The sequence below is a fragment of the Pseudomonas frederiksbergensis genome (assembly GCF_003732275.1).
GTDB classification, from domain to species: Bacteria; Pseudomonadota; Gammaproteobacteria; order Pseudomonadales; family Pseudomonadaceae; genus Aquipseudomonas; species Aquipseudomonas frederiksbergensis_H.
On the sequence record NZ_MOBM01000004.1, the window covers coordinates 1 to 111,110 of the forward strand.

106 protein-coding genes, 10 tRNA genes and 11 pseudogenes (1 of these 127 running past the window's edge) are annotated in these 111,110 nt (G+C 58.0%); 91 read left to right on the top strand and 36 right to left on the bottom strand.

Going from position 1 to position 111,110, the window contains the following annotated elements:
* The 5 genes from BK662_RS01885 to BK662_RS01910 all read right to left on the bottom strand — a co-directional run.
* A partial coding sequence (locus BK662_RS01885) for a TOTE conflict system archaeo-eukaryotic primase domain-containing protein (protein WP_375538980.1) occupies window positions 1–1,337 on the bottom strand: 1,337 nt, incomplete at its 3' end.
* A 196-nt stretch (window positions 1,338–1,533) separates the two neighbouring features.
* Window positions 1,534–1,809 (bottom strand): hypothetical protein, encoded by a 276-nt coding sequence (locus tag BK662_RS01890; protein ID WP_123356267.1) that lies wholly within the window; start codon window positions 1,807–1,809, stop codon window positions 1,534–1,536.
* Window positions 1,806–2,783: an integrase domain-containing protein gene (locus tag BK662_RS01895; protein WP_095965277.1), complete on the bottom strand. Its 978-nt coding sequence runs from the start codon at window positions 2,781–2,783 to the stop codon at window positions 1,806–1,808. The genes BK662_RS01890 and BK662_RS01895 overlap by 4 nt, the downstream gene beginning before the upstream one ends.
* A 910-nt stretch (window positions 2,784–3,693) precedes the next feature.
* Window positions 3,694–5,016, bottom strand: a complete 1,323-nt coding sequence (locus BK662_RS01905) for a tyrosine-type recombinase/integrase (RefSeq protein WP_123356269.1) — start codon at window positions 5,014–5,016, stop codon at window positions 3,694–3,696.
* A 162-nt stretch (window positions 5,017–5,178) separates the two neighbouring features.
* Window positions 5,179–5,254, bottom strand: a tRNA-Asn gene (locus BK662_RS01910).
* Between the two features lie 225 nt (window positions 5,255–5,479).
* Between BK662_RS01910 and BK662_RS01915 the strand changes: the two genes are divergently transcribed.
* Entirely contained in the window at window positions 5,480–5,710 is a 231-nt protein-coding gene (locus BK662_RS01915; protein ID WP_123356271.1) for a hypothetical protein, read from the top strand.
* Here BK662_RS01915 and BK662_RS01920 read toward each other — a convergent pair.
* Together BK662_RS01920 and BK662_RS01925 are read right to left on the bottom strand one after the other, a co-directional pair.
* Complete coding sequence (locus BK662_RS01920) at window positions 5,707–5,907, bottom strand: hypothetical protein (RefSeq protein WP_007905992.1); 201 nt, start codon at window positions 5,905–5,907, stop codon at window positions 5,707–5,709. The two genes, BK662_RS01915 and BK662_RS01920, sit on opposite strands and share 4 nt — an antisense overlap.
* A 231-nt stretch (window positions 5,908–6,138) precedes the next feature.
* On the bottom strand, window positions 6,139–7,335 hold the full coding sequence (locus BK662_RS01925; protein ID WP_123356273.1) for an amino acid aminotransferase: 1,197 nt from the start codon (window positions 7,333–7,335) through the stop codon (window positions 6,139–6,141).
* 352 nt (window positions 7,336–7,687) lie between these two features.
* Between BK662_RS01925 and uvrB the strand changes: the two genes are divergently transcribed.
* From uvrB to BK662_RS01980, 11 genes are all read left to right on the top strand, one after another.
* Window positions 7,688–9,703, top strand: coding sequence for an excinuclease ABC subunit UvrB (gene uvrB / locus BK662_RS01930; RefSeq protein ID WP_123356275.1), 2,016 nt, complete (start codon window positions 7,688–7,690; stop codon window positions 9,701–9,703).
* Between the two features lie 279 nt (window positions 9,704–9,982).
* Window positions 9,983–11,464 carry a glutamate--tRNA ligase gene (gene gltX, locus BK662_RS01935; RefSeq protein ID WP_123356277.1) on the top strand — a complete coding sequence of 494 codons (1,482 nt, stop codon included), beginning with the start codon at window positions 9,983–9,985 and terminating at the stop codon, window positions 11,462–11,464.
* A 190-nt stretch (window positions 11,465–11,654) separates the two neighbouring features.
* A tRNA-Ala gene (locus BK662_RS01940) sits at window positions 11,655–11,730 on the top strand.
* A gap of 79 nt (window positions 11,731–11,809) precedes the next feature.
* Window positions 11,810–11,885, top strand: a tRNA-Glu gene (locus tag BK662_RS01945).
* Between the two features lie 53 nt (window positions 11,886–11,938).
* Window positions 11,939–12,014 (top strand) — tRNA-Ala (locus BK662_RS01950).
* A gap of 80 nt (window positions 12,015–12,094) precedes the next feature.
* A tRNA-Glu gene (locus tag BK662_RS01955) sits at window positions 12,095–12,170 on the top strand.
* Window positions 12,171–12,352: 182 nt separating this feature from the next.
* Window positions 12,353–12,892 carry a TetR/AcrR family transcriptional regulator gene (locus BK662_RS01960; protein ID WP_123356279.1) on the top strand — a complete coding sequence of 180 codons (540 nt, stop codon included), beginning with the start codon at window positions 12,353–12,355 and terminating at the stop codon, window positions 12,890–12,892.
* Window positions 12,893–12,922: 30 nt separating this feature from the next.
* Window positions 12,923–13,756 (top strand): alpha/beta fold hydrolase, encoded by an 834-nt coding sequence (locus BK662_RS01965; protein WP_123356281.1) that lies wholly within the window; start codon window positions 12,923–12,925, stop codon window positions 13,754–13,756.
* Window positions 13,757–13,804: 48 nt separating this feature from the next.
* Window positions 13,805–14,254: an acyl-CoA thioesterase gene (locus BK662_RS01970; RefSeq protein ID WP_123356283.1), complete on the top strand. Its 450-nt coding sequence runs from the start codon at window positions 13,805–13,807 to the stop codon at window positions 14,252–14,254.
* Window positions 14,255–14,429: 175 nt separating this feature from the next.
* On the top strand, window positions 14,430–15,389 hold the full coding sequence (locus tag BK662_RS01975; RefSeq protein ID WP_123356285.1) for a tRNA dihydrouridine synthase: 960 nt from the start codon (window positions 14,430–14,432) through the stop codon (window positions 15,387–15,389).
* Between the two features lie 129 nt (window positions 15,390–15,518).
* Window positions 15,519–15,965, top strand: coding sequence for an Hsp20 family protein (locus BK662_RS01980; protein ID WP_008075938.1), 447 nt, complete (start codon window positions 15,519–15,521; stop codon window positions 15,963–15,965).
* A 57-nt stretch (window positions 15,966–16,022) separates the two neighbouring features.
* On the opposite strand, the gene BK662_RS01985 is transcribed toward BK662_RS01980, so the two are convergent.
* Both BK662_RS01985 and BK662_RS01990 read right to left on the bottom strand, forming a co-directional pair.
* Entirely contained in the window at window positions 16,023–19,301 is a 3,279-nt protein-coding gene (locus tag BK662_RS01985) for a sensor domain-containing protein (RefSeq protein ID WP_123356287.1), read from the bottom strand.
* Window positions 19,302–19,385: 84 nt separating this feature from the next.
* Window positions 19,386–20,276: a LysR family transcriptional regulator gene (locus BK662_RS01990; protein ID WP_123356289.1), complete on the bottom strand. Its 891-nt coding sequence runs from the start codon at window positions 20,274–20,276 to the stop codon at window positions 19,386–19,388.
* Between the two features lie 321 nt (window positions 20,277–20,597).
* Between BK662_RS01990 and leuC the strand changes: the two genes are divergently transcribed.
* The 22 genes from leuC (at window position 20,598) to BK662_RS02105 (ending at window position 44,181) form a co-directional block, all read left to right on the top strand.
* Window positions 20,598–22,016, top strand: a complete 1,419-nt coding sequence (leuC, locus tag BK662_RS01995; protein WP_123356291.1) for a 3-isopropylmalate dehydratase large subunit — start codon at window positions 20,598–20,600, stop codon at window positions 22,014–22,016.
* 11 nt (window positions 22,017–22,027) lie between these two features.
* A complete protein-coding gene (gene leuD, locus BK662_RS02000; RefSeq protein WP_123356294.1) occupies window positions 22,028–22,672 on the top strand; it encodes a 3-isopropylmalate dehydratase small subunit in 645 nt (214 codons plus the stop codon).
* A 134-nt stretch (window positions 22,673–22,806) separates the two neighbouring features.
* Window positions 22,807–23,574 (top strand): class I SAM-dependent methyltransferase, encoded by a 768-nt coding sequence (locus tag BK662_RS02005; RefSeq protein WP_038980074.1) that lies wholly within the window; start codon window positions 22,807–22,809, stop codon window positions 23,572–23,574.
* 59 nt (window positions 23,575–23,633) lie between these two features.
* Complete coding sequence (gene leuB / locus BK662_RS02010) at window positions 23,634–24,716, top strand: 3-isopropylmalate dehydrogenase (RefSeq protein ID WP_007935187.1); 1,083 nt, start codon at window positions 23,634–23,636, stop codon at window positions 24,714–24,716.
* Between the two features lie 68 nt (window positions 24,717–24,784).
* Window positions 24,785–25,897, top strand: a complete 1,113-nt coding sequence (gene asd, locus BK662_RS02015) for an aspartate-semialdehyde dehydrogenase (protein ID WP_047531244.1) — start codon at window positions 24,785–24,787, stop codon at window positions 25,895–25,897.
* Between the two features lie 268 nt (window positions 25,898–26,165).
* Window positions 26,166–27,176, top strand: coding sequence for an aspartate-semialdehyde dehydrogenase (locus BK662_RS02025; RefSeq protein ID WP_123356298.1), 1,011 nt, complete (start codon window positions 26,166–26,168; stop codon window positions 27,174–27,176).
* Window positions 27,177–27,384: 208 nt separating this feature from the next.
* Complete coding sequence (locus tag BK662_RS02030) at window positions 27,385–30,021, top strand: FimV/HubP family polar landmark protein (RefSeq protein WP_123356300.1); 2,637 nt, start codon at window positions 27,385–27,387, stop codon at window positions 30,019–30,021.
* A gap of 454 nt (window positions 30,022–30,475) precedes the next feature.
* Entirely contained in the window at window positions 30,476–31,300 is an 825-nt protein-coding gene (gene truA, locus BK662_RS02035; protein WP_123356302.1) for a tRNA pseudouridine(38-40) synthase TruA, read from the top strand.
* Between the two features lie 63 nt (window positions 31,301–31,363).
* Window positions 31,364–31,984 carry a phosphoribosylanthranilate isomerase gene (locus tag BK662_RS02040; RefSeq protein WP_123356304.1) on the top strand — a complete coding sequence of 207 codons (621 nt, stop codon included), beginning with the start codon at window positions 31,364–31,366 and terminating at the stop codon, window positions 31,982–31,984.
* A gap of 205 nt (window positions 31,985–32,189) precedes the next feature.
* Window positions 32,190–33,110 (top strand): acetyl-CoA carboxylase, carboxyltransferase subunit beta, encoded by a 921-nt coding sequence (accD, locus tag BK662_RS02045; RefSeq protein WP_007905946.1) that lies wholly within the window; start codon window positions 32,190–32,192, stop codon window positions 33,108–33,110.
* Window positions 33,107–34,414, top strand: a complete 1,308-nt coding sequence (folC, locus tag BK662_RS02050; RefSeq protein ID WP_123356306.1) for a bifunctional tetrahydrofolate synthase/dihydrofolate synthase — start codon at window positions 33,107–33,109, stop codon at window positions 34,412–34,414. The genes accD and folC overlap by 4 nt, the downstream gene beginning before the upstream one ends.
* Window positions 34,398–35,072, top strand: a complete 675-nt coding sequence (locus BK662_RS02055; RefSeq protein WP_123356308.1) for an SPOR domain-containing protein — start codon at window positions 34,398–34,400, stop codon at window positions 35,070–35,072. The genes folC and BK662_RS02055 overlap by 17 nt, the downstream gene beginning before the upstream one ends.
* 98 nt (window positions 35,073–35,170) lie before the next feature.
* Window positions 35,171–35,731 carry a CvpA family protein gene (locus BK662_RS02060; RefSeq protein WP_038980084.1) on the top strand — a complete coding sequence of 187 codons (561 nt, stop codon included), beginning with the start codon at window positions 35,171–35,173 and terminating at the stop codon, window positions 35,729–35,731.
* Window positions 35,732–35,772: 41 nt separating this feature from the next.
* Window positions 35,773–37,278, top strand: coding sequence for an amidophosphoribosyltransferase (gene purF / locus BK662_RS02065; protein ID WP_007905939.1), 1,506 nt, complete (start codon window positions 35,773–35,775; stop codon window positions 37,276–37,278).
* A gap of 81 nt (window positions 37,279–37,359) precedes the next feature.
* Window positions 37,360–38,571: an O-succinylhomoserine sulfhydrylase gene (locus tag BK662_RS02070; protein ID WP_048395135.1), complete on the top strand. Its 1,212-nt coding sequence runs from the start codon at window positions 37,360–37,362 to the stop codon at window positions 38,569–38,571.
* A complete protein-coding gene (locus BK662_RS02075; RefSeq protein WP_008007225.1) occupies window positions 38,568–39,344 on the top strand; it encodes an SDR family oxidoreductase in 777 nt (258 codons plus the stop codon). Before BK662_RS02070 ends, BK662_RS02075 begins: the two co-directional genes overlap by 4 nt.
* A 258-nt stretch (window positions 39,345–39,602) precedes the next feature.
* A tRNA-Val gene (locus BK662_RS02080) sits at window positions 39,603–39,678 on the top strand.
* Window positions 39,679–39,733: 55 nt separating this feature from the next.
* Window positions 39,734–39,810 (top strand) — tRNA-Asp (locus BK662_RS02085).
* A gap of 93 nt (window positions 39,811–39,903) precedes the next feature.
* Window positions 39,904–39,980 (top strand) — tRNA-Asp (locus BK662_RS02090).
* A 259-nt stretch (window positions 39,981–40,239) separates the two neighbouring features.
* Entirely contained in the window at window positions 40,240–40,749 is a 510-nt protein-coding gene (locus tag BK662_RS02095; RefSeq protein WP_123356311.1) for a sigma-70 family RNA polymerase sigma factor, read from the top strand.
* Window positions 40,746–41,690, top strand: coding sequence for a FecR domain-containing protein (locus BK662_RS02100; RefSeq protein WP_123356312.1), 945 nt, complete (start codon window positions 40,746–40,748; stop codon window positions 41,688–41,690). The genes BK662_RS02095 and BK662_RS02100 overlap by 4 nt, the downstream gene beginning before the upstream one ends.
* 67 nt (window positions 41,691–41,757) lie before the next feature.
* Window positions 41,758–44,181, top strand: coding sequence for a TonB-dependent receptor (locus tag BK662_RS02105; RefSeq protein ID WP_123356314.1), 2,424 nt, complete (start codon window positions 41,758–41,760; stop codon window positions 44,179–44,181).
* Window positions 44,182–44,278: 97 nt separating this feature from the next.
* On the opposite strand, the gene BK662_RS02110 is transcribed toward BK662_RS02105, so the two are convergent.
* Window positions 44,279–45,562, bottom strand: coding sequence for an NAD(P)/FAD-dependent oxidoreductase (locus BK662_RS02110; protein ID WP_123356316.1), 1,284 nt, complete (start codon window positions 45,560–45,562; stop codon window positions 44,279–44,281).
* A 183-nt stretch (window positions 45,563–45,745) separates the two neighbouring features.
* Here BK662_RS02110 and BK662_RS02115 point away from each other — a divergent pair.
* The 5 genes from BK662_RS02115 (at window position 45,746) to BK662_RS02140 (ending at window position 48,570) form a co-directional block, all read left to right on the top strand.
* A tRNA-Val gene (locus BK662_RS02115) sits at window positions 45,746–45,822 on the top strand.
* Window positions 45,823–46,308: 486 nt separating this feature from the next.
* Complete coding sequence (locus BK662_RS02125) at window positions 46,309–46,665, top strand: hypothetical protein (protein WP_123356318.1); 357 nt, start codon at window positions 46,309–46,311, stop codon at window positions 46,663–46,665.
* A gap of 165 nt (window positions 46,666–46,830) precedes the next feature.
* Window positions 46,831–47,298: an anti-virulence regulator CigR family protein gene (locus tag BK662_RS02130; RefSeq protein ID WP_123356320.1), complete on the top strand. Its 468-nt coding sequence runs from the start codon at window positions 46,831–46,833 to the stop codon at window positions 47,296–47,298.
* 174 nt (window positions 47,299–47,472) lie between these two features.
* Complete coding sequence (locus BK662_RS35090; RefSeq protein WP_259695864.1) at window positions 47,473–47,964, top strand: hypothetical protein; 492 nt, start codon at window positions 47,473–47,475, stop codon at window positions 47,962–47,964.
* Between the two features lie 150 nt (window positions 47,965–48,114).
* Entirely contained in the window at window positions 48,115–48,570 is a 456-nt protein-coding gene (locus tag BK662_RS02140) for a DUF2214 family protein (protein ID WP_123356322.1), read from the top strand.
* A 191-nt stretch (window positions 48,571–48,761) separates the two neighbouring features.
* Here BK662_RS02140 and csrA read toward each other — a convergent pair whose 3' ends face one another.
* On the bottom strand, window positions 48,762–48,956 hold the full coding sequence (gene csrA, locus BK662_RS02145; protein ID WP_007905913.1) for a carbon storage regulator CsrA: 195 nt from the start codon (window positions 48,954–48,956) through the stop codon (window positions 48,762–48,764).
* 249 nt (window positions 48,957–49,205) lie between these two features.
* Here csrA and BK662_RS02150 point away from each other — a divergent pair, with 249 nt between their 5' ends.
* On the top strand, window positions 49,206–49,571 hold the full coding sequence (locus BK662_RS02150) for an SPOR domain-containing protein (RefSeq protein WP_123356324.1): 366 nt from the start codon (window positions 49,206–49,208) through the stop codon (window positions 49,569–49,571).
* A gap of 73 nt (window positions 49,572–49,644) precedes the next feature.
* Here the strand turns inward: BK662_RS02150 and BK662_RS02155 are convergent, their stop codons facing one another.
* From BK662_RS02155 to BK662_RS02165, 3 genes are all read right to left on the bottom strand, one after another.
* Window positions 49,645–50,334: an endonuclease gene (locus BK662_RS02155; RefSeq protein WP_123356326.1), complete on the bottom strand. Its 690-nt coding sequence runs from the start codon at window positions 50,332–50,334 to the stop codon at window positions 49,645–49,647.
* A 4-nt stretch (window positions 50,335–50,338) separates the two neighbouring features.
* Window positions 50,339–50,629: a DUF1654 domain-containing protein gene (locus BK662_RS02160; RefSeq protein WP_375538981.1), complete on the bottom strand. Its 291-nt coding sequence runs from the start codon at window positions 50,627–50,629 to the stop codon at window positions 50,339–50,341.
* A 165-nt stretch (window positions 50,630–50,794) separates the two neighbouring features.
* The gene (locus tag BK662_RS02165) at window positions 50,795–51,883 is read right to left on the bottom strand and encodes an asparaginase (protein WP_123356330.1); all 1,089 of its coding nucleotides are present in this window, start codon (window positions 51,881–51,883) and stop codon (window positions 50,795–50,797) included.
* A 335-nt stretch (window positions 51,884–52,218) separates the two neighbouring features.
* Here BK662_RS02165 and BK662_RS02170 point away from each other — a divergent pair, with 335 nt between their 5' ends.
* The 8 genes from BK662_RS02170 (at window position 52,219) to BK662_RS02205 (ending at window position 59,834) form a co-directional block, all read left to right on the top strand.
* Window positions 52,219–52,668, top strand: a complete 450-nt coding sequence (locus tag BK662_RS02170) for a hypothetical protein (protein ID WP_123356332.1) — start codon at window positions 52,219–52,221, stop codon at window positions 52,666–52,668.
* Window positions 52,669–52,848: 180 nt separating this feature from the next.
* The gene (locus tag BK662_RS02175; RefSeq protein ID WP_123356334.1) at window positions 52,849–53,805 is read left to right on the top strand and encodes a sugar ABC transporter substrate-binding protein; all 957 of its coding nucleotides are present in this window, start codon (window positions 52,849–52,851) and stop codon (window positions 53,803–53,805) included.
* Between the two features lie 56 nt (window positions 53,806–53,861).
* Window positions 53,862–55,415, top strand: coding sequence for a sugar ABC transporter ATP-binding protein (locus BK662_RS02180; RefSeq protein WP_123356336.1), 1,554 nt, complete (start codon window positions 53,862–53,864; stop codon window positions 55,413–55,415).
* Window positions 55,412–56,389, top strand: a complete 978-nt coding sequence (locus BK662_RS02185; protein WP_095052164.1) for an ABC transporter permease — start codon at window positions 55,412–55,414, stop codon at window positions 56,387–56,389. The genes BK662_RS02180 and BK662_RS02185 overlap by 4 nt, the downstream gene beginning before the upstream one ends.
* A gap of 3 nt (window positions 56,390–56,392) precedes the next feature.
* Window positions 56,393–57,412, top strand: a complete 1,020-nt coding sequence (locus BK662_RS02190; RefSeq protein ID WP_123356338.1) for a LacI family DNA-binding transcriptional regulator — start codon at window positions 56,393–56,395, stop codon at window positions 57,410–57,412.
* A 41-nt stretch (window positions 57,413–57,453) separates the two neighbouring features.
* On the top strand, window positions 57,454–58,371 hold the full coding sequence (gene rbsK, locus BK662_RS02195; protein WP_123356340.1) for a ribokinase: 918 nt from the start codon (window positions 57,454–57,456) through the stop codon (window positions 58,369–58,371).
* Window positions 58,368–58,772, top strand: a complete 405-nt coding sequence (gene rbsD / locus BK662_RS02200) for a D-ribose pyranase (RefSeq protein WP_030132353.1) — start codon at window positions 58,368–58,370, stop codon at window positions 58,770–58,772. Before rbsK ends, rbsD begins: the two co-directional genes overlap by 4 nt.
* 33 nt (window positions 58,773–58,805) lie before the next feature.
* Window positions 58,806–59,834, top strand: coding sequence for a nucleoside hydrolase (locus BK662_RS02205; protein ID WP_123356341.1), 1,029 nt, complete (start codon window positions 58,806–58,808; stop codon window positions 59,832–59,834).
* A gap of 38 nt (window positions 59,835–59,872) precedes the next feature.
* On the opposite strand, the gene BK662_RS02210 is transcribed toward BK662_RS02205, so the two are convergent.
* Complete coding sequence (locus BK662_RS02210) at window positions 59,873–60,079, bottom strand: hypothetical protein (protein WP_123356343.1); 207 nt, start codon at window positions 60,077–60,079, stop codon at window positions 59,873–59,875.
* 132 nt (window positions 60,080–60,211) lie between these two features.
* On the opposite strand from BK662_RS02210, the gene BK662_RS02215 reads away from it, so the two are divergent.
* Together BK662_RS02215 and BK662_RS02220 are read left to right on the top strand one after the other, a co-directional pair.
* Window positions 60,212–60,517 carry a hypothetical protein gene (locus BK662_RS02215; RefSeq protein ID WP_123356346.1) on the top strand — a complete coding sequence of 102 codons (306 nt, stop codon included), beginning with the start codon at window positions 60,212–60,214 and terminating at the stop codon, window positions 60,515–60,517.
* 164 nt (window positions 60,518–60,681) lie between these two features.
* Window positions 60,682–60,999, top strand: a complete 318-nt coding sequence (locus BK662_RS02220; RefSeq protein ID WP_123356348.1) for an I78 family peptidase inhibitor — start codon at window positions 60,682–60,684, stop codon at window positions 60,997–60,999.
* Between the two features lie 72 nt (window positions 61,000–61,071).
* Here BK662_RS02220 and BK662_RS02225 read toward each other — a convergent pair whose 3' ends face one another.
* On the bottom strand, window positions 61,072–61,284 hold the full coding sequence (locus tag BK662_RS02225) for a cold-shock protein (protein WP_007905882.1): 213 nt from the start codon (window positions 61,282–61,284) through the stop codon (window positions 61,072–61,074).
* A gap of 290 nt (window positions 61,285–61,574) precedes the next feature.
* A complete protein-coding gene (locus tag BK662_RS02230) occupies window positions 61,575–61,877 on the bottom strand; it encodes a hypothetical protein (protein WP_123356350.1) in 303 nt (100 codons plus the stop codon).
* A gap of 374 nt (window positions 61,878–62,251) precedes the next feature.
* On the opposite strand from BK662_RS02230, the gene thrS reads away from it, so the two are divergent.
* The 9 genes from thrS (at window position 62,252) to BK662_RS02275 (ending at window position 69,708) form a co-directional block, all read left to right on the top strand.
* A complete protein-coding gene (gene thrS / locus BK662_RS02235) occupies window positions 62,252–64,174 on the top strand; it encodes a threonine--tRNA ligase (RefSeq protein ID WP_123356352.1) in 1,923 nt (640 codons plus the stop codon).
* A complete protein-coding gene (infC, locus tag BK662_RS02240; protein ID WP_172435341.1) occupies window positions 64,174–64,725 on the top strand; it encodes a translation initiation factor IF-3 in 552 nt (183 codons plus the stop codon). The genes thrS and infC overlap by 1 nt, the downstream gene beginning before the upstream one ends.
* Before the next feature lie 60 nt (window positions 64,726–64,785).
* Window positions 64,786–64,980, top strand: coding sequence for a 50S ribosomal protein L35 (rpmI, locus tag BK662_RS02245; RefSeq protein WP_002553160.1), 195 nt, complete (start codon window positions 64,786–64,788; stop codon window positions 64,978–64,980).
* Between the two features lie 28 nt (window positions 64,981–65,008).
* Window positions 65,009–65,365 (top strand): 50S ribosomal protein L20, encoded by a 357-nt coding sequence (rplT, locus tag BK662_RS02250; protein WP_007905879.1) that lies wholly within the window; start codon window positions 65,009–65,011, stop codon window positions 65,363–65,365.
* 109 nt (window positions 65,366–65,474) lie between these two features.
* Window positions 65,475–66,491: a phenylalanine--tRNA ligase subunit alpha gene (gene pheS / locus BK662_RS02255; RefSeq protein WP_007905876.1), complete on the top strand. Its 1,017-nt coding sequence runs from the start codon at window positions 65,475–65,477 to the stop codon at window positions 66,489–66,491.
* Window positions 66,492–66,517: 26 nt separating this feature from the next.
* Entirely contained in the window at window positions 66,518–68,899 is a 2,382-nt protein-coding gene (gene pheT / locus BK662_RS02260; protein ID WP_123356354.1) for a phenylalanine--tRNA ligase subunit beta, read from the top strand.
* A gap of 3 nt (window positions 68,900–68,902) precedes the next feature.
* The gene (gene ihfA, locus BK662_RS02265; protein ID WP_002553164.1) at window positions 68,903–69,205 is read left to right on the top strand and encodes an integration host factor subunit alpha; all 303 of its coding nucleotides are present in this window, start codon (window positions 68,903–68,905) and stop codon (window positions 69,203–69,205) included.
* A complete protein-coding gene (locus tag BK662_RS02270) occupies window positions 69,186–69,542 on the top strand; it encodes a MerR family transcriptional regulator (RefSeq protein WP_003179985.1) in 357 nt (118 codons plus the stop codon). Before ihfA ends, BK662_RS02270 begins: the two co-directional genes overlap by 20 nt.
* 89 nt (window positions 69,543–69,631) lie before the next feature.
* A tRNA-Pro gene (locus BK662_RS02275) sits at window positions 69,632–69,708 on the top strand.
* Between the two features lie 6 nt (window positions 69,709–69,714).
* Here BK662_RS02275 and BK662_RS35095 read toward each other — a convergent pair.
* Window positions 69,715–70,073: pseudogene (locus tag BK662_RS35095) on the bottom strand (hypothetical protein); the annotation flags it as partial.
* A 442-nt stretch (window positions 70,074–70,515) separates the two neighbouring features.
* Here BK662_RS35095 and BK662_RS34715 point away from each other — a divergent pair.
* On the top strand, window positions 70,516–70,659 hold the full coding sequence (locus BK662_RS34715) for a hypothetical protein (protein WP_185047063.1): 144 nt from the start codon (window positions 70,516–70,518) through the stop codon (window positions 70,657–70,659).
* A 122-nt stretch (window positions 70,660–70,781) separates the two neighbouring features.
* Here BK662_RS34715 and BK662_RS02285 read toward each other — a convergent pair.
* From BK662_RS02285 to BK662_RS02290, 3 genes and pseudogenes are all read right to left on the bottom strand, one after another.
* Window positions 70,782–71,300: pseudogene (locus tag BK662_RS02285) on the bottom strand (LysR substrate-binding domain-containing protein); the annotation flags it as partial.
* Between the two features lie 171 nt (window positions 71,301–71,471).
* A complete protein-coding gene (locus tag BK662_RS34720; protein ID WP_185047064.1) occupies window positions 71,472–71,636 on the bottom strand; it encodes a hypothetical protein in 165 nt (54 codons plus the stop codon).
* A gap of 198 nt (window positions 71,637–71,834) precedes the next feature.
* Window positions 71,835–72,293, bottom strand: coding sequence for a hypothetical protein (locus tag BK662_RS02290; RefSeq protein ID WP_123356355.1), 459 nt, complete (start codon window positions 72,291–72,293; stop codon window positions 71,835–71,837).
* 115 nt (window positions 72,294–72,408) lie between these two features.
* Between BK662_RS02290 and BK662_RS02295 the strand changes: the two genes are divergently transcribed.
* Window positions 72,409–72,612, top strand: coding sequence for a hypothetical protein (locus BK662_RS02295; protein ID WP_123356357.1), 204 nt, complete (start codon window positions 72,409–72,411; stop codon window positions 72,610–72,612).
* Window positions 72,613–73,047, top strand: a pseudogene (locus tag BK662_RS02300) (lysis system i-spanin subunit Rz); the annotation flags it as partial.
* Window positions 73,048–73,353: 306 nt separating this feature from the next.
* On the opposite strand, the gene BK662_RS02310 reads toward BK662_RS02300, so the two are convergent.
* Entirely contained in the window at window positions 73,354–74,031 is a 678-nt protein-coding gene (locus BK662_RS02310) for an SOS response-associated peptidase family protein (RefSeq protein ID WP_123356363.1), read from the bottom strand.
* Between the two features lie 60 nt (window positions 74,032–74,091).
* On the opposite strand from BK662_RS02310, the pseudogene BK662_RS02315 reads away from it, so the two are divergent.
* A pseudogene (locus tag BK662_RS02315) lies at window positions 74,092–74,295 on the top strand (tyrosine-type recombinase/integrase); the annotation flags it as partial.
* Window positions 74,296–74,418: 123 nt separating this feature from the next.
* Complete coding sequence (locus tag BK662_RS02320) at window positions 74,419–74,904, top strand: P-loop nucleotide/nucleoside kinase family protein (RefSeq protein WP_123356365.1); 486 nt, start codon at window positions 74,419–74,421, stop codon at window positions 74,902–74,904.
* A gap of 278 nt (window positions 74,905–75,182) precedes the next feature.
* Here the strand turns inward: BK662_RS02320 and BK662_RS02325 are convergent, their stop codons facing one another.
* On the bottom strand, window positions 75,183–75,419 hold the full coding sequence (locus tag BK662_RS02325) for a hypothetical protein (RefSeq protein ID WP_123356565.1): 237 nt from the start codon (window positions 75,417–75,419) through the stop codon (window positions 75,183–75,185).
* A gap of 293 nt (window positions 75,420–75,712) precedes the next feature.
* Window positions 75,713–76,615, bottom strand: a complete 903-nt coding sequence (locus BK662_RS02330) for an AraC family transcriptional regulator (protein ID WP_123356367.1) — start codon at window positions 76,613–76,615, stop codon at window positions 75,713–75,715.
* 124 nt (window positions 76,616–76,739) lie between these two features.
* Between BK662_RS02330 and BK662_RS02335 the strand changes: the two genes are divergently transcribed.
* Window positions 76,740–77,261, top strand: a complete 522-nt coding sequence (locus BK662_RS02335) for a hypothetical protein (RefSeq protein ID WP_123356369.1) — start codon at window positions 76,740–76,742, stop codon at window positions 77,259–77,261.
* Window positions 77,262–77,953: 692 nt separating this feature from the next.
* On the opposite strand, the gene BK662_RS02345 is transcribed toward BK662_RS02335, so the two are convergent.
* Together BK662_RS02345 and BK662_RS02350 are read right to left on the bottom strand one after the other, a co-directional pair.
* A complete protein-coding gene (locus tag BK662_RS02345; protein WP_123356371.1) occupies window positions 77,954–79,144 on the bottom strand; it encodes an MFS transporter in 1,191 nt (396 codons plus the stop codon).
* A complete protein-coding gene (locus tag BK662_RS02350) occupies window positions 79,141–80,334 on the bottom strand; it encodes a serine hydrolase domain-containing protein (RefSeq protein WP_123356373.1) in 1,194 nt (397 codons plus the stop codon). Before BK662_RS02350 ends, BK662_RS02345 begins: the two co-directional genes overlap by 4 nt.
* Before the next feature lie 115 nt (window positions 80,335–80,449).
* On the opposite strand from BK662_RS02350, the gene BK662_RS02355 reads away from it, so the two are divergent.
* A complete protein-coding gene (locus BK662_RS02355) occupies window positions 80,450–81,367 on the top strand; it encodes a LysR family transcriptional regulator (protein ID WP_123356375.1) in 918 nt (305 codons plus the stop codon).
* A 209-nt stretch (window positions 81,368–81,576) separates the two neighbouring features.
* Here BK662_RS02355 and BK662_RS02360 read toward each other — a convergent pair.
* Window positions 81,577–82,113: pseudogene (locus tag BK662_RS02360) on the bottom strand (transposase); the annotation flags it as partial.
* A gap of 414 nt (window positions 82,114–82,527) precedes the next feature.
* Between BK662_RS02360 and BK662_RS35100 the strand changes: the two are divergent.
* From BK662_RS35100 to BK662_RS02395, 8 genes are read left to right on the top strand one after another with little or no spacing between them, the layout of a single operon-like run.
* Entirely contained in the window at window positions 82,528–82,650 is a 123-nt protein-coding gene (locus BK662_RS35100) for a hypothetical protein (protein WP_259695866.1), read from the top strand.
* Window positions 82,647–83,588 carry an LLM class flavin-dependent oxidoreductase gene (locus BK662_RS02365; RefSeq protein ID WP_123356377.1) on the top strand — a complete coding sequence of 314 codons (942 nt, stop codon included), beginning with the start codon at window positions 82,647–82,649 and terminating at the stop codon, window positions 83,586–83,588. Before BK662_RS35100 ends, BK662_RS02365 begins: the two co-directional genes overlap by 4 nt.
* Before the next feature lie 27 nt (window positions 83,589–83,615).
* Window positions 83,616–84,227: a cysteine hydrolase family protein gene (locus BK662_RS02370; RefSeq protein WP_123356379.1), complete on the top strand. Its 612-nt coding sequence runs from the start codon at window positions 83,616–83,618 to the stop codon at window positions 84,225–84,227.
* Window positions 84,224–85,279 (top strand): anthranilate phosphoribosyltransferase, encoded by a 1,056-nt coding sequence (trpD, locus tag BK662_RS02375; protein WP_123356381.1) that lies wholly within the window; start codon window positions 84,224–84,226, stop codon window positions 85,277–85,279. The genes BK662_RS02370 and trpD overlap by 4 nt, the downstream gene beginning before the upstream one ends.
* Window positions 85,276–86,496, top strand: coding sequence for a phosphoribosylanthranilate isomerase (locus BK662_RS35015; protein ID WP_221179088.1), 1,221 nt, complete (start codon window positions 85,276–85,278; stop codon window positions 86,494–86,496). Before trpD ends, BK662_RS35015 begins: the two co-directional genes overlap by 4 nt.
* A gap of 25 nt (window positions 86,497–86,521) precedes the next feature.
* Window positions 86,522–87,772 (top strand): MFS transporter, encoded by a 1,251-nt coding sequence (locus BK662_RS02385; protein ID WP_259695867.1) that lies wholly within the window; start codon window positions 86,522–86,524, stop codon window positions 87,770–87,772.
* A gap of 14 nt (window positions 87,773–87,786) precedes the next feature.
* The gene (locus tag BK662_RS02390; RefSeq protein WP_123356386.1) at window positions 87,787–89,205 is read left to right on the top strand and encodes a UbiD family decarboxylase; all 1,419 of its coding nucleotides are present in this window, start codon (window positions 87,787–87,789) and stop codon (window positions 89,203–89,205) included.
* 33 nt (window positions 89,206–89,238) lie between these two features.
* A complete protein-coding gene (locus BK662_RS02395; protein ID WP_123356387.1) occupies window positions 89,239–89,937 on the top strand; it encodes an HAD family hydrolase in 699 nt (232 codons plus the stop codon).
* 163 nt (window positions 89,938–90,100) lie between these two features.
* Here BK662_RS02395 and BK662_RS02400 read toward each other — a convergent pair whose 3' ends face one another.
* Both BK662_RS02400 and BK662_RS02405 read right to left on the bottom strand, forming a co-directional pair.
* Window positions 90,101–90,364, bottom strand: a complete 264-nt coding sequence (locus tag BK662_RS02400) for a hypothetical protein (RefSeq protein WP_311196275.1) — start codon at window positions 90,362–90,364, stop codon at window positions 90,101–90,103.
* Window positions 90,361–90,834 carry a site-specific integrase gene (locus tag BK662_RS02405; RefSeq protein ID WP_185047065.1) on the bottom strand — a complete coding sequence of 158 codons (474 nt, stop codon included), beginning with the start codon at window positions 90,832–90,834 and terminating at the stop codon, window positions 90,361–90,363. The genes BK662_RS02400 and BK662_RS02405 overlap by 4 nt, the downstream gene beginning before the upstream one ends.
* A 242-nt stretch (window positions 90,835–91,076) precedes the next feature.
* On the opposite strand from BK662_RS02405, the gene BK662_RS02410 reads away from it, so the two are divergent.
* Entirely contained in the window at window positions 91,077–91,940 is an 864-nt protein-coding gene (locus BK662_RS02410; protein WP_185047066.1) for a LysR family transcriptional regulator, read from the top strand.
* Window positions 91,941–92,046: 106 nt separating this feature from the next.
* Window positions 92,047–93,255 (top strand): MFS transporter, encoded by a 1,209-nt coding sequence (locus BK662_RS02415; protein WP_123356393.1) that lies wholly within the window; start codon window positions 92,047–92,049, stop codon window positions 93,253–93,255.
* Here BK662_RS02415 and BK662_RS02420 read toward each other — a convergent pair.
* The 3 genes and pseudogenes from BK662_RS02420 to BK662_RS35105 form a co-directional block, all read right to left on the bottom strand.
* Window positions 93,252–93,460 (bottom strand): annotated as a pseudogene (locus tag BK662_RS02420) (transposase domain-containing protein); the annotation flags it as partial. The gene BK662_RS02415 and the pseudogene BK662_RS02420 sit on opposite strands and share 4 nt — an antisense overlap.
* The gene (gene murI / locus BK662_RS02425; RefSeq protein WP_123356395.1) at window positions 93,461–94,303 is read right to left on the bottom strand and encodes a glutamate racemase; all 843 of its coding nucleotides are present in this window, start codon (window positions 94,301–94,303) and stop codon (window positions 93,461–93,463) included.
* A 740-nt stretch (window positions 94,304–95,043) separates the two neighbouring features.
* Window positions 95,044–95,350 (bottom strand): annotated as a pseudogene (locus tag BK662_RS35105) (DUF7693 family protein).
* Window positions 95,351–95,823: 473 nt separating this feature from the next.
* Here BK662_RS35105 and BK662_RS02440 point away from each other — a divergent pair.
* Window positions 95,824–96,207 carry a hypothetical protein gene (locus BK662_RS02440; protein ID WP_123356399.1) on the top strand — a complete coding sequence of 128 codons (384 nt, stop codon included), beginning with the start codon at window positions 95,824–95,826 and terminating at the stop codon, window positions 96,205–96,207.
* A gap of 126 nt (window positions 96,208–96,333) precedes the next feature.
* On the opposite strand, the gene BK662_RS02450 is transcribed toward BK662_RS02440, so the two are convergent.
* On the bottom strand, window positions 96,334–96,879 hold the full coding sequence (locus BK662_RS02450) for an NADPH-dependent FMN reductase (RefSeq protein WP_123356401.1): 546 nt from the start codon (window positions 96,877–96,879) through the stop codon (window positions 96,334–96,336).
* A gap of 294 nt (window positions 96,880–97,173) precedes the next feature.
* On the opposite strand from BK662_RS02450, the gene tnpA (BK662_RS02460) reads away from it, so the two are divergent.
* The 7 genes and pseudogenes from tnpA (BK662_RS02460) to BK662_RS35670 form a co-directional block, all read left to right on the top strand.
* Window positions 97,174–97,506, top strand: a complete 333-nt coding sequence (gene tnpA, locus BK662_RS02460) for an IS66-like element accessory protein TnpA (RefSeq protein ID WP_123356403.1) — start codon at window positions 97,174–97,176, stop codon at window positions 97,504–97,506.
* On the top strand, window positions 97,503–97,838 hold the full coding sequence (gene tnpB, locus BK662_RS35110; protein WP_123356405.1) for an IS66 family insertion sequence element accessory protein TnpB: 336 nt from the start codon (window positions 97,503–97,505) through the stop codon (window positions 97,836–97,838). Before tnpA (BK662_RS02460) ends, tnpB (BK662_RS35110) begins: the two co-directional genes overlap by 4 nt.
* Window positions 97,839–97,942: 104 nt before the next feature.
* Window positions 97,943–99,229 (top strand): annotated as a pseudogene (gene tnpC, locus BK662_RS02470) (IS66 family transposase); the annotation flags it as partial.
* Window positions 99,230–99,806: 577 nt separating this feature from the next.
* A complete protein-coding gene (gene ltrA, locus BK662_RS02475; protein WP_123356407.1) occupies window positions 99,807–101,468 on the top strand; it encodes a group II intron reverse transcriptase/maturase in 1,662 nt (553 codons plus the stop codon).
* 104 nt (window positions 101,469–101,572) lie between these two features.
* Window positions 101,573–101,803 (top strand): annotated as a pseudogene (locus tag BK662_RS02480) (transposase domain-containing protein); the annotation flags it as partial.
* Between the two features lie 22 nt (window positions 101,804–101,825).
* The gene (locus BK662_RS02485) at window positions 101,826–102,332 is read left to right on the top strand and encodes a P-loop nucleotide/nucleoside kinase family protein (protein ID WP_123356409.1); all 507 of its coding nucleotides are present in this window, start codon (window positions 101,826–101,828) and stop codon (window positions 102,330–102,332) included.
* 366 nt (window positions 102,333–102,698) lie between these two features.
* Window positions 102,699–103,056: pseudogene (locus tag BK662_RS35670) on the top strand (site-specific integrase); the annotation flags it as partial.
* A 13-nt stretch (window positions 103,057–103,069) separates the two neighbouring features.
* Here the strand turns inward: BK662_RS35670 and BK662_RS02495 are convergent.
* Complete coding sequence (locus tag BK662_RS02495) at window positions 103,070–104,347, bottom strand: sugar MFS transporter (protein ID WP_123356411.1); 1,278 nt, start codon at window positions 104,345–104,347, stop codon at window positions 103,070–103,072.
* Window positions 104,348–104,634: 287 nt separating this feature from the next.
* Here BK662_RS02495 and BK662_RS02500 point away from each other — a divergent pair.
* From BK662_RS02500 to tnpB (BK662_RS34545), 6 genes and pseudogenes are all read left to right on the top strand, one after another.
* Window positions 104,635–104,841: pseudogene (locus tag BK662_RS02500) on the top strand (transposase domain-containing protein); the annotation flags it as partial.
* Between the two features lie 69 nt (window positions 104,842–104,910).
* Window positions 104,911–105,318 (top strand): DUF3224 domain-containing protein, encoded by a 408-nt coding sequence (locus BK662_RS02505; RefSeq protein WP_123356413.1) that lies wholly within the window; start codon window positions 104,911–104,913, stop codon window positions 105,316–105,318.
* 419 nt (window positions 105,319–105,737) lie between these two features.
* On the top strand, window positions 105,738–106,082 hold the full coding sequence (locus tag BK662_RS02510) for a hypothetical protein (RefSeq protein WP_259695868.1): 345 nt from the start codon (window positions 105,738–105,740) through the stop codon (window positions 106,080–106,082).
* A 253-nt stretch (window positions 106,083–106,335) separates the two neighbouring features.
* Complete coding sequence (locus BK662_RS02515) at window positions 106,336–106,701, top strand: NIPSNAP family protein (protein WP_123356415.1); 366 nt, start codon at window positions 106,336–106,338, stop codon at window positions 106,699–106,701.
* Window positions 106,702–106,859: 158 nt separating this feature from the next.
* Complete coding sequence (gene tnpA, locus BK662_RS02525; RefSeq protein ID WP_259695869.1) at window positions 106,860–107,192, top strand: IS66-like element accessory protein TnpA; 333 nt, start codon at window positions 106,860–106,862, stop codon at window positions 107,190–107,192.
* Window positions 107,189–107,434 carry an IS66 family insertion sequence element accessory protein TnpB gene (tnpB, locus tag BK662_RS34545; protein WP_148057905.1) on the top strand — a complete coding sequence of 82 codons (246 nt, stop codon included), beginning with the start codon at window positions 107,189–107,191 and terminating at the stop codon, window positions 107,432–107,434. The genes tnpA (BK662_RS02525) and tnpB (BK662_RS34545) overlap by 4 nt, the downstream gene beginning before the upstream one ends.
* 391 nt (window positions 107,435–107,825) lie before the next feature.
* Here tnpB (BK662_RS34545) and BK662_RS02535 read toward each other — a convergent pair whose 3' ends face one another.
* Window positions 107,826–108,719 carry a LysR substrate-binding domain-containing protein gene (locus tag BK662_RS02535; RefSeq protein WP_123356419.1) on the bottom strand — a complete coding sequence of 298 codons (894 nt, stop codon included), beginning with the start codon at window positions 108,717–108,719 and terminating at the stop codon, window positions 107,826–107,828.
* A 94-nt stretch (window positions 108,720–108,813) separates the two neighbouring features.
* Here BK662_RS02535 and BK662_RS02540 point away from each other — a divergent pair, with 94 nt between their 5' ends.
* Window positions 108,814–109,986: an MFS transporter gene (locus tag BK662_RS02540; RefSeq protein WP_123356421.1), complete on the top strand. Its 1,173-nt coding sequence runs from the start codon at window positions 108,814–108,816 to the stop codon at window positions 109,984–109,986.
* Between the two features lie 324 nt (window positions 109,987–110,310).
* Here the strand turns inward: BK662_RS02540 and BK662_RS02545 are convergent, their stop codons facing one another.
* Window positions 110,311–111,110 carry the 3' portion of a 2-hydroxyacid dehydrogenase gene (locus tag BK662_RS02545; RefSeq protein WP_123356423.1) on the bottom strand. 178 nt of this gene lie beyond the right edge of the window, so 800 of the gene's 978 nt are visible here — the last part of the coding sequence; the start codon falls outside the window, past its right edge; its stop codon occupies window positions 110,311–110,313.

The following is a 111,110-nucleotide window of genomic DNA, read 5'->3' on the forward strand; positions in this document are numbered from 1 at the left end:
AGTGGGTCAGTTTTCAACCGGTAGGGTGGGTCAGTTTTGCATCGGTACTGACAAGAACGCAGGGTCCCGAGAAAACTCACGTCGATGGGGTCGCCCGCGAAGCGTTCGTCTTTAAGAATAGCTGTAACCCCGTTTTCCCCTAAAAGCTCCAGCGCAGCATCCAAACAGCCACGTGGTAACGCAACATGTTTGGGGAAGTTCTGGGCACAGCCGATAATCCTTGGCTTGTTCCACACTGACATGCGCATGGCCTGAGCTTTGTAGAACTCAGGATTTTGAAAGGCAGCGAGCCGGACAAGCTGGTTTGCCAATGGCTGTGGCAATTCCGACTTTTCAAAGTAAATTAAGTTAGCCAGCGTGATGTTGACAGCAGCAGGCAACGGGCATGTCAATTTACGTGATCTCGATTCACGATCTTTCCAAGGTTCTGCATCACCTTCGTCATCGACATAGGCGACCCCTAGAGGGTCCCGATTACCCATCGCCTGGATAATAACGGGCTGGATATCTTCTGGACTCATGCGCTGAATCGATGCCAGGAAGGCCCATTGATCAGGATGAGGCTCAAGCGAGTCGTCTACAAAAACGCTATTGTTTTGGGCCCTGGCCCGCTTTTGCAAAGGGAGCGCGATGAGATTTCCAAAGCCGCCTTTGGGCATATAGTCCTGGTTTGGAAACAGTCGATCATAGGAGCTGAGCGCCAACTGGCGGGTGCGCTCACAGGCATGACTGATGATTGCGGCACCGAGGCGGCGCGCATCGCAGGCAGGAACATTACGCTCAAAGAAAATCCAGCCATGAGCCCCTTGGCCTGAGCGCGATATTTCCAGCGCCACCGGGACGTTCAGCTCATGGCATGACTGCACAAAAGCTTTGGAATCATCACGCCATTCGGCCTCATCGAAGTCGACCGCCAAAAAATAACAAGTGTCATCAGAGAGTAGGGGGTAGATACCAACGACCACTTCGCCCGCCAGATGGCGATAGACCACCTCATCGGTCAGCGGAAGCAGCTGGCGGTTACCGCAGTCGCCACATTTAATTCGGGGCTTCTCACAAACGCCAGGCCTCCATTCGTTTGCGCAAGCGGGTGCGTATCCTGATTTGCCTGCCTTGCTTTCCCAGCGGATGGGATAAACGTCCGTCCTACCACGAAACAAGCTTCGGAATAGGGCAAGCTTTCCATCAGTATCGAGTTGCTGTGATTGTTCTGCTTGGACAATCGCTATCTTGACTGGCTCAGCAGGCGGGCGCCATTCGATGCCATGAGCATCCAGCAAGGCAACCAATCTTGCATTCTCAGCCCTTAGCTTCGCCACCAGACTACTGTTTATCACCGCCTTCAGCCTCTACGTCTCAGGTGAAGCCTGTAGCCTCGAGCTACAACCCTCAGTCCATCAGTAATACATAGAGGTTATCAAACAACAGAGGTTAGGTTCAGGGGCTCAAGAGGTCCGCCCTAATCCCCGTCAAGTCGTTGGCTGGCTCAATCTGCCGGTGAGGGATACAGAGCGCGCAGTTGCTGGCATTCGGCTAACGTGGAAAATTCCAGGATTTTCCTAGGCGCAGAGTGATCAGGCTTGTGATCAGCAGGTAGTAGTAGCGCGTCGATTTCGAGTTTGAGCTCATGTGATGGTTCAAAAACCAAACGAGATGCTTTCTTTGCCATGTCCATGGATTATCTCGGCTCCAGCGTTCAGAAATGGCTGCTTGAATAGTCTTGGCCTGGCGGATGTGACGTTCGCGTGTGGCATGTGCGCCAGTCAGTGCCCCAGCCAAGAAGATCTCCATATCGAATGGTTTATTCATACCCGACCACCGATGTACGCCGATACCACGTCGATTCGACCGTGTCCCAGCTCATAGCTGATTTGTAAGCGGGCCTCTCGATCAAGGCGTGGATCGAGGCGCCTGCACCTGCCACCGTTGATGGGCGCTAGGTGATGGGTGATCTGCTCATAGCGTTCGCACGCATAAGCCGCGCGCAGTTCGTGGAAGCCTTTGAGGTTGTGCGTATGGAGGATATCTCGGGCGGGGCGGACGATTTCCCGTTGGAAATCAAGGTAGCTCTCGTTCGGTGCCAGGAGGTTGCGGCTACCGTCGGGAGAGACCTGTTCGGCGTACCTGAGCGCTTCGCGAATATGGTCATCCACCGTGATCCAACGAGGCGCGGTTGCGCCGCCGCGGCCACCTTTGGTGCCGTCCTGGATGTTGATCTTGTCGTAGTGTTCGGCTTCACGCTTGAGTCGCGGTAGGTCGGCCAGAATCGCTTCTCGCAGACGCATGCCAGTGGCACGTGCCAATTGAGCGATGGCGGCGGCACGCGGATGCTGTTCGCGGAGCGCTTCGACGATGCGCATCACGTGTTCGTGATCTTGGCCTTGAGGATTTGTCGTGCGCACGGTGATGCGCTGTGTTCCCAAAGCCTTGCTCGGACTTGGCACTTTCACATATTGATCACCGCGAAGCGCAGCCATGGTCCGATTCACGCTGGACAGCCGATTTTGTGCGGTAGCGATGGCGAGATCGCTGCGCTCAACCAGGTGACGCAGATGCGCCGCGTAATCCAGCAAGGTCTGCCGATCAATCTGCCGAGCATCGTTAAACCCCGGGCCATCCTCCGACCGACACCAGCGCACAAACGCCTGCCAGCGATCACCGTGCGCCTTCACCGTGCCGTAATGCCCGCCGCCAAACAGATCTTTTAGCGCTTGCGGCCCGGCATAGCTCAGCTGCCGACCATAGCCAAAATTGCGCCCATCCCGTCTACCGACCAACGCCATGATCACATTCCTCTCGAAGCCAAACTCTTAAAACCTTCCCCCACGTCATCCCGCCAAGAATGTTGAGTGTTATCAGGGATCAAGGCCCCTGCGACCTGTGAGGGTTGTCCACTAACGCGGGACTGGCGGCTCCTTACGACCGGGAGCTTGGGCATCTCATGATCTGGCCTCCTGAACACTTCCGAGGAAGTGGGCGGGTGGAGGCTGCATTGGCTGACGAGACCAGCGCCGCGAGATCCTGAGTCAGGTGAAGGCAGTGAAGCGACGACCGGGGCATACCTGACTGTCAGTCAGGTGCAGTCCATTCCGTGGGCTGCGGCACCATCATCGGCATCGCTGTTGCTGGTGACATCGGTGTTTGTCGCGCCGATTGTCACGAGGGGGAATGCCGCAAAGCCTGGTACGAGGTGGGCTGCAGCAGTGGTAGGTGCGCCCGTCTCTTTCCGGAAGAAAGAGACGGGCGCAGGTTGGCGCAATGAAATGGCCACGCGGATAGGTTGCTGCAGGGCAGCTAAAAAGGGGTATGAGTTGCCGCAGTGGCACTCTGGTAGAAGTAGGCATCCATCACATCGCTGTGACCGTGCGAGCCGCCGGACGCTAATCGCACTTTGGGAGAACCACCACGGTGTGGCGTAGCCTTAAAGGTTCTGGCTACCTGGGTTGCTGTCAACGACAGCGCTTTGCCCGATCTTTTCTACGCCTGTGGATAATTCGGGTCAAGTCTCGAATTTTCGGGAGTTCTGCGGCTGTGGATGAAATTATCCACCGGTGGAAATCAGTGGTTTTCCACAGACAGTTGCGTGGGCTTTAGATTTTTTAAGTGAGGTCCATCCAAGCAGGGCGGCTTTGCAGCCCTGTTTGGATGGACCCGCGTGGACAAGCGGATCGCTGAGATATGAAGGCCGAGCGCTTACTCAGTTGCGCCACGTTTTGCTTTTAAGCGAGTGACGTTTGGGCCGGTCTGATTGGCGAATTCGCGTGGGCTGACATGCTTCTGCTGATTAGCCTCAAGGTAGCGACTCCACCAGTTCATGATCAGCCTGCGCTCCTCGATGAACTCGGCCTTGTGGATGTAGGCGGCGCGGACGTTGTTGCGTTCCTTGTGGCTCATCTGCCGCTCGATGGCTGTGTCCGTCCACAAACTTGACTCGATCAGTGCGCTGCAGGCCATCGAACGAAACCCATGCCCACAGATCTCGGATTTGGTGTCGTACCCCATCTTCCTAAGCGCGCTGTTCACCGTGTTTTCGGACATTGGTTTCCAAGACTTGGTATCGCCTGCGAACACCAAGTCAAATTTGCCTGTGATTGCGTGGATCTGCTCGAGCAGGGCGATCGCTTGCGGCGATAAGGGTACAAGATGGATATCGCCTGCCATCTTCGTACCCCTTGTGGAAAAGGGTACGCCTTCCAACGCTGGTCGCGTGTCGGGTATTTCCCAGACACCACGTTTGAGGTCGAACTCGCTCCAGCGGGCGAAGCGCAGCTCGCTGGAGCGTACAAACACGTGCAGCGACAGCAAGACCGTCAGCCGGGTAAGTGCGCGGCCTTTATAGGTGTCGATCCGTTCCTGCAATTCAGGCAAGCGCGATAAGGATAAGGCGGGGCGGTGGACGACCCGCGAGGCTTTGATCGAGCCTACGAGGTCGTAAGCAGGGTTTACGGTGATAAGCCGGAGGCGCTTTGCCTCGCGCATGATGCTCTGCAGGTAGTTTTGTACCCTTAAAGCAATGTCTATCGTTCCGCGCTTCTTAATCGCGTCCAGGGGCCGCATAAGGTCGTGGGTATCAAGGTCGACAATGGCGCGGGCGCCGATCAGCGGGAAGAGGTGAGTTTTGAGGCGACTCATCACTGTCTTGGAATAGTCCGGTGCCCACTTGGCTGACATTTCCGTGTGCCAGCCGAGGGCAACGCTTTCAAAGGTGCGGCCTTTGATCAGAGCGTCCGTCTTGGCTTGGTTCTTGGCTCCTATAGGGTCAATGCCATCCGCCAGCATTCGCTTGACCTCCAAGCGCTTGCGGCGCGCATCCGCGAGGCCAACGATGGGGTAGTTGCCGAATGAGGTCAATCCTTCCCGGCCATCAGGTTTGACGTATCTGAGACGCCAGCCTTTGCGGCCATTGGGTTGGACTAGAAGGTAAAGGCCGTCGCCGTCGAAAAGCTTGTAGGCGCGGTCTGTGGGCTTGGCCGAACGGCAAGCGGCGTCGGAGAGTGGAGCAGTAGTGCGCGACATAAGGGTACTCCCTTTTATCGAACTGACCTTTATCCCAAACTCTACCCTTAAAATGGCTGGTATCCACCGGAATCCGACAGAACGCCAAAACGAAAAAACCCGCCAGAAGGCGGGTTTTTCGGGGGTTTCAGAGATTTTGAAAGCCTTCTCTGGAACCTTGTCTGGCTCCACGACCTGGACTCGAACCAGGGACCCAGTGATTAACAGTCACTTGCTCTACCAACTGAGCTATCGCGGAATGGCGTCTATGTTACTGATTCAAAAAGAGAAGTCAAGCCTCTGTTGGCAGTTTGATGTTTTCATCGGATCAGAGGGGGTTATCGGCCATTGGCGGTTACCAGAATCGCGGTAGAGGTCTACCATGGTCGCCCGGAAGTGGTGACACGCGCTGCCGGCCCTCAGCCGAAAAGGTATGCGCCATGAATCACCCAAGCCTCGCACCTCAAAACAGTGGGGTGTTCGCATGAGCATCGCTCAGATCAGCCTGCCCAAAGGCGTTGGCCCGCACGCCGAGAAACTGTTCGACGCCATCACTCAGGCCGGCACCGCTGACGAATTGAACCGCGCGGGCGGCAAGGCCGAAGGATTTGTTTTGGGCCTGGAAAGCACCAAGGCAATCAAAAGCCAGGTGGCCGAGTCGCTCTATGTGGCCTATGACGACGCAGCCAGCCAGCGTGCAACCGAACTGGCTTAACCGCCGAAGGTAATGGTGCCGAGCATCAGCTTGGCGTACAGCATCGTGGCGGTCAGTTGCACCAGCCACAACGCCAGGCCGCCAAGGAACACGCCTGCAGCCACTTGCAGCACCAGGTTATTACCGCGTTTGGCCGAGGAGCGGGGCACGAAGTGGTCCAGCTCGTCGCGGTCGGCGCGTAGGTCATCGTTTTTCATGTGGGTTCTCAAGAGTTCTCGGGTGTACTCATAACCTGTGGGAGCCGGGCTTGCCCGCGAAGGTGGCGGCACATCCAGCATGTGACAGATAGACCGCTTTCGCGAGCAAGCCCGCTCCCACATTTTTGATCTGCGTGCAGTCTAGAGCGACCGGTCGCTGAACTGGGAATTATCAAAGACAAATAAAAAACGGGAAGCCATATGACTTCCCGTTTTCAATCACGCGACGACTCAGATCACCTGAACGATGGCCTTGGTCACGGCGTCGATGTTGCTCTGGTTCAGCGCGGCAACGCAGATGCGGCCGGTGTCCAGGGCGTAGATGCCGAACTCGTTGCGCAGACGGGTCACTTGCTCAACCGTCAGGCCGGAGTAGGAGAACATGCCGCGCTGGCGACCGACGAAGCTGAAATCGCGCTGTGGAGCGTTTTTCGCCAGCAGGTCAACCATCTGGATGCGCATGCCGCGAATCCGCAGGCGCATTTCTGCCAGTTCCTCTTCCCACTGGGCGCGCAGGACCGGGCTGTTCAGCACGGCGGCGACGATGCTTGCACCGTGGGTCGGCGGGTTGGAGTAGTTGGTGCGGATCACGCGTTTGACTTGCGACAGCACGCGCGCGCTTTCTTCTTTCGATTCGCTGACGATCGACAGGGCGCCAACGCGCTCGCCGTACAGCGAGAAGGATTTGGAGAACGAGCTGGAAACGAAGAAGGTCAGGTCCGATTCGGCGAACAGGCGCACGGCAGCGGCGTCTTCATCGATGCCGTCGCCAAAGCCCTGGTAGGCCATGTCGAGGAATGGCACGTGACCTTTGGCCTTGACCACTTCCAGCACGTTTTTCCAGTCCGCCGGGCTCAGGTCCACGCCGGTCGGGTTGTGGCAGCAAGCGTGCAGCACAACGATGGAGCCGGACGGCAGGGCGTTCAGGTCTTCCAGCAGGCCGGCGCGGTTAACGTCGTGAGTCGCAGCGTCATAGTAGCGATAGTTCTGCACCGGGAAACCAGCGGTTTCGAACAGCGCGCGGTGGTTTTCCCAGCTCGGGTCGCTGATTGCCACGACGGCGTTCGGCAGCAGTTGCTTGAGGAAGTCGGCACCGATTTTCAGTGCGCCGGTACCGCCGACGGCCTGGGTGGTGATGACCCGGCCAGCGGCGATCAGCGGCGAATCATTGCCGAACAGCAGTTTCTGCACAGCCTGGTCGTAGGCGGCGATGCCGTCGATCGGCAGGTAGCCACGGGAAACGTGTTGAGCGGCGCGAATCGTCTCGGCTTCGACAACGGCGCGCAGGAGTGGGATTCGCCCCTCCTCGTCGCAGTAAACACCAACCCCCAGGTTGACCTTGTTGGTACGGGTATCGGCATTGAATGCTTCGTTGAGGCCCAGGATTGGATCGCGTGGTGCCATTTCGACAGCGGAGAACAGGCTCATTATTGCGGCGGCTCTGAATGGAGTGTGGAGGGACGTGTCGCGCTCCAGCCGAATGCACTAGAGCGGTGCACAAACGGGGAGCTAGTATAGAGGCCATCACCGATTGATGGCGACAGTCGATTCGGCTTTTACGGTAAGTTTTTCGAATTATTTTTCGATCGTTGGTCGAGTGATGTCGTCAAAGGTTTTACCCGATGTAGGACGTTTGCCTTGAAAGCGATGGCAATCGGCTCCACATTGAGCACAATCCAGTTTTTTCCTCGGGCGACATCGGTCGTTTGCGGTCTTTTTCGTTGCTGTCCGGTTTGACCGGACAGGCGCGAATCCCCGCACCGAGAACCGAGAGGTATTTATGTCTGAATTCCAGCTAGTCACCCGCTTCGAGCCCGCCGGCGATCAGCCGGAAGCCATCCGCCTGATGGTCGAGGGTATTGAAGCCGGGCTGGCGCACCAGACGTTGCTCGGTGTGACCGGCTCGGGCAAGACCTTCAGCATCGCCAACGTGATCGCCCAGATACAGCGCCCGACGCTGGTGCTGGCGCCCAACAAGACGCTGGCCGCGCAGTTGTATGGCGAATTCAAGGCGTTCTTCCCGAACAATGCCGTTGAATACTTCGTGTCCTATTACGACTACTACCAGCCCGAAGCCTACGTGCCGTCATCCGACACCTTCATCGAGAAGGATGCCTCGATCAACGACCACATCGAGCAGATGCGTCTGTCCGCCACCAAAGCGCTGCTGGAGCGCAAGGATGCAATCATTGTCACCACGGTGTCGTGCATCTACGGTCTGGGCAGTCCGGAAACCTATTTGAAGATGGTGTTGCACGTGGATCGCGGCGACAAGCTCGACCAGCGTGCGCTGCTGCGTCGCCTGGCCGACCTGCAATACACCCGCAACGACATGGATTTCGCCCGGGCGACCTTCCGGGTGCGCGGCGATGTGATTGATATCCACCCGGCGGAATCCGATTTCGAAGCGATCCGCATTGAGCTGTTCGATGACGAAGTGGAGAGCCTGTCCGCCTTCGACCCGCTGACCGGTGAGGTCATCCGCAAACTGCCGCGTTTCACCTTTTATCCGAAGAGCCACTACGTGACGCCGCGCGAAACCCTGCTCGAAGCTACCGAAGGGATCAAGGTCGAATTGCAGGAGCGCCTGGAATACCTGCGCGCCAATAACAAACTGGTGGAAGCTCAGCGACTGGAGCAGCGCACCCGTTTCGACCTGGAGATGATCCTCGAACTGGGCTACTGCAACGGCATCGAAAACTACTCGCGCTACCTCTCGGGCCGTGAGTCCGGCCAGGCGCCCCCAACTTTGTTCGACTACCTGCCGGCGGACGCCTTGCTGGTGATCGACGAATCTCACGTCAGCGTGCCGCAAGTCGGCGCCATGTATAAAGGTGACCGTTCCCGTAAAGAGACGTTGGTGGAGTACGGTTTCCGCTTGCCCTCGGCCCTGGACAACCGGCCGATGCGTTTCGACGAGTTCGAAAGCATCAGCCCCCAAACGATTTTTGTCTCGGCCACGCCGGGCAATTACGAGGCGGAGCACGCCGGCCGAGTGGTCGAGCAATTGGTGCGACCGACTGGCCTGGTGGACCCGCAAATCGAAATCCGTCCGGCATTGACTCAGGTCGACGACTTGCTCTCGGAAATCACCAAGCGCGTGGCCCTGGAAGAGCGGGTGCTGGTGACCACGCTGACCAAGCGCATGTCCGAAGACTTGACCGATTACCTGGCCGACCACGGCGTGCGCGTGCGTTATCTGCACTCGGACATCGACACCGTGGAGCGGGTCGAAATTATCCGTGACTTGCGTCTTGGCGTCTTCGATGTGCTGGTGGGGATCAACCTGCTGCGTGAAGGCCTGGACATGCCGGAAGTCTCGCTGGTGGCGATTCTCGACGCGGACAAGGAAGGTTTCCTGCGTTCCGAGCGCTCGCTGATCCAGACCATCGGCCGGGCGGCGCGCAACCTCAATGGTCGGGCGATTCTGTATGCGGATCGCATCACCGGTTCCATGGAGCGGGCGATTGGCGAAACCGAACGTCGTCGCGACAAGCAGATCGCCTTCAACCTGGCCAACGACATCACGCCGAAGGGGGTGTTCAAGGACGTCGCCGACATCATGGAAGGCGCGGTCGTGCCGGGTTCGCGCAGCAAGAAGCGCAAAGGCATGGCCAAGGCCGCCGAGGAAAGTGCCAAGTACGAGGCGGAACTGCGCTCGCCGAGCGAGATCAGCAAACGCATTCGTCAGCTGGAAGAAAAGATGTACCAGCTCGCCCGCGACCTGGAATTCGAAGCCGCCGCGCAGTTGCGCGACGAAATCGGCAAGTTGCGGGAGCGGTTGATCGCGGTTTGATTTGTGGTGTCTGACAGGGCCTCTTCGCGAGCAAGCCCGCTCCCACAGTTGACCGAGTTGTCCAGGCGGACGCGGTCTACTGTGGGAGCGGGCTTGCTCGCGAAGGCGTACGACTGAACGCCATATTCGTCAGCTAAAGCGCTTCCCCCCAGCCCTCAACCCACCTCGGCCTACGAGTGATGTGGAGGTAAATACCCCACTCACTGGAGCCGGGCGGCTATCGCCTGTTACCATTCGCCTCTTGTTTGATCTTCGCTTTTATTCTTTTCGAGACATGCCATGACCACCGTCCGCACTCGCATCGCGCCATCACCTACCGGGGACCCCCACGTAGGTACCGCTTACATCGCTTTGTTCAACTACTGCTTTGCCAAGCAGCATGGCGGTGAGTTCATCCTGCGGATCGAAGATACCGACCAACTGCGTTCGACCCGCGAGTCCGAACAGCAGATTTACGACGCCCTGCGCTGGTTGGGTATCGACTGGAGCGAAGGCCCGGACGTCGGCGGCCCGCACGGTCCTTACCGTCAAAGTGAGCGCGGCGACATCTATCAGAAGTACTGCCAGCAACTGGTCGATATGGGTCATGCCTTCCCGTGCTTCTGCACGGCTGAAGAATTGGACCAGATGCGCGCCGAGCAAATGGCGCGTGGCGAAACCCCGCGTTACGACGGCCGTGCGCTGTTGCTGTCCAAGGAAGAAGTCGCGCGCCGCCTGGCCGCTGGCGAACCACACGTCATCCGCATGAAAGTGCCGACCGAAGGCGTGTGCGTGGTGCCTGATATGCTGCGGGGCGACGTCGAGATCCCGTGGGATCGCATGGATATGCAAGTGCTGATGAAGACCGACGGCCTGCCGACGTACTTCCTGGCCAACGTGGTCGATGACCACTTGATGGGCATTACCCACGTTCTGCGCGGTGAAGAATGGCTGCCATCGGCACCGAAACTGATCCTCTTGTACGAATACTTCGGCTGGGAACAACCGCAGCTGTGCTACATGCCGCTGCTGCGTAACCCGGACAAGAGCAAGCTGTCCAAGCGCAAGAACCCGACCTCGGTGACGTTCTACGAGCGCATGGGCTTCATGCCGGAAGCGATGCTCAACTACCTGGGCCGCATGGGCTGGTCGATGCCGGACGAGCGCGAGAAGTTCTCCCTGCAGGAAATGGTCGACAACTTCGACCTGAGCCGCGTCTCCCTCGGTGGGCCGATTTTCGACATCGAGAAGCTGTCGTGGCTCAACGGTCAGTGGTTGCGTGACCTGCCGGTGGAAGAGTTCGCCGCTCGTCTGCAAACGTGGGCACTGAACCCTGAGTACATGATGAAAATCGCACCGCACGTGCAGGGCAGGGTTGAAACCTTCAGCCAGGTCGCACCGCTGGCCGGCTTCTTCTTCGCCGGTGGCGTGAACCCGGACGTCAAGCTATTCGAATCCAAAAAGCTCTCGGGTGATCAGGTTCGTCAGTTGATGCAGTTGATTTTGTGGAAGCTGGAAAGCCTGCGTCAGTGGGAGAAGGACAGCATCACTGCAACCATTCAGGCGGTGGTCGAATCCCTGGAGTTGAAGCTGCGTGATGCGATGCCGCTGATGTTCGCCGCGATCACTGGGCAGGCCAGCTCGGTGTCGGTACTCGATGCGATGGAAATCCTCGGTCCGGACCTGACCCGTTTCCGTCTGCGTCAGGCCATCGACCTGCTGGGCGGCGTGTCGAAGAAGGAAAACAAGGAGTGGGAAAAACTGTTGGGCAATATCGCCTAAGGTCGTTTGATCCTGCGTAGGAGCTGCCGAAGGCTGCGATCTTTTGATCCTGCTCTTCGGCGCCACCCCCGTTTTTCGGGGGGAGGGCGGTAAGTGATTGTTATGGCGACAAAAAATTTTGGAAATTGTTAAAAATAAGTTTGACAGCCTTCCGATGCGCCATTAAGATTCGCCCCGTCCTCAGCGATGAGGGGCTATAGCTCAGCTGGGAGAGCGCTTGCATGGCATGCAAGAGGTCGACGGTTCGATCCCGTCTAGCTCCACCAATTTACACTTCAAGGTCTGGCCACCCCGGCCTTGAAGCGATCAACACTCAGCGTTGATCAGTTGTATAGAAGGGTTTGCGTCCCCTTCGTCTAGTGGCCTAGGACACCGCCCTTTCACGGCGGTAACAGGGGTTCGAGTCCCCTAGGGGACGCCAGTTTTACAGAAGCGATGTTGCAAGATGTCGCTCCGCCGCGAGGCGAAAAATCCGGGGCTATAGCTCAGCTGGGAGAGCGCTTGCATGGCATGCAAGAGGTCGACGGTTCGATCCCGTCTAGCTCCACCAATTTTACAGTTCAAGGTCTGGCCACACCGGCCTTGAATCGATCAGCTCTCAGCACTGATCAGTTGTATAGAAGGTTTTGCGTCCCCTTCGTCTAGTGGCCTAGGACACCGCCCTTTCACGGCGGTAACAGGGGTTCGAGTCCCCTAGGGGACGCCACGATTACCCGCTCTGCGGGATTTTATAAGGGTCATTCAATTATTGAATGGCCCTTTTGTTTGTCTGGCGTTTGGCCAACTCTCCTTTTTCCTCAAACTGTTCTTCAGACCGGCGGTCGCATTCACGACTTGCGGAAAATTATTATGAGAATAATATTCTATTCGTAATATTCGGAGGCAACGATGAACGATAAAAAAGCTCAAACCCGCGAACGCATCCTCAAGGCTGCCAGTGCAGCGCTGATCCAGCGCGGCCCGGCCGAGCCGAGCGTGGGCGAAGTGATGGGCGCGGCCGGGCTGACGGTCGGCGGCTTCTATGCGCATTTCGAAAGCAAGGACGCATTGATGCTGGAAGCGTTCAAGCAGCTGCTCAGCCATCGTCGTGCCTTGATCGCCGACATGGACGCCGAGTTGACCGGCGAAGAGCGTCGCGCGTTGGTCGCGGCGTTCTACCTGTCGCGCAAACACCGTGATTCGACCGAGCAGGCATGCCCGATTCCAGCGTCGGTCGGCGAGTTGGGCCGTCTGCCGGACGAATTTCGTGTGGCATTGAATGAGCATGTTGAGTTGATGGCCGCTCAGTTGGCGGCCAGCCCGGAAGAGGCCGACAAAGCCTTGGCCGACATGGCCTTGATGGTCGGTGGTTTGGCTTTGGCGCGGGCGCTGGGGCCAGGAGAGTTGTCCGATCGATTGCTGCGCGCCGCCAAGTCGGCGGTGTTATGACCTAAAGGCGTCAGCCTGAGGAGATGGGCGATGAACACGTTGAGCTGGGTTCGTGGCGTTAATGGCACCTTGGGCTGGTTCGCGCCGAAGCTGGTGGCGAGCAAGATGCGTCTGGCATTCATGACCCCGCGGCAATTGCTGCCGCGTGACTGGGAGCTGCCACTGCTGGCGAAATCCGAAAGAATCACCTTGCGCTTCGGTCTCTCGGCGCTGCGTTGGGGACAAGGGCCGGCGGTGTTGTTGATGCACGGCTGGGAGGGCCGGCCGACACAGTTTGCCGCGCTGATCACGGCGCTGGTCGATGCCGGTTACACCGTGGTTGCCCTGGACGGCCCGGCTCATGGTCGTTCGCCTGGTCGCGAGGCTAATGTGGTGCTGTTCGCTCGGGCGATGCTCGAAGCGGCCGCTGAATTGCCGCCGCTGCAAGCGGTGATCGGTCACTCCATGGGCGGCGCCAGTGCCATGCTCGCAGTTCAGTTGGGTTTGCGCACCGAAACCCTGGTCTCGATCGCCGCCCCGGCGCGAATTCTCGGGGTACTGCGTGGGTTCGCACGCTATGTACGCCTGCCGCCCAAAGCCCGTTCGGAGTTTATTCGCCATGTCGAGAAAGACGTCGGCATGCGCGCCGCTGCGCTGGATGTTGCGCGCTATCAGCTCGACATGCCGGGGCTGATCGTCCATGCCGAAGACGACAACTTTGTTCCAGTCAAGGAATCCCAATTGATCCACGAAGCCTGGTTCGACAGCCGTCTGTTGCGCCTGGAAGAGGGCGGTCATCAGCGGGTACTGGCCGATCCGCGGGTGATCGACGGGGTTCTCTCGCTGCTGGCCGGTCGAAGCCTGCAATCGCGCCAATCGGCCTGAGCTTCCGTTACACTGCCCCGGTCGAAATAATCTGACCGGGAGTGGGGCATGGGCTGGGATCGGGCAACGCCGTTTATCATTGATCTGGAAGTGGGCGCCGAGGACATCGACGGGCTGGGCCACGCGAACAACGCGGTGTACGTGACCTGGCTCGAGCGCTGCGCCTGGCGCCACTCGCAACGGCTGGGCCTGGATCTGGTCGAGTACCGGCGGCTGGATCGGGCGATGGCGGTGGTGCGACACGAGATCGATTATCTGGCTGCTGCCTATGAGGGCGATGAGTTGCAGTTGGCGACCTGGATCGTCGATTGGGACCAGCGCCTGAAAATGACCCGACACTTTCAGTTGAAGCGTCCTAGCGACAACACGACGTTGCTGCGGGCGCAAACCACTTTCGTGTGTATCGAACTGTCGACCGGCAAGCCCAAACGCATGACGGCGGAATTCATCGAGGGCTACGGGCCCGCGTTGCAGGTGTTGGATTCAGCGAAAATCTAATGTGGGAGCGGGCTTGCTCGCGAAGCGGCGTATCAAACAACTTATGTTTCGACTGACACACCGCTTTCGCGAGCAGGCTCGCTCCCACAAGGGGCACAAGGGGATCTGCGATGTTCTGCAGATTCCTCGCGCAATCCAGTAAACTGCAGCACGTTTTTCGTTGAGTGTGTTTTTCATGCAAATTGCTTTGGCGCCCATGGAGGGGTTGGTCGACAACATCCTGCGGGACGTGCTGACCCGTGTGGGCGGTATTGATTGGTGCGTGACCGAATTCATTCGGATCAACGATCAGCTGCTCACGCCTGCCTATTACCACAAGTTCGGCCCGGAACTGCTGACCGGTGCCCGAACCGCAACCGGTGTGCCGCTGCGGGTGCAACTGCTGGGCTCCGATCCAGTGTGCCTGGCGGAAAACGCCGCACTGGCCTGCGAGTTGGGTTCCGAAGTCATCGACCTGAACTTTGGCTGCCCGGCCAAGACCGTCAACAAATCCCGTGGCGGCGCTGTGCTGCTCAAAGAGCCTGAACTGCTCAATGAAATTGTCGAACACGTCCGTCGGGCGGTGCCAGCGCACATTCCAGTGACCGCCAAGATGCGCCTCGGTTTCGACAGCCCGGACGGTGCGCTAGTCTGCGCCACGGCCCTGGCTGAAGGCGGCGCGGCGCACATCGTGGTTCATGCGCGGACCAAGACCGATGGCTACAAGCCGCCGGCTCACTGGGAATGGATCCCTCGGGTGCAGGACGTGGTCAAGGTGCCGGTGTTTGCCAACGGCGACATCTGGAGCGTCGAAGACTGGCGTCGTTGCCGCGAGATCAGCGGCGTCGAAGACATCATGCTCGGTCGTGGACTGGTATCGCGCCCGGATCTGGCCCGGCAAATCGCTGCCGCCCGCGCCGGTGAAGACGTCATCGAGATGACCTGGGCCGAGCTGCTGCCGCTGATTCAGGACTTCTGGCTGCAAGTCAAAGCGCAGATGACACCGCGTCAATCGCCGGGTCGCTTGAAGCAATGGCTGGCGATGCTGACCCGCAATTATCCTGAAGCGGTAGCGCTGTTCACCGTCCTGCGTCGTGAGACCGAACTGGATAATGTCTCGCGTTTGCTGGGTCTGCAGGTCTCTGAAGCGGCCTGAAGCTACTTTTAAAAAACAGAAAAAGAGCTCTTGAAAAGTAATCAGCGGTCCTTATCTAAGGATTACGCGATGCCGAATTCGGGTCGCGGAGACAAAAAACTTGCTGATTATGTTCAGGAGATTTGAATCATGAGTACTGCATTTTCCCTGGCCCCACTGTTCCGTTCCTCGGTAGGTTTCGACCGTTTCAACGACCTGTTCGAAACCGCCCTGCGCAATGAGCCAGGCAGCACCTATCCACCCTACAACGTTGAAAAATACGGCGATGATCAATACCGCATTGTCGTAGCAGCCGCCGGTTTCCAGGAAGAAGACCTGGACCTGCAAGTGGAGAAAGGTGTGCTGACCATCAGTGGCGGCAAACGTGACGCGGACGAAAGCGTCACTTACCTGTACCAAGGCATCGCTCAGCGCGCCTTCAAACTGTCGTTCCGTCTGGCGGACCACATTGAAATCAAGGCCGCCGAACTGCGCAACGGTCTGTTGAGTATCGATTTGCTGCGCGTGATTCCGGAAGAAGCGAAAGCCAAACGCATCCCGATCAACGGGACGGAAAAACCGGCTCTACAGCACTGAGCCAAGTAACAAAAAGGGCGCCATTCACTGGCGCCCTTTTTTGTGCCTGTGTCCGACTCATTTAAGGAGTTTCTGAAACTCCTCCACCGGCAACGGCCGACTGTGCAAATACCCTTGATACAAATGGCAGCCCAGCCCCTGCAAAAACGCCAGTTGCTCCAGATTTTCTACCCCTTCGGCGATGACTTCCAACTCCAGACTGCGCGCCATGGCGACGATGGCGCGAATGATTTCGGCATCGTTGGGGTCGGTGGTGGCGTCGCGGATGAACGACTGGTCGATTTTCAAGGTGTCTACCGGTAGACGCTTGAGGTAGGTCAGCGAGGAATAACCGGTGCCGAAATCGTCCATGGCAAAACTCACGCCGAGTTTTTTCAGACGACGCATTTTGCTGATGGTGTCGTCCAGGTTCTGGATGACGATGCCTTCGGTAATTTCCAGTTTCAACAACGAGCAGGGCAGGTCGTGGCTGCCGAGGCTGTGTTCGATGCGTTCGACGAAATCGTTCTGACGGAATTGCCGGGGGCTGATGTTCACACACAGGCTGAAATTGAGCGGGTCGATCAGGCCTTTGGCGGTCAGTTGTTTGAAGGCCTTGCAGGCTTCGTCGAGGATCCAGGTGCCGACTTCCAGAATCAGCCCGCTGTCTTCCAGCACCTTGATGAACTCGGTGGGCGATTGCGCGCCCAGTTGTGGATGGTGCCAGCGCACCAACGCCTCGGCGCCGGTTATGCGGTTGTCGCGGGCATCCACCTGAGGCTGGTATTGCACGCTGAATTCACCCCGGGAAAGGGCCAGACGCAGGTCGGTTTCCATGCGCAGGCGTTCGCTGGCGGCCTTTTGCATGGTGTTGTGATACATCTGCGTGGTGTTGCGGCCCGAATCCTTGGCGCGGTAAAGGGCGATATCGGCGCGTTTGAGCAGGTCGGTCGGAGTCGAGCCGTGGTCGGGAATCAGCGCGATGCCGATGCTCGGCGTCACTTGCAGGCGCTGTCCGTCGAGGAACATCGGTTCGGACAGCAGTTCGCGCAAGGTGTCCGCCAGCTCCCGGACCTGGGCGCTGACGTCACTGCGCGAGCCTTCCAGGCCGCTGAGCAGTACCACGAATTCATCACCGCCCAGGCGCGCGACGGTGTCCTCCATGCGCACACTGGCTTCAAGGCGCGCGGTGATGATCTTCAGCACCGTGTCGCCCACCGGGTGACCGAGGGAGTCGTTGATGTGCTTGAAGTGATCGAGGTCGAGGAACATCAGCGCGCCGCGCAGGTTGTGGCGTTTGAGCAGGGCGATCTGCTGGCTCAGACGATCCATCAACAGTGCGCGGTTGGGCAGGTTGGTCAGCGGGTCGTGGTAAGCCAAGTGACGGATCTGCGCTTCGGCGTTTTTCAGCAAGCTGACGTCCCGCGCGGTCAGCAGCAGGCACGCCGTTTCGTTGAGGGTGATCGGCTCCACCGAGACTTCGACAGTCAGCAGCTCACCGCGTTTGTTGCGCCCGAGCATCTCCTGATGGTGAACCCGGCCCTTGATCTGTAGCTCCGCCAGCAACGCCGAGCGTTGTTTCTCTTCGGCCCAGATACCCACCTGATATACCGTGCGGCCGACCACTTCATCGGCGCGGTAGCCAGTCAGGCGACAGAAACCATCGTTAACTTCCAGGTAGCGTCCGGTGTCGCGCTCAGTAATGGTGATGGCGTCGGGGCTGGAGTGGAAGGCCTTGGCGAACTTCTCCTCGCTGGCCTTGAGCGCCGCTTCCGAGCGTTGCTGCTGGGTGATGTCGCGCAGGGTGGTGACGATGCAGGGTTGGTCGCCGACGCTGATCTGCCGGCTCGATATCACGCAGGTCAGGGACTGCCCGTCCTTGTGCTGAACGATGATCGCCACATTGTTCAGACCCTGTTCGCGGATGACCCGCTCGATCCTTTGCAGGCTTTTCGCCGAAGCGTCCCACAGACCGATTTCGTCTGCGCTGCGGCCAATCACGTCGCCGGTGCTCCAACCGAATGTCTGAGTGAAACTGGAGTTGATCTCGATGAAATGGCCGGTGTCCTGGCGCGTGACGCAAATCGGGTCCGGGCTGACCTGAAACAGGGTGGCGAATTTCTCTTCCGACGCCACCAGTTGCTGTTCGCGTTCCACCTGATCAGTGATGTCCAGCAGTGTGCCGGCCATGCGCAGCGGGGTGCCGTGCTCATCGCGGTAGAGTCTGGCGCGGCTTTCCAGGTAGCGCGAACTGCCGTCCTGCAACTGCACCCGGTACGTCAGTTGATAATTGCCGGCCGGGCCTTCGCGCAAGCTGCGGTAGGCGTCGCGCATGGTGTCGCGTTCTTCGCCGGGCACGCCTTCGAAAAACGCATCGAAGGATTCATGGAAGGGTTTGGGGTCCAGCCCATGCAACTGGGCGGCCCGCGCCGAGCCGTAAAGCATGCCGCTGGGAATGTGCCAGTCCCAGGTGCCGAGTTGCGCCGAGTCCAGGGCCAGGTCGAGGCGTTCCTGGCTGTCTTTGAGGGCGTGCTCGGCGATTTTGCGTTCGGTGGTGTCAAGGAACGTGCTCAGCAGATAAGGCTGGCCTTCGAGTTCGACCTTTTGCGCACTGAGAATGCCGTCGTGAACCTGCCCATTGCTGGCGCGAAATTGCACCTCCATGTTGATCAGCTCGCCTTTGGCCTTGGTGGCCTTGACCAGTTGCACCCGTTGCTCCGGGTTGACCCAAAGGCCCAGTTCCAGCGTGGTTCGGCCGATAGCGTCTTGTACCGGCCAGCCGAACAGGCTTTCGAAATACTGGTTGGCTTCGCTGATCAAGCCGTCTTCCTGACGGGTCAACAGGACCATGTTCGGGCACAAGTGAAACAGCGTGGCGAAGCGTTTTTCCGAGCTGCTCAGCGCCTGTTCGCGCTGGCGCTGATGGGTGATTTCACGAATGACCCCAATCATGCGCGGCCGGCCGTTTTTGTCCGGCAGCAGGCTGCCGTTGATCTCCAGCCAATGCAGGCTGCCATCGGGCCAGCGGATGCGGTGGTGCATCGCTTGTTCCAGCGGGGCGCCGGCGATCACTGCATTGAAGGCGCGGATGGCTTTCGCCCGATCCTCCTGGGGCAGCAGGTCAAGGTATTCCAGGTCCTCGGGCAACGGTTGCCGGGGATCGAAGCCGAACAGCGCCTGAGTACCCCGAGACCAACTGATCTGCCCCCGCTCGATGTCCCAATACCAGGCGCCTAGCCGAGCGCCGTTAAGGGCCGCCAGCAACTGCGGGGCGTTTTCCCAGCTCTGCTCGGACCGTTTGGGGTCAAGTGCCTGAATTCGCGGCATCGGCGGCATACGTTCAACAGATTTGGGCATGGATGACAGGCCTTGGGCTGAATTGGGCGTTAGGCACAGGGTTTTGGGGCTCTATAGGCGTAGCACAAAAAGAAGCAGCACAGCTTAGCTGCGAGTCCCTGGCTGATCGATTTGTGCATCCAGCAGAGCCATGAAGGCCCGTGCCGCGTTCGACAGCGTCCGTTCGGTGTGCAGGATATAGCCTAGCTGGCGAGTGAGCTGTATGCCCGGCAAAGGTATGCGCGCCACTTGATCGTCCAGCATGGTGCGCGGCAAAACGCTCCAGGCGAGGCCGATCGAGACCATCATTTTTATGGTTTCCAGATAATTCGTGCTCATGGCGATGTTCGGCGTCAGGCCCTGGGCCTCGAACAGACGCTGCACGATGTGGTGGGTAAAGGTGTTGCCGCCGGGGAAAACCGCGGGATGCAGGGCGATATCCGCCAGGCTGACCGGACCGTTAGCGATCAGCGAATGTTCCGGGGCGACCACGAAATCCAGCGGGTCGTCCCACACGGGCGTGGCCTTGACCAGTGCGTGGGGCTCCGGTGCAAGAGTGATTACCGCCAGTTCGGCGCGGCCATGGAGGATTTCTTCGTAGGCCACTTCCGAATCGAGGAACTGAATATCCAGCGCCACTTGTGGGTAGCGTCGCGTGAACTCCCTTAATAAGGGCGGCAAACGGTGCAGGCCAATGTGATGACTGGTGGCCAATGTCAGGCGACCGGAGACTTCGCCGGTCAGGTTGGTCAGGGCGCGGCGGGTGTCATCCAGTACATTGAGGATCTGATAGGCCCGTGGCAGCAGGGCGCGACCGGCTTCGGTCAAGCTGACTTCCCGGCCCAGTCGATCGAACAGCCGCACCTTCAATTGTTGTTCCAGCCCGGCGATGCGTTTGCTGATGGCGGGTTGCGTCAGGTGCAGCCGTTCGCCGGCACCGGAGAAGCTTCCAGTCTCGGCAATCGCGATAAAAGCATTGAGGTTGGCGAGGTCCATGATGATGTCTCAGTTGTATTCCAGATGGTTATGCAAAGCATGAAAAATATGAATTTGAGTTATTTAATGTAACCCCCTAGGATCGACCTCACAAGCCAAGGGGTTATTGAAATTGCTCAAGACCCGGAGGTCTGTGTGGCGAGTTTGTTGGGTCAAATTCGGATGCCGGAGGTTCATAGCCAAGGAGCTGCGACGAGTCATAGCTGGCTATGGCGAGGAGCAGCAACGCAGGATATGGGCTTCCGGCGCCGAAGTTGACCCAACAGAACTCGCTACACAGACCTCTCCGGCATAGAAACAAGCTGATGAGGAAACCGTCTGATGGCCGGCAAAACGCTCTACGACAAGCTCTGGGATTCGCATTTGGTCAAGCAGCGCGACGATGGCTCGGCGCTGATCTACATCGATCGTCACATCATCCACGAAGTGACCTCGCCGCAAGCCTTCGAAGGCCTGCGTCTGGCCGGGCGCAAGCCTTGGCGCATCGATGCCAATATCGCGACCCCGGACCACAACGTTCCGACTACTCCGGAGCGCAAGGGTGGTATCGAAGCGATTGTCGACCAGGTCTCGCGTTTGCAGGTTCAGACCCTCGACGATAACTGTGACGAATACGGCATCGTCGAATTCAAGATGAATGATGTGCGCCAAGGCATCGTCCACGTCATCGGCCCGGAGCAGGGCGCAACCTTGCCGGGCATGACCGTGGTTTGCGGCGACTCCCATACCTCGACCCACGGCGCATTCGGTGCGTTGGCTCACGGTATCGGCACTTCCGAGGTCGAGCACGTGCTCGCCACTCAGTGCCTGGTCGCGAAAAAGATGAAGAACATGCTGGTGTCCGTCGAAGGCCAATTGCCGTTCGGTGTGACCGCCAAGGACATCGTCCTCGCGGTAATCGGCAAGATCGGCACCGCCGGCGGTAACGGCCATGCCATCGAGTTTGCCGGTAGCGCGATTCGCGACTTGTCCGTTGAAGGCCGCATGACCATTTGCAACATGGCGATCGAAGCCGGCGCTCGCGTTGGCCTGGTGGCCGCCGACGAAAAAACCGTGGCTTACGTCAAGGGCCGTCCATTTGCTCCGAAAGGCGCGGAATGGGACTTGGCTGTCGAGGCCTGGAAAGACCTGGTTTCCGACGCGGATGCCAAGTTCGACACCATCGTCGAACTCGATGCTACTCAGATCAAACCGCAAGTCAGCTGGGGTACCTCGCCTGAGATGGTCTTGGCTGTTGATCAGAACGTTCCCGATCCTGCGAAGGAAATGGACCTGGTCAAGCGTGGCTCCATCGAACGCGCGTTGAAGTACATGGGTTTGACCGCCAATCAGGCAATCACCGACATTCAGCTGGACCGCGTATTCATTGGCTCCTGCACCAACTCGCGGATCGAAGACCTGCGCGCCGCTGCCGTGATCGCCAAGGGCCGCAAAGTGGCTTCGACCATCAAACAGGCCATCGTGGTGCCGGGTTCGGGGCTGGTGAAGGCTCAGGCCGAATCCGAAGGTCTGGACAAGATTTTCCTCGACGCCGGTTTTGAATGGCGCGAGCCGGGTTGCTCGATGTGCCTGGCGATGAACCCGGACCGTTTGGAATCGGGCGAGCATTGCGCGTCGACCTCCAACCGTAACTTCGAAGGCCGTCAGGGCGCCGGTGGCCGTACCCACCTCGTCAGCCCGGCCATGGCCGCCGCCGCCGCTGTGAACGGTCGTTTCGTCGACGTCCGTGAATTGATCTAAAGGAGCGCAGCATGAAAGCTTTTACCCAGCACACTGGTCTTGTCGCGCCTTTGGATCGTGCCAACGTCGACACCGATCAGATCATTCCGAAGCAGTTCTTGAAGTCGATCAAGCGCACCGGTTTCGGCCCGAACCTGTTCGATGAGTGGCGTTACCTGGATGTCGGCCAGCCGTATCAGGACAACTCCAAGCGCCCGTTGAACAAGGACTTCGTCCTCAATGCCGAACGTTATCAAGGTGCGAGCGTGTTGCTGGCCCGTGAGAACTTCGGCTGCGGCTCCAGCCGCGAACACGCGCCGTGGGCGCTGGAAGAGTACGGTTTCCGCAGCATTATCGCGCCGAGCTATGCCGACATCTTCTTCAACAACAGCTTCAAGAACGGCTTGCTGCCGATCATCCTGAGCGACGCTGAAGTGGATGAACTGTTCCAGCAGGTAGAGGCGACTCCGGGCTATCAGTTGCAGGTTGATCTGCAAGCCCAGACCGTGACCCGTCCGGATGGCAAGGTGTTGAATTTCGAAATCGATGCCTTCCGCAAACACTGCCTGCTCAATGGCCTGGACGATATCGGCCTGACGTTGCAGGACCACGAGGCGATTGCCGCGTTTGAAGCCAAACACCGCGCGAGCCAGCCGTGGTTGTTTCGCGACGCGTGATTTTGCGTAAGGCGTGATGACGCCATCGCGAGCAGGCTCGCTCCCACATTTGAAATGCATTCCCCTGTGGGAGCGAGCCTGCTCGCGATGAGGTCCGAATACACACCACAAGATTCACCCAAAAAGGAAGTCCCATGACCAGCACCGCCCAGCACAGTCAGGTAGTACAAAAGCAATTCGGTGAACAGGCCTCGGCCTATCTGAGCAGCGCCGTACACGCTCAAGGCACTGAATTCGCGCTGCTACAGGCTGAACTGGCAGGGCAGGGCGATGCCCGCGTGCTCGACCTCGGTTGCGGTGCCGGTCACGTAAGTTTTCACGTGGCTTCGCTGGTCAAGGAAGTGGTGGCTTATGACCTGTCCCAACAGATGCTCGACGTGGTGGCCACTGCTGCCGTCGATCGCGGCTTGAACAACGTGTCTACCGTACTGGGTGCCGCCGAGCGCTTGCCGTTCGCTGACGGCGAGTTCGATTTCGTCTTCAGCCGTTATTCGGCACACCATTGGAGCGATCTCGGGCTGGCCCTGCGGGAAGTTCGCCGGGTACTGAAGCCGGGCGGGGTGGCGGCGTTCATCGATGTGTTGTCGCCGGGTAGCCCATTGTTCGACACTTACCTGCAAAGCGTCGAAGTGCTGCGCGACACCAGCCACGTGCGCGATTATTCTGCCGGTGAGTGGTTGCGTCAGGTCAGCGAAGCGGGGTTGCATACCCGCAGCACCACGCGCCAACGGCTGCGTCTTGAATACACCTCTTGGGTTGAGCGCATGCGCACGCCGCAGGTGATGCGCGCGGCGATCCTCGAGTTGCAGCAGTCGATGGGCAACGAAGTACGCGAATATTTTGAGATTGAGGCCGATGGTTCGTTCAGTACAGATGTACTCGTGCTGATGGCTGAACGATAAGCGCCAAGACTTTTTCCGGGTACGCCCAAGGGCGTGCCGACTGATGACATGAGGAAAGCATGAGCAAGCAGATTCTGATTCTCCCGGGTGACGGTATTGGCCCGGAAATCATGGCCGAAGCGGTCAAGGTGCTGGAGCTGGCGAACGACAAGTACAGCCTGGGCTTCGAACTGAGTCATGACGTGATCGGTGGCGCCGCCATCGACAAGCACGGCGTGCCGCTCGCCGACGAAACCCTGGCCCGTGCCCGTGCCGCCGATGCGGTATTGCTGGGCGCCGTGGGTGGTCCGAAATGGGACACCATCGAACGTGATATCCGTCCTGAGCGCGGCCTGCTGAAAATCCGTGCGCAACTGGGCCTGTTCGGTAACCTGCGTCCGGCGATCCTATACCCGCAACTGGCCGAGGCTTCCAGCCTGAAGGCAGAAATCGTGGCCGGTCTGGACATCCTGATCGTCCGTGAACTGACCGGCGGCATCTACTTCGGCGCGCCACGCGGTGTGCGCGAGCTGGAAAACGGCGAGCGTCAGGCCTATGACACCCTGCCGTACAGCGAAACCGAAATCCGCCGTATCGCCCGTGTCGGTTTCGACATGGCTCGTGTGCGTGGCAAGAAGCTGTGCTCGGTGGACAAGGCCAACGTACTGGCCTCCAGCCAACTGTGGCGTGAAATCGTCGAGCAAGTGGCCAAGGACTACCCGGACGTCGAACTGAGCCACATGTACGTCGACAACGCCGCCATGCAACTGGTGCGTGCTCCGAAGCAGTTCGACGTGATCGTCACCGACAACCTGTTCGGCGACATTCTTTCCGACGAAGCGTCGATGCTCACCGGCTCCATCGGCATGCTGCCGTCGGCGTCGCTGGATGCCAACAACAAAGGCATGTACGAGCCGTGCCACGGTTCGGCGCCGGACATCGCTGGCAAGGGCATTGCCAACCCGTTGGCGACCATTCTGTCGGTGTCGATGATGCTGCGTTACAGCTTCAATTTGCAGGATGCGGCCGATGCCATCGAGAAGGCCGTGAGCCTGGTATTGGATCAGGGCCTGCGCACGGGCGACATCTGGTCGGCCGGTTGCACCAAGGTTGGTACGCAGGAAATGGGCGACGCAGTAGTCGCCGCGCTGCGGAATCTGTAATCTCTTTGGCCCGCTGCAACTTTCAACCTTGAAAGCAGCGGCCCACTTTTAAAGAAGGTGTAGTTGCGATGAAACGTGTAGGTCTGATCGGTTGGCGCGGTATGGTCGGTTCCGTGCTCATGCAGCGGATGCTGGAAGAGCAGGATTTCGATCTTATCGAGCCGGTGTTTTTCACCACTTCCAATGTCGGTGGCCAAGGCCCGTCCGTGGGCAAGGACATTGCTCCGCTCAAGGACGCTTACAGCATTGAAGAGCTGAAAACCCTCGACGTGATTCTGACCTGCCAGGGTGGCGACTACACCAGCGAAGTGTTCCCGAAACTGCGCGAAGCCGGCTGGCAGGGTTACTGGATCGACGCCGCTTCCAGCCTGCGCATGCAGGATGACGCGGTCATCGTGCTGGACCCGGTGAACCGCAAGGTCATCGACCAGCAGCTCGACGCGGGCACCAAGAACTACATCGGCGGCAACTGCACCGTCAGCCTGATGCTGATGGGCCTGGGTGGCCTGTTTGAAGCCGGTCTGGTCGAGTGGATGAGCGCCATGACCTATCAGGCGGCCTCCGGTGCCGGCGCGCAGAACATGCGTGAACTGATCAAGCAAATGGGCGCGACCCACGCCGCTGTCGCCGATCAACTGGCCGACCCGGCCAGCGCCATCCTCGACATCGATCGCCGTGTCGCCGAAGCCATGCGCAGCGACGCGTACCCGACCGAAAACTTCGGTGTACCGCTGGCCGGCAGCCTGATCCCGTGGATCGACAAGGAACTGCCGAACGGTCAGAGCCGCGAAGAGTGGAAGGCCCAGGCCGAGACCAACAAGATCCTCGGTCGCTTCAAGAGCCCGATCCCGGTGGACGGCATCTGCGTACGCATCGGCGCCATGCGTTGCCACAGCCAGGCGTTGACCATCAAGCTGAACAAAGACGTGCCGATCGCCGACATCGAAGGGCTGATCAGCCAGCACAACCCGTGGGTCAAGCTGGTGCCGAACAATCGTGAGATCAGCATGCAGGAGCTGAGCCCGACGAAAGTCACCGGCACCCTGAACGTGCCGGTCGGCCGTCTGCGCAAGCTGAACATGGGTTCGCAGTTCGTCGGTGCGTTCACCGTCGGCGACCAACTGCTGTGGGGCGCGGCCGAACCGCTGCGTCGCATGCTGCGGATTCTGCTTGAGCGTTGATCGATTGATGTAATGAAGAACCCGCGCCTTGAAAGAGGTGCGGGTTTTTTTATGGAGAGTGGTGGTCCGGGATTTATCGGGTGTCTATCAGGCCGCCTTCGCGAGCAAGCCCGCTCCCACATTGATCGTGTGAACACTGGAGATCAAATGTGGGAGCGGGCTTGCCCGCGAAGAGGCCGGCACAGCCCCCACAAATCCCCAGCCCAATTGCCTCACTGCCAACCACCCGGTAAAGTGCCGCTCCCCCCGTTTCGCCAGAGGTAGAACCATGAGCCAGTCCTTTGATATTGCCGTGATCGGCGCCACCGGTACTGTCGGCGAAACACTCGTCCAGATTCTCGAAGAGCGGGACTTTCCGGTCGGTAACCTGCACCTGCTGGCGAGCAGTGAATCGGCCGGTCATTCGGTACCGTTTCGCGGCAAGAACGTGCGGGTGCGGGAAGTCGACGAATTCGATTTCAGCAAAGTCCAGTTGGTGTTCTTTGCCGCCGGCCCGGCGGTGACCCTCAGTTTTGCTCCACGTGCCACGGCCGCCGGTTGCTCGCTGATCGACCTGTCCGGCGCCTTGCCGGCCGATCAGGCGCCGCAAGTGGTGCCTGAGGCCAACGCTGGAATTCTGGCCAGCCTGAAAAAGCCCTTCCAGGTCAGCAGCCCAAGCCCTTCGGCCGCGACGCTGGCGGTGGTGCTGGCGCCGTTGCTCGGTTTGCTCGACCTGCAACGCATCAGCCTGACGGCGTGTCTGGCGGTCTCAGCCCAAGGCCGCGAAGCGGTCACCGAGTTGGCCCGGCAAACCGCCGAGCTGCTCAATGTGCGCCCGCTGGAGCCAGCGTTCTTCGATAGGCAGATGGCTTTCAACCTGCTGGCGCAAGTCGGTACGCCTGATGCTCAAGGTCATACGCTGCTGGAAAAACGCCTGGTGCGCGAGCTGCGTCAGGTCATGGCGCTACCTTCATTAAAGATTTCCGTCACTTGCATTCAAGCTCCGGTGTTTTTCGGCGATAGCTTTAGCATGACCTTGCAGTCGTCGAGCGCTGTCGATCTGGCGAAAGTCAACGCAGCTCTGGAAGCGGCGCCCGGTATCGAACTGGTCGAGGCGGGCGATTACCCGACCCCGGTAGGCGATGCGGTAGGGCAGGACGTGGTTTACGTTGGTCGGGTTCGCAACGGGATCGACGACCCGGCGGAACTTAATGTGTGGTTGACGTCAGATAACGTACGCAAAGGCGCCGCGCTCAATGCTGTGCAGGTGGCTGAATTGTTGATAAAAGACCTGCTGTAAAAGATACTTGGCAACAATTTATCGAATGATTCCCGTCGAGCGTCATGCTTGGCCGGAATGCTTAAGGTGAGCCACCCCGCAGGGCTTCCCATTGCATGAATGAAATGATCGCGCGCGACGACCCTTCGCCGCCGCGCGCAATGCCTTACGGCAGCGGCAATCAACACCTTCTCGCTGGCCGAGGAATGTTCAAACAAAGGAAGAGGTTATGGTTCAAGTTCGCAAACTGGTGTTAGCAATAGCGGCCGCCTCGGCGCTGTCCTCCGGTATGGCGCATGCCCTCGGGCTCGGGGAATTGACCCTGAAATCGACGCTGAACCAGCCTCTGGTAGCAGAAATCGAGTTGCTCGACGTCAAGGACCTCACGGCTGCCGAAGTGGTGCCGAGCCTGGCCTCGCCCGAAGATTTCGCCAAGGCCGGTGTCGATCGTCAGGCGTTTCTCAATGACCTGACCTTCACCCCAGTGCTTAACGCCAGCGGCAAAAGCATCCTGCGCGTCACGTCCAGCAAACCGCTGTCCGAGCCGATGGTGAAATTCCTGGTTCAGGTGATGTGGCCCAACGGTCGTCTGCTGCGCGATTACAGCGTGCTGCTCGATCCGTCCAAATTCTCGCCGCAAACCGCCGATGCGGCCGCGCAATCGGCGCCATCCCAAACTGTGACCGCGCCAGTCACCGGCGCCTCCAAGCCGTCGCAACACACCACCACGCCGCGCGATACCCTGTGGGAAATCGCCTCGAAGGTGCGTAACGGCGGTTCGATTCAGCAGACCATGCTGGCCATCCAGGCGCTGAACCCGGATGCGTTCATCGACGGCAACATCAACCGACTGAAAACCGGTCAGGTGCTGCGCCTGCCTGATCAGGTGCAGATCACCAACCTGCCGCAACCCAAAGCCGTCGCCGAGGTCGCCGCGCAGAACACCGCGTGGCGTCAGGGTCGTCGCTACGTGGCGAAACCGGGAACCGGTCAGCAGCAACTCGACGCCACCAAGCGCGCTCGCGGTGAAGATGCTTCATCGCAACCTGCCGCAGACAAGCTGAGCCTGGTCTCTGCCGACACTGGCAAGGGCCGTGGCAAAGGTGCCGCCGGTGATGCGAAAGCATTGAGCGACAAACTGGCCGTCACCCAGGAAAGCCTCGACGCGGCTCGTCGTGACAACGCTGAACAGAAAAGCCGCATGAACGATCTGCAAAGTCAGCTGGACAAGCTGCAACGCCTGATCGAACTGAAGAACAATCAGTTGGCCAAACTGCAGGCCGAAGGCGGCGCGGGTGCTCCGGCGACCGCTCCGGCGATGTCGGCTGAGCTGGCGACCAGCCCTGCGGCAACGCCTGCGGACGCGGCACCTGCACCAGAGGCTGCTGCACCAGAAGCCGTTCCGGCGCCAGCTGTCGAGCCAACGCCTGCGACATCCGATGATCAGAAATTCAACGAGCTGCTGACCAATCCGATCCTGCTGGGGCTGGTGGGTGGCGGTGCGGTGGTTCTGCTGCTGTTGCTGCTGTTGCTGGCCCGTCGCCGCAAAGCTCAGCAAGAAGCCGAGAAGCATCTGCGCATGGCCCGTGCCTTGGAGGAGGAACAAGAGTTCTCCGTCGACCAGGACCTGCCAGAAAGCAGCTTCGAAGGCCTGGAAGTTCCGCCGCCGAGCGTGAAACTTGCGACTGCACCAACGCCCGCGCCAGCGCCGGCCCCGGTGATTGCCCCGGTTGTGGTAACGCCGCCGATCGCTGCGCCACTGGTATCGCCTGCCGCCGAGCGTTCCGAGCGTTCCGACGATGTACTGGCTCAGGCGCAGTCGCACATTGCCGGCGGTCGTCTGAATCAGGCAGCCGCATTACTGGAAGACGCTATCAAGCAAGAGCCGCAACGCAGTGACCTGCGTTTGAAGCTGATGGAAGTCTACGGTCAGCAGGGCGACCGCGATGCGTTCGTCGCTCAAGAGCGTCAGCTGGTGGCCAACGGCGATAACTTCGCCCGGGTTGAAGAATTGAAAAGCCGCTTCCCGGCGATGGCAGTCGCAGTAGCGGGTGGTCTGGCCGCCGCGGCAATCGCCGCCGAGCTGGACGCGCAGTACGTCAAGGACCTGTTGCTGGACGAACCGCAAGCCCCGGAACCGGCATTGTCCGACTTCGACAGCGCCTTCGATCTGAGTCTGGACGATCTGGAGGCGGCTACTCCAATCTCGCCTGCCGTTGCGGCGGAAGCGGAGCCAGCACCAGAGCCAGAGCCAGCACCAGAAGCTCTGGCTGAGCTGGACGAATTTCCGCTGGACGACGATCTGAGCTTCGAGTCGGTATTGCAGCAACAGACTGAAATCAAGGAAAACCTCGACGATCTGTCGGACTTCGACCTGGACATGGATCTGGGCGGCAATGCTTCGCCGGAAACGCTGGCCGAAGACGACTTCCTGCTGAGTCTGGATGAAGATCTCAAGGACTTGCCTGCCGCCGAAGCGCCACCCGTGACCGAGCCGACGCTCGACGACCTGGAGTTGCCTGCGGATTTCGACCTGTCACTGGCCGATGAAATGGACGCCGCCCCGGATCAGCCTGACGCCTTCGAAAACGAACTCAACGACGTCAATGCCGAGCTGGATCGCCTGTCCCAGAGCCTCGGTGAGCCGAGTTTCACCGCCGAAGATGCTTTGGCCTCTGCAGCTGATGAGCCGGACTTCGATTTCCTCTCCGGCACCGACGAAGTCGCCACCAAACTCGACCTGGCCCAGGCCTACATCGACATGGGTGACAACGACGGCGCTCGGGACATCCTCAATGAGGTGGTGACCGAGGGCGATGCCGGTCAGAAGAGCGAAGCCAAGGAAATGTTGTCGCGTCTGGCGTGAGTCATCGATAAGGCATAAACAAAACGGCAGCCCATTCGAGGCTGCCGTTTTTGTTTGGGTGGTGATGCGATGGCGCCTGCCAGATAGACCGAGGCTTGCCCGCGATGAGGCCAACACATTCAACCCAGCTGTCGACAGTTATACCGCCATCGCGAGCAGGCTCGCTCCCACATTTGATCGGGGTTGTCCGCATCATTTATGCAAGACACCCATCCCCCTGTGGGAATGGGGTCATCCGCATCATTTGCGCCAGCCACCAATCCCCTTGTGGGAGCGAGCCTGCTCGCGAAGGGGGGATTTCATTCGGCATCAATGTCGGCAGGAGCGCCGGTCGGGTAGGGCACAAAAAACACTCAGCTCTGGCATCCCGGTCCGGCGGCCTTATAATGCCTGCCTTTGCGTAGATCAGCAGGCTGTCACCCCCTTGGCAAACATAGATAATCCGGCCGCCGAAATGGCGGCCGACGGCTTTTTCCGGATCGCGTTGGGCGTTGAATACAAAGGTTCGCGTTATCGCGGCTGGCAACGTCAGGCCTCCGGTGTGGCCACGGTACAGGAAACCCTCGAAAAGGCCTTGTCCAAAGTCGCCGACTCACCCGTGTCGCTGCATTGCGCCGGGCGTACCGACGCCGGTGTGCATGCTTGCGGGCAAGTGGTGCATTTCGACACCCAGGTCGAGCGTTCGATGAAGGCTTGGGTCATGGGTGCCAACATCAACTTGCCGCATGACGTCAGCGTCAGCTGGGCCAAGGTCATGCCGGCGGATTTTCATGCGCGGTTCAAGGCCATCGCCCGTCGTTATCGTTACGTGATCTACAACGATCAGATCCGCCCGGCGCACCTGAACGATGAAATCACCTGGAATCACCGTCCACTGGACGTCGAGCGCATGTCCGAGGCTGCTCAGTATCTGGTCGGCACCCACGACTTCAGCGCATTCCGCGCCGGCCAGTGCCAGGCCAAGTCGCCGATCAAGGAGCTGCATCACTTGCGCGTCACCCGCCATGGCAAAATGATCGTGCTGGATATTCGTGCCAGCGCGTTCCTGCACCACATGGTGCGCAACATCGCCGGGGTGCTGATGACCATCGGTGCCGGCGAGCGTCCCGTGGAGTGGATGAAGGAAGTCCTGGAAAGTCGTGTGCGTCGTTCCGGCGGGGTGACGGCCCATCCGTTCGGCCTGTACCTGGTGCAGGTCGAGTACCGCGACGAGTTCGAGCTGCCCGAGCGTTACATCGGCCCACACTTCCTCACCGGTTTCTCGGAACTTGACGGCTGACGCCCTCGAACGCTTTTGTTACCATCCGGGACTTTCCCGGATTTGTCCTGAGGTTCTATCGACATGTCAGCCGTTCGCAGCAAAATTTGTGGGATTACCCGCATAGAGGATGCGTTGGCAGCGGTCGAGGCCGGGGCCGATGCCATCGGATTTGTGTTCTACGCCAAAAGCCCACGGGCCGTAACGTTCCAGCAGGCGAGGGCGATCATCAAGGCCTTGCCGCCGTTCGTGACCACCGTGGGGTTGTTCGTCAATGCCAGCCGCTGCGAGTTGGGGGAAATCCTCGATGCCGTGCCGCTGGACCTGCTGCAGTTCCATGGTGACGAGACCGCGGCCGACTGTGAAAGCTGGCACCGGCCCTACATCAAGGCGTTGCGGGTGAAGGCCGGCGACGACATCGCAGCAGCTTGCGATGCCTACGCCAGCGCCAGTGGAATCCTGCTCGACACGTACGTCGAAGGTATTCCCGGCGGAACCGGCGAAGCCTTCGACTGGTCACTGATACCGCAAGGCCTGAGCAAGCCGATCATCCTGGCGGGCGGCTTGACGCCGGACAACGTCGCCGAGGCGATTGCCCGGGTTCGGCCTTATGCGGTGGACGTCAGCGGTGGAGTAGAGGCGAGCAAGGGCATCAAGGATCACGCAAAGATTCAGGCATTCATCAAAGCGGTTGCAGGGGCTTGATGTGACGGCTGGCAGACTGCCGCCGTCCCAAAATGCACTGCGCTGCATAAGCAGGCACGGCTGAGGATTGATGGGTTGTACGCAGGTCACGTCGCGCTGACCCGGCCACCCGATCAATCATCGCTACACACATGAATTTAGGTCAAGGGCATACGCGGGGCTGCGAACCAGAGCGTTCGGGCCACCGGTACTGGAGAAAGAAAGCATGAGCAACTGGTTAGTAGACAAACTGATCCCTTCGATCATGCGTTCCGAGGTCAAGAAGAGCTCGGTGCCTGAAGGTCTGTGGCACAAATGCCCGTCTTGCGAGGCGGTGCTGTATCGTCCGGAGCTGGAAAAGACCCTGGACGTTTGCCCCAAGTGCAACCACCACATGCGCATCGGCGCGCGCGCGCGCATCGACATCTTCCTCGACGCTGACGGCCGTGCCGAACTGGGCGCGGACCTGGAGCCGGTTGACCGTCTGAAATTCCGCGACGGCAAGAAGTACAAGGATCGCCTGACCGCTGCGCAAAAGCAGACCGGCGAAAAAGATGCACTGATCTCCATGAGCGGCACCTTGCTGGGTATGCCGGTCGTGGTATCGGCTTTCGAATTCTCCTTTATGGGTGGTTCGATGGGCGCCATCGTTGGTGAGCGCTTTGTGCGCGCCGCCAATTACGCCCTGGAAAATCGTTGCCCGATGATCTGCTTCGCCGCCTCTGGTGGTGCGCGGATGCAGGAAGCGCTGATCTCCCTGATGCAAATGGCCAAGACCTCCGCGGTGCTGGCGCGTCTGCGTGAAGAAGGCATTCCGTTCATCTCGGTACTGACCGACCCGGTCTACGGCGGTGTTTCCGCCAGTCTGGCAATGCTCGGCGACGTGATCGTCGGTGAGCCGAAAGCCCTGATCGGTTTCGCCGGCCCGCGCGTTATCGAACAAACCGTTCGCGAAAAACTGCCGGAAGGCTTCCAGCGCAGTGAGTTCCTGCTGGAGCACGGGGCGATCGACATGATCATTCACCGTCAGGAGCTGCGTCCGCGTCTGGGCAACCTGCTGGCACAAATGATGGGGCTGCCGACGCCAAAATTCGTCGCCGCGCCGATCGAGCCGATCGTGGTTCCGCCGGTGCCTGCCAACATATGACCCAACGCACCCTTGGCGAGTGGCTCGCCTACCTTGAACAGTTGCATCCTTCGGCCATCGACATGGGGCTGGAGCGTTCGCAACAGGTAGCGTCCCGCATGGGGCTGGGCAAGCCGGCGCCTCGGGTGATCACGGTCACCGGCACCAACGGCAAGGGTTCTACCTGCGCGTTTGTGGCTTCATTGCTGCGGGCGCAGGGCCTGAACGTCGGTGTCTACAATTCTCCGCACCTGCTGCGTTACAACGAGCGGGTGCAGGTCAATGGTGTCGAAGCCACTGACGCCGAGCTGTGCGAAGCCTTCGCTGCGGTCGAGGCCGGTCGTGGCGACACTTCCCTGACGTACTTCGAAATGGGCACCCTGGCGGCGTTCTGGCTGTTTCAACAGGCAGGGCTTGATGCGGTGGTGCTGGAAGTGGGTCTGGGCGGGCGTCTGGATACCGTCAACGTGGTCGATGCGGACATGGCGCTGGTCACCAGCATCGGCGTCGATCATGCGGATTATCTGGGTGATACCCGTGAGTCCGTGGCTTACGAAAAAGCCGGCATTTTCCGCCAGGGCGCGCCTGCGCTCTGTGGCGATCTGAATCCCCCTCAACCTCTGCTGGATAAAGCGCGGGAGCTCAATTGCCCGTTTTTCCTGCGTGGGCGCGATTTCGACCTGGGTATCACCGATCACAACTGGCAATGGCGCGGCCTTGATGCTCAGGGACGTGCAGTCGAATTGCATGATCTGCCATTGCTCGATCTACCGATGGAAAACGCCGCACTGGCGTTGCAGGCTTACCTGCTACTCGGTTTGCCTTGGGTGGATGCACAGATTATTGAAGCCCTGAAAGCGACACGCGTGGTCGGTCGTCTTGATCGCCGTCAGTTCGACTGGCAGGGCAAGCGTCTGAATGTGTTGCTGGACGTGGGGCACAATCCCCATGCGGCAGAATACCTGGCCCGTCGTCTGGCCAGTCGACCGCCGGCCGGCAAGCGTCTGGCGGTGTTCGGGTTGTTGGCGGACAAGGATCTGGATGGTGTTGTCGGTGAGTTGAGTGCTAGTGTCCAGCATTGGGCCGTCGCCCCGCTGGATTCGCCGCGGGCGCGGCCTGTTGAGGAGTTGCACGCGGCGTTGCAAAACCTTGGCGCCTCGGTAACGTCTTATGACAGCGTGGCCGCAGCCCTGGAAGGGCAGTGCGCGCGGGCGACGAGCGACGATGAAATTCTGTTGTTCGGATCATTTTATTGTGTCGCCGAGGCCCTTGAATGGCTGGCCCGGCACTCCACGGAGGAAGCGGCAAATGGCTTTGCTGGATAAGGCGTACAAGCAGCGCATGGTCGGTGCCCTGGTGCTGGTGGCGCTGGCGGTGATTTTCCTGCCAATGCTGTTTTCCCGTCAGGACGAGCAGCGCCAGGTGAGGGTTGACGCACCGGCTGCACCGCAAGCGCCGGCTCTGCCGCAAGTGCAGGTCGAGCCGGTGGTGGTGCCTGAACCGCAGGCGTTGCCGCAGGAGCCTGTGCCAAGCGATGAGGAAATTGCCGCACAGCAAGCGCCATCGACACCGATTGCGCCAAGTGCGCCAAGTGCTTCTGTGGCGCCGCCACCAGCGCCGCCGGCTGCCAAACCGGTCACGCCTCCGGCGCCAGTCGCCAAGCCTGTGCCGGCACCTGCCCAGCCAATTACTGCCGCACCGAGCAAGCCGGTTACTACCCCAAGCCGCGTCGATGCCAATGGCCTGTCGGTCAGTTGGTCGGTGCAACTGGCCAGCCTGGCGAGCCGTGAGAGCGCTGAAAGCCTGCAGAAAACCTTGCGCAGCCAAGGCTATAACGCCTATATCCGCTCCGCCGATGGCAAGAATCGGGTATTCGTCGGGCCGTTGATCGAGCGCGCGGAAGCCGATCGTCTGCGTGACTTGTTGAGTCGCCAGCAGAACCTCAAGGGTTTTGTGGTGCGTTTTCAGCCTGAGCGCGGTTAAAGCTATCGCCTCGATTTGAAAAGCACTGACAATCTCAGCTTACCGATAGCCATGGGCTCTGCTAAAATGCGCCGCCTTATCCGTCTGTAGGCTGCACTGTGCCATTTACCTGGGTTGATTGGGCGATCGTTGCAATCGTCGCCATCTCCGCTTTGATCAGTCTTAGCCGCGGCTTCGTCAAAGAAGCACTCTCGCTGCTGACCTGGATCATCGCAGGAGGCGTTGCCTGGATGTTCGGTGGCTCATTGTCCGAGTACCTCGGCGGATACATCGAAACGCCGTCGGCTCGCGTGATCGCGGGCTGTGCCATCATGTTTGTCGCCACTTTAATCGTGGGCGCAATGATCAATTATCTTATCGGCGAATTGGTTCGCGTCACCGGGCTATCCGGGACCGATCGATTCCTCGGCATGGCCTTCGGCGCCGCGCGTGGCGTGTTGCTGGTGGTCGTGGCTGTCGGGCTGTTGAGCCTGGGGCCGGTACAGCAGGACGGCTGGTGGAAAGAATCACAGCTCGTGCCAAAATTTCTATTGGTCGCAGACTGGTCCAAAAACCTGATTCTTGGGTGGAGCAGTCAGTGGCTTGCCAGCGGAATCAGCGTACCCGCTGATATACCGTTCAAGGAGCACCTCTTGCCGACGGCCAAAACGCCTCAGTGAGTTGTGTTCAGTTCAGATCCATTAAGTAGGGGTTGCGTCGCATGTGTGGCATCGTCGGTATCGTCGGTAAGTCGAACGTCAATCAGGCGCTGTATGACGCGCTAACCGTCCTCCAGCACCGCGGCCAGGACGCTGCCGGTATCGTGACCAGCCATGATGGCCGGTTATTCCTGCGCAAGGACAATGGGCTGGTGCGTGACGTGTTCCATCAGCGTCACATGCAGCGCCTGGTCGGCCACATGGGCATTGGCCATGTGCGTTACCCGACCGCGGGCAGCTCGACTTCGGCCGAAGCTCAACCGTTTTACGTCAACTCGCCGTATGGCATCACTCTGGCGCACAACGGTAACCTGACCAACGTTGAACAGCTGGCCAAGGAGATTTACGAATCTGACCTGCGCCACGTCAACACCAACTCCGATTCGGAAGTGCTGCTCAACGTGTTCGCACACGAGCTGGCCCAGCGCGGCAAGTTGCAGCCGACCGAAGAAGACGTGTTCGCTGCCGTCACCGATGTGCATAACCGTTGCGTCGGTGGTTACGCGGTTGTGGCGATGGTGACCGGTTACGGCATCGTCGGTTTCCGCGATCCGCACGGCATCCGCCCGATCGTCTTCGGTCAGCGTCACACCGACGAAGGCGTCGAGTACATGATCGCCTCCGAAAGCGTTTCGCTGGACGTACTCGGTTTCACCCTGATTCGCGACCTGGCACCGGGCGAAGCGGTCTACATCACTGAAGACGGCAAGCTGCACACCCGTCAGTGCGCGACCAACCCGTCGCTGACTCCGTGCATTTTCGAACACGTCTACCTGGCGCGTCCGGACTCGATCATCGACGGCGTCTCGGTCTACAAGGCCCGCCTGCGCATGGGCGAGAAGCTCGCCGAGAAGATCCTGCGCGAGCGTCCGGATCACGACATCGACGTGGTTATCCCGATTCCGGACACCAGCCGCACCGCAGCCCTGGAGCTGGCGAACCACTTGGGCGTCAAGTTCCGCGAAGGCTTCGTGAAGAACCGCTACATCGGCCGGACCTTCATCATGCCGGGGCAGGCTGCACGGAAAAAATCCGTACGCCAGAAGCTCAACGCCATCGAGCTGGAATTCCGCGGCAAGAACGTGATGCTGGTGGACGACTCCATCGTTCGCGGCACCACCTGCAAGCAGATCATCCAGATGGCTCGTGAAGCCGGCGCCAAAAACGTCTATTTCTGCTCCGCGGCACCGGCCGTGCGTTACCCGAACGTCTACGGCATCGACATGCCAAGCGCTCACGAGCTGATCGCCCATAACCGTTCGACCCAGGACGTAGCCGACCTGATCGGCGCTGACTGGTTGATCTATCAGGACCTGCCTGACTTGATCGAAGCGGTCGGTGGCGGCAAGATCAAGATCGAGAAATTCGATTGCGCGGTGTTCGACGGCCAGTACGTCACCGGCGACGTCGACGAGGCTTACCTGAACAAGATCGAGCAGGCACGCAACGATGCCTCCAAGGTCAAGACCCAGGCAGTCAGTGCGATCATTGATCTGTACAACAACTGAGTAACTACCGGCCCCTTGGGGCCGGTTTTGTATCTACCAAAAGAATTCTTATTTATAAGAAACGGTGCAAGGAGTGACAGCATGAGTCAGGATTGGGATGCCGGTCGGCTGGACAGCGACCTCGAAGGCGTAGCGTTCGATACCCTGGCCGTACGCGCCGGTCAGCACCGCACGCCGGAAGGCGAACACGGTGATCCGATGTTCTTCACTTCCAGCTACGTATTCCGAACCGCCGCCGACGCGGCCGCACGCTTTGCCGGCGAAGTGCCGGGCAACGTTTACTCGCGCTATACCAACCCGACCGTGCGCGCGTTCGAAGAGCGTATTGCCGCGCTGGAAAGCGCGGAGCAAGCCGTGGCTACTGCCACTGGCATGGCTGCGATCATGGCGGTGGTAATGAGCCTGTGCAGCGCCGGCGACCACGTTCTGGTCTCGCGCAGCGTGTTCGGCTCGACCATCAGCCTGTTCGAGAAGTACTTCAAGCGCTTCGGCATCGAAGTCGACTACGTGCCCCTGGCGGACTTGTCCGGCTGGGATGCGGCGATCAAGGCCAATACCAAATTGCTGTTCGTCGAGTCGCCGTCCAACCCGCTCGCCGAGCTGGTAGACATCAAGGCGCTGTCGGAAATTGCTCACGCCAAGGGCACGATGCTGGTGGTCGACAACTGCTTCTGCACGCCTGCGTTGCAGCAGCCGTTGAAGCTGGGCGCGGACATCGTTGTGCATTCGGCGACCAAGTTCATCGACGGCCAAGGCCGCTGCATGGGCGGCGTTGTGGCCGGTCGTAGCGAGCAGATGAAAGAAGTCGTCGGTTTCCTGCGTACTGCCGGGCCGACCCTGAGCCCGTTCAACGCCTGGATCTTCCTCAAAGGGCTGGAAACGCTGAGCCTGCGCATGAAGGCGCACTGCGCCAATGCCCAGCAACTGGCCGAATGGCTGGAGCAGCAGGACGGTATCGAGAAAGTCCATTACGCCGGTCTCAAGAGCCATCCGCAGCACGAACTGGCCCAGCGTCAGCAGAAGGGTTTCGGTGCGGTCGTGAGTTTCGAGGTCAAGGGCGGCAAAGAGGGCGCCTGGCGCTTTATCGATGCGACTCGCCTGATCTCCATTACCGCCAACCTGGGCGACAGCAAAACCACCATCACGCACCCGAGCACCACCTCTCATGGCCGTCTCGCGCCGCAAGAGCGTGAAGCGGCAGGGATCCGTGACAGCCTGATCCGCGTTGCGGTTGGCCTGGAAGACGTGGCAGACCTGCAGGCCGATCTGGCGCGCGGGTTGGCTGCCTTGTGATCGAGTTGTCGACGCCAACCACGGGCACCCATGGCCGCGTCGCGCTGGTCACCGGTGCTGCGCGCGGCATCGGTCTGGGGATTGCGGCCTGGCTGATCAGCGAAGGCTGGCAGGTGGTGCTGACTGATCTGGATCGGGAGCGCGGTTCGAAAGTGGCGAAGGTGCTGGGTGAAAACGCCTGGTTCATCGCCATGGACGTCGCGAATGAAGCGCAGGTGGCACTGGGCGTGGCCGAGGTGCTTGGGCAGTTCGGGCGTCTGGATGCGCTGGTGTGCAATGCAGCGGTGGCCGACCCGCACAACATCACCCTGGAAAGCCTCGATCTGGCCTACTGGAACCGGGTGCTGGCGGTGAATCTCAGCGGGCCGATGCTGTTGGCCAAGCACTGTGCGCCGTACCTGCGCGCTCACAGCGGCGCCATTGTCAATCTGGCCTCGACCCGTGCCGCGCAGTCAGAACCCGACACAGAGGCTTATGCGGCGAGCAAGGGCGGTTTGTTGGCCCTGACTCACGCCTTGGCCATCAGTTTGGGGCCGGAAATTCGCGTCAACGCGGTCAGCCCAGGCTGGATCGACGCGCGAGACCCCGCGGCACGGCGTGCCGAGCCGTTGACTGACGCCGATCATGCGCAGCATCCGGCGGGCAGGGTAGGGACGGTGGAGGACGTGGCGGCGATGGTTGCGTGGTTGCTGTCGAAGAACGCCGGGTTCGTCACGGGCCAGGAGTTCGTGGTCGATGGTGGCATGACCAAGAAGATGATTTACAGCGAGTAAATCCAAGCGTGGCTGCGATGGATGTAGCCAGCATTGATGTGAATGTGCCGCCGTCTTCGCGAGCAAGCCCGCTCCCACACTGAATTTATGTCGATCACAAACCAGCGGTCTGTCGCAGATCCAGTGTGGGAGCGGGCTTGCTCGCGAAAGCGGTCTGACTGTGTAAGACACAATTTTGTCTTTTTCAGAAAAACTTCAAGCGGGGTATTGACTTAGCTTCGGTACCTGCGTAAATTTCGCGGCCTCGGAGATGCAAACGGGTGATTAGCTCAGCTGGGAGAGCGTCTGCCTTACAAGCAGAATGTCGGCGGTTCGATCCCGTCATCACCCACCACTTCCGAGAGTCTTGCGAAAGCAAGATGGAAGCTTTTAAAAGCCTCCACCGACGCGCAGCGGTAGTTCAGTCGGTTAGAATACCGGCCTGTCACGCCGGGGGTCGCGGGTTCGAGTCCCGTCCGCTGCGCCATATTTTCCGAGTCAGGTTTGCCTGTCTCGAGATTGAAAAGCCTCGAAGCTTTCCAGTCAGACGAGTTACTTGGGCGAAAGTCCAAAGCGATACGCAGCGGTAGTTCAGTCGGTTAGAATACCGGCCTGTCACGCCGGGGGTCGCGGGTTCGAGTCCCGTCCGCTGCGCCATATCTGCCTCAAGGCCCACTGAACGCCTTGAAGCTACGAAGCAAGCCGCTGGTAAAGCCAGTGTCTGTTTCGAGTCGATAGCAAAGACCCTGGTCGAAAGACCGGGGTTTTTTGTGTCTGCGATTTGGCTTTCCCTCCCTCATGTCCTTCCCGCCCAACCTTTCTGCGCCCCAATTGCATAAAGGACTTGGTTCACAGCTCCGACATTAATTAGAATCACTCTCATTTACGATAACTCCTTGGCACAGGGCTTCTTGAGATGAGTGATGCAGCGATGCCGAAGGAGCAAACCTTCCACGACCTGTACCGCGATCATCGTGGCTGGCTGGAAGGCTGGTTGAGAAGACGCATGGGCAATGGCTGTGATGCGGCGGACCTCAGTCAGGATACGTTCCTGCGCTTGCTCGCCAGCTCTCAACGAATTGCCGATCTGCAAGAGCCCCGTGCCTATCTGCTGACCGTGGGCAAGCGCCTGCTGAGTAATTTCTATAAGCGTCGAAGTCTCGAGCAAGCTTATCTGATGGCACTGGCGGCGTTGCCGGAAGACTGTGTGCCGTCGCCCGAGCAGCGCTGGTTGTTACTCGAAACCCTGCAAGCCCTGGATGAACTGCTCGATGGATTGCCAGCGGCAGTGCGTAAGGCGTTTCTCTGGAGTCAGCTGGAAGGCTTGAACTATCAGCAAATCGCCGAACGCCTGCGGGTATCCGAGCGCACGATCAAACGCTACATGGCGCAGGCCTATGAGCATTGCCTGTTGGTGGAACTGTGAACAGTCCAGTGCTCGATGCCCGTCAGGCAGTGCGAGCTGCCGCGCAGTGGCTCGCCTTGTTGGAATCTGGAAGTGCCAGTGAGCAGGATCATGCGAATCTGCAGCGTTGGCGCGACAGTTGCGTCAGTCACGAGCAGGCCTGGCAGAAGGCTCAAGCCTTGCGTCAGCGGTTTGCCAGTCTGCCTTCAGCGTTGGCGCTCAAGAGTCTGGATCGCCCCGAGCCGGGTCGGCGTGCGGTGCTCAAGCGTGCATTGGGTGCGGTGGCGTTGATGCCGGCGGCATGGCTGATCAGCCGACAATTGCCCCTGGATGTCTGGCGAGCCGATCTGCATACGGCCACCGGGGAGCGCAAACAGGTGCAGCTCGCTGATGGCAGTTCTTTGCAGCTCAATACGGCCAGTGCCGTCGATGTGGATTTGCAGAGCCGGCGCTTGAAGCTGATTGAGGGCGAACTGTCGCTGAAGGTGCCGAGCGCGTCGCCGCTGACAATCCAAACGAAGTTTGGACAGATCATCGTCAGCCAAAGCGAAATCTGTGTTCGTCAGGAGGCGCGCGGTTGTCGCGTGTCGGTGTACAACGGCGCCGCGCAATTGCAGCCCTTGCAGGGGCCGGCGTTGGCTTTGCGCAGGGGTCAACAAGTCAGCCTTCAAGCAACCGGTGTCGGGCCGATCAGCCCATTTGATGTGCTTGCGCCAGGTTGGCGAGAAGGTGTGCTGATGGCGAAAAACCAGCTGCTGGGAGATTTCCTGCGTGAACTCGGCACTTATCGACCCGGTGTGCTGCGTTGGGAGCCGGAGCTTGAAGCGTTGCGTGTCACTGGCAGTTTCCGTTTGGACGACACCGATCGCGTCCTCGCGTTGCTCGCGGCCAGTCTGCCGTTGGAGGTGCGTTCGCGTTCCCGTTATTGGGTGACGTTGCTGCCGCGCAAAAATAGTGTGTGAAGCCTGTCCCCTTTTTTCGACTCGCTTGTCATTCAAGGCATGTGAACGAATCAAGAGAACTCTATCAATGCCCGCAGTAATACCTTGCTGTCCGCGTCCGGCTTCTTCCCGCCTGCGTCCGTTGTTGCACTTGAGCCTGTTGTTGGGCCTGAGTGCCAGTCCGTTGTTCATCACTGCCAGTTGGGCTGATGACAGTGCCCGGCGCAATTATCAGGTGCCTGCCGGCAGCCTGAGCGATGCGCTGACCCGGTTTGCCGGTCTGTCTGGCGTCAATCTCTCGGTCGACCCGGCGCTGGTGGGCAGTCGCACCAGTCCTGGTCTTTCCGGTGAATACGCGGTCGAGGAGGGCTTTGCCCGGTTGTTGCAGGGTTCCGGTTTGCAACTGCAGCCGGTGGGCGAACAGGCCTACATCCTGACCCCGGCGCCAGAAGGCAGCAGCCTGCAGCTGGCTCCCACCTCGATTCTCGGTGCCACGGGTGGGGCGGACGGCGAGGTGTATGCCGGCGGCCAGGTCGCGCGCCGCGGTTCGCAAGGCTTGCTAGGCTCGAAAGACTTCATGGAAACGCCGTTCAGCATGACCACCTACACCGGTGAGGCGGTCAAAAATCTGCAGGCTCGTACCTTGGGCGACCTGATCGCCAGTGATCCCTCGGTTCGCGCTACCAACCCGGCGGGTGGGCGTTATGAGCAGTTCACCATTCGCGGGCTCAGCCTGTTCAACAGTGATGTCGCCTACAACGGTCTCTACGGTGTCCTGCCGACCTATACGATCGATATGGAGATGGCCGACCGCGTCGACATCATCAAAGGCCCGAGCCAGCTCATCAACGGCATCTCGCCGCGGGGCAGTGTGGGTGGCGGGATCAACGTGGTGCCCAAGCGCGCGACCGACAAGCCCATCACTTCGTTTACCGGTAGCTATGCTTCCGACAACCAGGTCGGCGGTGCGGTGGATGTCGGTCGGCGCTTTGGTGAAGACAACAAGTTCGGTATTCGTTTCAACGGCGTGAAGCAGTCCGGCGACACAGAATGGGATCACCAGAGTGTCGACCGCGAGATGGCCGTGCTGGGCCTGGATTTTCGCGGTGAACGTCTGCGACTCTCGACGGACATCGGGCGCACCGAGCGTGATACCGACGCCCCGCAGGAGCGCGTGCAGGTCGGCGCCAATGCCAAGGTGCCGAATGCGAACGATGTGCGCGACAACTACGCGCAGCCCTGGAGCAAGGCGAGTACCAACGACACGTTCGGGGCGGTGAACGGCGAATTCGATGTCAGCGATTCGGTCATGCTGTACGGCGGTGTGGGCGCGCGTAAAAGCAATCATGACTTCCTCCGTCATGCCGTTTCGGTCACCAATGATGCCGGCGATTTCAGCGTTCAGCCGCGTGACTTCACCCGTGACGAAAATGTCCGGACGGCCACGGCAGGGGTGCGCAACTGGTTTCATACCGGCCCGGTGAGCCATGAAGTCAATCTGGCCGCCAGCTATTTCTACATGGACTTCGAAAATGGCGGCGCCCGTTATGCAGCGGCCCGCAGCAACCTCTATGACCCGGTGGAAACACCAACACCTGGCAGACCGACTCGACTCGATTCGAAGGTCTACACCGAGAACCGCTTTAGCGGCGTGGCGTTGTCCGACACTCTGGGGTTCTTCGATGACCGGCTGCTGCTGACCCTTGGCGCCCGCTGGCAGCGCGTGAAGGTTGACGACTGGACGGATAATGTCAAAGGCGCCACGGCCTACGATGAGGAAAAGGTTTCGCCGTCGGGCGGCATCCTGTTTAAGGCAACCGATAGGCTGTCGCTTTATGCCAATTACATGGAAGGCCTGAGCCAGGGCAAGATCGCGCCGTCGACCTCAGTGAACGAGGACGAGATATTCCCGCCGTTCATCAGCCGGCAGGTCGAGGTCGGCGCCAAGTATGACGCGGGTGCCTTCGCCGTGACTGCCGCGGTGTTCCGGATCAAGCAGCCGGCCTATGAAACCAACGCCACGACCCGGGTTTTCGGCCCGAACGGCAAGCGCGAGAATACGGGCGTGGAGCTAAGTGTGTTCGGTGAGCCGCTCAAGGGTTTTCGCCTGCTCGGTGGTGTCATGTACATCGACAGCGAGTTGAGCAACACCACCAATGGCACCTTCGACGGCAACCGGGCGCCTGCCACGCCGAAATACAACGTCAACCTGGGTGCCGAGTGGGATGTACCGACCGTACAGGGCCTGACCCTGACCAGTCGCGGCCTCTATTCCAGCTCGCAGTATCTGGACCAGTCCAACAACAAGGAAATCGACTCCTGGGAGCGTTTCGACGTGGGGGCGCGCTACGCGTTCAAGGTCGACGAAAAGAACATCACCCTGCGTGCCAATGTCGAAAACGTGGCGGACAAACGCTACTGGAGTTCGGCCGGGGCCTCGGATGACAGCGAGCCTGGCTTGACGCTCTCGACCCCACGAACCTACCTCCTTTCGGCGACGGTCGACTTCTGAAAATAGATCAGAAGGTGTAAACCTTATTCAGGATGGGGCATGCTGATGTAAAAAGGGGCAACTTTTCAGTTGCCCCTTTTTTCGTCTGTGTGTCCCGTCAAAAACCCAGTTTGTCCCGCAATCCGTAATACCAGGCGCCCAATGCAGCGAATGGTGTACGCAGCAATTGTCCGCCGGGGAACGGGTAGTGTGGCAGGTCGGCAAAGGCATCGAAGCGCTCCGCCTGGCCACGCAATGCTTCGGCCAGCACTTTGCCCGCCAGGTGCGTATATGTCACGCCATGGCCGCTGCAGCCCTGGGAATAGTAGATGTTGTCGCCCAGCCGTCCGACCTGGGGAAGGCGCGATAGCGTCAGCAGGAAATTGCCGGTCCAGGCGTAATCGATTTTCACGTCCTTGAGCTGCGGGAAGGCCTTGAGCATCTTCGGTCGAATGATCGCCTCTATGTTCGCTGGATCGCGCGCGCCATAGACCACGCCGCCGCCGAAAATCAGGCGTTTGTCAGCGCTCAGGCGGTAGTAGTCGAGCAGGTAGTTACAGTCTTCGACGCAGTAGTCCTGAGGCAACAGGCGTTTGGCCAATTCATCGCCCAAGGGTTCGGTGGCGATCACTTGAGTCCCGCAGGGCATCGACTTGGCCGCCAGCTCCGGCACCAGCTTGCCGATGTAAGCGTTGCCGGCGACGATGATGAATTTGGCCCTGACCTTGCCCTGAGGCGTATGCACCACCGGATTGGTGCCGCGCTCGATGCGCACCGCTGGCGACTGCTCGTAAATGGTGCCGCCCAGCGACTCCACGGCGGCTGCCTCGCCCAAGACAAGATTGAGCGGATGAATATGCCCGCCGCTCATGTCGAGCATGCCGCCGACGTATTGATCGCAAGCCACCACTTCACGGATGTGTCGCTGATCCAATAGCTCAAGTTGCGTGTGACCGAAGCGCTCCCACAGGCGCTTCTGGGATTCCAGATGGTCCATCTGCCTGGCGGTAATGGCGGCGAACACACCGCCGTCCTTCAAGTCGCACTGGATGTTGTATTTGGCCACTCGCTCACGAATGATCCGTCCACCTTCGAACGCCATTTGCCCCAATAGCTGAGCTTGCTTGGGGCCGACACTGCGCTCGATCACATCGATATCACGGCTGTAGCTGTTAACGATCTGGCCACCGTTGCGCCCCGATGCGCCAAAACCCACTTTGGCCGCTTCCAGGACCGTTACCCGAAAACCGTTCTCCAGCAGGAACAGGGCAGAGGACAGGCCGGTATAACCGGCGCCGATGACACAGACATCAGTCTCTACATCATCCTGCAAGGCCGGGCGCGGCGGCGCTGCATTAGCCGATGCGGCGTAATAGGACTCTGGGTAGGGAGTGTTCGCCATCCTGCAGCCTCTGTTTAATATATTTTACGAGTGTATCGATCCTACCCGAGTTAAAAAACGACCGCCAGCCAGCGGAAAATCTTCTTTGCCACAGCAAAATTAAATATTTTGCATATTCATAGGGTTAGGTGAAAAAAAGGTGTTGACACCCCTCCGGAATTCCGTAGAATGCCGCCTCACAGCAGGCACGTAGCTCAGTTGGTTAGAGCACCACCTTGACATGGTGGGGGTCGTTGGTTCGAGTCCAATCGCGCCTACCAAACAAAATCCGCTCTGCTGGGCGGTCTAGAAGGGCTCACCGAAAGGTGGGCCCTTTTTTGTTGTCTGTGATTTGCAAAACTTTTGCAAAACCCCCACTCAAAACGCCAGCTCGGCGCCTACCTCCAGGTACTCGATCTTCTTTTCGTCGTGCCCTATCAATGCCTGAATGTATTCCTGCTCGAAACCCAGCAGTTCATACAGCCATTCCCCCAATGCGTGGATCTCGCCCTTTCAGAGATGATCGGGCCGTTATCGCCAGGCTGAAGTGACGCTGGTTGTTAGCAGCAGTTAACGAAACGTATGATCGGTGCAGGCACTCACTATTCTGGTGCCTGGAATCACACCCCGAGAATGAGCATGGAAAAGCACTTCGGTAATTCAGGGCTATTCAAGTCTGCTTCGTATCACCGCAACGGATCGCCAGCCAGCGACATTGCTGGCTGGGAGCTGAAAAATCTTGCTCTGAATACGAAGGAACTTTTGATATGTCCAAAGAACTACTCGGAGTTTCTGCTCTAGGATTGATGGTGTTGGGTGAGTTTTTCGCGATCTACAGTGAGGTGGTAACTGCCAGGCTTGCCCAAACAGGTAGTGGTTCATGGGAGGCATTCATGCTTCCCGTCGTGCTGATGACCTTTGCAGGTTTTTGCCTGCTAGGTGCTTATTGGCTGGGCTATGTTGTTGTGGGTGATATCTGGATTGTTACGGTGATTTCAGTCACGTCGCTATTGCTCCTTGAGCCGATAGTGGTTTGGTATTTGTTTCATGAGGCGCCGGGACGTGGCGCACTCATCGGGTTTTGCCTGGGGGCTTTAGGCATGCTCTCAACCGTAGTGCTGTAGTTGTTTTATCTGGCCCGGCTATCAACTGACTGGGCCAGCTCTGCTCTCCTTTCGTTCGATTTTCCCGTCTGGCCCTGTCGTCACCTCCAGTGAACACAGTTTCTGAACTAACACAGCTATAACCGTCTACATTGCAGGGGGCATCCCCTTTCTGAGAGAACGGATATGTTTAGATCTCGCTCGTTGATTGCCGCTATGACGTGTCTTGCCTTGGCGTCCGGTTCAATGACTGCATTGGCCGACCCGGGAAACGGGAAAGGCCAGGGAAGCGGCAAGGGAAATCCACAAAACATCCAGGACCATGGCAACGCCAGCCACGGAAACAAAGGCAAAGGTTCAGGGGGTGACGATTGGAGTCATGGCCCGAGCATCAACCACGGAAGTGTTCTTGGAGTCGTGGGTGGTTATCGCGACTACTGGAGTCCCGGGCCCGCCTTGCCACCCGGCATTCAAAAAAATCTCGCCCGCGGAAAACCGCTACCGCCGGGGATCGCCAAAAAACTCGATGGCCGATTGCTCGGCAGACTTCCGCATTACGATGGCTACGAGTGGCGACAGGCTGGCACCGACTTGATATTGGTAGCGATCGCTACCGGGATCATCTACGAGGTTCTCAATGGCGCATTCGATTGATATGAAAGCGACTCCAATCGCTCCCTCGCTGCATAACGACTAGTAAAATCACGGGAAGCAATGTGCATTGTTCGATAATTGCACATTGCTTGCCCGCTGGTCGTCGACCTTTGAACTGTATGGGGCCGAACTGGTCAATTACTCCGTGCAATATCAATCTCACGGAACCCCACCATGTTATTAAAAAACAAGAGTTTTGCAGCTGTCATGTCATGCGTGCTGATGCTTGCAGCCGCCCCATTATTGCCCGCTGATCTGTCCATCATGAGTTCCGCTTACGCGAAGGATGGCGGTGGTGGTGGTAACGGCGGTGGCGGTGGCGGTGGTAACGGTGGTGGCAATGGCGGCGGTAACGGCGGTGGCCATGGTGGTAGTGGCGGCCAGGGTGGTTCCGGTCATTCCGGCGGTGTCAGCAATGGCCGCGGCGATGGCTTGAGCAGCGATCACGCAGGCAGAGCCGTCCGGGATCATGGCGTCAGTGGCAACCACTACGGTAGCGAGCGTAATAGTGACCGCGGCCATGGTTCAGTGACTTCGGGCATTGCCCATTCCAGGGATACGCGAGGGGTGGCGAAGGCCTCTGCTATTTCGGCCACTACGCCTGGCGATCACAACACGAAAGGGTTGAGTAGCGCTCGTACTTCGATTTCAAAAAGAACGCATTAAGTCAAAGACTCTCAAGCCGGGTATCCATCAGGAGCCCGGCTTTTTTGTGCCCGCTATTTGCGTAACCAGCGGAGCTGCGCGCGTGGCAAATCTCCCTCGATGGACTACTACTGTAGGGCTGTTTCAACTTCGTCTGTAAGGAGTATGTCGATGCTGGCTCACTGGTTTCTGGCGGCGATTCACCTCTTGGCCTTTGCGCTGGGCTTCTGGGCGGTACTGACCCGCGGTACGGCTTTAGGTCGTCTGATTGCCGGGGTGGGGGAGGCGCGCAGCGTTTTGGTTGCGGATAATCTGTGGGGGATCTCTGCAGTCACTCTCTTGGTCACGGGTGGGATGCGAGCCTTTGGCGGGTATGAAAAAGGCACTGATTACTATCTTCACCAACCGCTGTTTCACCTCAAAATGACACTCTTCGTTCTTATCCTGTTGCTTGAAATTGCGCCGATGGTGGCGCTGATCAAATGGCGGATTGCGCAAGGGCGTGGGGCGGCTGTCGATACCGGGCGCGCAACGCTGTTTGCCCGTATCAGTCATATCGAAGCGCTGCTGCTGGTGTTGATGGTCGTGGCTGCCGCGGGCATGGCGCGTGGGGTTACGTTTGGTTAGCCCGGAAGGAGGAGAGCCTTTCTCGCAGCAAATCCGTAACGTCTGACAGTCAGGTATGAGACGGGGCGGTAGTATCGGTTCCACGTTGCGACTGTATCGCTAAAAGACTGGGCGCAGAGCGATGTGCTGCTTGAATCTTTAGCCAGCCGTTATTCGAGGCTGAATGGGCTGGCTACTGACTACCGCAGGATTCAGGGTGTTTGCGGCTTGTCTGGCGCGGTCAGGCCAGCCTGAATGCGTTGATAGATTTCTTCGCGATGCACCGCAACGTCTTTCGGGGCGTTGATGCCAATCCTGACTTGCTGGCCGCTAACGCCCAGAATGGTGATCGTAATATTGTCACCGATGTTTATGCTTTCACCGACTTTGCGGGTGAGTATCAGCATGGTTTTCTCCTTGATTGCTTTGTAGGGCACCTGATTCGGACAGTGCAGAGGTCGGTATAGGTATAGATTAGTGCGAAGTCTCGTAGTTTGGGTGCCTCTTTCTGACGCGCAGATGCTGCATTAATTCCCAAGGCGTAACTATACAGAGGCCGCAACCATCATTCTCGTTGTTTTACGCCCATTTTGCGGCGCTCGAACAGGATCCATGAGTGTTAAAATCGCCGCTTTCAGCATTCAGAGGGAAGCGTTGTGCGCAAAATGGCCTTGGTAATCGCAGTATTGACGTTGGCCGGGTGCGATGAGGGTAAGGGGGGCGACACGCAAAAGCCGCAACCGGCAGTCGCTTCCGCACCCGTGGCGACAACCGGTCCGCAATGGGACGTCGAGGTGCGCGGCGAAACGCCCCAGGCGGTCAGCGACCTGAGCGGCTGGTTGATCGAGCATAGCTTCGTTTCCAACGTCATCAGGGAGAATGGAAAGGTTCGTATTCTGGTCGGGCCGTTCAATTCGAAAACCGAGGCAGAAGCCAAGCAAGTTGAATTGACGGCAGCGCTCACCCGGGCAAAGAAAAGGAATATCGAGTCGCTGGTGGTCGAACATCCGACGGCTCAATAGACAAAAACAGCGGTTAGAAACGAACAAAGGCCTGGGGTGTAATGCCCCGGGCCTTTGTGTTTTCAGTGGTCGGTCAGCCGCAGGTTTTCATGTCTACCGGGCCGACAAACTCGTTGCCGCGCCCCATTACGCACGCCACGCTCTGGTTACGCTGACGTTCCCAGGCCTGTACTGGATAGGTCTTGTTCCAGGCGTCATACAGTTGCCGATCCTGTTTTGACAAGCGCAAGCCGTACTGCTTGCTCATGTAGAAGTAAGTCCGGGCGATCATGCCGCGAATGGAAGGGCGGGGCATGACCTTCTTCGCCTTGAAGTCGACCTGAGTCAGGCACGAGCCATATTGACCGGTTTGCACCGGCAACCAGCCGAAGCTGAAGTTGCTGCGATCGCCATTCACCTCGCCGATGCTTGGCACCAGATTGTGCAGATCCGCCTCGGCTTTCTGATAGGTCGGGTCGTACCGCGTGCAATTCTTGCGACCGCCTTGTTGCCAGCATTCGCGCTGATGGCCGATCTGCCAGGCCGGGACGATGTGCTCCCACTCGATGCGCGAGGCGCGTTTGGCATTTTTACGCGGCACATAACCGCAAGCGGCGAGGTTTACACGGTTGCCGGTGTATTTGCAGCCGCAATAAAACTCGGTGGATTGCGGAGCGTACAACTTCCACGCGACTTTCTTGGCTTCGTTGAAGGTGCGTGGGGCGCCAGCCTGGGCGCCGAAGGTTATGCACAGAAGCAGTAAAGCAAACCAGCGGACACTCATTGAGTCAATCTTCCTTCGGCACAACCCAGAAAATCTGCACACCGCCATCGTCGCGATGGGCGAGGGTGACGTTGTCGTTCTCGTCGATTTCTTCGAGCAAGCGTTCCCACTCATCCACGGGTTCGTCCGGAAGACGGAAGATCAGCGCAGCTTTGGCTTTTTGGGCGGTGGGGGAATTGATGATTTTCTGAACGCGCATACCCAGGCGTTCATAGGCGTCAGGAGGGACAGAGGGAGTGGCCACGGAATTATCCTTATTAAGCTGTACGTGCATACAGTATTTAACTGTAGGCATTTTCGCAACTGCTTAAAATTCAAGAAAATCCTCTGACAGTAGTTTTTTCCGTTTGGTGTAGGACGATGGGGGTTTTTTTTTATCGGAAAAGGTCGTGAACCACTCACCAAGGCTGGCGAGTGGTAACAGCGGTGCCCGACCCGGAACAGGTCGGGCGAGGGTGGATCAGTATTCCCAGAACATCCGTTGCAGCTCTTTGCTGTCGTTGGTCTTGGTCAACGCGACCATGGCCAGGATGCGGGCTTTTTGCGGGTTCAGGTCGTGAGCCACAACCCAGTCGTACTTGTCGTCAGGCTGTTCGGCGTTACGCAGTACGAAACCACCGGCGTTGACGTGGGAAGAACGAATGATTTGTACGCCGTCCTTGCGCAGGGCTTGCAGGGCGGGAACTACGCGGGACGAGACCGAGCCATTGCCGGTGCCGGCGTGGATGATGGCTTTGGCGCCCGATTGAGCCAGGGCTTTGTAGGCGGTGTCGCTGACGTTGCCGTAGGAGTAGGCGATTTCGACGTCAGGCAGGCTCTTGATGGTTTTGATATCGAATTCCGAATCCATGGTGTGGCGCTTGGCTGGCAAACGGAACCAGTAGGATTTGCCTTCGACCACCATGCCCAGTGGGCCCCAGGCACTTTTGAACGCCTCGGTCTTGATGTTGATCATTTTGCTGACGTCGCGACCCGACTGAATTTCATCGTTCATGGTCACCAGTACGCCTTTGCCGCGCGCGTCTTTGCTGCTGGCCACGGCGACGGCGTTGTACAGGTTCAGCATGCCGTCGGCCGACATGGCGGTGCCTGGGCGCATGGAGCCTACGACGATGATCGGCTTGTCGGTTTTTTCCACCAGGTTGAGGAAGTAAGCGGTTTCTTCCAGTGTGTCGGTACCGTGGGTGATAACAATGCCATCGACATCATTGCTGTCGGCCAGCTCAGCCACCCGACGACCTAATTGCAGCAGGTTGTCATTGGTGATGCTTTCGGACGCGATCTGCATGACCTGTTCGCCGCGAACGTTGGCCACTTGGCTCAGTTCCGGAACCCCTGCGATCAACTGTTCGATACCGACTTTCGCCGCTTGATAGGTGGCGCTATTCGCAGCGCTGGCTCCCGCGCCAGCAATGGTGCCGCCGGTGGCCAGGATCACCACATTCGCCAGTTTCTGTTGGGTTTCGACTTCTTTTGCCTGAAGGGCGGTCGGAAGGAGTAGCAGGAGGGCCAAAGCGCCCGGAATAAAAGTGTTGAAGGCAGATTTCATTATTGTTTTCTCTAGTAGTGAGACGGTGCGGAATGCAGGTCATCTAGAAGCGCCCCAGGCAGATCTGAATGCCGGGGGTGTAGAAGAAGAGCAGGATCTGTACCAGCCAGACGTTGGAGAAGATGATCTTTTAACATAATGATTTTTATCATTATTATCGCTAATGGCGGCGAATACTTCGCGCTCGTTCGTCCGGGTTTCCGAACATGTTGAGCTTTTTTGTTCGGCTCTCCGACCTCCATTGAGAAAGTCGCCTTGCAAAACCGGAAATCAGTGCTAAAGAAACCTCCGCACAGGTCGATGCTCCTTTAAAGGGATCTTTTCCAGGAGTTCAAATGTCGTTTACTGTCGGTTTTCCAAATGCAGGCGCAATCACCATCGCGGGTAAGTTCCCGGCAACCATCAATGCCTTGAGTGAAGCGACCTCCGACGCCTCTGCCCAAGTGTTGGGTGAAGAGAGCAGCGACAACCAGGTCAGAACGGGTGGCGCTACGCAGACTCAGGGCGAAACCAAATCCGAAAAAAGCAGCAATCAAAGTATTGCGGTGCAGGTCCTGCTCAAGCGCATGCAGGAACTGCAGCAGCAATTGCGCGAACAGCAGCAACAACTGGCGGCCGCTCAGGCAGCGAATTATCCGACTCCTGAAGCCAAAGCCACCGCTGTCATGTCGATTCAGGGGCAAATCGCCGATACCAGCGGTGCGCTCGCGCAAGTGACAGGCAATCTTGTGAAAGAACTGGCCAAGGGTTCCAGCAGTGGCAGTCTCGTCAGCACCACGGCGTGATGTAAAAAGGGTTGGCTTTTGCCAATCGAGACACAAAACAGGTCGTTGACAAATTTCGACAGGGTTCGCATAGTTCGGTCTACGCAAACGTTTGCGCGGTCGCCCTTGATGGCTTGATCCCGTAAGGGCAGGGTCTAGCGCAAGCGTTGCTCAGAATAATCATAAGATCGGAGTGAACCCATGAAGCTGCCATTCGCTGGACGTCTTCTCGCTGTCGCAATGCTGGCTGCGGCATCCGCCGCTTTGCCCGTCTCTTCGGCTTTCGCCGAAACCCCTGAAAAACCTAAAGTCGCGCTGGTCATGAAATCCCTGGCCAACGAATTCTTCCTGACCATGGAAGACGGCGCCAAGGCTTACCAGAAAGACCACTCCGGCGACTTCGAGCTGATCTCCAACGGCATCAAGGACGAAACGGATACGGCCGGCCAGACGCGCATCGTCGAGCAAATGATTTTGTCCAAGGTCAACGCATTGGTCATCGCCCCGGCAGATTCCAAGGCCATGGTTCCGGTCATCAAGAAAGCGGTCGATGCCGGCATCACCGTGATCAACATCGATAACCAGCTGGACCCGGCCGTGGTCAAAAGCAAAAACATCACCGTTCCATTCGTAGGCCCGGACAACCGCAAAGGCGCGCGTCTGGTGGGTGAGTACCTGGCCAAACAGCTGAAGGCTGGTGACGAAGTCGGCATCATCGAAGGCGTTTCCACCACCACCAACGCCCAGCAGCGCACTGCGGGCTTCAAGGATGCGATGGAAGCGGCGCAGATCAAAGTCGTGTCCCTGCAGTCCGGCGATTGGGAAATCGACAAGGGCGGCAAGGTTGCCTCGTCGATGCTTAGCGAATACCCGAACATCAAGGCCCTGTTGGCCGGCAACGACAGCATGGCCGTCGGCGCAGTATCTGCCGTGCGCGCGGCGGGCAAGGCCGGCAAGGTGCAAGTGGTCGGTTACGACAACATCAACGCCATCAAGCCAATGCTCAAGGATGGCCGCGTCCTGGCCACCGCCGACCAGTTTGCTGCCCGGCAAGCGGTGTTCGGCATCGAGACGGCGCTGAAAATCATCAAAGGCGAGACAGTCGATAGCGGCGTCAATGGCGTCATCGAAACTCCGGTAGAGCTGGTTACCAAGTAGTCCTTCTGGCGACACAACGGTGCTCGCCTCTTGGGGCGAGCACATGGAGAGTTTTTATGTCAGTTTCCGCCCCGAACGCTGTCCTCTCGGTCAGCGGTATCGGTAAGACCTACGCCCAACCCGTCCTCACCGGCATCGATCTGACGCTGATGCGCGGCGAAGTGCTGGCGCTGACCGGCGAGAATGGCGCTGGCAAAAGCACGCTGTCGAAAATCATTGGCGGACTGGTCACGCCGACCACCGGCCAGATGCAATTCCAGGGGCGGGATTACCGTCCCGGCAGCCGGAGCCAGGCCGAAGAGCTGGGCATCCGCATGGTCATGCAAGAACTCAATCTGTTGCCGACGTTGTCGGTGGCGGAAAACCTGTTTCTCGACAACCTGCCCAGCCACGGTGGCTGGATCAGCCGCAAGCAGTTGCGCAAGGCGGCGATCGAGGCCATGGCCCAAGTCGGATTGGACGCCATCGATCCAGATACCCTCGTCGGTGAACTGGGTATCGGCCATCAGCAAATGGTCGAGATCGCTCGCAACCTGATCGGCGATTGCCACGTGCTGATTCTCGACGAGCCGACAGCCATGCTGACGGCCCGTGAGGTCGAAATGCTGTTCGAGCAGATCACTCGCCTGCAGGCTCGTGGCGTGTCGATCATCTACATTTCCCACCGCCTCGAAGAGCTCGCAAGGGTGGCCCAGCGCATTGCGGTATTGCGCGATGGCAACCTGGTCTGTATCGAGCCGATGGCCAATTACAACAGCGAGCAACTGGTCACCCTGATGGTCGGCCGTGAATTGGGCGAGCACATCGACATGGGGTCGCGCAAGATCGGTGCGCCGGCCTTGACGGTCAAAGGACTGACTCGTTCCGATAAGGTTCGTGACGTGTCCTTCCAGGTGCGCGCCGGTGAAATTTTTGGAATTTCCGGTTTGATCGGGGCAGGGCGCACCGAGTTACTGCGCCTGATCTTCGGCGCCGATACCGCCGACAGCGGCACCGTCGCGCTGGGGGCGGCGGCTCAGGTGGTGAGCATTCGTTCGCCGGCCGACGCGGTCGGTCACGGCATCGCCCTGATCACCGAAGATCGCAAGGGTGAAGGCCTGCTACTGACGCAATCGATCAGCGCCAACATTGCCTTGGGCAATATGCCAGTGATTTCCAGCGGTGGCTTCGTCAATAACGGTGACGAGATGTCTCTGGCCCAGCGTCAGATCAACGCCATGCGCATTCGCAGTTCCAGCCCGACGCAATTGGTCTCGGAACTGTCCGGCGGCAATCAGCAGAAAGTCGTGATCGGCCGCTGGCTCGAGCGCGACTGCACGGTGATGCTGTTCGACGAGCCGACCCGTGGCATCGACGTCGGCGCCAAGTTCGATATCTACGCATTACTCGGTGAGTTGACCCGTCAGGGCAAAGCGCTGGTAGTGGTGTCCAGCGACCTGCGCGAACTGATGCTGATCTGCGATCGCATCGGTGTGCTGTCGGCAGGGCGTCTGATCGACACCTTCGAGCGTGACAGCTGGACCCAGGATGATTTGCTTGCCGCCGCTTTCGCCGGCTACCAAAAACGTGATGCGTTGCTCAATGAAGCAGCGCCTAGGGATCTTCCATGAATACTGCATCTTTGGCCGGCAAACGTAGTGGCAACTTTTACGGCCTCGGCACTTATCTGGGCCTGGCCGGTGCCTTGCTGGCGATGGTCGCGCTGTTTTCGATCCTGAGCAGCCATTTCCTGTCTTATGACACCTTCAGCACCCTGGCCAACCAGATTCCCGATTTGATGGTGCTGGCGGTTGGCATGACCTTCGTATTGATCATCGGCGGTATCGATTTGTCGGTGGGGTCGGTGCTGGCGCTCGCGGCCTCGGCGGTCAGCGTGGCGATTCTAGGTTGGGGCTGGAGCGTCTTGCCTGCGGCCTTGCTCGGCATGGCGGTAGCGGCATTGGCCGGGACAATTACCGGCTCGATCACCGTGGCGTGGCGGATTCCGTCGTTCATCGTGTCACTCGGCGTGCTGGAAATGGCGCGAGGCCTGGCGTATCAGATGACCGGTTCGCGCACTGCCTACATTGGTGATGCCTTCGCCTGGCTGTCCAACCCGATCGCGTTCGGCATCTCGCCGTCATTTATCATTGCCTTGCTGATTATCTTCATCGCCCAGGCCGTGCTGACGCGTACGGTGTTCGGTCGTTATCTGATCGGCATCGGCACCAACGAAGAGGCGGTGCGTCTGGCGGGGATCAATCCAAAACCCTACAAGATTCTGGTGTTCAGTCTGATGGGGTTGTTGGCCGGTATCGCTGCGTTGTTTCAAATTTCTCGCCTGGAAGCGGCGGACCCGAACGCCGGCTCCGGTCTGGAGTTGCAAGTGATCGCTGCGGTCGTGATCGGCGGCACCAGCTTGATGGGCGGGCGCGGTTCGGTCATCAGTACGTTCTTCGGCGTCCTGATCATCTCGGTACTGGCGGCCGGTCTGGCGCAGATCGGCGCGACCGAACCAACCAAACGCATCATCACCGGTGCGGTGATCGTGGTGGCGGTGGTGCTTGATACTTATCGCAGTCAGCGCGCAAGCCGGCGGACCTGAGTCATGGCAACAATCAAGGATGTAGCGGCACTCGCGGGCATTTCCTACACCACGGTTTCCCATGTGGTGAACAAGACACGGCCGGTCAGTGAGGAAGTACGGATCAAGGTTGAGGCAGCGATCAAGAGTCTCGACTACGTGCCCAGCGCCGTGGCCCGGTCGTTGAAAGCGAAAACCACCGCGACCATCGGCCTGCTGGTGCCCAACAGCCTCAACCCATACTTCGCCGAGTTGGCCCGTGGCATCGAGGATTACTGCGAGCGCAACGGCTATTGCGTCATCCTTTGCAACTCTGACGACAACCCGGACAAGCAACGCAGCTACCTTCGCGTGTTGCTGGAAAAACGCATTGACGGCTTGATCGTTGCCTCGGCCGGTGGTGATAGCGGCCTGGCTGAAGGTCTGACGGGTGTGCGTACGCCAATGGTGATCGTCGACCGTGGGCTCGAAGGTCTCGATGCCGATCTGGTGCGCATCGATCACGAATACGGTGCCTATCTGGCGACCCGGCACTTGCTGGATCTGGGGCATCGGGACATCGCCACGATTGGTGGGCCGGCGAGTACCAGCGTGGCGCAGATGCGTCTGGCTGGTTATTGCCGCGCCTTGAAAGAGGCGGGTGTCGAAGTGCCGCGCGAGCGCATGCTGGAAAGCGACTTCACCAGCACTGGCGGTTACAACGCCGCCGCGATCCTGTTGGAAAAGAACCCACCCAGCGCGATCTTCGCCGGTAACGACATGATTGGCATCGGTGTGTTGCGCGCCGCAGCCGAGCGCAATATTCGTGTGCCCACCGAGTTGTCGGTGATCGGCTTCGACGATATCCAGATGAGCCGTTACGTCTACCCGGCGCTGACCACCGTGGGCCAGTCGATCCTGCAGCTTGGCGAGATGGCGGCCGAAGTGCTGCTGCGCAGGATTGCCACGCCCGATCTGACGACCGATCAGCGCATCGTGACACCCAGTATTGTCCTGCGCGAATCGACTGCGCCACTGGCCGGTGTGTTTGCCCAATACCGCTAAACAAAAAGCACCGCTGAAACCGAATTGACGAGTAGTGATGTATGCCAGCAAAAGTAGTGGTAATAGGCAGCCTGAACATGGACCTGGTAACCCGGGCGCCACGGCTGCCCCGTGGGGGTGAAACGCTGATCGGCCAATCGTTTGCCACGGTTTCCGGCGGCAAGGGCGCGAACCAGGCCGTGGCTGGGGCGCGGCTGGGGGCGCAGGTGTCGATGGTCGGTTGTGTCGGCAGTGACGCCTATGGCGAAGCGCTGCGCGGGGCGTTGTTGGCCGAGCAGATCGATTGCCAGGCGGTCAGCACGGTCGAAGATTCCAGTGGCGTGGCGTTGATCGTGGTCGATGACAACAGTCAGAACGCCATCGTGATTGTTGCCGGTGCCAACGGTGCGCTGACGCCCGGAGTGATCGACCGTTTCGATGCGGTGTTGCAAGCGGCAGATGTCATTATCTGTCAGCTGGAAGTGCCGGATGCCACGGTCGGCCATGCGCTGAAGCGCGGTCGTGAGCTGGGTAAAACCGTGATTCTCAATCCGGCGCCGGCCAGCCGCCCGCTGCCGGCGGATTGGTATGCGGCCATCGATTATCTGATCCCCAACGAAAGCGAAGCCTCGGCCCTGAGCGGTTTGCCGGTGGACTCCCTGAGCACCGCCGAAACCGCCGCGGCCCGCTTGATCGTCATGGGCGCCGGCAAAGTGATCATCACCCTGGGTGCTCAAGGATCACTGTTCGCCGATGGCAAACGCTTCGAGCATTTCCCTGCGCCGAAAGTGAAGGCGGTCGATACCACCGCGGCCGGCGACACGTTCGTTGGTGGTTTCGCAGCGGCCTTGGCAGCCGGCAAAAGCGAGGTCGAGGCGATCCGTTTCGGCCAGGTTGCCGCAGCGCTGTCGGTCACCCGGGCCGGCGCACAACCTTCGATTCCCACTTTGTCCGACGTACAGGCGTTTAAAGCACCATGAAAAAGACTCCTTTGCTCAACGTCGCGCTGTCGCGGCTGATCGCCTCCCTGGGCCATGGCGACACGGTCGTGATCGGCGACGCCGGCCTGCCGGTTCCACCCGGCGTTGAATTGATCGACCTGGCCTTGACCCACGGGATACCGGATTTCGTCAGTACCTTAAAGGTCGTACTCAGCGAAATGCAGGTCGAAAGCCATGTACTGGCCCATGAGATTCTGGACAAGAAACCGTCGGCCTTGAGCACGCTGGATGAACTGAATGCCGAAGGTGCGCTGGGCCGGCGTGAACTGCTCAGTCATGACCAATTCAAAGTACTCAGCCGACAAGCACGGGCGATTATTCGTACAGGCGAATGTCAGCCGTACTGCAACATCGTGCTGGTGGCTGGAGTAACGTTTTAACTTTCCGTTCTTCCCACGCACAAGGAGTGCGCTATGCACCGCTATGCTCAGAAACTGCACCACCTGCTCCGGAGTCTGCTGCTTTTGTCCCTGATTACCGCAACAAGCGCCCAAGCGGCGGAAAAGATCGACTTGATCATCGACACCGATCCGGGTGCCGATGACGTGGTCGCCTTGCTGTTTGCCCTGGCATCGCCGCAAGAGCTGAATATTCGTGCGCTGACCACCGTTGCCGGCAACGTGCGTCTGGACAAGACCTCGCGTAATGCGCGTCTGGCCCGCGAGTGGGCAGGACGCGAGGAGGTACCTGTTTACGCGGGCGCACCGAAACCAATGATGCGCACGCCGATCTATGCCGAGAACATTCACGGCAAGGAAGGCTTGTCGGGTGTCACGGTGCATGAGCCGAAGAAAGGCTTGGCCGAAGGCAATGCGGTCAACTATCTGATCGATACCTTGAAGGCTGCCAAACCCCATAGCATCACCATCGCCATGCTCGGTCCACAGACCAACCTGGCCCTGGCGCTGATCCAGGAACCTGAAATCGTTCAGGGCATCAAGGAAGTGGTGATCATGGGGGGCGCGCACTTCAACGGCGGCAACATCACCCCGGTGGCCGAATTCAACCTGTTCGCCGACCCTCAAGCTGCGGAAGTAGTGCTGAAAAGTGGCGTCAAGCTGACCTACCTGCCGCTGGATGTGACTCACAAAATTCTTACCAGTGACGCGCGCCTGAAGCAGATCGCCGCCCTGAACAACAATGCCAGCAAGCTGGTGGGCGATATTCTCAACGAGTACGTCAAGGGCGACATGGAGCACTACGGCATTCCAGGTGGCCCGGTGCATGACGCCACAGTCATCGCTTACCTGCTCAAGCCAGAGCTGTTCACGGGGCGTTCGGTCAACGTAGTGGTTGATAGCCGCGAAGGGCCGACCTTCGGCCAGACCATTGTCGACTGGTATGACGGCCTGAAAGCACCGAAAAATGCCTTCTGGGTTGAAAATGGCGACGCTCAGGGCTTCTTCGACCTGCTGACCCAGCGTCTGGCTCGTTTGAAGTAAGTCATAGGCCCGCAGGTGCCAGCCTGCGGGTTTTTACGCTACTCGGTCTCGGTTGCGCCCAGATAGTCGGCGGGGTACTTCTCTAGAACCTGCTTGATGAATGTCTGTGCGGCTTGCGTCCCCAGTTCCTTGACCAGCAAATCGATACCAATGATTGCCAACTCTTCCGGGCTGCCCGGGCTGTAAGAGCTATGGCCCTGTGGCCACTTGGCTTTGATATCGGCGTCGATGCTTACGGTGGTCATGATGGCGCTCGTGAAGTCGGGAAAGGCTGAGTGTCGAGTTAACCATTTTGCGGGACGTTTGGCACTCCGACTTAGGCATGAGGGAAGGGCTATGCGACACTTGGTCTTTGACGAATTTTCAAGGACCGTGCTGTGCAGATCGATTTGAACACTCCTGACGGCTTGACCCTCGAAGCGGTGCGTCAGCTACTGGCCTGCGCCAGTGACGATGAACACACCCAGTTGCGGGTCACCAAGGGCGGTATCGCTTACATTTCGTCGGGCATCGTGGGCGGCACAGACATCGACGGGTTGCTGTTTCGCCTGGAGACCTGGGCAAAGGGTTCCGGTTATGTCGGATTGGTTGCGGCCAGCGATGAGGTCTGGGTCATGCAGATCTTCAATGCGCTCAAGCAGAACTGGCCGAAACCGCCTTTCGACTACATCGACGTCTATTGAGCGCTGTTCATATTCAGTCACGATTGAGGGATGAACGGCGTGCCGATGCTCAGGCACACTCGCCGCTATCCGGATCGAGGGTGAGGCGATGGCGCCTGCCTGAAACCAAACGCCAAAATGGCGGTCGCACGATCTCAGCTTAACTATTGAAAAAAGGAGGCTTCATGCCTTGGAAGCTCGCGTCATTGGGTACTTTGTTGGCCGTCACTCTGCTGGCCGGTTGCAGCAGTACGTCCACCGAGTCGGCAAAGGACCCTGTGGCGACCGACACCGGCCACAGCCGTTGTGAAGCAAAGGCTGCCGAATTCACCATTGGCAAAAAGGCTTCGCCCGAATTGCTGGAGCAGGCACGTACCCGCGCAGGCGCGCAGAATGCCCGGTTCCTCAAGCCTGATGACATGGTGACCCTGGAATACCGTTCCGATCGCCTGAACCTGAACACCGATAACAATCTGGTGATCACCCGCGTCAACTGCGGCTGATTGCTTCAGGCTTTTGTTTCACCCATAAAAAACCCCGTCACATGGACGGGGTTTTTTTAGTGCGGCAGAAAATTACTCTGCGCGGACTTGTGCAGCTTGCATACCCTTTTGGCCTTTCTCAGCCACGAAGGAAACGGTCTGGCCTTCTTTCAGGCTTTTGAAACCGTCGCTTTCGATAGCTTTGAAGTGTACGAACAGGTCGTCACCGCCACCTTGAGGAGTGATGAAGCCGAAGCCTTTTTCATCGTTGAACCATTTAACGGTGCCGGTTTGGCGATTAGACATGGTGTATCTCCAAGAAACATATATTTTCAGTAGTACTGTGCTGCTCAGGCCAACTGGGCACACCGGAGTATCATAGTCGAAATGTTCGCTTTGGGAGCCCCCCGGGTGTGTTGTTTGCCCTACAGTCGCGTTTGCTTTGTTGCTTCGTGTGGCTGAAAGCCCCGGTTTAAAAGGCTTTCAGCCGAAAGTAAAGACAATAAAAAAAGCTGAAAAACCTGCGTAATTTGTACGAAAAAGCTAAATTCCATCACTTTTTATCGGCGGTGAGCCGAGTTAAAAGGACTTTTTTCTCACTTTTTCGCCGGTGCATCGGACTTGCATTTAGCTATCTGACCCAGCGCTTTCTGTTGCAGTTCGGGGCTGGCCTTGTTATCCATCAGGGCCTGAATGTCGCTGGCCGGATACGATTTGATCGCGTCGGCACCACAGGCGCAGTGGGACTTCGCTGCCGCAGCGCCGATCTGCGGAGTGGCCGCCTGAGTGCACTGAGCCATGTATTTCTCGCGCTCGCCCTTTGGCCAGTCGGCATGGGCAGCCAGCGGCAGCAACAGGACGACGGGTGCGACGACGGCGAATAAACGATTCAGACGCATGCTGAGATGCTCCTTTTGGGTCAATGTCTTGTTATCTGAGGGGTAAAGCATGGTTCAAGTTCAGCACTCTGGCATAAAAATGCCTGATTTGCCCCCGCAGAAAACCTTGCCGCCGCGATGACCGTTCATCTGTGCTAGCATGCCTCGCTCGGGCGTTTGCAGGCTCCGGATGACCTTCAGTCCCGGTAGCGGCAGATGCGCGAATAACCCTGATTTGAATCCCAGTCACTCTGGTTCGGTTTTCCGGTTGGCCGCAAGGCTCCTGCCGCTGTAAGGCAGGCGTTCGTTATTGAATGGCCTGGATCGGATCTTGTACTGGCTCATCCCAACCCACGTGACCTTTGGTAGGGGTCACCACTAGGAGAGGAGGCGCCATGCCAACTATTACTCTTCCCGACGGCAGTCAACGTTCATTCGATCACCCGGTTTCCGTAGCCGAGGTCGCCGCATCCATTGGTGCCGGTCTGGCCAAGGCCACCGTGGCCGGCAAGGTCAATGGCAAGCTGGTCGACGCCAGCGACATCATCAACAGCGATTCCACGCTGCAAATCATTACGCCAAAGGATGAAGAGGGGCTGGAGATCATTCGCCACTCTTGCGCCCACCTGGTTGGCCATGCAGTCAAGCAGCTGTACCCGACGGCCAAGATGGTCATCGGTCCGGTCATCGACGAAGGCTTCTATTACGACATCGCCTTCGAGCGTCCTTTCACGCCGGATGACCTGGCCGCCATCGAACAGCGCATGCAGCAGCTGATCGAGAAAGATTACGACGTGATCAAGAAAGTCACTCCGCGCGCCGAAGTGATCGAAGTGTTCAAGGCCCGCGGCGAAGACTACAAGCTGCGCCTGGTCGAAGACATGCCGAACGAGCAGGCCATGGGCCTGTACTATCACGAAGAATACGTCGACATGTGTCGCGGTCCGCACGTGCCGAACACGCGCTTCCTGAAATCCTTCAAGCTGACCAAGCTGTCCGGCGCCTACTGGCGTGGCGATGCCAAGAACGAGCAATTGCAGCGCGTTTACGGCACCGCATGGGCGGACAAGAAGCAACTGGCGGCTTACATCCAGCGCATCGAAGAAGCCGAGAAGCGCGATCATCGCAAGATCGGCAAGCGTCTGGGCCTGTTCCACACCCAGGAAGAGTCGCCGGGCATGGTGTTCTGGCACCCGAACGGCTGGACTCTGTACCAGGTGCTCGAGCAGTACATGCGCAAGGTTCAGCGCGACAACGGTTACCTGGAGATCAAAACTCCACAAGTCGTTGACCGCAGCCTGTGGGAGAAATCCGGGCACTGGGCCAACTACGCCGACAACATGTTTACCACTCAGTCGGAAAATCGCGATTACGCCATCAAGCCGATGAACTGCCCTTGCCACGTGCAGGTGTTCAATCAGGGCCTGAAGAGCTACCGCGAGTTGCCGATGCGTCTGGCCGAGTTCGGTGCCTGCCACCGTAACGAGCCGTCGGGTGCACTGCACGGCATCATGCGCGTTCGCGCCTTCACTCAGGACGATGCTCACATCTTCTGTACTGAAGAGCAGATGCAGGCCGAATCCGCTGCGTTCATCAAGCTGACCATGGACGTTTATGCCGACTTCGGCTTCAAAGACGTCGAGATGAAACTGTCCACTCGTCCGGAAAAACGCGTCGGTTCCGACGAGTTGTGGGATCGCGCCGAAGCTGCACTGGCTGCAGCCCTTGACAGCGCTGGCTTGCCGTACGATCTGCAGCCGGGTGAGGGTGCGTTCTACGGTCCGAAAATCGAGTTCTCGCTGAAAGATTGCCTCGGCCGCGTCTGGCAATGTGGTACCCTTCAGCTCGATTTTAACCTGCCTGTCCGTCTGGGAGCCGAATACGTCTCCGAAGACAACAGTCGCAAGCACCCGGTTATGTTGCACCGGGCGATCCTGGGTTCGTTCGAACGTTTCGTCGGAATCCTGATCGAGCACTACGAGGGTGCATTCCCCGCGTGGCTGGCTCCGACCCAGGCAGTGATCATGAATATCACTGATAAACAGGCTGATTTTGCCGCTGAGGTTGAAAAAACCCTCAATGAAAGCGGATTTCGTGCCAAGTCTGACTTGAGAAATGAAAAGATCGGCTTTAAAATCCGCGAGCATACTTTGCTCAAGGTTCCTTATCTCTTGGTTATCGGAGATCGGGAAGTCGAGATGCAGACTGTCGCTGTGCGTACTCGTGAAGGTGCTGACCTGGGCTCGATGCCCGTCGCCCAGTTCGCTGAGTTTCTCGCGCAAGCGGTTTCCCGGCGTGGTCGCCCAGATTCGGAGTAATTATTATTAAGCGTGAAATGAGACAAGATAAACGAGCTGCACCGAAAGCCCCGATCAACGAGAATATCTCGGCACGCGAGGTTCGGTTAATTGGAGCTGAAGGTGAACAGCTTGGGATTGTGTCAATTGAAGACGCGCTTCTTAAGGCTGAAGAGGCCAAACTGGATTTGGTGGAAATTTCCGCCGATGCAGTACCCCCTGTTTGCAAACTGATGGACTACGGCAAATCGATCTTCGAGAAGAAGAAGCAGATTGCCGCGGCCAAGAAAAACCAGAAGCAGATTCAGGTTAAAGAAATCAAGTTTCGTCCAGGGACGGAGGAAGGGGATTACCAGGTAAAACTGCGCAACCTGGTACGTTTCCTGAGTGATGGGGACAGGGCCAAGGTATCCTTGCGATTCCGCGGCCGTGAGATGGCCCACCAGGAGCTGGGGATGGAACTCCTCAAGCGAGTTGAAGGTGACTTGCTCGAGTACGGTTCGGTCGAACAGCATCCTAAGATGGAAGGACGCCAGCTGATCATGGTCATCGCCCCGAAAAAGAAGAAGTAATCAACAGGGCACGGCAGGCCTTGCGATTATGTTTATCAACTGAATGCGGAGTATCCGAACATGCCAAAGATGAAAACTAAAAGTGGTGCTGCTAAGCGGTTTCTGAAAACTGCTAACGGTATCAAGCACAAGCACGCTTTCAAGAGCCACATCCTGACTAAAATGTCGACCAAGCGTAAGCGTCAACTGCGCGGTAGCAGCTTGCTGCATCCGTCTGACGTGGCAAAAGTCGAGCGCATGCTGCGCCTTCGTTAATTTTAGTCAAGAATAGAGGAAGTAACTCATGGCTCGTGTAAAGCGTGGCGTCATTGCCCGTAAACGTCACAAAAAAATTCTGAAACTTGCTAAAGGCTACTACGGCGCTCGCTCGCGCGTATTCCGTGTTGCCAAGCAAGCGGTAATCAAGGCAGGCCAATACGCCTACCGTGACCGTCGTCAGAAAAAACGTCAGTTCCGCGCTCTGTGGATCGCTCGTATCAACGCTGGTGCACGTATCAACGGTCTGTCCTACAGCCGTTTCATCGCCGGCCTGAAAAAAGCGTCCATCGAGATCGACCGTAAGGTTCTGGCTGATCTGGCAGTGAACGAAAAAGCGGCGTTTGCTGCGATTGTCGAGAAAGCTAAAGCCACCTTGGCTTAAGTACCCCCGACAGTCACCCGGCCTCACCTCTGTGGGGCCAGGTGTTAAACGTCATAAATAGGGGAAGAGCCTTCAAGCTCTTCCCCTATTTTGTATCTGGAGTCTGTACATGGAAAACCTGGATGCGCTCGTCTCTCAAGCACTAGAGGCTGTGCAAAGCGCTGAAGATATCAATGCCCTGGAGCAAATCCGGGTTCACTACCTTGGCAAAAAGGGCGAATTGACTCAGGTGATGAAGACCCTGGGGAATTTGCCGGCAGAAGAGCGTCCGCAAGTCGGCGCGCTGATCAACGTTGCCAAGGAGCGTGTCACAGAGGTTCTCAATGCCCGCAAGGCACTGTTTGAAGAGGCCGACCTGGCCGCCAAACTGTCTGCCGAGTCCATTGACGTGACCCTGCCTGGCCGTGGCCAGACCTCCGGTGGTCTGCATCCGGTTACTCGCACTCTGGAACGTATCGAACAGTTCTTCACCCACATCGGCTACGGCATCGCCGAAGGCCCTGAGGTCGAAGACGACTATCACAACTTCGAGGCGCTCAACATCCCAGGCCATCACCCGGCCCGGTCGATGCATGACACCTTCTATTTCAATGCCAACATGTTGCTGCGCACCCATACCTCGCCGGTACAGGTCCGCACCATGGAATCGAAACAGCCGCCGATCCGCATCGTCTGCCCAGGCCGTGTGTACCGTAGCGACTCCGATATCACTCACTCCCCGATGTTCCACCAGGTCGAAGGCCTGCTGGTCGATCGCGATATCAATTTCGCCGACCTGAAAGGCACCATCGAAGAGTTCCTGCGCGTGTTCTTCGAAAAAGAACTGGCCGTGCGTTTCCGTCCTTCGTACTTCCCGTTCACCGAGCCATCCGCTGAAGTCGACATGGAATGCGTGATGTGCAGCGGTAAAGGTTGCCGCGTCTGCAAACAGACTGGCTGGCTGGAAGTGATGGGCTGCGGCATGGTTCACCCGAATGTGCTGCGCATGTCCGGGATCGACCCGGAAGAGTTTTCGGGCTTTGCCTTCGGCATGGGCGTTGAGCGTCTGGCCATGCTGCGTTACGGCGTAAACGACTTGCGTCTGTTCTTCGACAACGACTTGCGGTTCCTCGCGCAATTTCGCTAGTCGTAACGAATTCTTAGGAGAGCAGGATGAAATTCAGTGAACAATGGCTGCGTGGCTGGGTAAGCCCGCAGGTAAGTCGCGACGAGTTGGTTGCTCGTCTGTCGATGGCCGGTCTTGAGGTCGATAGCGTTACGCCGGCCGCCGGCGAATTCAGTGGCGTGGTCGTGGGCGAGGTGCTGAGCACCGAGCAACACCCGGACGCCGACAAGTTGCGTGTTTGCCAGGTCAGCAGTGGCTCGGAGACTTTCCAGGTAGTGTGCGGTGCGCCAAACGTGCGCCCGGGCCTGAAGATTCCGTTCGCCATGATCGGTGCCGAACTACCAGGCGACTTCAAAATCAAGAAAGCCAAGCTGCGTGGCGTTGAATCCAACGGCATGCTGTGCTCCCAGGCCGAGCTGCAAATCGGCGAAGGCAACGATGGCCTGATGGAATTGCCGGCCGATGCGCCGGTCGGTCAGGACATTCGTGAGTACCTGAGCCTTGACGACGCCAGCATCGAGGTCGATCTGACTCCGAACCGCGGTGACTGCCTGTCGCTGGCCGGTCTGGCCCGCGAAGTCGGCGCGCTTTATGCTGCCCCGGTCGTGCGCCCGGTGATTGCCAGCGTTCCGGCCGTGCATGATGAAGTGCGTTCGATTGAAGTACTGGCACCGGCCGCGTGCCCGCGTTACCTGGGTCGCGTGATCCGTAACGTCGACCTGTCCAAGCCTACGCCGCTGTGGATGGTCGAGCGTCTGCGTCGTGCCGACGTGCGCAGCATCGACGCCGCCGTCGACATCACCAACTATGTGATGCTGGAACTGGGTCAACCGCTGCACGCGTTCGACCTCGCCGAAATCAATGGCGGCATCCGCGTACGCATGGCTGAAGAAGGCGAGAAGCTGGTTCTGCTTGATGGTCAGGAAGTCAGCCTGCGTAGCGATACGCTGGTGATTGCAGACCACACCCGTGCCTTGGCTATCGCCGGCGTCATGGGTGGCGAGCACAGCGGCGTCAACACCGCGACCACTCGCGATATTTTCCTGGAAAGCGCGTTCTTCGACCAGATTGCTGTCGCTGGCAAGGCTCGTTCCTACGGCCTGCACACCGATGCCTCGCACCGCTACGAGCGTGGCGTGGATTGGCAACTGGCCCGTGAAGCCATGGAACGTGCCACTGGCCTGCTGCTGGACATCACTGGTGGTGACGCGGGTCCGATTATCGAGACCGTCAGCGAGCAGCACCTGCCATCAATCGCGCCGATCACCCTGCGTGCCCAGCGCATTACTCAGATGCTGGGTATGGAAATGGATTCGGCCGAAGTCGAGCGTCTGCTCAGCGCCTTGGGCCTGACCATTTCTGCCGATGGGGCAGGGCAGTGGCGCGTTGAAGTGCCAAGCTTCCGTTTCGATATCAGCCTGGAAGTCGACCTGATCGAAGAGCTGGCCCGTCTGTACGGTTACAACCGTCTGCCGGTTCGCTACCCGCAAGCCCGTCTGGCGCCGCAAGCCAAGGCCGAAGCGCGCAGTGATCTGCCTGAACTGCGTCGCCTGCTGGTGGCTCGTGGTTATCAGGAAGCGATCACTTACAGCTTCATCGATCCGAAACAATTCGAGTTGTTTAATCCGGGTGTCGAGCCGCTGCTGCTGGCCAACCCGATTTCCAACGACATGGCTGCCATGCGTTCGTCCCTGTGGCCTGGTCTGGTCAAGGCGCTTCAGCACAACCTGAACCGTCAACAGGATCGCGTCCGTCTGTTCGAAAGCGGCCTGCGCTTCGTCGGTCAGCTGGAAGGCCTGAAGCAAGAGCCGATGCTGGCAGGTGTGGTGTGCGGTAGCCGTCTGCCGGAAGGCTGGGCACAAGGTCGCGATGTCGTGGATTTCTTCGACGTCAAAGCCGATGTGGAAGCGGTACTGGGCTTTGCCGGTGCACTGGATTCGTTCACATTCGTACCGGGCAAACACCCTGCGTTGCACCCGGGTCAAACCGCGCGCATCGAACGTGAAGGCCGTTTGGTAGGTTTCGTTGGCGCGATTCACCCTGAATTGTCGAAAACCCTCGGTCTCGACCGTCCGGTCTTTGTTTTCGAGCTGGTTCTGGCCGAAGTGGCTTCGGGCAAAATGCCTAAATTCCAGGAGTTATCGCGCTTTCCTGAAGTGCGTCGTGACCTTGCACTGCTGGCGGATAAAGACGTTGCGGCCACAGCTGTGCTGGACGTAATCCGTGAAAATGCAGGTGAATGGCTGACAGACCTCAGGTTATTTGACGTGTATCAGGGTAAAGGCATTGATCCGCATAGAAAAAGCCTTGCAGTTGGCTTGACCTGGCAGCATCCATCGCGCACTCTTAATGACGATGAGGTGAATACCACGACGCAAAACATCCTCACCTCGCTCGAACAAAGGTTGAACGCCACGTTAAGGAAGTGACGTATGGGGGCTTTGACGAAAGCTGAGATGGCGGAACGTCTGTATGAAGAGCTGGGCCTGAACAAGCGGGAGGCCAAGGAATTGGTCGAACTGTTTTTTGAAGAAATCAGGCACGCTCTTGAAGACAACGAACAAGTCAAATTGTCCGGTTTCGGCAATTTCGACCTTCGGGACAAACGCCAGCGGCCTGGCCGCAATCCGAAAACGGGAGAAGAAATCCCGATCACGGCTCGCCGTGTGGTCACCTTTCGTCCAGGGCAGAAGTTGAAGGCCCGAGTTGAGGCTTATGCTGGAACCAAGTCATAACGACGAGCTACCCGTCATCCCGGGCAAACGCTACTTCACCATTGGTGAAGTCAGCGAGCTATGTGCGGTAAAACCGCACGTGCTGCGCTACTGGGAGCAGGAGTTTCCTCAACTCAACCCCGTCAAACGCCGCGGAAACCGCCGGTATTATCAGCGCCAGGACGTGCTGATGATCCGGCAGATCCGCGCGCTTCTTTACGATCAGGGGTTTACCATCGGCGGCGCACGCTTGCGTTTGTCCGGCGATGAAGCCAAAGACGACACCACCCAATACAAACAAATGATCCGCCAGATGATCGCCGAGCTTGAAGATGTTCTGGTGGTGCTCAAGAAATAAATTCCTGCTTTTAAATACTTCCAGTTTTCAAAAGCTTGCGATATATTCTTGAGCGTTCCTCGAGATGAGGAACAGGTTTCACGCCTAGTCGGGGCGTAGCGCAGTCCGGTAGCGCACTAGCATGGGGTGCTAGGGGTCGAGTGTTCGAATCACTCCGTCCCGACCATATTTTTCAATGACTTAGGCCAATGTTCACAGCATTGGCCTTTTTCATGTGCGTGACATTTGCGTGACTTCTCGATTTTTCACGCCTGTTTCCTCTCCAAGTCTCCAAGATTGTCAGCGCCGGTTCACGCGAATCGGCTGCTGATACCATGTTGGCAACTGGTGCTGCCGTTCTTGTGCTGAGCAAAGCTTTCCGGTCTTCCTCGGTCACACAGCGGCATGCAAGCCCCTACCGAAAGAACGCTTGAGGTTGTGAATGCGGATTCTCAAAAGTCCGTCATGCGCTGGCCTCAAGTACTTTTCCTGGCACTTCTTCGCCGCCCTGATCCACGCCTTCTCCGAGGCCGAGTCATTCATGCAGTGAACTGTCATTTCATTTTCCTCGCCATCCACTCTCCGCTGTTTGCCTAGGGCGTGGAAGGGAGAGCGGGTGGTATTGGACGACTGAAGAGGGCGGGAGAACAAAAAAGAGCAGATGGCCGGACCTATTAGGCACTGGTGATCCAGGGTGCCTAAGTACCCTGGAACCAGTCGATGCCGGAAATGGTGCAGGCTGCGGCGCCGCTCTCGAGTTTGGCCTGCGACACCTTTGTTTTGCCTGCATTGATCTTTGAGTTGGCCACAACGTTGGAGATAGGCACAACTCTTACACGGTAGACAGCGGCAGGCTCTGATCCTCTTGCCAGTATCGGCTAAATGGTCATTTTTTTGATCCGGGCGCTGAGGGGATCGCACGGCTTGAACCTTCTCAAATGAGGTGCAATCAAACGAGTACAGCGTCAGGTTCTGCCTGTCTGGAGATAATCAAATGAAACGCACAACTGCATTAATTCTGGTGGTATTAGCAACCCTGCTGCTCGGTGGCTGCTGGCCGTATTGGCATGACCGTGATGGTCATCGACATGATCATGGTCGCTACCATGGTGGTGGTCAGGAATACCACCGGTATTAGCATGTAGGAGAGCCAGGATGGACTGCCATGCTTGATCACTTGCAGAGCGCCGTTTTGTTGATGGAAGGAGGCCTGTACTCAACCCAAGTTACAAAAAGAACGCTGCTGACCCTGCGACAGGGTCAGGCATGCATGCTGCTCAGATACTCAAATAACTTGGTCGCTTCCGGGGCCAGTGGTGTCTGACTGTTGGCCCCCACGAACAAGGTGCGGTAAGCCCAGTCATCACTCAAATCGACAGCAACCAGGCGGGTACCGAGCAATTCGGCACGCACGGATGACAACGGCAAGATCCCGATACCCAAGCCTGCTTCGATCATGCGACAGATGCCGTCGAAGCTGCTGACCTGAATTCGAACCTTGAGGATCTTGCCCGCACTCACGGCGGCATCGGTGATTCTGCGTAGCAACGAACTTCCTTGGTTAAGCGCCACATAATCAAAGTCAAGCGTATCGGCGAAGGACACGCTGCGCTCACTGGCCAGTTCATGGCCGACGGGCACCAGGAGCACGAGTCGGTCATCAGGGTAGGGCAGTTTGTACAGGCCCTCAGCCGGTACGTTATCGGCAAAAATGCCGATATCGGCACGCCCGTTCTCCACGGCTTGAATAATGGGTTCGCTGAGTGCTTCTTCCAGCCATGGGTGCAGCTCCTGGGTTCGGGCCGACGGCACCTGTTTTTCCAGGCCGGCGACATGGTCGGGAATCGGGTGCAGGTCCAGGCGTTTGCTTGTCCTGCGTCATCGCGAGCAAAACGGCGGTTTCTTGTTGAGTACTTGTGGCATGGATCATCGACACAACACGTAGGTGTATCAGATTCGCTTGCTCTCATTGTATGAACGACTGCGAGATTGATCACGCATGCCCTTTTGGCGGTATTGCCAGTGAGTATGAATAACATGAGCGATCACAATTAAAGCGATCAATGCCATGACGATGTAAAGCGTAATCAGGCCAGCACCTTCGTGCGAGAACATTGTGGGTTACTCCTGTACTCACTATGTCGGAACCTGCAGACTAGACGCATCGAATAATGTTTTCGATGAACGTATGTTCATCCTCGGGTGCGTCAATTGTGCTATGGCGAGATTCGCCAAACTGGTCGATTTCAGATGTCTTGGCTGACTCCTCACGGTAGCATCTGCAACCATCGCTCAATATATCCGCAGAAAAACCTACATGATCACTACAAATTTCTTAGACTGACAAACAAACAGCGTATTTTTTTCTGGAATATGCAGAGTGACTCCGTAGGTCCCTGGCGCTAACGACGAAGTATCTAAAATGAAATTAAACCCAGAATTAGTTAGTTCCTTGTTGTTGTACGCCTTAGCTATATCAGGGCGGTCAATTCGCACAGGATCCTTGGTAATTATTGGTTCGCCTTTTGCGCCAGTTAATTGAATTTGCAGATCTTGCGCTGTAATGTGTTTGGACTCGTTAAACGCCCAGCCATTGATTTCAACTCTACCCGGCTTAACATATACAATAGCGTCAGGTTTGCCGGCAATGAAATCCACGAAGCATTTATCCGTGCCGTACTTGGTTACGGTTTTGTTTTCAACGTTATCGTTGCAGCCTGATAGAAATACCGCTGTCATAGCCATAAAGCCCACCGCACTGATCTTGTTCATAATTTCCTGTTGATTGTCGAAGTCTGAAAGCGGCTCATTCTACGTCAACCCATTCAATTTGGCTGTCTTTTAGGATGGACTTTCGATCCCGCTAGGGAATGTAAAAGGAGGTCGTATGAATGCTCTGATAGCTCGATATAAAGCAGCGATCAAAATGTCGACGGGATTACTGGCAGGACTGATCTTCAGCGCCGCGTGGTTCTGGCAAGCCAACGCCTACGGCAAGGTAATCGCCACGAACGAAGCCAACCGCCATGCTGATCTTGCGTTGATCGCCAACGCTGGCTCCGCTCAAACTCGTCAGGCGCTCGAAAAGTAGCAGCGCGCCGAGCAGGCCCGACTGCATCAGGATGACCTGACAGCTATCAGTAATGCGGCCGCCGCCCAAGTACGTGCCGATCAGGACAAGCGCCTGGCGCTCGTGCAGCGTTTATCGGTCAGCGATCAAACCCACTACAAGGAACTGAACGATGCTCAAACCAATCAGGCTCGCCTGCGCGATCGCCTTGCCACTTCTGATCTGCGGCTGTCAGTCCTCCTTACCGAGGATCCAGCCAGTGGCTGTTCAGTGCCAGCCGGTACCGAAACCAGCAGCGTGGTTCATGGAGGGGCGCGCGCCCGACTTGAGCCAACGCATGCTCAGCGAATTGTCGGCATCACCGACGACGGCGATCAAGGACTGATCGCTCTGGCGGCTTGCCAGACCTACGTGCGCAATAGGGCAGGCACTATTGGTCTTACCTCGGGTAGGTAAACGGTGGCAAACTCCGATCAGGCCGGGGAGGGCCGTCAATTATGAAGATTCTGCTTTTAACTGGGCTCGTGCTGGCTTTGGTGGGTTGCGCAAACCACCCGCTCGACTGTGCGACCGGCCTCATTGCTTGGGATGACTGTCTCCCGGGAACAAAAGGCTACGAGATTCGGCAGCAGAGCCTTAAAAATCTGTCGGCCGCCAGGGCGGAGAAGAGCGCTACAGATGACGCCGTTTGCCAATCGTACGGTGCCAAGCCGGGGAGTGGCGCCTACGTAAATTGCAGGGTTCAGCGGGACAAATAGCATTTCAGATCGGTCTGATCAGGCTCGCGCCCTGGTTGTGCACATTGCCAATGGCTGCGCTGACCTTGAACCATTCGAAGACCTCGGATGGCTCTCCCTGTTGAATCATCATATGCTCGGCGCGCTCCTTGGGTGTGGCCGGATCGAGCCATTCCCGTGCCACCTCGGGCGCCAGTGTTACCGGGCGTCGATCGTGAATGTCCACCATGCCGCCTGCCGAATCGGCAGTGATGATCACGAAACCGTCATACTCGCTGGGTGCGTGGTCACCGGTCGTAAACTGGCCGATAGCAGCGCAAAGGATAGGTGAGCCGTCCCGATGCCGGATCAAATAGGGCTGCTTCTTCGGCCCGCCCTCATCGACCCACTCAAACCAGTTGTTGATGGGTGTGATGGCGCGGTGTGGCCAGGTCGCCCGGTAGAATGGGCTATGCGCTACCTTTTCGACTCTGCCGTTTGGTTTCGCTGGCTGATCGGTTGCCCAATGCGGTCGCCAACACCACCTGACCAGATCGGCGCGCAGCGTGTCGCCCTCCTGGCGAAAGAGGGCGACCCTTGTTGTGGGTGCGATGTTGTATTGCTCGAGCGGCTGGTCGCCAACGGTGTTGACCAGAGCATTGGGCATGCTCAGCGCCGCCACGAAGTCGTGGATACCCCGGTACTGCGAAAGTCGTCCGCACATGGCTCAACCCTCAAGCTGAATCCTAAATTTAGACGATCGTTTTCGGGCGATCTATGAGGCCGTCCAGTCAAAACGTGGGTGACAGTTATTGGCCTTGATCCAACCATGTACGGTACTCACACGCTACGGAGAACCAAGGCATCATTGATCTATCGCAGGACGAAGAACCTGAGAGCTGTCCAACTCCTGCTAGGTCATACGAAGCTTGAAAGCGCCGTCAGATACCTGGATGCCCTAGAAATGGCGGAACAGACGGAGGTCTGATCATCCATAGTGACGGTCGATGTAGACCGTCGCTATCCGACCCTAAGCTGACGCTGAATAACTTGCAGTTGCGCCAACACTGTTCGATAAGCATCATCAGAATTCGACATAAGGAAACGTCCCGTGCCAAAACCAATACTTCATTTAATGTCTGGCAAAATTGCATCCGGCAAATCAACGCTGGCTCGGTCTCTGGCGGCCGAGCAGTTGGCGATTTTGCTTAGTGAAGATTATTGGCTCTCACGGCTCTATCCGGACCAAATCAAGTCAGTGGCCGATTACGTGAGGCTTGCGCATCAGATTCGGGAAGTTGTGGGCCCGCTTGTCACCGATGTGCTAAATGCCGGCGTAAGCGTGGTTCTGGATTTTCCTGCCAATACGCCTGAGGACCGCCAATGGTTGCGCGGCTTGGCTGACGCAGTCGAGGTTTCCCACTGCGTCCACTACATCGAGGTGGACGATGATACTTGCCGAGGCCGGTTGCATCTTCGCAATGGCCGCGCAGAGCATGAGTTTGCAGCAACCGACGCGGAGTTCGATTTGATCACAAGCTACTTTCGGACACCCGAGGAGCAGGAGGGGCTCCAGATTAAAATTCACCGTCTCTGACGGCCAGTAATCGCTAAGGTAATGAGGTATCTGGAAGGTCTGCTATTGGCCGATTCTGTTGAAAAAGTCGGCCATGGTTTGCGCATCAGAAAAGTACGCGTCCGAGATTGAATCTGTGCTTTGAGCAGAAGGTTCAGGACTCGGATTTCACGTAGCAGCGTGCAAAAAAGGGGTTTTCCCCCATCAATATTCGAGCGTTTTGGGTAAACCGACTTTTTCAACAGAATCGGACGAGAGCAACCCGCGAGGTTCCGCAGTTTTATCCGACTGTTAACTGGTCATTCCCAGCCCAGTTTTCTGTAGGAGATCTTGTCTTGTTCGGGAAAGTCCGTCAGGTATTCGCCCCACTGCATGTGCGCATAATATTTAGTCATCGCTTCGAAATGACTTTCAGCCTCGACCTCCCAAACAAGCTTCGCTTCCGAATGCATAAGCGCACGCGCACCATCACCTTGAGCACCGGCTAGACAAAAGGTCTGACAGCCATCAGGTTCCTGCCAAAGTTCATGATTCATATTCGAGGTTCTGTTGTTAAGGTCGTTATGGTGCCCGAACTCTGATGGACCGGCCGTTATGGATCGGATCTGTATAAGAGACTGAATCCGAACGCCGACTTTTTCAACAGAATCGACCCAAAACAGGCTTTCGTGAAAGGCCGTTTTGGGCCATCCGCTGGCGCCCAACACCTACGCTCAAGGGAGTTTCCAGGCGGCGTCGAGTCGATGGGAAGGAAAGCTCGCAGGCTGCTCATGGCACTGGTGCTGAGAATAGCGTTTCAGCAGCGATAGAGCAGGGTGTCGAGTCTGATTCAAACTTGCTCTTCAGTCGCGCTCTGGCTGTTGTCGTCCCGTGGCGAGCGTCCGAAATACGCCTTGTAGGCGCGGCTGAAAGAAGCCTCGGACTCGTAGCCAATCGCGAATCCCACCTCGCCGATGCGGCTGTTGTGCCTGGCCAGCATCGTTTTTGCCAGGGTCAGTCGCCATTCATTCTGGTAACGCAGCGGTGAGCGCCCCACCAGCGCGCTGAACCGATCGCAGAAGCTTGACCGTGACATGCCGGCAATTGTGGCGAGTGCATCGATGCGCCATTGTTGCCCGGGCTTTTCATGGATGGCTCTGAGGGTTCGAGCGATGCGCTCGTCGGACAACCCCCCTAGCCAGCCTGAGGCCATGCCGTGCTGAACCCAGGTTCGCAGGATGCGAATGACGGTGAGATCAATGAGGCGCGAAATCATCAGCGCGCCTCCAGGCTGCGTGTCATTGGCCTCGATGAGCATGAAATGCAGGATACCTTCTGCCCACGCTGCGGCGTCGGCTTGCTTGATATGGATCAGCCACGGCAAGGCGAACAGCATGGCCTGGAAGCTGCTGGCATCGAACCAGAATCGACAGATGACGAGCGACGCAGGTCCCTTGGAGACGGTGATGCTCAACGATGACGGGTCGTGGGGCAGCAGCAGGATGTCGCCCTGTTCGATCGTTTGGACCTGCCCGTCAGCGCCTTCGATGTGGAGCTGTCCCTTTTGCAGGACGCAGATGTGCGAGCTTTTTTCGTCCAGCTTCAGGCGTTGACCCAAACCCTGCGTGGTGGAGTAGACGCGGTCCCCGGTCAGACGAATCTGCGCTAATACCTGCGAGAGCAGATCCCCTGTGGCCAGCCCCTCTAACTGCATCTCTGGACGAATGGTCAAGTCTTCGAGTAGATCCGTCATATCAGTCCGGCCACGCCTTCAATAGTCTGAACCCCGGAATCATAACGCTTTCACGCGGTTGATCGGCAACGCAACAACGTTCGCTGCGTTATGTACATCATCCAATCAAAAAAGGAATAGTCGAATGTTCGGGATCTCTGCCCTTGGCTGGGTACACACCCTCGCAAGCCTGCCAGCCATTCCCTTGGCTGCCTACATGTTCATCAAGCACGGGCGCATCGTGCCAAGGTCGCGGGCCGGCCTTGCCTATTTCGTCTCGATGCTGATCGGCGGCTTTACTGTGTTTCTGGTGGCTCATCAACCGATCAGTCCTGTGATCGGGGCGGTCACGATCGTGCTGTTGCTCGCCGGTTACGGAGTCGGCTTTGTTGTCTGGCTGGGCCGCGCAAGGGTGTACCTTGAAACTATCCTTTTGAGCTTGACGGCGTTCCTCCTGATGGTCCCGACCGTCTCGGAGACGTTGCGTCGAGTCCCCGATGGACACCCCTTCGTCACTGACCCGAATTCGCCATTGCTCAAAGGTGCGCTGGGTTTTATAGCCCTTGCGCTTGTTGTTGGCGTGGCGGCTCAGGTGTTCGCTCTGCGAAAAGACGGCGCACGCCTGCGCAAAATCGTCCCACTCAGCGGTCCGTCAGCATCCCGCTAGGCCAAAGCGTCGCGCTTGGCGAAGATGCTTGCCATTTGCGCCGCGTGCATCGGGGGGCGGCCTGGTGCGCGGCACACTCGGGGCGGCCTTGATAATGCTCTTTCTGGGACGACCTTATGGAGCGTTCCTTAACGGGGTAAGGAAGCTGTTTGGCTTGCCTCCGGGTGGCGATAAGCCAATGTCGCTGAACAGCTAAGTGACCGCAATCGGCAACAGTCCTTCGCGAAAAGCAGAAAACGGCCGATTCTGTTGAAAAAGTCGGTTTACCCAAAACGCTCGAATATTGATGGGGGAAAACCCCTTTTTTGCACGCTGCTACGTGAAATCCGAGTCCTGAACCTTCTGCTCAAAGCACAGATTCAATCTCGGACGCGTACTTTTCTGATGCGCAAACCATGGCCGACTTTTTCAACAGAATCGGCTAGAAGCAATGGGATGGACTCCTTCTCATGGTTGACTGTGGATCGCACCTTCAGTCTGGCACTCAAGATGCCGAGGTGAGGAGGAGTCCATATACGGACACTGGGTATGGATTGCAGATCTCGTACAGACACTACTCAAGGGGCTATGCAGACCTGTTCGAACCACGCGGCAAAGGTTGGCGATAGCTGTCATGCCGTCCACTTCCGTCCAAAAGCTTTGGGATGTGCTGTTAACGAGGTTCGCCGCTGCCTGCTACCATATCAGCACATTCAAATTGCATCGGATTTCACCCCCGGCACCACGGGAAACCCGCGCAGCTTGGCCGACCACGTCACCATCAGCGTGGCCACCAACAGCACCAGTAGTGCAGGAGGGAATGCTACTACGCCGAGTCGGTCGAGTAGCAGACCTCCCACAATGCCCCCGCCAGCAATTGCGGTGTTCCAAGCAGTCACGAGCATGGATTGTGCGACATCTGACGCATCGCCAGCAGTTTGGGCCAATGCCGTTTGAAACAACGTTGCGGCGCCGCCAAAGGCTAATCCCCACGCGCCAATCGCTACGAAAACGGCAACGGGTTCGGCGGCTGCTATACCCAGCACCATCGCTGAAATCCCAAACAATGCGGTACTCGCGAGGGTCAGCGCGCGCAAGTACTGGTCGATTAACACCCCAACGATCCAGATGCCCAGCAGCGATGTGATTCCGAAGACCAGCAGTACTACATCCGTCTGCGCCCCCAGGCCGGCCACTTGCAGAAACGGGGCGATGTAGGTGTAGAGAATGTTGTGCGCAAGGACGAACGCCAGTACCACGAAGAGCACGGGGCGAATGCCCGGCAGTGTGAATACATGGCGCAGCGACAGACGTTTTTGTTCAGCCTTTCCGGCGAAATCCGGCACGTTGAAGCGCACCCATACCATCAGCAACACGGCCAGCAGGCTCATGATGCCGAAGCACATACGCCATCCCAGGACGTTGCCCAGAAAGGTTCCGGTCGGGATGCCCAACGAGAGCGCCAGGGGAGTGCCCACCATTGCAATCGCGATGGCGCGGCCTTTGCGGTGTGCGGGCACCAGGCGCGCGGCATAGCCGGCCAATAACGCCCACAACAGCCCCGCCGCAACGCCGGCCACAAAGCGCGCGGCGATCGTCAACGTGAAGCTGGTCGAAAACGTCGTGACCGTGTTGGCAATGGCAAAGCCGGCGATGGCAGCGAGGAGCAAGGGACGGCGACGAAATCCTTGTGTGGCCGCCGTTAACGGCATGGCGGCCATTAGCGATCCAATGGCATAGGCGGTGACGGTTTGCCCGACCCACGCCTCGGAGACGGCCAGCCCCTGTGCCATCTGCGGCAGCAGACCAGCCGGCAGTGCTTCGGTAAGGATGGTGATGAAGGCAGCCATTGCCAGCGCCAATAAGGGTGCATAAGGCATGCGATCCTGCACTTCCGAGTTCATTGGCCTAACTCCGCGACGCCGTATACCGCGTCCCGCAGGTCGGTTACGAACCGTCCCGACATGCCTTCGTACAACGTGTTGGTGAAGGCGACGACACTCAGCTTCTGCTGTCGATCCACACACCACGAATGGCCATAGGCGCCACCCCAACGCCAGGTGCCTGGCGACTCGGGGGTGACCGCCAAGGCCGGATCGCACAGTACCGAGAACCCCAGGCCAAAGCCGAACCCCGGTGCAGCGGGCAGTTCCCGGCCGCCGGTTTGATCGCGTGCCATCTCCTCGACGAGTGCCGTGGGCAGCAGCTCACCGCCGCCGCGACGCAATGTTTCAAGGAGGCGCAGGAAGTCCTCGGCTGTTCCGGCCATGCCGGCACCACCCGACGCAAACGCCTGCGGGTTGAAGATGCGGGCGGGGCTGAACGGGATGCCGATCGCCCCCTCGAACGGCGAAACGATCTCGCCTTCGGCCAGCGCATGGGGTTCGGGAGTCGCACTGACGTAGGCGGTAGGCACGCGCGATGGGTCCAGGGCGGCAAAGCCGGTATCGGTCATGCGCAGCGGATCAGTCACGAGCTGGCGCACCGCATCAGCCAGTTGCTCGCCCATTACCCGCTGAATCACCGCCCCCAGTACATCGGTTGCCACCGAATAGCCCCAGGCCGTGCCGGGCTCGTACAGCAGCGGCACGCTGGCGATGCGGCTCAGGTTCTCGGTGAGGCTAACGGTGGACGCATCCATACCGTCCGAGACGCCGGCCTGTGCATAGGGGCCATGCGCATCGGCTTCGAAAAAGCGATAGCCAAGCCCCGCCGTGTGACTAAGCAAATGCCGCACCGTGATGCGGGCAGCACGTCCATCAGCCAACTGTGGCCGAAACTCGGGCAACCACCGCTCAACGCTGTCATCCAGACCAAGACGGCCTTGCGCTACCAACACCAGGGCCGCCGTCGAGACAATAGGTTTGCTGACCGATGCCAAGCGAAACACCGCCTCTACGCTCATCGGCAACCGCTTCTCGCGGTCGGCCCAGCCGGCCGCCTGGCGATGGACCAACTCGCCATCGCGGGCCACCAGTATTACCGCGCCAACCAGGCGCTGCTGCTCCAGCGCCTGCTGGACCGTTGCTTCAATGCGCGCGGACAACTGACGTGTAAGCGTGTCCGTGGATAAAGCGACTTCGGGGAGGGGCATGTGCAGTTCCTTCTGAGAGTGGAGAGCCCCGCCACGATAGAAAGTCTAGGATTAAAGAAAAACTGGGGTAGAGTTCCACTTTATGCGGAGCAGAACATCCGCAATGGAGGGCAGCATGGACAGCTTGAATGGCTTTGTGGTGTTTGTGCAGGTCGCTGAAAATCGCAGTTTCGTTGCGGCCGGCCGAATACTGGGGGTGTCGGCGTCGGCCATCGGCAAGAGTGTGGCGCGGCTGGAAGAGAAGCTCGGTGTTCGCCTGTTTCACCGCAGCACGCGCAGCGTCACGCCGACTGCCGAAGGCATGCTGTTTCTGGAGCGCAGCCGTCGGATTCTGGCAGAAATCGAGGCGGCTCAACTGGAACTATCGCAAGCCAGCGTCGCTCCACGTGGACGCTTGAGGGTCAGCCTGCCCTTGGTCAGTTCGCTGGTACATCCGGTGCTCGGCGACTTTATGCGTGAGTATCCGGCCATTGAATTGGACCTAGACTTCAGCGACCGCCTGGTCGATGTGATCGAGGAAGGTTTCGACGTCGTGGTCAGAACCGGCGCGCCTACGGATTCGCGTTTATCGGCGCGTAAGCTCGGTTCATTCCGTTCGTTGCTGGTCGCCTCGCCGGACTACCTGACAGCGCGTGGTACGCCAAAAGTACCAACCGATCTGCTGCAACACAGCTGCCTGCATTACCGTTTCCCCAATAGCGGCAAGCTGGAAACCTGGGCCTTGCGTCGTACTGCTGAGGAGCCCGAGTTAGCCTTGCCCATTTCGATGATCTGCAACACCATCGAAACCCGTTTGTGCTTTGCCTTGCGGGGACTGGGTATCGCCTACCTGCCGGAGTTCTCCGTGAGGCAGGCGCTCGCCGAGGGGCAGCTGTGGACCGTTTTGCCAGAGCACACAGAGCGCAATGGCGAGTTTCATTTGCTCTGGCCTGCCAGTAAACACCCTTCTCCCAAAGTGCGGGTATTCGTCGACTTCCTCTGCGCCCGGGTTTTTCCGGGGAGAAAGGGGACGGATTTATTTTCACTACTCTAAACGTCCGTTATTGATCAACGGGCAGCTAAGGGTCCAGGCTGTGTAAAAACGCACTGAATACGTCGAAAGTTGAGAGCTACGGGCGTTGCCTGCGAAACCAGCAGACTGAAGCGCGAATTGCCCTCGTCAGCTACATAGGCGTTCGTAAATGCTGTTTGGGCCGCGTCAGCGGCCCAAACAGCCACTCACGGTCGATCAAACGGCTGGATTCACGCCCAGATCGCTTCAAGCAGTCCTGATATGCCGAAGATGCTCATCATCCGTTTGAGGTTGTAGGCGAGCACGTGAAGGCTCATTTCGGTGCTTACCCTTGGTAGGGTTTTGGTCAGGAAGTGGGTACTTCCCATCCAGTATTTGAGCGTTCCAAAAGGATGTTCAACGGTCTATCGGCGACGCCTCATCATCGTTGGATCATTTTCCAGCCGTACCTGCATCGCATCGATTACGGCTTCATGTTCCCAGCGCTTTACCCGGCGCTCCTTACCCGTCGTACATTGCTTGTGCATTGCGCAGGACTGGCAGCCCGAGAACCAATAACAGTGCAGTAGCATGCCGTCTTCCACCGAAGAATGCCGCCGGGTCAGTAACTGTCCCGCAGGGCATCGATACTCGTCCGATGCAGCAACGCAGATGAAGTCCTGCTTACCAAATCGGCCTTCGGCTTTGCTGCCTGATGTCAGGGGTTTCGGCACGAAAGTAGTGATGCCGGCTTGCTCGCAAGCAAGGATTTCCAGACCTTTGTAATAACGGCCGTGCTATGGCCGGCGGATAGGCACCCGCTACTTTTCGTACACTGCCAGATTCGGAAGTGGTTTTCGGAGTTTCCCTAACCTTTTTGGGGCATGGATAACAGACCGGGGCTGGCTTGGACCTCGCCATTTTCCAACGCACTCTTCAGCTGTCACCATCACGCACTTATTTCCGGCGGCCCGTTACTAAATGTGCCACTCCGGTGTAAAAACCTCAAAGCTCACCGATCCAAAGGTCTGGCGGATTTATTTTTTTCGCTTTTTTTTTATATTGGTTCTAATGAGTTGCGCGGCTTTCAGGCGTTTTGGTGCACCTGAACGAAGACGGATGGAGAAGACTGGCTGCAAAATTGCTTACGTGTACGTGTATGTACAAGCCTATACGATAGACGGACCTAAGGGGAACACCTGATGAAGCTGGGAGCTTTTATGATGCCGGCGCATCCGCGCCATCGATCCATCCGCGACGGCCATTTTCACGATCTGGATACGCTGGAATATCTGGACCGCATCGGTTTCGCGAGCATTACATGATGCCGTCAGAGCCATGCCCTTCACCCGATCTGCTGATCGCGCAAGCCTTCCTCAAAACCAAACGCATCAAACTGGCTCCCGGGGCCTTTATGTTGCCTTTCCATCACCCTGCGGAACTGGCGCATCGCATCAGTTGGCTCGACCATATTTCCGAAGGACGCCTCATGGTCGGAATCGGGGCCAGTGGCACCAACCTCGATCTTGAAATGTTCAACATTGATCACAAGTCTGGCGCGCATCGCGAGATGACCGCCGAGTCGATCGCGATCATGACCCGCTTTTGGGAAAGCGAAGGCCCCTTTGAGTATCGCGGTAAGTACTGGACCGTCCGGCGGCCTGCCGATCAGATGGACAAATGTTCGGGTTACCACCTCAAGCCATTCCAACAGCCATACCCACCGATTGGTGTGACGGGCCTTTCGGCCTCATCCGCCACCCTGGGACTCGCCGGTGCCAATGGCTGGATCCCCATCAGTTTTTGCTTCACCCCGCAGTACCTGCATACCCATTGGGCGGCCGTGGAACGCGGGGCGCTTGAGGCTGGGCGCGTTGCGCCGTCAAGAGACATGTGGCGGGTGAGCCGCCCGTTCTTCGTCGCCGACACCGATAAAGAGGCCTGGCGTCGTTCGGTGGGCGGTGAGATGGGCCGCTATTTCCGCGAGGACTACCTGCCGATGCTGGCGGGTAACAACGCCTTGGGACTACTCAAGCATCACCCCGACGTGCCAGACAGCGATGTGACGGTGGAGTATGTCGCCCAGCATTGCTGGATCGTGGGTTCTGCCGAGACGGTCAGGCAGCGAATCGAGGACATGCAGGAACAGTCCGGCGGTTTCGGCGTGTTGCACATCATGTGCTTCGACCATCTGGATGACCTGGCTGCGACCCGAGACAGTTATGCCGCCCTGGCAGGGATAGTCGCTAACGATTTCGCCTGACTCATCTCAATGGAATGGGAGAGCTCCATGCAACGACCTTTCACAACGATCGGCGCCACGCACAACATCGCGTTGATGGTGATCGATATGCAACACGATTTTGTCGACGAAGACGCACCCATCGCCTGCAAGGGCGCCGGCGCCATTGTGCCGATGATCCACGAATTGGCCGGGTTGGCGCGCACCTTGGGGATCCCGGTTATCTATACCCGCGAGTCGCATCGCAAGCAGAAAGTCGATTTCGGGTTGGAACTTGAATACGGCGAAACCGAGCATTGCGTCGAGGGTACGCCGGGGATCGAGATCATCGACGAACTACGCCCCCACGAGAGTGATTATGTCCTGGTGAAACGCCGTTACAGCGGCTTCTTTGCGACAGACCTGGACTTGCTGCTCAAGGGCCTGGGCGTCAATACGCTGGTGTTGACCGGTGTCGCGACCGACGTTTGCGTGCGTGCTACCGCCCAGGACGCCTTGCAGTTGGATTACCGGGTCTGGGTGCCGCACGAATGCGTGGCGGGTACCAGTGAGGCTCGCCACCTGGCGGCCCTGGAACATATCGGTTATGTGCTTGGCCGGGTTTTGCCTGTGGAGTCGGTCATGCAACACATGCGTGACAGCTGCGAGGTGCCGACATGAGCGCGATACAGGGGGCCAAACAGCTGCCGTGTGCCGATTACCATCAGGTGATTCGCCAGTTGGTCGAAGAACGGGCCAATCTGACCCGACTGGAGACGAGGCACGTGGTCGAGGCCATTCTCGATCGCCAGTTCAGCGACCTGCAAATTGCCGCCACGCTGGTTGCCTTGAGTCGCAAAGGTGAGACGGCGGATGAGATTGCAGGGGCGGTCGATGCCATTTTGAGCCGCAGTACACCCTTGCAGACCGGCTTCGACAACGCGGTCGATATCGGCGGAACGGGTGGTGACCGAGCCGGTACTTTCAATATTTCCACCACAGCTGCCTTTGTGGCCGCAGCGGCGGGAGTGCCGGTTGTGAAGCACGGCAACCGCAGCGTTACCAGCCATTGTGGCAGCAGCGACATGATTGCTGCGCTGGGCGTGAATGTTGAGCAACGCAGTACTGCGCAGCAAATCCGCGCGGACCTCGCCTCGTACAACTTTGCCTTTGTGGCCACCGCCAGCTTTCACCGGTTTGCGCCGCGTATCGGTGAAATCAGGCGTGAGATCGGCGTACGCAGCCTCTTCAACCTGGCGGGCCCGCTGGTTCACCCGGCGGGCGTCAAGCGTCAGCTGATCGGCGTCGCACGCCGCTCCCAGCTTGAACTGATGGCCGACACGCTACTCAGACTGGGTCGCGAAGAAGCCTTCGTGGTGCATGGCATCGATGGCCTCGATGAGGTCAGTTGTGTCGGCGAAACCCTGGTTGCGCATGTTCGTCACGGCACTGTCGAGACGTTCAGCCTGCATCCGCGTGACTTCGGCGTTGACGCTTGCCGTATGCAGGACCTTGCCGGTGGTGACCCCCTACGCAACGCGCAACTGTGCACCTCTGTCATTGAAGGCGAGCGAGGGCCGCGCAGCGATGCGGTGGTTATCGCGGCGAGCGCGCTGTTGGTGTTGAGTGCCAGGGCGGAGAGTTTCCTGGAAGGTGCAAACATGGCCCGCGCAGCGATTGATAGCGGCAAGGCCTGTCAGGTTTTTCAAGGATTTTTAGGGCAGGGATTATGAAAACAACCATCAAGATTTGTGGCATCACCACGCTGGAGGATGCGTTGGCGGCAGTCGGTGCCGGCGCCAATGCACTGGGTTTTGTCTTTTCGCCAAGCCCGCGCCAGGTCAGTGCCGAAGTGGTGCGCGGCATCATCAACCGGCTGCCGCCGTTTATCAGCACTGTCGGCGTATTTGTCGATGAGCCGTTGCCCGTCGTACTGGATACGATCAAGCGCTCCGGCATCTCGATGGTCCAATTGCAGGGCCATGAGAGCAATGAGTATTGCCAGCAGATCGATAAGCCCGTGATCAAAGGCTTTCGTGTCGCCGCTGAAGTGGATGTTGACCTGATCAATAGCTATAAGGTGAGCGCCTATCTGTTCGACACCTACGTTGAAGGGCAGGACGGTGGTACGGGACAGCGTTTCGATTGGGAGCTGCTGCGCCGTGGTCATTTTTCACGCCCGGTAATCGTCGCCGGAGGCTTGAATGTAAACAACGTGCGGCACCTGATGGAGGCCTTGAACCCTGACGGGGTGGATGTCAGCAGCGGCGTCTCAGCAACCGCCACCACCAAGGACAGCGCCAAAATGCGCGCCTTTGTCTCGGCGGTTGAAAAAGCCGGCCAGGAACCATGTCTGGAAAAGGTCGCATTGGGTGAAGTCGATATCCTGCGCGACGCCTTCCATGACCGGCCACTGGTGGAGGTCAACGGCAAGCAGTTCCTGATCAACTCGCTCACCGAGCAGGTGCCCGCGACCCCGGCGCGATTGCTGCACGTGGCGGCGCAACGGGTGTGCGAGGCAGCAGAACTCTCCCCAGGGTTGAAACTGGTGGGTGAGGAGGACAAGGGCGGGGTCCTGCTGGCTGCTGTCTCGTTGCTCTGCGGCCTGCCATTTGGCATCGCGGGCTGGTATCCGTCGGGGCTCGAAGGGCAGGTCAAGGTCGGCTTCGACTGTGAGTATATTTCGGGCGAGTTGTACCTGAACGGCGTCGAGCCTGGTGATCGGGTGGTCATTGTCGATGACCTGATCAGCACCGGCGGAACGCTTATCGGCTTGATAGAGGCTGTACGACGGGCTGGCGCGCATGTCGAGCAGATTATCTGTGTGGCCGAAAAACTCGACTACGCCGGCGTGGAGCGGGTGCGCGAGGTCACAGGCCTGGAGGTCAAGACCCTGATTCGGGTGCGAGTGTCCGGGGCAACGTCCAGCGTGGTCAGCGTTGCCTATTAACGTCTGCAAGAGCGAGAACACTGTGATGAAAAGCAAAATATTTCCAGGATGGTACGTGGTGTTCGCGGCGCATCTGCTGCTGGCGCTTATATTTGGTGGCGCTTACTCCTTCGGCGCGTTCTTTTCACAGATTCAGTCCAACTTCGATGTGGGGCGTTTTTCCGTGGCCTCGGTGTTTTCACTGACGGCGTTTATCTACTACGTGGTTGGGGTGTTTTCCGGTTCGTTGGCGGATCGCATCTCTACCCGGGCTGTGGTCGGGGTGGGCATCGTACTGCTGGCACTGGGGTTCTTTCTCAGTAGCCTTGCCTCGGGATCGTTGCAGCTATTCCTGGTGTGTTTCTGTTCCCTGGTCGGGCTGGGTGTCGGCCTGGTGTATGTGCCCACGGTGGCCGCGGTTCAGCGCTGGTTCGTCAAGAATCGCAGCAAGGCGTCGGGCATTGCACTGGCGGGAACCGGGGTCGGAACGTTTGTCGGTCCATCGGCCGCCGGGCTGCTCATGCAGCACTTTTCCTGGGAGTCGACCCTGCAGATTTTTGCGCTGGCGATTCTTGTGGTGGGGCTGCTGGTGGCGTCGCTGGTCAGGAGCAATCCGCAAGAATTGGGGCTGTTTCCGGATGGCCTCACGCCCGCAGATGCGAGTACCGGGCGACATGCGGCGCCCAGCGGCATGCGCTTGGCCGAGGCTGCGCGTACGGGGCGATTCTGGTGGTATTTCGGGGCGATTTTTTTTGGCTCGGTGGGGCTGTTTCTCGCGCTGGTGCATATCAACCCCTACGCGCGGCAATTTGGTATTTCCGCTACCCAAGCCAACTTGTTGATTGGGCTGATCGGCGTCGGCAACGTCGCCGGCCGGTTGTTCCTGGGCAGCATCGGTGACCGGATGGGCGCGCGTCGCCTGCTGATCGTTTTGACCTTCGCGCTGGTGCTGCTCAACCTGCTGTGGCTGGGTGCCCATACGTTCATCACGCTGGCGCTGTTCGCCCTGTGTTTCGGTGTGGCCAATGGTGGCTGCATATCCCTTTACCCATCGGTGGCCGCCAGTTGGTTCGGCACGGCGAATCTGGGTGCGATCCTGGGCTCGCTGTACATCTCGGTGGGGGTGGCCGCCCTGATCGGCGGGAGCGTCGCAGGGCTGCTGTTCGACCTTTATCAGAGTTACTCGGCTTCGATCATGCTGGGTGCGCTCTGTGCGCTGCTATCGGTGGTGTTCGTCCTGATTGCCGGTCGCCCGTTGCCTGAGGTTGCGGTCCCGGCAGCCTCGGCAGGTTCCTGAGCGAGGGCGCAGCGATGACGGACAGCCTTGAGATTTATGATCTGCGCTCCGCTCTGGGTGTGCTTGAGCGTCACGGGCAAACCGTGGCGCAAACCGATACACCGATTGATCCGAACCTTGAGTTACTGAGTGACTACCTGGGGGCGTACCGAACAACGACCAACTCGGTGATGAGCGCCGAACAACCTCTGCGCTTATACCGCAAGCCGCGCACGGGTGCCTTTGCGGTGCTGTTGGGGGTATTCGGCAGTCGGGCCAACAGCCGGATTTTCCTGGACCCTCAAGGCCGGCACAGCAGGGAGGTGTGCAATGCCGAGTTGGTGTATCGGGCGATCATGAACCCGATCGCGCCCGTCATGGTGCGCCCTGCGACGGAGCGGGTGGTGATGGAAAACCCTGACTTGCAGGCGCTGCTGCCGGCGCTCACGTGTTCGGTCGGTGACCCGGGGCCGACCATTACGCTGGGCATGGTGTATGCCCGCGATGAGCGCAGTGGCGCGACCAATTGTTCGGTGCACCGCATCACGATCAAACCCTCTTCGGTGGCTATTGCGATCTATCCAGGTGGCGACCTGCAACGCCTGATTGATCTGCATACCCAGCGGGGCGAACGGCTGTCGGTTTCAGTCAACATCGGCATGGACCCGGCCATCTACATCGCGGCTGCCTTGAGTAAACCAGCCCTCGGGTTTGGTGATGACGAACTGGGCGTCGCGGGCGCGATTCGTGGGCGCGGCGTCGAACTTGCGCCGTGCTATTCCAACGCCGGGCGGTTTGTCGAACACGCCGAGATTGTGCTGGAAGCGACCCTGGGGACCGAAATGGAAGCCGAGTCTGAGGTCGGCGATGCGCACTCCATGCCGGAGTACCTGGGTTACTACTCGCCGTGCGGCGAAGTATCGACCCTGCGTGTGAGTGCCTTGAGCCATCGCCCGGGCGCCCTCTATCAGGCGCTCTCGGGGCCGGGTCGAGAGCAATCGGAATTACTGGGTGCTGGCCAGGAAGCGTCGATCCTGCGGTTGCTCAGTGAGTGGGGGATCAGCACGCGGGTCAAGGATATCGTGGCGCAACCCGCCGGCGGCGGGCACCTGTTTACCGTGTTGCAGGTAGTCAAGTCGTGCGAGGCGGATGATCAGCAGGTCAGGCAGTTGGCGCAGCGGCTGCTCGAAGCCATCTCCAGTACCAAGAATATTGTGCTGGTGGACGAGGACGTCAATCCCTGTTCCGCCGAGGACGTGTTGTGGGCGATGTCCACCCGCTTTCGGGCAGAAATGGATATTCACCGCACTCGACCGCTGCCAGGCACGCCGCTTGACCCGACGCTGTCGAGCCTTTACTGCAGGGGGGAGCACACGGGGGCGGCGCCCAAAAGCATCTTCGATTGCACCGTTCCGTTTGCCCTGCGCTCACGGTTTCGCCGGGCGTTTGCCTGATTGGTTTTTGCCCATTTGAGTGATCCATGGCCTATGCACTATTGCACCCTGCTGATTGATTTCGATGGCACTCTGTTCGACACTCGCAATGCTATCCGCAAAACCCTTGAAACCCTGGCCAGCCGCCGTGGAGTGGCGCCTTTTGCTGCGCACTTGATCGACCAGGTGATCGACCAGGGTCTCTCGTTGGTGGATATGCTGGGTGTACTGCTGGGTGCTGCTGATGTGCCTGAGTTGCCGGCGTGGGTCGCGGACTATCGAGCGATCTACAACGGCGGATTGGGTGTTGCCCAGAGTGCGCCTTATCCCGGTGTCGAAGCCGTTCTGCACCAACTGCATGAGGCGGGTAAAGAGCTGTTTATTGTTTCCAACAAGGGCGAGGTCTCGATCCTCGCCACGCTTGAACAGTACCGTCTAGGCTCGTGCTTTCGCGGGGTCGTGGCGGCTGTCGGCGATCGCGCGCCCAAGCCCAGCCCAGACAGCTTTTTTGAACAGGTCAAGCCGCGGATGCGCAACGGCGACAACGCCCGGGTCTTGGTGATTGGCGACACCGAGATCGACCTTGGCTATGCCCGCAACCTTGGCGTAGCGAGTTGCTGGGCGGCTTACGGGTATGGGCTGGCACCACTCTGCGAGGTGCTGGCGCCAGATTTCGTTATCCAGTCGGCGACTGATCTGCTACGGCTGGAGGACTGCCGCGCGTCCAGGAGGCGCCCGAGTGCCGAGAGTTAGTTTGGCGAACAGATAATCTCATCGAGCTGACCAACGCGCCCATCCGTGCCAGTTGCCCGCGAGTCAGGCTATTGATTCCACCACTGCTACGGGTTGGCGAACCGATCACCTAAAGTCTCATCGACCATCCTGCGCAACGTATATGCATGCTCGGCGGTCTGGATTACAACTTGCCGAAAGACAGATCTATTACCTTCGGATCGCTCTGTTTTGCTTTTAGAACTCGGATCTCGGCTATCAATACCTCGTTGATGGAGGCAAGGTTAGCGACTTTGGCGCGCAGCTCATCAATCTCTTCGCGGAGCGTTCGATTCTTCTCGCGCTCAGTCAAGAGATCCTGCTGTTTCACATCGCGCTGGGCACGACTCGAACGCCCCTGAGCATCGCGGATCGCCTCGGCGACAGTTGGATAGTGATTGTGAATCATGGCGGTTGAAACACCCGCTTCACGCGCCACCGCGGCAATAGTGACCTTAGACTCTCGCTGCCATTACGCTGAAGGGCGACCAGAGTATGGGGCGCGTAGGTGTGGCGACGCATGTGCGTATGAACCTTGATGTCCGCTCGTTTGCCAATTTCTCGGACAATGCGTTCGATGCGTTTGCCATCATCGGCGTAGGGCTCACCGAGCTGATTCAAGAACAGCGGTTTGTGCTGAGTACGACTCAGTGACGCGCGCTCACCACGAACCTGCACCACATATCGGTGCAGATCCGCGAGAAAGCGTCGACTGATATAGATGCCACGCGGCTTGCTTCCCTTCGTGCGCATCCCATGACCATCGTATGGATCAAGGCGAAGAATCATTCGGTGATGCGGATTTTCCGCGTTTTCCAGCAACACCTTAATCTCACCCATGCTGAGGAACTTCGGTAGCACCCGATGCTGACGCGGCATAATGTCGCTCACCATCGCCTTACCGCCGCTGGCATCGATGTGGGCAAGAACGCCGGGGGGCCGTCTGACCTTTCTCTCCTCATAACCGTCGTGATTGCTGTCATTGCATAAGAGGTTCTTGAGGGCGGATAACGTGGGGACGACCTTAAGTCCAACCTTTATGCGGCAGTGTCACCTGATTACTCGGTAAGCTAGGCTTATAGCTTGCTGAAAAGCCTCTCGTACTACACCTGATGATTAATATGCTCGACTGGGATAGCCTCCGTTTTTTCTTTGCCTTTGTTCATGAGGGCACCTTAGCCGCTGCGGCGCGCTCGCTGGGGGTGGAGCACGCGACTGTGGTTCGCCGAATAGCTGCCCTCGAAGCCTCTTTGAACATGAAGCTAGTAGATCGTAGGGGTCGTGTTTACCAGCTGACCGAGGATGGTGTGAGGGTAGGTGAATATGCAGCGCAGATGGAGTCTGCGTCATTTGCACTCAGGCGATTCGCTGACGGGGAAGAAAGTCGCATTGAGGGTGAGGTGATCTTGTCCGCACCTCCTGCGTACCTCGGAACTTTGGTAGCTCGGCGGCTCGGGGTATTGCGCGAGCGTTATCCCCGGTTGCAGCTCAGGCTCGTTGGAGCCAAGTCCACCGCGTCGTTGGCAAGAAAAGAAACCGATATTGCCATTACCTTCAGCAGGCCGGAAGAACAGAGTGTCGTCGCCAAAAGCCTCGGCTCCTTGCGTTTTTACCCTCATGCTAGCAAGGACTACATTAGTCAACGTGAACCTGAACAGTTCGAGTTCATAGGCTACGACCGTAGCATGGACGATTCGATACAGCAGCAATGGCTCATGGATCGGCTGGGTGGACGGCCGCTCTCCGTCACCAGCAACGACCTGCGCATTCAGGCATTAGCTGCCGTAGGCAATGCTGGCATAGTTTTCCTGCCAGATTTTTTAGGCAAGGAATATGGGTTGGCGAGGGTAGACGTTGATATGGATCACACACCGCTGGAACTGCCCATCTGGCTCGCGTTTCATGAAGATCTCCGCAGCTCTCTAAAAATCCGAGCAGTCTTGGATTTCCTCATGGAGGGCTTAGTGCAGGCGCGGGAGCTGTGAATTTTTTCACATCCCATTTGTGGTTTTAGTGAATAGGCCGTCACCAAGCATATCTCTACCCTAGGCAGAATTTGAATTTCTGGCTAGAGATAGAGGCTCTTCACCAATGAGCATTACCCATCCCCAACAAAGCTCAATGGCTGTGTACCGTACAGCGTGGATCGTGACCGCGATCTTTATGCTGTCGAATGCGGCTACGCCGCTCTACAGCTCTTGGCAGCAATCCCTCGGCTTCGCGTCCGGAGTGCTGACCGTGATTTTTGCCTGCTACATCATCGGCCTCCTTCTAACTCTCACCGTCGCGGGGCAGTTGTCCGACCATTACGGGCGCAAAGCACTCCTACTGCCCTGTGTGGGGCTTGCTATCGTTGCAGCGATTTTGTTCGATCAGGCCAACAGCATGGGCGTCTTGATGCTTGCACGCTTCCTCACAGGCGTTTCAGTAGGCCTCGTTGTATCCGGGGGTATGGCGAATGTTGTTGAGCATGCTCAGCCGCATCGCAAGCATTTTGCTTCGCTAATGGCATCTGTCGCAATGGTGGCCGGAGCAGGCACCGGGCCGCTATTGGCGGGGGTCGTGGCGCAATATTTTCCAAACCCGATCCACACAGTCTTCCGAATTGAGATTGCGATTTTGTGCGTGGCGCTTGTGGCGCTGCTTAATCAGAAGAACCTGAAGCTTGGGGTCGGTTCGTTTAAACCGCGCTTGCCCACCGTTGCTAAGCAAAATCTCGGCATCGTGCTGTTAGGGATAGCGTTCTTCGGCCCTGGAATAACATCGACTTCATTCATCCTCTCGCTCGGCCCCAAGTTGATAGCCACATTTCTGGGCGTGAACAGTCCCCTTGCAACAGGTTGTATGGCTTTTTCCATGTTCCTCGTGGCCGTAGCCGTGCAGTTCGCAACCAAGAAATTCAGCAACCGTACCGTATTTTCGCTAAGCGGGATCGCTACTATTTCGTCAATGATCTTCGTATGGATTGCGCTGGAAACCGGCTCCGCTCCATGGCTGATCACTTCCGCTCTGCTGGCAGGCGCCGGTCAAGGCTTGGGGCAGTTAGGTGGACTGACCCTTATTGCTGACAATGTGCCAGCGCAGCGCAGAGCCGAAGCCAACGCAGTGTTCAACATGGGGGGGTATGTGCCCGCCGGTGCGATTCCGGTGTTAACTGGTTATTTGATCGACTTCTGGGGACTGAGCATTGGAATCAGCTCACTTGCGCTCAGTATTGCTAGTCTTGCTTCTTTGGCGCTTATACAGCTTTGGAGGGGTGTCCCGAATCAAAGCCAAGCTCGCACAGATGGCGAGGCTTAAATAGCCCACTTATGCGGCAGCAGATCGATAATCTGACTCGCGCGCTGCGTCGGCAAACGAGTCAGAACGTCCTTCAGATACGCATACGGATCGTGCCCGTTCATGCGCGCGGACTGGATCAAGCTCATGATCGCAGCCGCTCGTTTTCCGCTGCGTAGCGAGCCCGCGAAAAGCCAGTTCTAGCGTCGAGTGCCCACGGCCGGATTCAAGACAATGCATTAAACTGCATGCTGGTGTCGCCCAAAAATCGCCACGCGAGCTTTGTTATATGTTCCGGATTGGTCGATGTACAGAATGTGGCGCCTGGCTCGTGACCACATGCGAATTCGGGATGACGTGCTAGGTAACCAGCAAGACTGCTTGCCGTCACTTTTGGTTGAGAGAAAATCTCGACATCGTTTGGGATGGCCTCCGCAAACAGATCTTCGATCAACGGATAATGGGTGCAGCCGAGCAATACCCCGTCTAAGCTTTCCTCGCCCAATCGCCGCATTAACAGTGTCACGTAACGTCGGACGGCGCGCCTGAGATCCTGCACCGGGGCATTTGCCTCAATGAGTCGAACGAGACTAGGGCAAGCTTGCTGCACGAGATTAACATTCGGCGCTCGCTTCGCGGTTTCCTCGACAAATACTCGACTTTCCACGGTATAGCGAGTTGCAAAGACGGCCACGGTCTTCTTTCCGTGGTTTTGCAAGCCACTATCGGATTCGGCTGACCAAGGAACACCAGTCATCGCCTCCACCATTGGGACGATAACGCCGATCACTCGTTTGTCCGGGTAACGAGTTGGAAGCCATGTTTGCTGAAGACGACGGAGGCCGGTTGCAGCTGCCGTGTTACAGGCGACGACGATCAGCGAGCACCCCAACTCAAAGAGTCGCTCCAACGAAGATACTGTGAACTCATAGATCGTGTCGGCATCTCGATTGCCATAAGGCGCGTTGCCGTGGTCGCCGTAGTAGACGAAACGCTGATTAGGAAAGGCCTCCCGAAGCGCTCTGAAGACCGTCAGTCCACCGCTACCAGAATCAAATACCCCGATCATTTGTCCTCGCTCCGTCGATTCGATAGTTTATCACCCACATGGGTGGCAAACAGTGCATCTCTCCTCGTTCGCTCCTAGCGTGGGTCACGATTTTCAACGATTTGCGCGCAGTTGTCGAACGGCAGGTTCGGCCGTTCGGCGCCCCCCCTGATGAACGATCAAAGCGTCCTTCCAACACACCTTGAGTGGCTAAGCGAGCGCCCACTTGTGCGGCGGCAGCTCGGTAGTCTTACACGCCCGCTGCGTCGGCAGGCGTGTGGAGCGAATCACACTCGGACTGGATTGGTGAGCGCTACGTCTCGAGTAGGGCCATTCCAAGCGATGGGTGACAGTAGGAATACAATGATAAGGAATGCTACCTGGGACAGGTAGAACGGCTCCAGCCACTGTTGCTTCAATGCGACGTAAAAAGTGTTATGGGTTACGTCGACCAAAATAATCGCTACCGTAAGCACGATTCCGGCTCTTGGCTTGATGAAAAGTAGCAGTGCTGCAAGCGGGTCAAAAAACGTAAGCGCCCCCCAGAAAATACGGCTGGCCAAGTAAGTGCTAGGCCCGTATCCGTAGTCCCAGAGCAATCCATGCGAAACGTCTGCACGGATGTGATTAGCGGTTGCGATTAAAAGGCAGCATGCGAACAAAATTCTGACGGCGAATGACAATCTTGGCATAGCGTTATCTACATTCCTGATCTACGCCGTGCATGATAGCGGGATCGACCAACGACGCTAAATGATGGGTCAGAGCGCATTCAGCAGGCGCTCAAGCAGCTCACGTTCCCAGCCACTCAATAGGTCGACAGGATCAGTGCCATAACGCTGCCAGGTTTCAAGAGACCCGACACGACCTGCAGTCCTCGCAGTAATCCAGAATGTCGCAATCATTGAAGAGCTTGAGAAATTAGCCGTCGACCTCAAGGGGCATGAGTCCGTGATAGATCTCATTCCATGATTGGATGGAGCTTTGCATCATGATGCGCTTACCGAGAGCGACGTCCGTCAGCACCTGGTAGACCTCGCGGGCGGTGAGAGGGGAGGTTGTGTTCAAATCAATCTGTGTGCGAGACACCACTTGCCCATAGCTAAGCTACGGGGTGAAGTGAAGTGAATAGGGGGGCGCTCATTCGGGCCAATGGGCCCGGCTAAAATTCACGAGCGTATCGTTATGTACTTCTGTGGTTGCAGTATTGGTTACCGAGCGCAGCGGATTAACTTGCGGCATTGGTGACTAAAACGCTGGGGCTCAGAACCGTGCCCAGGTTGGATCGCCATGAGGCTACGGAATCCACATATGCTTACTGGGTTGAGCCGACCGAGAAGAAGTGAGTGATGGCTAGTAGTTCCCGGCGGGACGTATTCCGCCGCTGACCTTGCGAGGGTAACTGCGTAGGGCGCTGCCCGAGCTCTGTCGGGGATTTCATAGCCCTTGCGCCTAAACCTATCGATCTGCATAGATCTGGCAAGCTTAAATGCTTCATTCATTAATCGCGGCACAGAATGCTTGATCAGGAGGATAAGGCCATGGCTACGGACGATAATGTGGCGGGTGTGCAGGAGTTCGATCATGAAGAGGTCATGAATCCGACCTTTCGGCTTGAGCGCGGTGACGAAGATCAGCCATCTGTAGATCTGCGTATGCAGCTGTTCCGACAGATTTCACCTCTTGCCTGGGTTTCGCTCCCTGAGGATCAGTGGCATTTGCTGGCGAGCGTTTCACCTGGATGGATCACAATGCATCCGATCTACACCAACCCCCATACACAACGGTACGGCAATGCCAGGCACGGAAAAATCTCATCAAAACGGGTAGTGCCTACTCCTGTAAGTAGGCTCCATCATCCACAAATGAAAGGTGACAGTTTAGCTATCAGCAAGGTGTCTACCAGACGCTTACGGACGTGCTGACGCGGTTGCCTACGCAGCGGGCTAGTGAAATCGCTGAATTGTTGCCACATAACTGGGCACCGTCACCCACCCACCCACCCACCGCCGCCCAAACGCTTATTACTATCGACTTAACTGGCGGAATCTCTATGAAGATAGCCCGCTTTTTTTGCCATCGATTTGCTGCTTGAATGCTTCAAGTGCGGAAACAATCAGTGGGCGGATCGTTGGATCATTTGCGATGGTCTCTGCACTCAATTCCGTGGAAAGCAAATTTACGGATATTGATGCTTCCTCCACGATACAAGCCGACATTGTTTCCAGAACCAGCCGCAGTGCCGCCTGCGCGTGCGAAGCCCGAGGTGAAGCGTTGAAAAGAGCAACGGGTTTGCCTGGGAACTCCTCAGAGCTAACGAGCCAGTCCAGCATATTCTTGAATGAGCCGGGAATTCCGCGAGCGTACTCAGGGCAAGAGATCAGAACGCCGTCCGCGTGGGCGATACTGAAGCGTAAGCCCATGATGGATTCAGGAGGAGTTTCCGTGAAGTCCGGGTTGAAATGAGGTAACTGGCCAACCTCGTGATAATGCGCTATCGACAGCCCTTTGGGACAGAGAACCTCAGCTGCACGCAATAGCACTGAGTTGGAGGAGGCCTCGCGAAGACTCCCTGAAACTGCAAGCAAACGCACCATGTCAACACTCTCCCTGATTTGTAGGGCGGGGAGTGTCGCATGAGGGCCACTTACTGCACCATCATTGGCCCTACCACCGGAGTCAAACCCTATGTCCTGGTTTCGCAGGGATGACCAGATGGCTTTGCCAGACGCTTACACACCGCCGACATCAGTACGGCGTTGTCTTCACTACGTATCCGTCCGGCCAAGTCATCTACCCAGCCCCGCGAGGCCAGGACATGGTGTGCACTCAAATTGAGGTGGACACCAGTTCTAGCCTTTTAAGCGTCTAGCCTTTTAAGCGGGTATTTCATGCAGCCACAACGCCGTTCCTACTCCAAGTCCTTCAAGGCCCAAGTCATTCAAGAGTGTGCCCAGCCCGGCGCTTCTATTGCCAGCATCGCGCTCAGCCATAGCCTCAACGCAAACCTCGTCCATAAATGGATTCGGGTACAAGCGCAGAAAAGCACGGCGCTGCAACCTGCGTTTATTCCGTTACCCATGCAGCTGGCCGGAGCAAATTCGCAAGCTGCATCGTCGAATATCTGCGTCGAGATCCAGCATCCGCGTGGCGCCGTCAAAGTGAACTGGCCAACTGAAAGTGCTGCTGCGTGCGCGACCTTTCTTCGAGACCTGCTGCGATGATCCGCATCGACTCCATCTGGCTCGCCACCGAGCCGATGGACATGCGAGCTGGCACCGAGACCGCGTTGGCCAGAGTGATCGCGGTGTTCGGTGCGGCGAAGCCGCACTGTGCTTATCTATTCGCCAACCGCCGCGCCACTCGTATGAAAGTTCTGGTGCATGACGGTTTCGGCATCTGGCTGGCTGCTCGCCGGTTGAACCAAGGCAAGTTCCACTGGCCAAGCATTCGCCACGGCTCTGAAATACAGTTGGATACCGAGCAACTCCAAGCTCTGGTATTGGGCCTGCCATGGCAACGCGTGGGGTCTGGTGGCGCGATCACACTGCTTTAACGGCTGCCATTAGCCTATCGGTCTATCGCTGCAAACTGCCTGCTCTGGCAAAGTCGGCGCCATGACTTCGCCCCCCCAATCTCGACCACCTTACCCCTGAACAACTGCGCGCTCTGGCAGCGCAGTTGATGCAGCGTGTGGAAAGTCTCGATCAGACAGTCGAAACAATGGGCAAGAAGATCCATCGCGATCAAACGGTCATCGAGAAGCTGACCCACGAAATTGCGCAGCTCAAGCGTTTGAAGTTTGCCAAGCGCAGCGAGCAGATGAATCCTGATCAGGCTAGCTTGCTCGATGACTTGATCGATACCGATATCGCGGCGATTGAAGCAGAGCTTCAGGCCTTGCAAACAGTGCCAGCGGCGACCGAGAAAAAGCAAAAGCCCAAGCGCACAGCGTTGCCGGCAGAGTTTCCACGCACGTTGATCCATCACGAACCGGACAACACTCACTGCCAATGTGGTTGCGTACTCAAGCGCATCGGTGAGGACATCAGCGAGAAGCTGGACTACACGCCCGGCGTGTTTACCGTTGAGCGCCATGTGCGTGGCAAATGGGTCTGTGATGACTGCGAAACGCTGATCCAGGCACCGGTTCCGGCGCAGGTCATCGACAAGGGCATCCCGACCGCCGGGCTACTTGCCCACGTCATGATCGCCAAGTTCGCCGACCATCTGCCGCTTTACCGTCAGGAGTCTATTTTCGGTCGAGCTGGTTTGGCAATTCCACGCTCAACCTTGGCCCAATGGGTTGGCGTTACTGGCGTGCAGTTGCAGCCTCTGGTCGATGCGCTACGCGACGTAGTGCTCGGGCACCAGATCATCCACGCCGATGAAACACCGGTGCAGATGCTCGCTCCGGGCTCGAAGAAAACCCATCGTTCTTATGTGTGGGCCTACGCCACCAGCCAATTCTGCGAAACAGCGGCTGTCGTTTACGACTTCAGCCCCAGCAGAGCCGGTGAGCACGCTCGCAACTTCCTGCAAGACTGGAAGGGCAAGCTGGTGTGTGATGATTTTGGCGGTTACAAGGCTAGCTTCGAACTCGGCGTAACCGAGATCGGCTGCATGGCCCATGCGCGACGCAAGTTCTTCGAACTGCACGCCACCAACAAGAGCCTGCTCGCCGAGCGGGCCCTGCGTCATATCCAGTTGCTGTATGAAATCGAGAGCGAAGTCCGCGACCTTGAACCGGGTTTACGGGGCCGAATACGGCAAGAAAAAGCCGTACCGGTGATGGATATGCTGCATGCCTGGATGATAGCCCAGCGTGATCTTGTACCCGAAGGATCAGCTATCAGCAGAGCGCTGGATTACAGCCTGAAACGCTGGTCAGCACTGTCGCGCTACCTCAATGACGGGGCAGTACCCATAGACAACAATTGGGCGGAGGTGCGACACGAAGTCGCTTACAGAAGTTGTTCTCCCTGGAGGGAACCACCCGTGTCACCGGGTGAATCTAGAAGGCTGAATCAAGAGCGCTTTCGACAATGTGACGAGGCACCGCAAGGTGTGGGGTACTAATCGTGAGAGGCGTACTCTTCTGGCAGCCATGGCCGGACAAGGGCTAGATAGTCGGTATGGTGAACACATGTGAACCTGCGTAAAGATCGTTAAATTGAACGAGCGGAAATGGCTTATACGCTCGAACCAAAAGGTAGCGGAGGTGGGAACAGCGTTTTTCTGCACGCGCGTTCGTGACCCACATGCCTCCCGGTCGATAGCAGGCACCTAACCCGACGTACTTCAGTAAGCGGAACGTGGAAATCCCGTATCGCTCCCCTCGGGGACAGCCATTTGCAAAAACGGCCCATGGCGGTGCGGGCGAAGGAACGAGGAAAAAGCGAACGCCAGCCTGTAACGGGTTGGATAGGAGTTGAAACATCACTTCACGCGAAAGCGGGCAGACGTCCTCATGGTCTCTCTTCACGAGAGAGTAGGTAGAACCCTTTCAACGGAAGGAGAGCAAATGAACGCAGCGACATTGGCGTGTGCACCTTCCGGCACGTCGTGGGACGGCATCAATTGGGCCGACGCTCAACGTCGAGTAAGAGGGCTGCAAACACGTATTGTGAAGGCAGTACAAGACGGCAGGCATAACAAGGCGAAAGCCCTGCAATGGCTGCTGACTCACTCGTTTAGCGGCAAAGCTTTAGCCGTGAAACGGGTGTCTGAAAACAAAGGCAAGAATACCCCCGGTGTGGACAAGGTGACTTGGAATACACCGTGGGCCAAGATCGGTGCGATAGCGTCATTGAAGCGGCGAGGCTACTCGCCGCTTCCGCTTCGGAGAGTGCTTATTCCGAAGAAAAACGGCAAGACGAGACCTCTCGGAATTCCCGCGATGAAATGCCGGGCCATGCAGGCGCTCCATTTGCTGGCTCTGGAACCGATAGCGGAAACCACCGCCGATCCGAACTCTTATGGGTTTAGGCCGGAACGCTCAACTGCGGATGCCGCCGCACAGTGCTTTGGTGTGCTGTCACGAAAAGCAAACGCGGAGTGGGTGTTAGAGGGCGACATTCAAGGCTGTTTCGACAATATCAGCCATGACTGGTTGATCGCCCACATCCCTATGGATAAGGCGATTTTGCAGAAATGGCTCAAGGCCGGTTACGTCTACCAGAATGAACTATTCTCCAGCCACGCCGGAACCCCGCAGGGAGGCATCATATCCCCAGTGTTGGCGAACATGGCGTTGGACGGGTTGGAAGCGATGCTGGCGAAGAGGTTTCCCAATGCAAAGTGGACAGCCCGAAAAATGCAGATGGTGCGTTATGCAGATGACTTCATCATCACTGGCTGTTCGAAAGAGTGGCTGGATAATGAAGTCAGGCCCGCGGTGGTCGAGTTTCTGGCAGAGCGTGGACTTGTCCTCTCTCCGGAAAAAACCAAAATAACGCACATAGGGGACGGGTTCGACTTCCTCGGATGGAACTTGCGCAAGTACAATGGCAAGCTCCTGATCAAGCCATCAAAAGCAAACATCAGGGCTCACCTTGCCAAGCTCCGGGAAGTGATCAAGACCAACAAGTCGATTAAACAGGTCAATTTGATTGGGCTGCTCAACCCGATTTTACGGGGGTGGGCGAACTATCATAGCCACGTGGTCGCCAAGAAAGTCTTCAATCAGGTAGACAGCGAAGTCTGGATAATGCTCTGGCGCTGGGCGGTGAGACGGCATCCGCGCAAAGGAACCCGGTGGATCAAGGACAGGTATTTCAAAGTCCGAGGATCGCGCCGGTGGGTGTTCTCCACCGTTGAAAAATACGCAGACGGTAAGGCAAGGGAATACACCTTACTGAAGGAATCGGACACGCCGATAGTGCGGCACATCAAGATCAAGGCTGCTGCCAACTCGCATGACCCCAATTGGGATGGGTATTTCGAGTTCCGATGGGGCAAGAAAATGCTCAAATCAACGAAGGGACGAGCGAAGCTGTATCGCGTCTGGCGACAGCAAGGCGGCCTATGTTCTGTCTGTCAGAAACCCGTTACCAAAGATACGCCGTGGCATAGTCGCCACATCGTAAAGTTGGCCGACGGAGGAACGGACGCCGCAGTCAATCTTGAGATCTACCATCTGCGTTGCCCCAGAGATCAGCAGTACGCCAATGTCAAAGAGGTATAGCCGGGTACTTAACAGTGCCTTTGTAGAGGCTTGAGCCGTGTGCTGGGAAACTCGCATGCACGGTTCTTAGGGGGTTGGACGCGGGTAACCGCGTCTGACTACCCGACAACCAGATCCGGCCGTGGGCTCTTGGACGCAAGAACTGGCTCTTCGCAGGGTCGTTACGCAGCGGAAAACGGGCAGCGGCGATCATGAGTTTGATCCAGTCTGCGCGGTTGAATGGGCATGATCCGTATGCTTATTTGAAGGATGTTCTCGCGCGGCTGCCGACGCAGCGGGCGAGTGAAATCGACCAGTTGCTGCCGCATAACTGGCAGCCACCTAAACTGGGTTAACTCACTAACCTAAGGACATAGAATGCTCATTGTCTTCAGCGGCCTTCCAGGTACCGGAAAAACGACTATCGCAAGTGACCTTGCCACCAGAACAAGTGCCGTGTATCTGCGGATCGATACGATTGAGCAGGCTATTCGAGACTCCAGTGCTCTTGCACAAGACGTAGGGCGGAGCGGTTACATGGTCGCCAATGAGCTTGCTCTGAGCAATCTTCGTTTTGGCAGCACGGTCATAGTTGACTGTGTTAACCCAGTAATCGAAAGCCGAAAGGCGTGGAGCGATATCGCCGCACGCTCTGGTGCTCCATTAGTGAACATCCAAGTGATCTGCTCTGATAAACATGAACACCAGCGCCGGGTAGAAACCAGAAAAATTGATATTCCTGGGCTGACTCCACCAACCTGGCAATCTGTACTGGATCACGAATATGAGGCGTGGGAAAGCGCTCCGTTTAATATAGACACAGCCCTGACGTCACCGGCGCAGGCGGTGGCGATGATCACCGAACGATTTTTATCCAAGGAGTAGCGCCAGCTAAAAGCCCAAGGTCGCAAGGTGTGATTAGCAGACGCTTACTTCACTACTTATATTTAGTGGCCCTCCCGTGGTCGCTAAACGCCCTTGAAGTTTCTTGGTTATCAGGAAATGTGCGTTATGCCTGCTGCAATTACTTTGCCTCGTGCAAAGCCTTTGTCTGTGTCTCTTCCCCTCTAGCCCCTGTTGTCGATTGGTCTGTTTGCGATAAGCCCGATGTACTTGGCATTGGTCGAAGCCAGCAAAACCGAAAATTCAACCCTAATCCTAGGGACTGCAACGTTCAGGGCACAGGCACCGGCCCCTTTCCCATCCTGGCCACTGATGGGAGTCCGCTGGAAGGTGTTTGAAGGCTGTGGAATGAGACTGATATTCGCAACAAAAGACCTGTCGTAGCAGGTCGATCTTTCGAAGGTTTTCCGCTGTTGGTTGGCTCAGATGGCTGGCCTGTTGAGCACGTGCAATCCTTCCTCAGGCATATTCTCGTGGAGTCCGGTGAGGCACGAAGCGAACTGACTTGGGAAGCCTACGGACGTCGTCTGTACGACTACTTCGCCTTCTTGGAAGCCAATGGCCTGGGATGAAGAGAGCCCTGCTAACGGTCTGAGCGTCCTATCTCGTTACCGGGACGTGGTCTCAAGGCGAGCTGGGGCTCGATCCTGGCACGGCGAACAAGCGGTTGAATCTGATCGTTAGCTTCTACCAATGGGTTAGCCGCGCGCCAGGGAATGCTAGTGCTTCGGAGCGCGGGCATACCAACCGTAGATTGCGATGCCGGCATAACAGGTCGCTGGCACGCTCAATGCCATCGCGAGCGTCGAGAGGTCGGCCGCATACCCTGTCAATGGCGGAATAAATGCCCCGCCAACAATGGCGCAACAGAACAGGCCCGAACCTTCCGCCGCGCGATGACCGAGCCCTGCGGTCGCAAGGGTAAAGATCGTCGGAAACATGATGGAGTTGAACAGCCCGACGGCCAGCAGCGACCATCCGGCAACAACGCCTTGTGTGGTGGCAGAGATCGCCAACAGCACAATGACTGCCGTGGCGGCAAAGGCCAGCAGTTTCCCGGGCGCGAAAGTGCGCATCAGCGCCGAGCCGATAAAGCGGCCAACCAGGGCGCCACCCCAATAGAAGGCTACATGCTTGCCTGCGGCTTCGGCGGGAAGGGCCAGGGTTGTCGGCAGCATGAGGTAGTCGGTGATGAGGCTGCCAATCGTGACTTCGGCGCCGACATAGAGAAATATGCAAACGGTGCCGAGTGCAAAGCGCGGCTGCTTTAGAAGGTCGAGCGCAGCAAATGGATTGAGACGTTCAGGTCTTGTTGACGGTTGCAGCTCATTTCTTTTAAGCCAGACGATCAAGGCGACGATGCAGATGAAGAGCGTAATGCTTGCATAGGTGTTGCTGATCACGCTGGCTTCCTGCGACAGGAAGGACGTCAGTTCTGCTGGCGACAATGCGGAGGTATCTACCGCATTGAGGGAGCCCAGGATCAGTATGGCACCCAGGTAGGGTGCGACCGTGGTTCCCAGCGAATTGAACGCATGGCCGAGGGTGAGGCGGCTAGGGGCCATTGCGGCGGTTCCGAGTAGTGAAAGCAGCGGGTTCGCAACGACCTGAACGGTTGTCACGCCAATCGCAAGCACAAAGAGGGCGCCGAGGAAGGCTGGAAACAATGCGGACTGGGTGGCAGGAATGAAGAGCAGGCATCCACCAGCCATCATCAGCAACCCGAGGACGGCCGCTCTCATGTAGCCGATTCGCGAAATGAGCAGGCCTGCGGGTATGGCGAAAATGAAATAGGCAAAAAAGAATGACGACTGCACAAGCATGGCCTCGGTATAGCTGAGGCTGAAGAGGTGCTTGAGTTTTGGCACCAGGACATCGTTAAGACTGGTGATGCTGCCGAGGATGAAAAACAGCGCGAACACGTAGGTGCTCATCCGTTGGGTGTGGGGTGTTGCCAAACTGTTGGTGACAGTCGCGCTAGCACTAGCGTTCGTCATCACGGGCTTCCTCTTTCTTGTGATTGTTACTTTCAAGGAAAACTCTATCGAGTCTCAGGCACCTTGATAGTGAGACAGCGCTATCTTTGTGCGGTGAAGTACTCGCCAAAGGAGGGTGCGCTGCCATCTGATTTTTTGTCTGTAGCCGTTACCGCTCACCCAAAGTCCGGGGCAAGTCGTTAGAGGGCGCTACCTTAGTGCCTGACTTTTCGTTTGGCAAGCCGCTGGATCTCTTGGGGGTTATGCCGAGATAAGGGGTAAATTCGCTCATTTGGGCTGCAGCGGGGCCGTGGGCACTTGGACGCTCGAATTGGTTGTTCGCCGGGTCGCTACGCCGCGGTAAGCGGGCAGCTGCGATCATGAGCTTGATTCAGTCAGCCCGCCTGAATGGGCATGATCCTTATGCGTATCTCAAAGATGTGCTGACGCGCCTGCCGACGCAGCGAGCGAGTGAGATCGATCAACTGCTGCCACAGCATTTGGTCTCGGCCTGACGTTCTCAACGTGAGGGTGCTCTTGCATTAGAATGACCGCTCATCTCATATGGAACAGGACTTATCCGAATGGAAGCGCGAGCCACTTTTTCCTCCAAGAATTTCAAACCAACTGACCTGACTCTCACGCCCGAAATTACAACAGGCTTACCAGTGTCGATCAGCTCCATGGAAAAGTCCTATACAGGAGCTATCGATGGTATTTCTTCAACAGCCTTTACTGCGGCGTTCGACCAAGCGTCAAGAAGGGGCAGCTACATCGCGATGGAGAGCTTCAAGGGTACGGTGAATGGGGTAGAGGGTTCCTTTAACTTCATTCATTCCGCCTCCACGACCGGAATTGATCGGGCAGATGAGTTTTTCTGCATAGTTGGAGGCAGTGGTACGGATGGTTTGAAAGGGATATCAGGGTCAGGAGGGATCACAATTGACATCGATGGAACGCACCATATTTGGTTGAATTACCACCTCGAATAATTTAACAAGCCGTAAAGGGCACCGCCCCTGACGCATCAGGGAGGTGTCTTCGCTAGGTGCTTACCGTGGCTTTGCCGAACGCTTACGTTGGCTAGAGATTTTTCCTGGCTTCTCGATTCGGAGCCGCGGCGCGTCGAAATCAGTTCAAGCCTGGGCAGACAGCTCACGCAGTGCTCGCCCTGATAACCACCCCGGATTGGCCGAGTGCTCCCCCGGGGGTATTGTGTCAGGCTATGCCGTTTTCACCCGTAGCTCCTAGTTTCGCTAGGGGCTTTTTCATGCTCAGGACGAGTCATTCAAGATGTTGATGAAGCTGGCGCCGAAGAAGCGGCGCAACCCGCGTAATTTCTATCTGGGTATCGCTGCTACTGATTGCCGGGATTGGACGCTATTTCGCGCTCAAAGCCGAGCAGGAGAAGGTGGCCCAACAGGCGCTGCTGGTCGAGCACCTCGCCCAGTTGGACGCGACCCTGCCAAAGCAACTGGATGCAATTACCATCCTTGAGTACGTCGGTTTGACGTACGGTGACACGATCTTCTACCGCTACAGGATCGACTTAGCAGCGAGCAGCCTCTCCGAGGAACGCAAGGCCAGCATGGAGGCGAGAATACGCCGTGATCTGGAGCAACTGGCCTGCAAGGAACCGCAGTTGCTGGCGATGATGCGCAGGTTCAAGTTTCACCAGGAGCATTACTACCTGGCCAGGAACAGCACACTCTTTTCCATTGAGCTTCACCCTGAACAGTTGAGCTGCCCAGGATGATGCCGATAAGGTGGGCGCCGTCGCTCGTTCATCGCTTCAGGCCATTCCCTAGACCGCAAGCGTCCAGCCAATCCGTCTTGCATGACTAGGCCGGCATCCACTTATGCGGCAGCAGTTGATCAATCTCACACGCCTGCCGACGCAGCGGGCAAGCGAGATTACCGAACTGCTGCCGCATAACTGGATTCCCGCCTGATAACGTAAGCTGGGATGTACGGATGCTCACGTTGAAACTCCACATGGAAGACTTGGAATGACTCGAATTATTGAAATCCTGATGTACACCTTAAAGCCAGGATCGGGATTGGATTTTCATCGAATAATGCAAAATGTAAGTGTTCCGCTTCACATAGAAGCTGGCATAGATGTCGTTTCTTATGGCGGCTCATTACATGATTGTGACAGCTATCACCTGATTCGCTCTTATGAAAGCGAGAGCCATCGCCTAGCCGCTCAAGATATTTTTTACGCAAGCGATGCCTGGAAACAGGGCCCCCGAGCAGACATTATCAGTCGGATTGAAGTCAGTACGACGACAGTTATGGCGCTCACTCAAGACGTAATTGATGCAATCAGAGCTTCCATAGATTTATCGAAAGCCGATGCTCAATCAGCGTAGCCATCGGCAAAGACAGGCCCCGTAGTCTTAAACGCGGGGATCAGGAAGGTGTGTTGTATCCGTCCGGCCAAGTCATCTACCCAGCCCCGCAAGGCCAGGACATGGTGTGCACTTAAATTTAAGTGGGTACCAGTTCTAGCTTTTTAAGCGGGTATTTCATGCAGCCACAATGCCGTTCCTACTCCAGGTCCTTCAAAGCCCAGGTCATTCAAGAGTGTGCCCAACCCGGAGCTTCGATTGCCAGCATCGCGCTCAGCCATAGCCTCAACGCTAACCTCGTCCACAAATGGATTCGGGTGCAAGCGCAGAGAAGTACGGCGCTGCAACCTGCATTCATTCCGTTACCCATGCAGCTGGCCGTAGCAAATTCGCACGCAGCCTCATCGAATATCTGCGTTGAAATCCAGCACCCGCGCGGCACCGTCAAAGTGAACTGGCCAACCGAATGTGCTGCTTCCTGCGCGACCTTTCTTCGAGACCTGCTGCGATGATCCGCATCGACTCCATCTGGCTCGCCACCGAGCCGATGGACATGCGAGCTGGCACCGAGACTGCGTTGGCCAGAGTGATCGCGGTGTTCGGTGCGGCGAAGCCGCACTGTGCTTATCTGTTCGCCAACCGCCGTGCCACTCGTATGAAAGTTCTGGTGCATGACGGCTTCGGCATCTGGCTGGGTGCTAGGCAAGGACTTAGCCAGTGTAGTCGCTGCCAACCGACCCAGACTGGCGCTTAGGCAGTCTTTGGAGTCCGCGTGTTAAACGTAGTGTGTGCCTGCAGGGTGAAGCTGGATTGCAATCTTCCCAAAGTTGCCAGCTTCTACGGGCAGGCCCAAAACGTACTCGGTACAGTCGCCACGAAAGTTCTCAAAGGAATCCGAAAGTTGCGGGCTGTCACTTAGGAAATTCTCGTGCGGTGCGATTCCGACTCGTAGTACATACAGCGTGGTGTATGCGCTAGGATCAGTCGAGTTGGTGATCGCTTCAATACTTTGGATGTCCGCGGCTGCCTTATTTGCCCAATGCCATGGCTCCCGATTGTTCCAGTCAGGCAGACCACCGTTGGTCACTACTTGCTTAATGCGAACAGCATCACGAGCACCCGGAAGGATCAAGTGACGCCACCGCTTACATCCGGTGATGTTCCAACAAGAAGTCCACGAACAACCGCACCCGCGCCGGCATTGCCGAGCCACCTACGAACACCGCATGAATCGGTTCCTGGTCGCCGGGGTTCCAGGCTTCCAGCAGCGGTATCAGGTCACCGCGCTGCAGATCCTCGCTCACGCTGAACTCGCCGATACGCGCAATGCCGGCACCTACTCGCGCGAGTTGTGCCAGCGCTTCACCACTGCTGCATTCGATGTTGCCGCTGACCTTCATGGAAAACTCTCTTCCGTCGCGGATGAACGGCCAGTTGGGTTCGGCACGCCGGAAGTTGAAGCGTAGGCAGTTGTGCCGTAGCAGGTCTTCCGGTTCCTGGGGGATGCCGTGGCGCTGCAGATACTCGGGCGATGCCACCACTACCTGGCCGGTGTCGCCGATCCTGCGCGCGGTCAGCGGGCTGTCGGGCAGATGGCCAAAGCGTACCGCGACGTCGGCCTGGCCGCCGAGAATGTCGACCACTTCGTCGCCGAGGGTGAGGTCGACGACGATGTTCGGGTAACGGGCGCTGAATGCTGCCACCAAGGGAACGATGGCCAGCCGCCCATGGCCAAGGGCGGCGCTGACCCGCAATCGGCCCCTTGGTACGCCCTGGTCGGCGATGGCTTCTTCGACCTCGGCCATGTCGGCCAGGATACGCCGGGCGCCGCGCAGGAAAGCCTCGCCCTCGGCGGTGAAGGTGATCGCTCGGGTGGTGCGCAACAGCAAGCGGGTGCCAAGACGTAGTTCGGTACGCGCGATGATCCGACTGACCGCCGAGGGTGTCAGCCCCAATGCACGCGCGGCGGCCGACAGGCTGCCTTCCTGCGCCACGGTGGCGAACACGCCCATTTCACCTGACCTGCCGTTGAAGTCCATTTGTGCTCCTTACGCAAAGGTGATTGCCAGAAATGCTATCTACTGCCTGAAAAGGTTGGATCGTAGCATTAGCGGCATAGATAAGGAGCCTTCCATGCGTATCAATCCACCACTTGTCGCACTCGCCATTGGTGCCTTTGGCATCGGCGTTACCGAGTTCGCCCCCATGGGCATGTTGCCGGGCATCGCTGCGGATCTCGGCGTTTCCATTCCCGCCGCCGGTCTGTTGGTCAGTGCTTACGCCCTGGGCGTACTGCTCGGCGCGCCGCTGATGACCCTGACCACCGGCAGGATCCCCCGGCGCTATCTGCTGATCGGACTCATGGCGATTTTCACCCTGGGTAATCTGATGTCAGCCCTGGCTACCGATTACTACAGTCTCATGGTCGCCAGGGTGGTGACCTCACTGAACCACGGTGCGTTTTTTGGCGTTGGCTCTATCGTCGCCGCTAGCGTGGTCGCCCCGGAGAAACGTGCCGGGGCGGTTGCGGCAATGTTCATGGGCCTGACCCTGGCGACCATCGGCGGTGTGCCACTGGCCGCCTGGTTTGGCGAACTGTTCGGCTGGCGCACCGCATTCTGGGGTATTACCGGCCTCGGCGTGGTGGCCATGGCCGCGTTGTGGTTCGCCTTGCCCAACCTGCAGGCGCCGCAAAGCGTCGGTGTACTGGCCGAAATTCGGGTACTGGGCCGTGGCCCGGTGCTGGGGGCGTTGGCCCTGACCGTAGTCGGCTCGGGTGCAATGTTTACCGTCTTCACCTACATCGCGCCGATCCTCAGCAGCGAGACCCATGCCTCCACCGCCTACATCACCGCCATGCTGGTGCTGTTCGGTGTGGGGTTGACGCTGGGCAACATGTGGGGCGGCAAGGCCGCCGACCGCTCGATAGATCGCACCCTGATCGTTTCGCTGAGCGTGCTGATTCTCGTCTTGCTGGCGTTCACCGTACTGATGCGTTGGCCGCTGCCGGCCGCCGTTGCCATCCTGATATGGGGTATCGCCAGCTTCGCTCTGGTGCCGCCGCTACAGATGCGCGTCATGGAGGCTGCCAAGGACGCGCCCAATCTGGCCTCGGCGGTGAACATCGGTGCCTTCAACTTCGGCAACGCGATTGGTGCGGCGCTGGGTGGAGCGGTGATCAATACCGGGCTGGGTTATCCGGCGATTTCCCTGGCCGGAGCGGCAATGGCGGGTCTGGGGCTGCTGATGGTGGTGGCTTTTGCTTGGCGTTCCAGAACGATTGCAGCTGCGGTGGTGTCACGATGATGTGAGGGGGCTGTTAGTCACCATTGATGAGTGACGGCTAGCGGCCCAGAGTGTGTAAAAACGCCTTCGCGAACCCTTGCTATGATTTCTGAGGATTTCATCGCAGGGATTGCCCATGAAGCGCTTTATCCAAGGTGAACGTCGAGGCTCTCGGGAAGTAAGGTGCCTTGGCCTCGATGTGCATCGACACTCGATGCCATGTACAGCATGTCGGCGAGCGTATATGACGGAGCTGAATCGACGTTACGGGGCGCTCCCACATTTGATCTGTGGCGTTCACAGATCAAATGTGGGAGCGAAGACGGCCTCCAGGCAACGAATCTTTCAGGCCTTCCACGCCCGCACATTCACCAGATTCCCCGGGCGCCTACCCGCCAGCGCCGCCAACAGGTTGTCCACCGCGCATCTGGCCATGGCCTCCCGTGTTTCATGGGTGGCCGAGCCGATGTGTGGTGTCGCCACCACGTTGTTCAACTGCAGCAACGGCGAGTCCTGATTCAACGGTTCGCGTTCAAATACATCCAGCCCCGCCGCGCGAATCTGGCCCGCGCGCAAGGCTTCGATCAGCGCTGCTTCGTCCACTACCTTGCCCCGTGAAATATTGATGAAGATGCTCTCGGGACGCATCAGAACGAACTGTTCTGCGCCGATCAGCCCAGTGGTTTGCGCGGTTAGCGGCAACGTCAGGCAAACGAAATCGGCCTGTTGCAACAGCTCCGGCAGGCTTCGATAGTGCGCATTGAACCGCCGTTCCACCGCCGGTTTCGGTGACTGGCTGTGATAAATCACCGGCATGCCAAACCCGAAATGCCCGCGCTGCGCGAGGGCCTCACCAATGCGGCCCATGCCAATGATGCCCAGGGTTTTACCGTGCACGTCGCTGCCGAAATGCGTGGGGCCGATGTTGCGGGTCCAATTGCCTTCGCGAATCATGTTTGCCAATTCCACTACGCGCCGGGCCGTTGCCAGGATCAGTGCGAAACCGGTGTCGGCGGTGGTTTCTGTCAATACATCCGGCGTGTTGCTGAGCAGGATGCCCCTCTCGGTCAGGTAGTCGATGTCGTAGTTATCGACACCCACCGAGACGCTGGCAATGGCTTGGAGGTTGGGTGCCAGATCGAGCA

Excerpts from the sequence above, each read along its gene's own strand:
- BK662_RS01890 (WP_123356267.1), bottom strand. The coding sequence starts at position 1,809 with ATGAATAAACCATTCGATATGGAGATCTTCTTGGCTGGGGCACTGACT.
- BK662_RS01895 (WP_095965277.1), bottom strand. The coding sequence starts at position 2,783 with ATGGCGTTGGTCGGTAGACGGGATGGGCGCAATTTTGGCTATGGTCGG.
- BK662_RS01905 (WP_123356269.1), bottom strand. The coding sequence starts at position 5,016 with ATGTCGCGCACTACTGCTCCACTCTCCGACGCCGCTTGCCGTTCGGCC.
- BK662_RS01915 (WP_123356271.1), top strand. The coding sequence starts at position 5,480 with ATGAGCATCGCTCAGATCAGCCTGCCCAAAGGCGTTGGCCCGCACGCC.
- BK662_RS01920 (WP_007905992.1), bottom strand. The coding sequence starts at position 5,907 with ATGAAAAACGATGACCTACGCGCCGACCGCGACGAGCTGGACCACTTC.
- BK662_RS01925 (WP_123356273.1), bottom strand. The coding sequence starts at position 7,335 with ATGAGCCTGTTCTCCGCTGTCGAAATGGCACCACGCGATCCAATCCTG.
- uvrB (WP_123356275.1), top strand. The coding sequence starts at position 7,688 with ATGTCTGAATTCCAGCTAGTCACCCGCTTCGAGCCCGCCGGCGATCAG.
- gltX (WP_123356277.1), top strand. The coding sequence starts at position 9,983 with ATGACCACCGTCCGCACTCGCATCGCGCCATCACCTACCGGGGACCCC.
- BK662_RS01960 (WP_123356279.1), top strand. The coding sequence starts at position 12,353 with ATGAACGATAAAAAAGCTCAAACCCGCGAACGCATCCTCAAGGCTGCC.
- BK662_RS01965 (WP_123356281.1), top strand. The coding sequence starts at position 12,923 with ATGAACACGTTGAGCTGGGTTCGTGGCGTTAATGGCACCTTGGGCTGG.
- BK662_RS01970 (WP_123356283.1), top strand. The coding sequence starts at position 13,805 with ATGGGCTGGGATCGGGCAACGCCGTTTATCATTGATCTGGAAGTGGGC.
- BK662_RS01975 (WP_123356285.1), top strand. The coding sequence starts at position 14,430 with ATGCAAATTGCTTTGGCGCCCATGGAGGGGTTGGTCGACAACATCCTG.
- BK662_RS01980 (WP_008075938.1), top strand. The coding sequence starts at position 15,519 with ATGAGTACTGCATTTTCCCTGGCCCCACTGTTCCGTTCCTCGGTAGGT.
- BK662_RS01985 (WP_123356287.1), bottom strand. The coding sequence starts at position 19,301 with ATGCCCAAATCTGTTGAACGTATGCCGCCGATGCCGCGAATTCAGGCA.
- BK662_RS01990 (WP_123356289.1), bottom strand. The coding sequence starts at position 20,276 with ATGGACCTCGCCAACCTCAATGCTTTTATCGCGATTGCCGAGACTGGA.
- leuC (WP_123356291.1), top strand. The coding sequence starts at position 20,598 with ATGGCCGGCAAAACGCTCTACGACAAGCTCTGGGATTCGCATTTGGTC.
- leuD (WP_123356294.1), top strand. The coding sequence starts at position 22,028 with ATGAAAGCTTTTACCCAGCACACTGGTCTTGTCGCGCCTTTGGATCGT.
- BK662_RS02005 (WP_038980074.1), top strand. The coding sequence starts at position 22,807 with ATGACCAGCACCGCCCAGCACAGTCAGGTAGTACAAAAGCAATTCGGT.
- leuB (WP_007935187.1), top strand. The coding sequence starts at position 23,634 with ATGAGCAAGCAGATTCTGATTCTCCCGGGTGACGGTATTGGCCCGGAA.
- asd (WP_047531244.1), top strand. The coding sequence starts at position 24,785 with ATGAAACGTGTAGGTCTGATCGGTTGGCGCGGTATGGTCGGTTCCGTG.
- BK662_RS02025 (WP_123356298.1), top strand. The coding sequence starts at position 26,166 with ATGAGCCAGTCCTTTGATATTGCCGTGATCGGCGCCACCGGTACTGTC.
- BK662_RS02030 (WP_123356300.1), top strand. The coding sequence starts at position 27,385 with ATGGTTCAAGTTCGCAAACTGGTGTTAGCAATAGCGGCCGCCTCGGCG.
- truA (WP_123356302.1), top strand. The coding sequence starts at position 30,476 with ATGGCGGCCGACGGCTTTTTCCGGATCGCGTTGGGCGTTGAATACAAA.
- BK662_RS02040 (WP_123356304.1), top strand. The coding sequence starts at position 31,364 with ATGTCAGCCGTTCGCAGCAAAATTTGTGGGATTACCCGCATAGAGGAT.
- accD (WP_007905946.1), top strand. The coding sequence starts at position 32,190 with ATGAGCAACTGGTTAGTAGACAAACTGATCCCTTCGATCATGCGTTCC.
- folC (WP_123356306.1), top strand. The coding sequence starts at position 33,107 with ATGACCCAACGCACCCTTGGCGAGTGGCTCGCCTACCTTGAACAGTTG.
- BK662_RS02055 (WP_123356308.1), top strand. The coding sequence starts at position 34,398 with ATGGCTTTGCTGGATAAGGCGTACAAGCAGCGCATGGTCGGTGCCCTG.
- purF (WP_007905939.1), top strand. The coding sequence starts at position 35,773 with ATGTGTGGCATCGTCGGTATCGTCGGTAAGTCGAACGTCAATCAGGCG.
- BK662_RS02070 (WP_048395135.1), top strand. The coding sequence starts at position 37,360 with ATGAGTCAGGATTGGGATGCCGGTCGGCTGGACAGCGACCTCGAAGGC.
- BK662_RS02095 (WP_123356311.1), top strand. The coding sequence starts at position 40,240 with ATGAGTGATGCAGCGATGCCGAAGGAGCAAACCTTCCACGACCTGTAC.
- BK662_RS02105 (WP_123356314.1), top strand. The coding sequence starts at position 41,758 with ATGCCCGCAGTAATACCTTGCTGTCCGCGTCCGGCTTCTTCCCGCCTG.
- BK662_RS02110 (WP_123356316.1), bottom strand. The coding sequence starts at position 45,562 with ATGGCGAACACTCCCTACCCAGAGTCCTATTACGCCGCATCGGCTAAT.
- BK662_RS02125 (WP_123356318.1), top strand. The coding sequence starts at position 46,309 with ATGTCCAAAGAACTACTCGGAGTTTCTGCTCTAGGATTGATGGTGTTG.
- BK662_RS02130 (WP_123356320.1), top strand. The coding sequence starts at position 46,831 with ATGTTTAGATCTCGCTCGTTGATTGCCGCTATGACGTGTCTTGCCTTG.
- BK662_RS35090 (WP_259695864.1), top strand. The coding sequence starts at position 47,473 with ATGTTATTAAAAAACAAGAGTTTTGCAGCTGTCATGTCATGCGTGCTG.
- BK662_RS02140 (WP_123356322.1), top strand. The coding sequence starts at position 48,115 with ATGCTGGCTCACTGGTTTCTGGCGGCGATTCACCTCTTGGCCTTTGCG.
- csrA (WP_007905913.1), bottom strand. The coding sequence starts at position 48,956 with ATGCTGATACTCACCCGCAAAGTCGGTGAAAGCATAAACATCGGTGAC.
- BK662_RS02155 (WP_123356326.1), bottom strand. The coding sequence starts at position 50,334 with ATGAGTGTCCGCTGGTTTGCTTTACTGCTTCTGTGCATAACCTTCGGC.
- BK662_RS02160 (WP_375538981.1), bottom strand. The coding sequence starts at position 50,629 with ATGCCTACAGTTAAATACTGTATGCACGTACAGCTTAATAAGGATAAT.
- BK662_RS02165 (WP_123356330.1), bottom strand. The coding sequence starts at position 51,883 with ATGAAATCTGCCTTCAACACTTTTATTCCGGGCGCTTTGGCCCTCCTG.
- BK662_RS02170 (WP_123356332.1), top strand. The coding sequence starts at position 52,219 with ATGTCGTTTACTGTCGGTTTTCCAAATGCAGGCGCAATCACCATCGCG.
- BK662_RS02175 (WP_123356334.1), top strand. The coding sequence starts at position 52,849 with ATGAAGCTGCCATTCGCTGGACGTCTTCTCGCTGTCGCAATGCTGGCT.
- BK662_RS02180 (WP_123356336.1), top strand. The coding sequence starts at position 53,862 with ATGTCAGTTTCCGCCCCGAACGCTGTCCTCTCGGTCAGCGGTATCGGT.
- BK662_RS02185 (WP_095052164.1), top strand. The coding sequence starts at position 55,412 with ATGAATACTGCATCTTTGGCCGGCAAACGTAGTGGCAACTTTTACGGC.
- BK662_RS02190 (WP_123356338.1), top strand. The coding sequence starts at position 56,393 with ATGGCAACAATCAAGGATGTAGCGGCACTCGCGGGCATTTCCTACACC.
- rbsK (WP_123356340.1), top strand. The coding sequence starts at position 57,454 with ATGCCAGCAAAAGTAGTGGTAATAGGCAGCCTGAACATGGACCTGGTA.
- rbsD (WP_030132353.1), top strand. The coding sequence starts at position 58,368 with ATGAAAAAGACTCCTTTGCTCAACGTCGCGCTGTCGCGGCTGATCGCC.
- BK662_RS02205 (WP_123356341.1), top strand. The coding sequence starts at position 58,806 with ATGCACCGCTATGCTCAGAAACTGCACCACCTGCTCCGGAGTCTGCTG.
- BK662_RS02210 (WP_123356343.1), bottom strand. The coding sequence starts at position 60,079 with ATGACCACCGTAAGCATCGACGCCGATATCAAAGCCAAGTGGCCACAG.
- BK662_RS02220 (WP_123356348.1), top strand. The coding sequence starts at position 60,682 with ATGCCTTGGAAGCTCGCGTCATTGGGTACTTTGTTGGCCGTCACTCTG.
- BK662_RS02225 (WP_007905882.1), bottom strand. The coding sequence starts at position 61,284 with ATGTCTAATCGCCAAACCGGCACCGTTAAATGGTTCAACGATGAAAAA.
- BK662_RS02230 (WP_123356350.1), bottom strand. The coding sequence starts at position 61,877 with ATGCGTCTGAATCGTTTATTCGCCGTCGTCGCACCCGTCGTCCTGTTG.
- thrS (WP_123356352.1), top strand. The coding sequence starts at position 62,252 with ATGCCAACTATTACTCTTCCCGACGGCAGTCAACGTTCATTCGATCAC.
- rpmI (WP_002553160.1), top strand. The coding sequence starts at position 64,786 with ATGCCAAAGATGAAAACTAAAAGTGGTGCTGCTAAGCGGTTTCTGAAA.
- rplT (WP_007905879.1), top strand. The coding sequence starts at position 65,009 with ATGGCTCGTGTAAAGCGTGGCGTCATTGCCCGTAAACGTCACAAAAAA.
- pheS (WP_007905876.1), top strand. The coding sequence starts at position 65,475 with ATGGAAAACCTGGATGCGCTCGTCTCTCAAGCACTAGAGGCTGTGCAA.
- pheT (WP_123356354.1), top strand. The coding sequence starts at position 66,518 with ATGAAATTCAGTGAACAATGGCTGCGTGGCTGGGTAAGCCCGCAGGTA.
- ihfA (WP_002553164.1), top strand. The coding sequence starts at position 68,903 with ATGGGGGCTTTGACGAAAGCTGAGATGGCGGAACGTCTGTATGAAGAG.
- BK662_RS02270 (WP_003179985.1), top strand. The coding sequence starts at position 69,186 with ATGCTGGAACCAAGTCATAACGACGAGCTACCCGTCATCCCGGGCAAA.
- BK662_RS34715 (WP_185047063.1), top strand. The coding sequence starts at position 70,516 with ATGAAACGCACAACTGCATTAATTCTGGTGGTATTAGCAACCCTGCTG.
- BK662_RS34720 (WP_185047064.1), bottom strand. The coding sequence starts at position 71,636 with ATGTTCTCGCACGAAGGTGCTGGCCTGATTACGCTTTACATCGTCATG.
- BK662_RS02290 (WP_123356355.1), bottom strand. The coding sequence starts at position 72,293 with ATGAACAAGATCAGTGCGGTGGGCTTTATGGCTATGACAGCGGTATTT.
- BK662_RS02295 (WP_123356357.1), top strand. The coding sequence starts at position 72,409 with ATGAATGCTCTGATAGCTCGATATAAAGCAGCGATCAAAATGTCGACG.
- BK662_RS02310 (WP_123356363.1), bottom strand. The coding sequence starts at position 74,031 with ATGTGCGGACGACTTTCGCAGTACCGGGGTATCCACGACTTCGTGGCG.
- BK662_RS02325 (WP_123356565.1), bottom strand. The coding sequence starts at position 75,419 with ATGAATCATGAACTTTGGCAGGAACCTGATGGCTGTCAGACCTTTTGT.
- BK662_RS02330 (WP_123356367.1), bottom strand. The coding sequence starts at position 76,615 with ATGACGGATCTACTCGAAGACTTGACCATTCGTCCAGAGATGCAGTTA.
- BK662_RS02335 (WP_123356369.1), top strand. The coding sequence starts at position 76,740 with ATGTTCGGGATCTCTGCCCTTGGCTGGGTACACACCCTCGCAAGCCTG.
- BK662_RS02345 (WP_123356371.1), bottom strand. The coding sequence starts at position 79,144 with ATGAACTCGGAAGTGCAGGATCGCATGCCTTATGCACCCTTATTGGCG.
- BK662_RS02350 (WP_123356373.1), bottom strand. The coding sequence starts at position 80,334 with ATGCCCCTCCCCGAAGTCGCTTTATCCACGGACACGCTTACACGTCAG.
- BK662_RS02355 (WP_123356375.1), top strand. The coding sequence starts at position 80,450 with ATGGACAGCTTGAATGGCTTTGTGGTGTTTGTGCAGGTCGCTGAAAAT.
- BK662_RS35100 (WP_259695866.1), top strand. The coding sequence starts at position 82,528 with ATGAAGCTGGGAGCTTTTATGATGCCGGCGCATCCGCGCCATCGATCC.
- BK662_RS02365 (WP_123356377.1), top strand. The coding sequence starts at position 82,647 with ATGATGCCGTCAGAGCCATGCCCTTCACCCGATCTGCTGATCGCGCAA.
- BK662_RS02370 (WP_123356379.1), top strand. The coding sequence starts at position 83,616 with ATGCAACGACCTTTCACAACGATCGGCGCCACGCACAACATCGCGTTG.
- trpD (WP_123356381.1), top strand. The coding sequence starts at position 84,224 with ATGAGCGCGATACAGGGGGCCAAACAGCTGCCGTGTGCCGATTACCAT.
- BK662_RS35015 (WP_221179088.1), top strand. The coding sequence starts at position 85,276 with ATGAAAACAACCATCAAGATTTGTGGCATCACCACGCTGGAGGATGCG.
- BK662_RS02385 (WP_259695867.1), top strand. The coding sequence starts at position 86,522 with ATGAAAAGCAAAATATTTCCAGGATGGTACGTGGTGTTCGCGGCGCAT.
- BK662_RS02390 (WP_123356386.1), top strand. The coding sequence starts at position 87,787 with ATGACGGACAGCCTTGAGATTTATGATCTGCGCTCCGCTCTGGGTGTG.
- BK662_RS02395 (WP_123356387.1), top strand. The coding sequence starts at position 89,239 with ATGCACTATTGCACCCTGCTGATTGATTTCGATGGCACTCTGTTCGAC.
- BK662_RS02400 (WP_311196275.1), bottom strand. The coding sequence starts at position 90,364 with ATGATTCACAATCACTATCCAACTGTCGCCGAGGCGATCCGCGATGCT.
- BK662_RS02405 (WP_185047065.1), bottom strand. The coding sequence starts at position 90,834 with ATGCCGCGTCAGCATCGGGTGCTACCGAAGTTCCTCAGCATGGGTGAG.
- BK662_RS02410 (WP_185047066.1), top strand. The coding sequence starts at position 91,077 with ATGCTCGACTGGGATAGCCTCCGTTTTTTCTTTGCCTTTGTTCATGAG.
- BK662_RS02415 (WP_123356393.1), top strand. The coding sequence starts at position 92,047 with ATGAGCATTACCCATCCCCAACAAAGCTCAATGGCTGTGTACCGTACA.
- murI (WP_123356395.1), bottom strand. The coding sequence starts at position 94,303 with ATGATCGGGGTATTTGATTCTGGTAGCGGTGGACTGACGGTCTTCAGA.
- BK662_RS02440 (WP_123356399.1), top strand. The coding sequence starts at position 95,824 with ATGGCTACGGACGATAATGTGGCGGGTGTGCAGGAGTTCGATCATGAA.
- BK662_RS02450 (WP_123356401.1), bottom strand. The coding sequence starts at position 96,879 with ATGGTGCGTTTGCTTGCAGTTTCAGGGAGTCTTCGCGAGGCCTCCTCC.
- tnpA (WP_123356403.1), top strand. The coding sequence starts at position 97,174 with ATGCAGCCACAACGCCGTTCCTACTCCAAGTCCTTCAAGGCCCAAGTC.
- tnpB (WP_123356405.1), top strand. The coding sequence starts at position 97,503 with ATGATCCGCATCGACTCCATCTGGCTCGCCACCGAGCCGATGGACATG.
- ltrA (WP_123356407.1), top strand. The coding sequence starts at position 99,807 with ATGAACGCAGCGACATTGGCGTGTGCACCTTCCGGCACGTCGTGGGAC.
- BK662_RS02485 (WP_123356409.1), top strand. The coding sequence starts at position 101,826 with ATGCTCATTGTCTTCAGCGGCCTTCCAGGTACCGGAAAAACGACTATC.
- BK662_RS02495 (WP_123356411.1), bottom strand. The coding sequence starts at position 104,347 with ATGACGAACGCTAGTGCTAGCGCGACTGTCACCAACAGTTTGGCAACA.
- BK662_RS02505 (WP_123356413.1), top strand. The coding sequence starts at position 104,911 with ATGGAAGCGCGAGCCACTTTTTCCTCCAAGAATTTCAAACCAACTGAC.
- BK662_RS02515 (WP_123356415.1), top strand. The coding sequence starts at position 106,336 with ATGACTCGAATTATTGAAATCCTGATGTACACCTTAAAGCCAGGATCG.
- tnpA (WP_259695869.1), top strand. The coding sequence starts at position 106,860 with ATGCAGCCACAATGCCGTTCCTACTCCAGGTCCTTCAAAGCCCAGGTC.
- tnpB (WP_148057905.1), top strand. The coding sequence starts at position 107,189 with ATGATCCGCATCGACTCCATCTGGCTCGCCACCGAGCCGATGGACATG.
- BK662_RS02535 (WP_123356419.1), bottom strand. The coding sequence starts at position 108,719 with ATGGACTTCAACGGCAGGTCAGGTGAAATGGGCGTGTTCGCCACCGTG.
- BK662_RS02540 (WP_123356421.1), top strand. The coding sequence starts at position 108,814 with ATGCGTATCAATCCACCACTTGTCGCACTCGCCATTGGTGCCTTTGGC.